Source organism: Moraxella bovoculi 237 (assembly GCF_000696305.2).
Taxonomy (GTDB): Bacteria; Pseudomonadota; Gammaproteobacteria; order Pseudomonadales; family Moraxellaceae; genus Moraxella; species Moraxella bovoculi.
The window spans coordinates 1-115,343 of record NZ_AOMT01000043.1; the positions used below are offsets into that span (position 1 = coordinate 1).

113 protein-coding genes and 1 pseudogene are annotated in these 115,343 nt (G+C 47.3%); 69 read left to right on the plus strand and 45 right to left on the minus strand.

Annotated features, from left to right (window positions below; all coding sequences use genetic code 11):
• Positions 1-81 precede the first annotated feature (81 nt).
• The 3 genes from mpl to gshA are packed head-to-tail and all read right to left on the minus strand — an operon-like array spanning position 82 to position 3,566.
• Entirely contained in the window at positions 82-1,461 is a 1,380-nt protein-coding gene (gene mpl / locus MBO_RS08970; protein ID WP_036366901.1) for a UDP-N-acetylmuramate:L-alanyl-gamma-D-glutamyl-meso-diaminopimelate ligase, read from the minus strand.
• Positions 1,462-1,487: 26 nt separating this feature from the next.
• A complete protein-coding gene (locus MBO_RS08975; protein ID WP_036366902.1) occupies positions 1,488-1,988 on the minus strand; it encodes a disulfide bond formation protein B in 501 nt (166 codons plus the stop codon).
• 21 nt (positions 1,989-2,009) lie between these two features.
• On the minus strand, positions 2,010-3,566 hold the full coding sequence (gene gshA / locus MBO_RS08980; RefSeq protein WP_036366904.1) for a glutamate--cysteine ligase: 1,557 nt from the start codon (positions 3,564-3,566) through the stop codon (positions 2,010-2,012).
• A 232-nt stretch (positions 3,567-3,798) separates the two neighbouring features.
• Between gshA and tyrS the strand changes: the two genes are divergently transcribed.
• From tyrS to MBO_RS09010, 7 genes are all read left to right on the plus strand, one after another.
• Positions 3,799-5,007 (plus strand): tyrosine--tRNA ligase, encoded by a 1,209-nt coding sequence (gene tyrS / locus MBO_RS08985; protein WP_036366906.1) that lies wholly within the window; start codon positions 3,799-3,801, stop codon positions 5,005-5,007.
• A gap of 42 nt (positions 5,008-5,049) precedes the next feature.
• The gene (locus tag MBO_RS08990) at positions 5,050-5,352 is read left to right on the plus strand and encodes a hypothetical protein (protein WP_152545138.1); all 303 of its coding nucleotides are present in this window, start codon (positions 5,050-5,052) and stop codon (positions 5,350-5,352) included.
• Positions 5,353-5,483: 131 nt separating this feature from the next.
• A complete protein-coding gene (locus MBO_RS08995; protein WP_036366909.1) occupies positions 5,484-6,122 on the plus strand; it encodes a histidine phosphatase family protein in 639 nt (212 codons plus the stop codon).
• Entirely contained in the window at positions 6,115-6,339 is a 225-nt protein-coding gene (locus MBO_RS09000; RefSeq protein WP_036366913.1) for a DUF1653 domain-containing protein, read from the plus strand. Before MBO_RS08995 ends, MBO_RS09000 begins: the two co-directional genes overlap by 8 nt.
• Positions 6,311-6,667: a hypothetical protein gene (locus MBO_RS10295; protein ID WP_320108865.1), complete on the plus strand. Its 357-nt coding sequence runs from the start codon at positions 6,311-6,313 to the stop codon at positions 6,665-6,667. Before MBO_RS09000 ends, MBO_RS10295 begins: the two co-directional genes overlap by 29 nt.
• Complete coding sequence (locus MBO_RS10300) at positions 6,610-6,918, plus strand: GNAT family N-acetyltransferase (protein WP_320108866.1); 309 nt, start codon at positions 6,610-6,612, stop codon at positions 6,916-6,918. Before MBO_RS10295 ends, MBO_RS10300 begins: the two co-directional genes overlap by 58 nt.
• 13 nt (positions 6,919-6,931) lie before the next feature.
• Positions 6,932-7,330 carry an FKBP-type peptidyl-prolyl cis-trans isomerase gene (locus MBO_RS09010; protein ID WP_036366915.1) on the plus strand — a complete coding sequence of 133 codons (399 nt, stop codon included), beginning with the start codon at positions 6,932-6,934 and terminating at the stop codon, positions 7,328-7,330.
• Here the strand turns inward: MBO_RS09010 and MBO_RS09015 are convergent.
• Positions 7,327-7,587, minus strand: coding sequence for a DUF1289 domain-containing protein (locus MBO_RS09015; RefSeq protein ID WP_036366917.1), 261 nt, complete (start codon positions 7,585-7,587; stop codon positions 7,327-7,329). The genes MBO_RS09010 and MBO_RS09015 overlap by 4 nt on opposite strands.
• An 81-nt stretch (positions 7,588-7,668) precedes the next feature.
• Here MBO_RS09015 and MBO_RS09020 point away from each other — a divergent pair, with 81 nt between their 5' ends.
• The 5 genes from MBO_RS09020 to MBO_RS09040 all read left to right on the plus strand — a co-directional run bounded on the left by MBO_RS09020 (position 7,669) and on the right by MBO_RS09040 (position 13,937).
• Positions 7,669-8,265, plus strand: coding sequence for a YqiA/YcfP family alpha/beta fold hydrolase (locus tag MBO_RS09020; RefSeq protein WP_036366920.1), 597 nt, complete (start codon positions 7,669-7,671; stop codon positions 8,263-8,265).
• Between the two features lie 332 nt (positions 8,266-8,597).
• Positions 8,598-10,448 (plus strand): transferrin-binding protein-like solute binding protein, encoded by a 1,851-nt coding sequence (locus tag MBO_RS09025; protein ID WP_036366921.1) that lies wholly within the window; start codon positions 8,598-8,600, stop codon positions 10,446-10,448.
• A 108-nt stretch (positions 10,449-10,556) separates the two neighbouring features.
• On the plus strand, positions 10,557-13,382 hold the full coding sequence (locus MBO_RS09030) for a lactoferrin/transferrin family TonB-dependent receptor (protein WP_052585416.1): 2,826 nt from the start codon (positions 10,557-10,559) through the stop codon (positions 13,380-13,382).
• Between the two features lie 6 nt (positions 13,383-13,388).
• Positions 13,389-13,577 (plus strand): hypothetical protein, encoded by a 189-nt coding sequence (locus MBO_RS09035; RefSeq protein ID WP_036366924.1) that lies wholly within the window; start codon positions 13,389-13,391, stop codon positions 13,575-13,577.
• A gap of 42 nt (positions 13,578-13,619) precedes the next feature.
• Positions 13,620-13,937 (plus strand): hypothetical protein, encoded by a 318-nt coding sequence (locus MBO_RS09040; protein WP_036366927.1) that lies wholly within the window; start codon positions 13,620-13,622, stop codon positions 13,935-13,937.
• Positions 13,938-14,284: 347 nt separating this feature from the next.
• On the opposite strand, the pseudogene MBO_RS10350 reads toward MBO_RS09040, so the two are convergent.
• A pseudogene (locus MBO_RS10350) lies at positions 14,285-14,523 on the minus strand (lipoprotein N-acyltransferase Lnb domain-containing protein).
• An 86-nt stretch (positions 14,524-14,609) separates the two neighbouring features.
• Here MBO_RS10350 and MBO_RS09055 point away from each other — a divergent pair.
• The 6 genes from MBO_RS09055 to MBO_RS09080 all read left to right on the plus strand — a co-directional run bounded on the left by MBO_RS09055 (position 14,610) and on the right by MBO_RS09080 (position 19,934).
• Positions 14,610-15,002, plus strand: coding sequence for a hypothetical protein (locus MBO_RS09055; RefSeq protein ID WP_052585417.1), 393 nt, complete (start codon positions 14,610-14,612; stop codon positions 15,000-15,002).
• Positions 15,003-15,241: 239 nt separating this feature from the next.
• Entirely contained in the window at positions 15,242-17,134 is a 1,893-nt protein-coding gene (gene parE / locus MBO_RS09060; RefSeq protein ID WP_036367267.1) for a DNA topoisomerase IV subunit B, read from the plus strand.
• A gap of 1 nt (position 17,135) precedes the next feature.
• Complete coding sequence (locus tag MBO_RS09065) at positions 17,136-17,747, plus strand: lysophospholipid acyltransferase family protein (protein WP_052585418.1); 612 nt, start codon at positions 17,136-17,138, stop codon at positions 17,745-17,747.
• Positions 17,748-18,009: 262 nt separating this feature from the next.
• Positions 18,010-18,528, plus strand: coding sequence for a YidX family protein (locus MBO_RS09070; protein WP_227712720.1), 519 nt, complete (start codon positions 18,010-18,012; stop codon positions 18,526-18,528).
• Between the two features lie 44 nt (positions 18,529-18,572).
• Positions 18,573-19,019: an NfeD family protein gene (locus MBO_RS09075; RefSeq protein WP_036366930.1), complete on the plus strand. Its 447-nt coding sequence runs from the start codon at positions 18,573-18,575 to the stop codon at positions 19,017-19,019.
• Between the two features lie 54 nt (positions 19,020-19,073).
• Complete coding sequence (locus MBO_RS09080) at positions 19,074-19,934, plus strand: SPFH domain-containing protein (RefSeq protein ID WP_036366933.1); 861 nt, start codon at positions 19,074-19,076, stop codon at positions 19,932-19,934.
• Positions 19,935-20,035: 101 nt separating this feature from the next.
• On the opposite strand, the gene MBO_RS09085 is transcribed toward MBO_RS09080, so the two are convergent.
• Genes MBO_RS09085 through MBO_RS09095 form a run of 3 tightly spaced genes read right to left on the minus strand, consistent with a single transcriptional unit; the run spans position 20,036 to position 23,544 of the window.
• Positions 20,036-21,031, minus strand: coding sequence for a TAXI family TRAP transporter solute-binding subunit (locus tag MBO_RS09085; RefSeq protein WP_036366936.1), 996 nt, complete (start codon positions 21,029-21,031; stop codon positions 20,036-20,038).
• A 60-nt stretch (positions 21,032-21,091) separates the two neighbouring features.
• Entirely contained in the window at positions 21,092-22,324 is a 1,233-nt protein-coding gene (locus MBO_RS09090) for a CaiB/BaiF CoA transferase family protein (protein ID WP_036366939.1), read from the minus strand.
• Between the two features lie 17 nt (positions 22,325-22,341).
• Positions 22,342-23,544: an acyl-CoA dehydrogenase gene (locus tag MBO_RS09095; RefSeq protein WP_036366942.1), complete on the minus strand. Its 1,203-nt coding sequence runs from the start codon at positions 23,542-23,544 to the stop codon at positions 22,342-22,344.
• Between the two features lie 246 nt (positions 23,545-23,790).
• On the opposite strand from MBO_RS09095, the gene MBO_RS09100 reads away from it, so the two are divergent.
• A complete protein-coding gene (locus tag MBO_RS09100) occupies positions 23,791-24,714 on the plus strand; it encodes a LysR substrate-binding domain-containing protein (protein WP_036367272.1) in 924 nt (307 codons plus the stop codon).
• A 33-nt stretch (positions 24,715-24,747) separates the two neighbouring features.
• Here MBO_RS09100 and MBO_RS09105 read toward each other — a convergent pair whose 3' ends face one another.
• Positions 24,748-26,157, minus strand: coding sequence for a phosphohexomutase domain-containing protein (locus tag MBO_RS09105; protein ID WP_036366943.1), 1,410 nt, complete (start codon positions 26,155-26,157; stop codon positions 24,748-24,750).
• Between the two features lie 185 nt (positions 26,158-26,342).
• Here MBO_RS09105 and cysK point away from each other — a divergent pair, with 185 nt between their 5' ends.
• From cysK to yjgA, 9 genes are all read left to right on the plus strand, one after another.
• Positions 26,343-27,272 carry a cysteine synthase A gene (cysK, locus tag MBO_RS09110; RefSeq protein WP_036366944.1) on the plus strand — a complete coding sequence of 310 codons (930 nt, stop codon included), beginning with the start codon at positions 26,343-26,345 and terminating at the stop codon, positions 27,270-27,272.
• Between the two features lie 70 nt (positions 27,273-27,342).
• Complete coding sequence (mazG, locus tag MBO_RS09115; RefSeq protein WP_036366949.1) at positions 27,343-28,170, plus strand: nucleoside triphosphate pyrophosphohydrolase; 828 nt, start codon at positions 27,343-27,345, stop codon at positions 28,168-28,170.
• Positions 28,154-28,507, plus strand: coding sequence for a ComEA family DNA-binding protein (locus tag MBO_RS09120; protein ID WP_052585420.1), 354 nt, complete (start codon positions 28,154-28,156; stop codon positions 28,505-28,507). Before mazG ends, MBO_RS09120 begins: the two co-directional genes overlap by 17 nt.
• A gap of 104 nt (positions 28,508-28,611) precedes the next feature.
• A complete protein-coding gene (pcnB, locus tag MBO_RS09125) occupies positions 28,612-30,414 on the plus strand; it encodes a polynucleotide adenylyltransferase PcnB (RefSeq protein ID WP_046701530.1) in 1,803 nt (600 codons plus the stop codon).
• 29 nt (positions 30,415-30,443) lie between these two features.
• On the plus strand, positions 30,444-30,944 hold the full coding sequence (folK, locus tag MBO_RS09130; protein ID WP_036366953.1) for a 2-amino-4-hydroxy-6-hydroxymethyldihydropteridine diphosphokinase: 501 nt from the start codon (positions 30,444-30,446) through the stop codon (positions 30,942-30,944).
• Between the two features lie 59 nt (positions 30,945-31,003).
• Positions 31,004-31,825, plus strand: coding sequence for a 3-methyl-2-oxobutanoate hydroxymethyltransferase (gene panB / locus MBO_RS09135; protein ID WP_036366955.1), 822 nt, complete (start codon positions 31,004-31,006; stop codon positions 31,823-31,825).
• Positions 31,826-31,844: 19 nt separating this feature from the next.
• Positions 31,845-32,696 carry a pantoate--beta-alanine ligase gene (gene panC / locus MBO_RS09140; RefSeq protein ID WP_036366957.1) on the plus strand — a complete coding sequence of 284 codons (852 nt, stop codon included), beginning with the start codon at positions 31,845-31,847 and terminating at the stop codon, positions 32,694-32,696.
• A gap of 9 nt (positions 32,697-32,705) precedes the next feature.
• Positions 32,706-33,584 (plus strand): RNase adapter RapZ, encoded by an 879-nt coding sequence (rapZ, locus tag MBO_RS09145; protein WP_036366959.1) that lies wholly within the window; start codon positions 32,706-32,708, stop codon positions 33,582-33,584.
• 23 nt (positions 33,585-33,607) lie between these two features.
• Positions 33,608-34,114 carry a ribosome biogenesis factor YjgA gene (yjgA, locus tag MBO_RS09150; RefSeq protein ID WP_036366961.1) on the plus strand — a complete coding sequence of 169 codons (507 nt, stop codon included), beginning with the start codon at positions 33,608-33,610 and terminating at the stop codon, positions 34,112-34,114.
• A 308-nt stretch (positions 34,115-34,422) separates the two neighbouring features.
• Here the strand turns inward: yjgA and MBO_RS09155 are convergent, their stop codons facing one another.
• A complete protein-coding gene (locus tag MBO_RS09155; RefSeq protein WP_406564570.1) occupies positions 34,423-35,019 on the minus strand; it encodes a thiol:disulfide interchange protein DsbA/DsbL in 597 nt (198 codons plus the stop codon).
• A 406-nt stretch (positions 35,020-35,425) separates the two neighbouring features.
• Here MBO_RS09155 and ubiG point away from each other — a divergent pair, with 406 nt between their 5' ends.
• The 5 genes from ubiG to MBO_RS09180 all read left to right on the plus strand — a co-directional run bounded on the left by ubiG (position 35,426) and on the right by MBO_RS09180 (position 40,351).
• Complete coding sequence (ubiG, locus tag MBO_RS09160; protein ID WP_052585421.1) at positions 35,426-36,187, plus strand: bifunctional 2-polyprenyl-6-hydroxyphenol methylase/3-demethylubiquinol 3-O-methyltransferase UbiG; 762 nt, start codon at positions 35,426-35,428, stop codon at positions 36,185-36,187.
• Positions 36,184-36,864 (plus strand): HAD family hydrolase, encoded by a 681-nt coding sequence (locus tag MBO_RS09165; RefSeq protein ID WP_036366964.1) that lies wholly within the window; start codon positions 36,184-36,186, stop codon positions 36,862-36,864. Before ubiG ends, MBO_RS09165 begins: the two co-directional genes overlap by 4 nt.
• Positions 36,865-36,998: 134 nt before the next feature.
• A complete protein-coding gene (locus tag MBO_RS09170) occupies positions 36,999-37,772 on the plus strand; it encodes a YciK family oxidoreductase (RefSeq protein WP_036366967.1) in 774 nt (257 codons plus the stop codon).
• A gap of 136 nt (positions 37,773-37,908) precedes the next feature.
• The gene (locus MBO_RS09175) at positions 37,909-39,234 is read left to right on the plus strand and encodes a hemolysin family protein (protein ID WP_036366969.1); all 1,326 of its coding nucleotides are present in this window, start codon (positions 37,909-37,911) and stop codon (positions 39,232-39,234) included.
• Positions 39,235-39,373: 139 nt separating this feature from the next.
• On the plus strand, positions 39,374-40,351 hold the full coding sequence (locus tag MBO_RS09180) for a S66 family peptidase (RefSeq protein WP_036366971.1): 978 nt from the start codon (positions 39,374-39,376) through the stop codon (positions 40,349-40,351).
• Between the two features lie 7 nt (positions 40,352-40,358).
• Here the strand turns inward: MBO_RS09180 and MBO_RS09185 are convergent, their stop codons facing one another.
• The 3 genes from MBO_RS09185 to MBO_RS09195 are packed head-to-tail and all read right to left on the minus strand — an operon-like array spanning position 40,359 to position 43,458.
• Complete coding sequence (locus MBO_RS09185) at positions 40,359-41,375, minus strand: CobW family GTP-binding protein (protein ID WP_046701527.1); 1,017 nt, start codon at positions 41,373-41,375, stop codon at positions 40,359-40,361.
• Positions 41,376-41,377: 2 nt separating this feature from the next.
• Positions 41,378-42,529 carry a DUF1615 domain-containing protein gene (locus tag MBO_RS09190; RefSeq protein ID WP_036366973.1) on the minus strand — a complete coding sequence of 384 codons (1,152 nt, stop codon included), beginning with the start codon at positions 42,527-42,529 and terminating at the stop codon, positions 41,378-41,380.
• Between the two features lie 2 nt (positions 42,530-42,531).
• Positions 42,532-43,458, minus strand: coding sequence for an acyl-CoA thioesterase (locus MBO_RS09195; RefSeq protein WP_052585422.1), 927 nt, complete (start codon positions 43,456-43,458; stop codon positions 42,532-42,534).
• Between the two features lie 279 nt (positions 43,459-43,737).
• Between MBO_RS09195 and plsB the strand changes: the two genes are divergently transcribed.
• The gene (gene plsB, locus MBO_RS09200; protein WP_080702254.1) at positions 43,738-46,365 is read left to right on the plus strand and encodes a glycerol-3-phosphate 1-O-acyltransferase PlsB; all 2,628 of its coding nucleotides are present in this window, start codon (positions 43,738-43,740) and stop codon (positions 46,363-46,365) included.
• A gap of 99 nt (positions 46,366-46,464) precedes the next feature.
• On the opposite strand, the gene pdxH is transcribed toward plsB, so the two are convergent.
• Genes pdxH through MBO_RS09215 form a run of 3 tightly spaced genes read right to left on the minus strand, consistent with a single transcriptional unit; the run spans position 46,465 to position 49,441 of the window.
• Positions 46,465-47,097 carry a pyridoxamine 5'-phosphate oxidase gene (gene pdxH, locus MBO_RS09205; RefSeq protein ID WP_036366982.1) on the minus strand — a complete coding sequence of 211 codons (633 nt, stop codon included), beginning with the start codon at positions 47,095-47,097 and terminating at the stop codon, positions 46,465-46,467.
• Positions 47,098-47,105: 8 nt separating this feature from the next.
• Positions 47,106-47,336: a YheV family putative metal-binding protein gene (locus MBO_RS09210; RefSeq protein ID WP_036366985.1), complete on the minus strand. Its 231-nt coding sequence runs from the start codon at positions 47,334-47,336 to the stop codon at positions 47,106-47,108.
• Entirely contained in the window at positions 47,336-49,441 is a 2,106-nt protein-coding gene (locus tag MBO_RS09215; RefSeq protein WP_036366988.1) for a M3 family metallopeptidase, read from the minus strand. Before MBO_RS09215 ends, MBO_RS09210 begins: the two co-directional genes overlap by 1 nt.
• Before the next feature lie 281 nt (positions 49,442-49,722).
• Here MBO_RS09215 and MBO_RS09220 point away from each other — a divergent pair, with 281 nt between their 5' ends.
• Entirely contained in the window at positions 49,723-50,847 is a 1,125-nt protein-coding gene (locus MBO_RS09220; RefSeq protein WP_227712722.1) for an AOC03_06830 family ribosome hibernation factor, read from the plus strand.
• 107 nt (positions 50,848-50,954) lie between these two features.
• On the plus strand, positions 50,955-51,698 hold the full coding sequence (locus tag MBO_RS09225) for an endonuclease/exonuclease/phosphatase family protein (RefSeq protein WP_036366993.1): 744 nt from the start codon (positions 50,955-50,957) through the stop codon (positions 51,696-51,698).
• Between the two features lie 38 nt (positions 51,699-51,736).
• On the opposite strand, the gene glmS is transcribed toward MBO_RS09225, so the two are convergent.
• The 6 genes from glmS to MBO_RS09255 form a co-directional block, all read right to left on the minus strand.
• Positions 51,737-53,581 carry a glutamine--fructose-6-phosphate transaminase (isomerizing) gene (gene glmS, locus MBO_RS09230; protein ID WP_036366996.1) on the minus strand — a complete coding sequence of 615 codons (1,845 nt, stop codon included), beginning with the start codon at positions 53,579-53,581 and terminating at the stop codon, positions 51,737-51,739.
• Positions 53,582-53,765: 184 nt separating this feature from the next.
• Positions 53,766-54,638, minus strand: a complete 873-nt coding sequence (locus tag MBO_RS09235) for an ABC transporter ATP-binding protein (protein ID WP_036366997.1) — start codon at positions 54,636-54,638, stop codon at positions 53,766-53,768.
• Positions 54,628-55,515 carry a nitrate ABC transporter permease gene (gene ntrB, locus MBO_RS09240; RefSeq protein WP_036366998.1) on the minus strand — a complete coding sequence of 296 codons (888 nt, stop codon included), beginning with the start codon at positions 55,513-55,515 and terminating at the stop codon, positions 54,628-54,630. The genes MBO_RS09235 and ntrB overlap by 11 nt, the downstream gene beginning before the upstream one ends.
• 17 nt (positions 55,516-55,532) lie before the next feature.
• Entirely contained in the window at positions 55,533-56,915 is a 1,383-nt protein-coding gene (locus MBO_RS09245) for an ABC transporter substrate-binding protein (protein WP_036366999.1), read from the minus strand.
• 105 nt (positions 56,916-57,020) lie between these two features.
• Positions 57,021-58,391 carry an FAD-dependent oxidoreductase gene (locus MBO_RS09250; protein WP_036367000.1) on the minus strand — a complete coding sequence of 457 codons (1,371 nt, stop codon included), beginning with the start codon at positions 58,389-58,391 and terminating at the stop codon, positions 57,021-57,023.
• Positions 58,392-58,496: 105 nt separating this feature from the next.
• Positions 58,497-59,621: an acyl-CoA dehydrogenase family protein gene (locus MBO_RS09255; RefSeq protein ID WP_052585423.1), complete on the minus strand. Its 1,125-nt coding sequence runs from the start codon at positions 59,619-59,621 to the stop codon at positions 58,497-58,499.
• Between the two features lie 252 nt (positions 59,622-59,873).
• On the opposite strand from MBO_RS09255, the gene hslO reads away from it, so the two are divergent.
• Positions 59,874-60,761, plus strand: a complete 888-nt coding sequence (hslO, locus tag MBO_RS09260; RefSeq protein WP_036367003.1) for an Hsp33 family molecular chaperone HslO — start codon at positions 59,874-59,876, stop codon at positions 60,759-60,761.
• A 134-nt stretch (positions 60,762-60,895) separates the two neighbouring features.
• Here the strand turns inward: hslO and MBO_RS10270 are convergent, their stop codons facing one another.
• Both MBO_RS10270 and MBO_RS09265 read right to left on the minus strand, forming a co-directional pair.
• Positions 60,896-61,018: a hypothetical protein gene (locus MBO_RS10270; protein ID WP_265013597.1), complete on the minus strand. Its 123-nt coding sequence runs from the start codon at positions 61,016-61,018 to the stop codon at positions 60,896-60,898.
• On the minus strand, positions 61,002-61,388 hold the full coding sequence (locus MBO_RS09265; protein ID WP_052585424.1) for a TetR/AcrR family transcriptional regulator: 387 nt from the start codon (positions 61,386-61,388) through the stop codon (positions 61,002-61,004). The genes MBO_RS10270 and MBO_RS09265 overlap by 17 nt, the downstream gene beginning before the upstream one ends.
• A 373-nt stretch (positions 61,389-61,761) precedes the next feature.
• Between MBO_RS09265 and MBO_RS09270 the strand changes: the two genes are divergently transcribed.
• From MBO_RS09270 to MBO_RS09285, 4 genes are read left to right on the plus strand one after another with little or no spacing between them, the layout of a single operon-like run.
• Positions 61,762-62,604 carry an alpha/beta hydrolase gene (locus tag MBO_RS09270; RefSeq protein WP_197972010.1) on the plus strand — a complete coding sequence of 281 codons (843 nt, stop codon included), beginning with the start codon at positions 61,762-61,764 and terminating at the stop codon, positions 62,602-62,604.
• The gene (locus tag MBO_RS09275) at positions 62,601-62,840 is read left to right on the plus strand and encodes a hypothetical protein (protein ID WP_036367004.1); all 240 of its coding nucleotides are present in this window, start codon (positions 62,601-62,603) and stop codon (positions 62,838-62,840) included. The genes MBO_RS09270 and MBO_RS09275 overlap by 4 nt, the downstream gene beginning before the upstream one ends.
• Positions 62,806-63,045 (plus strand): hypothetical protein, encoded by a 240-nt coding sequence (locus MBO_RS09280; RefSeq protein WP_152545140.1) that lies wholly within the window; start codon positions 62,806-62,808, stop codon positions 63,043-63,045. The genes MBO_RS09275 and MBO_RS09280 overlap by 35 nt, the downstream gene beginning before the upstream one ends.
• A 3-nt stretch (positions 63,046-63,048) precedes the next feature.
• On the plus strand, positions 63,049-63,291 hold the full coding sequence (locus tag MBO_RS09285) for a hypothetical protein (RefSeq protein WP_036367008.1): 243 nt from the start codon (positions 63,049-63,051) through the stop codon (positions 63,289-63,291).
• 165 nt (positions 63,292-63,456) lie between these two features.
• On the opposite strand, the gene MBO_RS09290 is transcribed toward MBO_RS09285, so the two are convergent.
• From MBO_RS09290 to MBO_RS09315, 6 genes are all read right to left on the minus strand, one after another.
• Positions 63,457-64,167, minus strand: a complete 711-nt coding sequence (locus MBO_RS09290; protein ID WP_036367009.1) for an ABC transporter permease — start codon at positions 64,165-64,167, stop codon at positions 63,457-63,459.
• On the minus strand, positions 64,164-64,883 hold the full coding sequence (locus MBO_RS09295) for an ABC transporter permease (protein ID WP_036367013.1): 720 nt from the start codon (positions 64,881-64,883) through the stop codon (positions 64,164-64,166). Before MBO_RS09295 ends, MBO_RS09290 begins: the two co-directional genes overlap by 4 nt.
• A 178-nt stretch (positions 64,884-65,061) precedes the next feature.
• Complete coding sequence (locus tag MBO_RS09300; protein ID WP_036367015.1) at positions 65,062-65,838, minus strand: transporter substrate-binding domain-containing protein; 777 nt, start codon at positions 65,836-65,838, stop codon at positions 65,062-65,064.
• A 61-nt stretch (positions 65,839-65,899) separates the two neighbouring features.
• Complete coding sequence (locus tag MBO_RS09305; protein ID WP_036367019.1) at positions 65,900-66,676, minus strand: transporter substrate-binding domain-containing protein; 777 nt, start codon at positions 66,674-66,676, stop codon at positions 65,900-65,902.
• Positions 66,677-66,704: 28 nt separating this feature from the next.
• Entirely contained in the window at positions 66,705-67,484 is a 780-nt protein-coding gene (locus tag MBO_RS09310; RefSeq protein ID WP_036367021.1) for a transporter substrate-binding domain-containing protein, read from the minus strand.
• A 22-nt stretch (positions 67,485-67,506) separates the two neighbouring features.
• The gene (locus MBO_RS09315) at positions 67,507-68,280 is read right to left on the minus strand and encodes an ABC transporter ATP-binding protein (RefSeq protein WP_036367024.1); all 774 of its coding nucleotides are present in this window, start codon (positions 68,278-68,280) and stop codon (positions 67,507-67,509) included.
• Between the two features lie 256 nt (positions 68,281-68,536).
• On the opposite strand from MBO_RS09315, the gene MBO_RS09320 reads away from it, so the two are divergent.
• On the plus strand, positions 68,537-69,808 hold the full coding sequence (locus MBO_RS09320) for a glutamate-5-semialdehyde dehydrogenase (RefSeq protein WP_036367027.1): 1,272 nt from the start codon (positions 68,537-68,539) through the stop codon (positions 69,806-69,808).
• A gap of 64 nt (positions 69,809-69,872) precedes the next feature.
• On the opposite strand, the gene MBO_RS09325 is transcribed toward MBO_RS09320, so the two are convergent.
• From MBO_RS09325 to aroE, 3 genes are all read right to left on the minus strand, one after another.
• Complete coding sequence (locus MBO_RS09325) at positions 69,873-70,838, minus strand: SEL1-like repeat protein (protein WP_052585425.1); 966 nt, start codon at positions 70,836-70,838, stop codon at positions 69,873-69,875.
• Positions 70,839-70,957: 119 nt separating this feature from the next.
• Positions 70,958-72,778 (minus strand): acyl-CoA dehydrogenase C-terminal domain-containing protein, encoded by a 1,821-nt coding sequence (locus tag MBO_RS09330; protein ID WP_036367034.1) that lies wholly within the window; start codon positions 72,776-72,778, stop codon positions 70,958-70,960.
• A gap of 128 nt (positions 72,779-72,906) precedes the next feature.
• Entirely contained in the window at positions 72,907-73,737 is an 831-nt protein-coding gene (gene aroE / locus MBO_RS09335; protein WP_036367036.1) for a shikimate dehydrogenase, read from the minus strand.
• Positions 73,738-73,852: 115 nt separating this feature from the next.
• Between aroE and MBO_RS09340 the strand changes: the two genes are divergently transcribed.
• The 10 genes from MBO_RS09340 to MBO_RS09385 all read left to right on the plus strand — a co-directional run bounded on the left by MBO_RS09340 (position 73,853) and on the right by MBO_RS09385 (position 83,787).
• Positions 73,853-74,440: a hypothetical protein gene (locus MBO_RS09340; protein ID WP_052585426.1), complete on the plus strand. Its 588-nt coding sequence runs from the start codon at positions 73,853-73,855 to the stop codon at positions 74,438-74,440.
• A gap of 13 nt (positions 74,441-74,453) precedes the next feature.
• Positions 74,454-75,305, plus strand: coding sequence for an aminotransferase class IV (locus tag MBO_RS09345; protein WP_052585427.1), 852 nt, complete (start codon positions 74,454-74,456; stop codon positions 75,303-75,305).
• A gap of 104 nt (positions 75,306-75,409) precedes the next feature.
• Positions 75,410-76,531 (plus strand): endolytic transglycosylase MltG, encoded by a 1,122-nt coding sequence (gene mltG, locus MBO_RS09350; RefSeq protein ID WP_080702255.1) that lies wholly within the window; start codon positions 75,410-75,412, stop codon positions 76,529-76,531.
• An 11-nt stretch (positions 76,532-76,542) separates the two neighbouring features.
• Entirely contained in the window at positions 76,543-77,187 is a 645-nt protein-coding gene (gene tmk, locus MBO_RS09355; protein ID WP_046700438.1) for a dTMP kinase, read from the plus strand.
• A gap of 219 nt (positions 77,188-77,406) precedes the next feature.
• The gene (locus MBO_RS09360) at positions 77,407-78,711 is read left to right on the plus strand and encodes a trypsin-like peptidase domain-containing protein (RefSeq protein ID WP_455709496.1); all 1,305 of its coding nucleotides are present in this window, start codon (positions 77,407-77,409) and stop codon (positions 78,709-78,711) included.
• Between the two features lie 84 nt (positions 78,712-78,795).
• Entirely contained in the window at positions 78,796-79,698 is a 903-nt protein-coding gene (gene dapA / locus MBO_RS09365; protein WP_036367044.1) for a 4-hydroxy-tetrahydrodipicolinate synthase, read from the plus strand.
• 28 nt (positions 79,699-79,726) lie between these two features.
• The gene (locus MBO_RS09370) at positions 79,727-80,005 is read left to right on the plus strand and encodes a hypothetical protein (protein ID WP_036367049.1); all 279 of its coding nucleotides are present in this window, start codon (positions 79,727-79,729) and stop codon (positions 80,003-80,005) included.
• Between the two features lie 30 nt (positions 80,006-80,035).
• A complete protein-coding gene (gene purC / locus MBO_RS09375; protein ID WP_036367051.1) occupies positions 80,036-80,752 on the plus strand; it encodes a phosphoribosylaminoimidazolesuccinocarboxamide synthase in 717 nt (238 codons plus the stop codon).
• Positions 80,753-81,514: 762 nt separating this feature from the next.
• The gene (locus MBO_RS09380; RefSeq protein ID WP_052585428.1) at positions 81,515-82,366 is read left to right on the plus strand and encodes an aKG-HExxH-type peptide beta-hydroxylase; all 852 of its coding nucleotides are present in this window, start codon (positions 81,515-81,517) and stop codon (positions 82,364-82,366) included.
• 107 nt (positions 82,367-82,473) lie between these two features.
• Positions 82,474-83,787, plus strand: a complete 1,314-nt coding sequence (locus MBO_RS09385; protein WP_036367326.1) for an ABC transporter family protein — start codon at positions 82,474-82,476, stop codon at positions 83,785-83,787.
• Between the two features lie 212 nt (positions 83,788-83,999).
• On the opposite strand, the gene parC is transcribed toward MBO_RS09385, so the two are convergent.
• The 6 genes from parC to MBO_RS09415 form a co-directional block, all read right to left on the minus strand.
• Positions 84,000-86,243: a DNA topoisomerase IV subunit A gene (gene parC / locus MBO_RS09390; protein WP_036367057.1), complete on the minus strand. Its 2,244-nt coding sequence runs from the start codon at positions 86,241-86,243 to the stop codon at positions 84,000-84,002.
• Between the two features lie 93 nt (positions 86,244-86,336).
• Positions 86,337-87,017, minus strand: a complete 681-nt coding sequence (tenA, locus tag MBO_RS09395) for a thiaminase II (protein ID WP_036367058.1) — start codon at positions 87,015-87,017, stop codon at positions 86,337-86,339.
• Between the two features lie 60 nt (positions 87,018-87,077).
• Complete coding sequence (locus MBO_RS09400) at positions 87,078-87,368, minus strand: 4a-hydroxytetrahydrobiopterin dehydratase (protein WP_036367060.1); 291 nt, start codon at positions 87,366-87,368, stop codon at positions 87,078-87,080.
• A gap of 172 nt (positions 87,369-87,540) precedes the next feature.
• Complete coding sequence (locus tag MBO_RS09405) at positions 87,541-88,179, minus strand: 3'-5' exonuclease (protein ID WP_052585429.1); 639 nt, start codon at positions 88,177-88,179, stop codon at positions 87,541-87,543.
• A gap of 2 nt (positions 88,180-88,181) precedes the next feature.
• Positions 88,182-89,984: a DUF294 nucleotidyltransferase-like domain-containing protein gene (locus MBO_RS09410; protein WP_036367065.1), complete on the minus strand. Its 1,803-nt coding sequence runs from the start codon at positions 89,982-89,984 to the stop codon at positions 88,182-88,184.
• 150 nt (positions 89,985-90,134) lie between these two features.
• Complete coding sequence (locus tag MBO_RS09415; protein ID WP_036367067.1) at positions 90,135-90,407, minus strand: GNAT family N-acetyltransferase; 273 nt, start codon at positions 90,405-90,407, stop codon at positions 90,135-90,137.
• A gap of 66 nt (positions 90,408-90,473) precedes the next feature.
• On the opposite strand from MBO_RS09415, the gene MBO_RS09420 reads away from it, so the two are divergent.
• Positions 90,474-90,614: a hypothetical protein gene (locus tag MBO_RS09420; RefSeq protein WP_158580364.1), complete on the plus strand. Its 141-nt coding sequence runs from the start codon at positions 90,474-90,476 to the stop codon at positions 90,612-90,614.
• Here the strand turns inward: MBO_RS09420 and MBO_RS09425 are convergent.
• On the minus strand, positions 90,606-91,520 hold the full coding sequence (locus MBO_RS09425; RefSeq protein ID WP_036367070.1) for a LysR family transcriptional regulator: 915 nt from the start codon (positions 91,518-91,520) through the stop codon (positions 90,606-90,608). The genes MBO_RS09420 and MBO_RS09425 overlap by 9 nt on opposite strands.
• Before the next feature lie 158 nt (positions 91,521-91,678).
• Here MBO_RS09425 and hppD point away from each other — a divergent pair, with 158 nt between their 5' ends.
• The 3 genes from hppD (at position 91,679) to MBO_RS09440 (ending at position 95,820) form a co-directional block, all read left to right on the plus strand.
• Positions 91,679-92,764 carry a 4-hydroxyphenylpyruvate dioxygenase gene (hppD, locus tag MBO_RS09430; protein ID WP_036367073.1) on the plus strand — a complete coding sequence of 362 codons (1,086 nt, stop codon included), beginning with the start codon at positions 91,679-91,681 and terminating at the stop codon, positions 92,762-92,764.
• A gap of 297 nt (positions 92,765-93,061) precedes the next feature.
• On the plus strand, positions 93,062-94,246 hold the full coding sequence (locus MBO_RS09435; RefSeq protein ID WP_080702256.1) for an MFS transporter: 1,185 nt from the start codon (positions 93,062-93,064) through the stop codon (positions 94,244-94,246).
• A gap of 182 nt (positions 94,247-94,428) precedes the next feature.
• On the plus strand, positions 94,429-95,820 hold the full coding sequence (locus MBO_RS09440; RefSeq protein WP_036367077.1) for a Na+/H+ antiporter NhaC family protein: 1,392 nt from the start codon (positions 94,429-94,431) through the stop codon (positions 95,818-95,820).
• Between the two features lie 94 nt (positions 95,821-95,914).
• Here MBO_RS09440 and MBO_RS09445 read toward each other — a convergent pair whose 3' ends face one another.
• Both MBO_RS09445 and phhA read right to left on the minus strand, forming a co-directional pair.
• Positions 95,915-96,265 carry a 4a-hydroxytetrahydrobiopterin dehydratase gene (locus MBO_RS09445; RefSeq protein ID WP_036367080.1) on the minus strand — a complete coding sequence of 117 codons (351 nt, stop codon included), beginning with the start codon at positions 96,263-96,265 and terminating at the stop codon, positions 95,915-95,917.
• A 42-nt stretch (positions 96,266-96,307) separates the two neighbouring features.
• Complete coding sequence (phhA, locus tag MBO_RS09450; protein WP_036367333.1) at positions 96,308-97,105, minus strand: phenylalanine 4-monooxygenase; 798 nt, start codon at positions 97,103-97,105, stop codon at positions 96,308-96,310.
• Between the two features lie 224 nt (positions 97,106-97,329).
• On the opposite strand from phhA, the gene MBO_RS09455 reads away from it, so the two are divergent.
• On the plus strand, positions 97,330-98,880 hold the full coding sequence (locus MBO_RS09455; RefSeq protein ID WP_265013598.1) for a phospholipase D family protein: 1,551 nt from the start codon (positions 97,330-97,332) through the stop codon (positions 98,878-98,880).
• 31 nt (positions 98,881-98,911) lie between these two features.
• Here the strand turns inward: MBO_RS09455 and MBO_RS09460 are convergent, their stop codons facing one another.
• Positions 98,912-99,820, minus strand: a complete 909-nt coding sequence (locus tag MBO_RS09460) for a LysR family transcriptional regulator (protein ID WP_036367083.1) — start codon at positions 99,818-99,820, stop codon at positions 98,912-98,914.
• A 153-nt stretch (positions 99,821-99,973) separates the two neighbouring features.
• On the opposite strand from MBO_RS09460, the gene MBO_RS09465 reads away from it, so the two are divergent.
• Genes MBO_RS09465 through maiA form a run of 3 tightly spaced genes read left to right on the plus strand, consistent with a single transcriptional unit; the run spans position 99,974 to position 102,252 of the window.
• Positions 99,974-100,519, plus strand: coding sequence for a VOC family protein (locus MBO_RS09465; protein ID WP_036367086.1), 546 nt, complete (start codon positions 99,974-99,976; stop codon positions 100,517-100,519).
• 41 nt (positions 100,520-100,560) lie between these two features.
• Positions 100,561-101,559: a fumarylacetoacetate hydrolase family protein gene (locus tag MBO_RS09470; protein ID WP_036367089.1), complete on the plus strand. Its 999-nt coding sequence runs from the start codon at positions 100,561-100,563 to the stop codon at positions 101,557-101,559.
• Positions 101,560-101,616: 57 nt separating this feature from the next.
• Positions 101,617-102,252: a maleylacetoacetate isomerase gene (gene maiA, locus MBO_RS09475; protein WP_036367092.1), complete on the plus strand. Its 636-nt coding sequence runs from the start codon at positions 101,617-101,619 to the stop codon at positions 102,250-102,252.
• 8 nt (positions 102,253-102,260) lie between these two features.
• Here the strand turns inward: maiA and MBO_RS09480 are convergent, their stop codons facing one another.
• Together MBO_RS09480 and MBO_RS09485 are read right to left on the minus strand one after the other, a co-directional pair.
• Entirely contained in the window at positions 102,261-103,466 is a 1,206-nt protein-coding gene (locus MBO_RS09480) for an anaerobic sulfatase maturase (protein ID WP_052585430.1), read from the minus strand.
• Positions 103,467-103,721: 255 nt separating this feature from the next.
• The gene (locus tag MBO_RS09485; protein WP_052585431.1) at positions 103,722-105,401 is read right to left on the minus strand and encodes an arylsulfatase; all 1,680 of its coding nucleotides are present in this window, start codon (positions 105,399-105,401) and stop codon (positions 103,722-103,724) included.
• A gap of 211 nt (positions 105,402-105,612) precedes the next feature.
• On the opposite strand from MBO_RS09485, the gene MBO_RS09490 reads away from it, so the two are divergent.
• From MBO_RS09490 to MBO_RS09530, 9 genes are all read left to right on the plus strand, one after another.
• Positions 105,613-106,665: a TRAP transporter substrate-binding protein gene (locus tag MBO_RS09490; protein ID WP_197972011.1), complete on the plus strand. Its 1,053-nt coding sequence runs from the start codon at positions 105,613-105,615 to the stop codon at positions 106,663-106,665.
• Between the two features lie 99 nt (positions 106,666-106,764).
• On the plus strand, positions 106,765-107,295 hold the full coding sequence (locus MBO_RS09495; RefSeq protein ID WP_036367097.1) for a TRAP transporter small permease: 531 nt from the start codon (positions 106,765-106,767) through the stop codon (positions 107,293-107,295).
• Positions 107,296-107,315: 20 nt separating this feature from the next.
• The gene (locus MBO_RS09500) at positions 107,316-108,638 is read left to right on the plus strand and encodes a TRAP transporter large permease (RefSeq protein ID WP_036367100.1); all 1,323 of its coding nucleotides are present in this window, start codon (positions 107,316-107,318) and stop codon (positions 108,636-108,638) included.
• Between the two features lie 184 nt (positions 108,639-108,822).
• Positions 108,823-110,208, plus strand: coding sequence for a GntP family permease (locus tag MBO_RS09505; protein ID WP_036367105.1), 1,386 nt, complete (start codon positions 108,823-108,825; stop codon positions 110,206-110,208).
• 135 nt (positions 110,209-110,343) lie between these two features.
• Complete coding sequence (locus MBO_RS09510) at positions 110,344-111,138, plus strand: 3-hydroxybutyrate dehydrogenase (RefSeq protein WP_036367109.1); 795 nt, start codon at positions 110,344-110,346, stop codon at positions 111,136-111,138.
• A 38-nt stretch (positions 111,139-111,176) separates the two neighbouring features.
• Positions 111,177-112,517, plus strand: a complete 1,341-nt coding sequence (locus tag MBO_RS09515) for a short-chain fatty acid transporter (protein ID WP_036367111.1) — start codon at positions 111,177-111,179, stop codon at positions 112,515-112,517.
• A gap of 26 nt (positions 112,518-112,543) precedes the next feature.
• Positions 112,544-113,245, plus strand: a complete 702-nt coding sequence (locus tag MBO_RS09520; RefSeq protein ID WP_036367115.1) for a CoA transferase subunit A — start codon at positions 112,544-112,546, stop codon at positions 113,243-113,245.
• Positions 113,246-113,258: 13 nt separating this feature from the next.
• Positions 113,259-113,888 (plus strand): 3-oxoacid CoA-transferase subunit B, encoded by a 630-nt coding sequence (locus MBO_RS09525; protein WP_036367118.1) that lies wholly within the window; start codon positions 113,259-113,261, stop codon positions 113,886-113,888.
• Positions 113,889-113,942: 54 nt separating this feature from the next.
• The gene (locus tag MBO_RS09530) at positions 113,943-115,121 is read left to right on the plus strand and encodes an acetyl-CoA C-acetyltransferase (protein WP_036367122.1); all 1,179 of its coding nucleotides are present in this window, start codon (positions 113,943-113,945) and stop codon (positions 115,119-115,121) included.
• Positions 115,122-115,343 lie beyond the last annotated feature (222 nt).

The following is a 115,343-nucleotide window of genomic DNA, read 5'->3' on the forward strand; positions in this document are numbered from 1 at the left end:
ACGAGTACTTTAAGTACTTAAATAATGACAATACAAATAAAAAACCTCGAAATTCATCGAGGTTTTTTTATGTCCTAGACATCACTTAGACAATGCGTCCAATAGACGGGTGTGAATGCTCTCAAAGCCGCCATTTGACATGATGATGATGGCATCGCCTGCTTTGGCGTTTGCCTTTAGGTAGGCGATGATGTCATCTGTGCTGGTCAACACTTGTTGGTTTGGTGCGTTGCCAATGGCGCAAGCCAAGCCCCATGCCAAATTGGTAGGCTCATACCACAGCGCAAAGTCAGCGATCGACGCTGATGGCGCAAGATGGTCGCGGTGACTGCCCAGCTTCATGGTGTTGGAGCGTGGCTCGATGACCGCCCAAATTCTACGACTTTGCAGCATTTTTTTGGCGCCGTCTAGTGTGGTGGTGATGGCAGTAGGATGGTGTGCAAAGTCATCGAATACCAGAATATCACCAACATCGCCGATCAGCTCCATACGTCTTTTGATGCCGCCAAAGTTCGACAACGCTTCACACGCATTCGCCACGCTTACGCCCACATGATGAGCGGCACTAATGGCAACCAGTGCATTATTGACGTTATGCAGACCGCTCATGCCCCAATTTACTTGGGCGCTGTCGCCTGCGATGGTCACATTGAATGATGAGCCGTCTTCTTTTAATAGCTGTGCCTTGTGATCGCCATCATCGCCTAGAGAGGTGCGCACCACAGGCGTCCATGCGCCCATCTTTAAAGTATCTTCTAGACTTTGGGTGTTGGCAGGCATGATAATCTGACCCTTGGCAGGAATCATGCGAATCATGTGGTGAAATTGGGTTTGGATTGCCTTTAGATCTGGGAAGATGTCAGCGTGATCATATTCTAGGTTATTTAAGATGGCGGTCGTCGGGCGATAATGCACGAACTTAGAACGCTTATCAAAAAATGCCGAGTCATACTCGTCCGCTTCGATGACAAAATAATCTTTACCCAGGTGCGAGCTGTGCTTAAAGGCATCTTGCAAGCGCACATCATCACTGCTAACTTGTGGCACACCACCGATCAAAAATCCCGTATCAATGCCAGCATATTGCAGAATCCATGACAGCATGGTTGTGGTCGTGGTTTTGCCGTGCGTGCCCGCCACCGCCAAGACATGACGATGTTGTAGGACGTGCTCGGCTAAGAACTGCGGTCCTGACGTGTAGGGTAGGCGTTCGTTTAGCATGTATTCGACCGCTTCCATGCCGCGCTTGCAGGCATTGCCCACGATGACAAGATCTGGCGCAGGTTGTAGGTGTTCAGCTTTATAACCTTCTAAGATCTCAACACCAGCGTTATGCAGCTGAGTGCTCATCGGCGGGTAGATGGCAGTGTCCGATCCTGTTACGGTGTGGCCCAGATCGCGCGCCAATAGGGCAAGCGAACCCATGAAAGTACCACAAATACCTAAAATATGAACGTGCATGAAATAACCTTTTTGTAATAAATGGGTCAAGGGCGATGTTTAAGAATCTTGGTGAGTTGCACCAATAAAATCACCAAAATAACAACAAACAGAACCAGTGTCTGCATGGGAATGGATAGACCTAGGAATGTCCAATCAATGAGTGCGCATTCGCCTGAGCCTTTTAACACCTGTTCAAAGACCTGCATTACAGGCAGCGTCTCCACCCAGTAGTTCAGTCCCGGTCCGCAGGCAGGCACTTCATCGGCAGGCAGATGCTGCAGCCACACATGACGAGCAGCGACACCTGCGCCCCACAGCGTACCCAGCAGTGAGCCTAGCCATAATGTTAGGCGAGATCCTTTGCCTTTGGGGTTAAAAATCAGCCCCAAGAATGCAAATAAGCCCATCACCCACAGCCCAATCCGCTGAAAAATACACAAAGGGCACGGGTCAAGCCCAAGAGTGTTTTGAAGGTAGCCGATGGCAAATACACTGCCTACCACACAGATGAATACCAAGAAGGCGTTGATTTGACGATAAGTCATAAAACCCTCAAAAATGATGAATTACTGGCGATAGCTTTGGATATAGTCATAGAATGACAGCGTATCCGCCTGTTCAATGTCGGCTTGCTCTTGGATGGAGTCTTTGGCGACTTTGGCAAAATGCGCTTCGTTCTCTTGGCTTAGCGCATGATTAAGAAGGTCGTTTTGGTGTTTCTTAGCAAGTAGCTTGCCCAATGCCCATGTGCTACCAAGTCTACGACTGTCGGTCTCGATTTGGGCGGAGAGTGTAAACTCTGGGTTGGTCGCCTTGCCTTGCATCATCGCCAAGGCTTCGCGATAGGCATTACCACCGTGATGGTCATCGAAGGCATCAGCGATGATCTGCATGTTGGTTAGGTGCTTGACGATCCAGTCGTGCAGATACATGTCGCCGATCTCGGTGTTAATGACAAGATCTGTATTGCGGCCATGGTTTACCACAGTGTCGATGTTGGCTTGTAGGCGTTTTTCTTCATCTTTATATAGGGCAGGCGAGTTAAGCAGTAGGCAGTACACCGCCAATACTTCTAGGAAACACGCTGTCTGTACGCGAATGCCGATGTCACTATAAGGGTCTAAGTCGATGGCACGGAATTCAACATAAGCGATGCCACGATCAGCCAAGGCAGCGGTTGGTGTTTCGCCTGATTTGGTGATTTGTTTTGGGCGAATCGGACTGTAGAATTCGTTCTCAATTTGGAGGATGTGGTCGTTAATCTGGATGGGATTGCCGTCCTTGTCATCCACGCCGATGTCGCTAAAGTCTTTAAATGGTGTACCGATCGCCGCACGCAGACCTTTGATGTACTCGTTTAGATCGTTGTATTCGATGTTTAGGTCTTCTTGGACGCTGTTAGTATAGCCAAGCTTACCCATGCGAAGGCTTGTCCCGTGTGGCTGATAGTAGGTGTAGCTGCCATCTGACAGCGGCACAAGGTGGTGCTCGCGTCCCTTAATGAATGACGCACACACCGCAGGACTTGCCCCCAGCAGATACAGCACAAGCGGGGTTAGGCGCTTGAAGTTACGGATTAAGGCAAGATATTTGTCGTTTTTAAAGGCGGTAAAGTCGTCTCCACCTGAATGCTTGAACCATCTGTCAAACAAATCATCGCCGATGGATAGGTTGTAGTGTAGCCCTGCGATGGTTTGCATCTTGCGACCATAACGCACCCCAAGCCCAGAGCGGTACAGGGTTTTTAGTTTGCCGATATTGGATGTGCCGTAATCGGCCAGTGGAATGTCTTCATCATTGTCGGCGGTCATGCACGGCATGGATAGTGGCCACATCAATTCATCGCCTAGTGAGCGGTGCACGAGCACATGTAGCTCTCTTAGCATGTCCAAGGCTTCTTTGATTGATGAAAAAGGCTCGGTGATGAGCTCAAGTAGATTCTCAGAATAGTCAGTTGTGATGTAGGGATGGGTTAGCTTTGAGCCCAGATCGGCAGGGTGCGGCGTCTTAGCGGCATAGCCATCAGCGCGCATGCGCAAGCCTTCTTTTTCAATGCCGCGCTTCATGCCTGCAACCAACTCGGAGCCGAACCATTCAGGCAGGCGAAATTGCTGTGTTTTCATAATTAATCCCCGTACTTGCCTAATTTTTGCTTATCATAAGGCGTATCGATGTATTTTAATGTGCTAATTTTGCATAGCCAACCATGCCATAACGTGTCTGGCGGTGTTTTGCCTATTATAAGCCTATGGGTGAATAATGGCAAAGAAAATCCGATGCTTGGCGTTTTTTCATCCCAAAAATTCTGCTATACTAGGTTAATTTTGTGTATTTTGAAATTTTTTAAGGTGTCCCATGTCAAATTTTTTGCCCCCTGCCGAACAACTTGAACTTCTAAAACGTGGCGTGGTTGAGATTTATTCCGAAGAAGATTTGTTAAAAAAGCTCGCCAAAGGTCGCCCTTTGCGTATCAAACTTGGCATGGACCCCACCGCCCCTGATTTGCATTTTGGGCATACGGTTGTTCTTAACAAACTGCGTGCCTTTCAAGAATTAGGGCATGAAGTGCTGTTTCTTATTGGCGACTACACCGCCCGCATTGGCGACCCGTCTGGCAAAAACGCAACTCGTCCGCCCCTATCCGAAGAGCAGGTCAAGGCAAATGCCGAAACTTACGCCAAGCAAGTCTTTAAAATCCTAGACAAAGACAAAACGACCATTATGTTTAACTCTGATTGGTTCTCCAAGATGAGTGCAGGGGACATGATTGCCCTAGCCAGCCAGCTTACCGTGTCTCGTATGCTTGAACGTGATGATTTTTCAAAACGCTACAACAGCCAAACTCCGATTGCCATTCACGAATTTTTGTACCCACTCGTGCAAGGCTATGACAGCATTGCTATGGAAGCTGATGTGGAGATTGGCGGTACTGACCAGACCTTTAACGTGCTTATGGGGCGTACCCTACAAGGTCGCTACGGCAAAGAACCCCAAGTTTGTATCACCATGCCCCTTTTGGAGGGCTTGGACGGTGTACAAAAAATGAGTAAATCGCTTGGCAATTACATTGGCATTGACGAACCTGCGGGCGTGATGTACCAAAAAATCCTATCCATGCCCGACACGCTCATCGCTCGCTATTTTGAGCTTTTGAGCTTTAAGCCGATGATTGAAGTGAATGCTTTGCTTGATGAAATGGCAAATGGTCGCAATCCCCAAGAATTAAAGAAAATCCTAGCCCATGAGCTGATTGAGCGTTTTCATGACAAAGAGTCTGCCGACAACGCCCACCGCTCGGCAGGCAACCGCTTGGCGGACGGGGAGTTGCCCATTGATTTGCCCGAAGTGTCGCTGTCTCTTGATGGTGCGGACAAGCTGTTTATCACCCAAGTGCTAAATCAAGCCAGCCTTGCCAAAAATTCCGCCCAAGCCAAAGATATGCTGTCTCGTGGGGCGGTCAAAGTGGACGGACAAGTCGTGGACGCAAGTTTTGCCCTTGGTGCAGGGCAGACGGTTGTGATACAGGCAGGGAAAAAGGCGTATGCCAGAGTAAGCGTTGCATAATGAATCTAGCCAAGGTGATTCTGTCATCTTGGTTGTTTTTTATTGAATAGAGAATTAGGTCATGAAAAAATACTGTTGGCGATGACTCTGGCGACCGCGTCTACAATGGGTATGGCGGTGAATGATGCACATGCTCAAAGTTTCTCATCAAGCCAAATGCAACAAACCAAAGTGCGAGATTTGAGCTTTAAAAGCATCATGCGTGCGCTATACGCAGGAAAAATGCTGGGCAACGCGCACATTGCTGATGATGAGTTAAGCCAATTTCCAAATGTCGCGCTGGATGAAACTTCTAAAAATTGGCAAGAGTGTCGTTGCACTGATGCACCCTGTCATCGAATATAAAAATCAAGATGGGCAAAAGCGTTGTCTGGTTGCAATTGAAAAGCCGTCATTTAGAGCGTCGAGCAGGTCAATTATGTCGACTTTAGCCAAGAGCTGCTATTTAACCCAATCACCAAAGAATACCAATAATCATGAAAAAATTTTACCTTATCCGCCACGCTCAGAGTGAATCCAACGCCCGCCTTGCCATTCGCCCAAACCCTGTGATTAATCTGACCGATGTCGGTCGGATGGAGGCAAAAGAGCTCTCCGAATGGCTAAACATTAACATCCAGCAGCCGATCGATGGCGTGTTCACGTCCCACTATGTACGTACGGCACAGACTGCCGCGCCGTTTTTGGCACAGCTTGGCAGTACAGCAAAGGTGATCGAGGCGCTGCATGAGTTTGATTATTTGGACTTTAATCGTATTAAGGATCTGTCATTTGAGGACTTGATCGCTACGGCGGATAATTTTTGGCAGCAGGGCGATACCACTTATCAGGACGGCACGGCAGAAGATACCTATGAGCGGTTCGTGGAGCGAGTGCGCACGGTGCGCCAGATGTTCGAAGAATTGCCAGATGGTAACTACGTTGTATTTACCCATGGCATGTGGATTGGCATGTTGATGTGGCAGATTATCCATGGCGATGGTGCGCGCGTGATGGACATGCCTGCTTTTCGTGCGTATGAGCTTGCTATCCGCCCAAAGAACTGTGAAGTCTATCTACTAACAGATGCCCAAGGCGTGCAGTCAGTGGCGAAGGTTCGGGTGCGTGATGAATAAGGTTCAGCCAGGCATCTATCGTCATTATAAGGGCAATCTGTACCAAGTTCTACACACCGCAAAGCACAGCGAGACCGAAGAGTGCCTTGTGGTGTATCGCGCCTTGTATGGCCATTATGGCGTGTGGGTGCGACCTGCCGACATGTTCCACGAGATGGCGAATGTCGATGGTCAAGATGTGCCACGATTTGAGCTTATCAAGGACAACGTCTCTTGAAATTTTGCAATTACCGTCCGACCTGACGCTATCGCATGATGGCGTGCGACTAGAGTTATTGGACCTTCGTTATGAGGATGATTTGGTGCAGGCATGCCAAGATGGTAATCTGTGGAAGCTGCTCTACACCATCACACCAAGCCCTGATGAAGTTCATGAATACATCGCTACGACTCATGCGATGACGGATAGGGTTGCCTTTGCGGTCATCGATGAGACCACAGAGCGTGCGTTGGCAGTACGAGTTATCATGATATCTTGTCGCATTCTTTGCGCCTTGAGATTGGCTATACTTGGTATGCCAAGCGTTATTGGCGCACGCGCGTGAACAATGCCTGTAAGTTTCTGCTGATGAGGTATGCCTTTGAGGTGCTGTCCTATCAGACGGTTGCGCTTAGAACCAGTAGTTTAAACACACGTTCACAGGCGGCGATTGAGCGACTGGATGCCAAAAAAGATGGCGTCATCGGCAATAAACGCACTACCCAAGACGGCATCATTTGCGATACGGTGATGTGCAGCATCATGGCGGATGAATGGCCAAACGTTAAACATAACTTACAACAAAAGATGCAGTAGCACCAAGGACAACATGACTGATTTTAAAACACAAGACCTCATTGTAGGCACCGGTAAAGCCGCTGAACGTGGCGCATTAATCACCGCTCATTATACGGGCTATCTGGCGGATGGCACGTTATTTGATTCATCGCACAGTCGAGGACAGCCATTTGAGTGCGTCATCGGTACGGGGCGCGTGATTAAGGGGTGGGATCTGGGCGTATTGGGCAGTGAGATCGGGGTAAAGCTTGTCCAAAAGTGGGGTATTGAGCTTGAGCTGCCAGCATTCGATGCAATGAAAGTCGGTGGCAAAAGACAGCTTGTCGTACCCGCGCACCTTGGCTATGGCGAGCGTTCGGTGGGGAAGATTCCACCGAATTCGGATCTAACCTTTGAGATTGAGCTTATCGATGTGAAGACGCGCGATTAAGAGCCGTCTAGGCTAAGCTGTTCTCGCACGCCAAAAAAGTCCAGCTCTGCTTGCTGTCTTTGGCGGCGCGCATCCATAAGCTTGCGTTGTCGTCTGATGATTCGGTTTAGGATTCGGTGCTTGTCATCGTCCCCAAGGGTGTGCCACGTCTGTCGCTCTGTGCGATTGCGCAGACAGCCGATGCAGTAGCCCTTCTTGTTCATCTGGCAGACACCAATGCATGGGCTGTCGATGTCGAACAATTCAAATTGCGACATAAAAAACCGTGACAAAAATATTACTATAACGATTTTTTGTTGATTAATCAATACTTTGTATGTACAAATACAGGAAATCCCATGACCATCATTTATCTACATGGACTAGATGCTGACCCTAACGCCAATAAAGCCGTCATCACCGCCAATCATGCCAAAGCGCTCGGGATAGACACGCTGCGCCCTGATTTGAACTGTCCGCCTGATGAAGTAGTGGCTAAGCTCTTAAATTTAATCAAAGAAAACCCCAATGCGGTGCTGGTTGGCTCATCGCTGGGCGGTTATTTTGCCACGCTGTTGTCCGACATGACAGGCACGCCTTGTGTGCTGTTAAACCCAAGCATTCGCCCCGATGTGTCGTTCAGACGCTTTTTAAGTGATAATTTTGACGGACAAACGCTCGCAGATGATGCCGTCATCTACACCACGACAGGCGGCTGGCAAATTTGCTATGGGGATTTGGCGTGGTTTGAACGCCACCGCCTACAGGCAAAAAATCCCCACAAAATCAAAGTCCTACTTAAAATGGGCGATGAACTGTTAGACGCCCACGCCACACAAGCATTTTTTGAAAGTTGTGGGGCGGAAGTTCTCGCCCAAGACGGGGGCGACCACCGCATCAGCGACTATGATGACCAAGTCGGGCAGGTGGTAGCTTGGGTGCAAGCCCTATCCTAATTAAACCCTGTTTGCAAAATCTCCTGATTGTATGGTTGGGGGATTTTGCATTCATACCAACCGAACCATATTTCTGATATAAAAACCGTTCGCCCTAAGCTTGTCTAAGGGTGAGTTTCCGTTATGGTTCGACAAGCTCACCACGAACGGAAACCATAAAAATTTTGAAGTTCGGTTGGTATAATACACCCCTCAATCCTGCTAAGACTTTCCCAAACTTTTCACCACCTTGTTACAAATATTGACATAAGCGTTAAAATTGTTTACAATCACAATAATTTGCAAATAGCATTAATTTTTATTTAATATTGTAAATGAAAATGGTGATAATGATGAGAGTACATCTTAAAACAACACTTAGCGTTTTAGTAGGTGCGATTTTACTCAATGCCTGTGCCAGTGGCAAGGGCGGGTTTGAGCTTGATAATGTTAATAGCTTAAACACGCAAGGAGCAAGCCAAAACTCTGCCCCTACCCCCACCACCACGCCAAAAACACCCACCTACCAAGATGAACAAAACACCAGACGCACGCTTGATGTGGACACTCAAGAGCCCGCTTTAGGCTATGCGGTGGAAGTTCCTCGCCGTGTATTTGCCATGAGAGACACACCACCTGAGGAGCTAACCGTTAATATCATGCCCGACAAGGTCAAGCCCACCAATCACAGACTTGAGGATTTACCCAAAGTGTTCAGTGAGACACTGGTAGAACATCCTAAGTATGTTGAGGACAGCTTAAGCTACTCGCATGATGTCAAATCCAAAGACGCCATCCGAGATTTGCAGTTTGTGCGATCGGGCTATGTCATCGCTGAAAAAGGCATCGAATTTGACAGAACGGGTGGCGTATTTCGCCAAAACCCCGCAGGACAATACGGTCATGTCTTTTATCAAGGGGTCAACCCTGCCACCGCATTACCCACCACAAATGCAACCTATCAAGGTACTTGGGATTTTGTGAGTAATGCCATTAGCACCAGACGAGATTTACCCGAAGGCTTTACCAATGATTTGATGAACTATGGTGCCAAAGGCAATACCGTTGGGGCGACTAGTTTAGATGCTGATGTGAATCGTGGGCATGACAATGATAAGCCTACGGGGTTAAAAAGCACCTTTGAGGTGAATTTTGCCGACAAGAAACTGACAGGTAAGTTTACTCAAAATCACGGTGCTACCAACGAAAATGCCGAACAGACCATCACTGACCGCTACAGTGTTGAGGCGACCTTAAAGGGTAACCGTTTTGTTGGGACTGCTAATGCCATGAATAAGGAACATGCTATTTTTGGTCAAAACGGGGCACTAGAAGGTGGATTTTTTGGGGCTAAGGCTGAGGAGCTGGGCGGTAAATTCCTAGCCGAAGACGGCTCGCTGTTTGGAGTGTTTGCAGGCAAGCGTGGTGTGGTTGATAAAGTACAAACTCAATTTGATGCCACCGCCATCGACAGCAAAACACTCACCAAAACCAACATGGACACCTTTGGACAAGCCAGCCATCTGGTGATTGATGGTAAACGTGTGTCGCTTTTACCAGAGGGTGTGTCTAGTTTTGCCGACATGAAATTCATTGACACTCATCAAGTGGCACATGGCGATAAAAAACTATCCATCACCGTATGTTGCAATAACTTAGACTATGTCAAATTTGGCGGTTATGGCACGGTGGGTGGTACAGCAGATACGCCCGTATTAAGTGATGGCAAATTGTTTTTGGTGGGTGAAAGAACAGACACATCCGCCATTCCCACCTCAGGCACCGCTCACTATCGTGGCACGTGGGAAGGCTATATCGACAGTAAAGATGGTAGACGCTGGACAAGCTCCGCAAGCGACCTCACCACAGGTACAAGAAGTCGCTTTGATGTGGATTTTGGTTCAAAAAGCCTGATTGGCAAACTCATCGCCGATAACGGCTTGGAGGATAATCCTGTGCTAACCCTCAATGGCACAATCACAGGCAATGGTTTTAGTGGTACCGCCAAAACGGGAGTAAATGGTTTTAATCTTGACCCAAACAGCACAGGTGCCAGTGCCATCGCCCACATCAATGCTGGTTTTTATGGTGGTTTTTATGGAGCAAACGCCTCAGAGCTTGGTGGTGTCATTCATCATGACAAGGCAGGTGAGGACAAAATCGGGGTGGTCTTTGGTGGCAAACGCCAAACCAACACGCCTTAATCATCAACCTTTGTCGGTTTGTCTGATTTTATTTGCTTTTTAATTTATCAACCAAGAATGTTCTTTTGAGCATTCTTGATTTTTATCAAAACATCACAGGGACATCGCATGAGCCGTTTAGTCAAAAACTCATTCACTCAACACAATAAACCCACTTTGTTGTGTGTTGCCATCGGCATGGTGTTGTTTGGCATGCCGACCTTTGCCAACACCACTGAGCCACAGGTAGAACTTGAAGGCATGACAATCACCATCAAGCCCCAAGCCACCCGCAAAAGCAACGAAATTACAGGGCTGGGTAAAGTCGTTAAACGCCCCAATGACATCGATAAGGAGTTGGTGCTAGACATTCGTGATTTGACACGCTACGACCCTGGTATCAGCGTGGTAGAACAAGGACGAGGAGCAACCTCAGGCTACGCCATGCGTGGCGTGGACAAAAACCGTGTTGCCATCATGGTGGATGGCTTAAACCAAGCCCAGTCCTACCTCGCCCTAAAAACTGAGGCAAACGGTGGTGCTATCAACGAAATCGAATACGAAAACATCAAAAGCATTGAGCTTAGCAAAGGAGCAAGTTCGGCAGAGTACGGCTCTGGGGCGTTGGGTGGTGCGGTCGGTTTTGTCAGTAAGGACAGTAGCGACATCATCAAAGATGGAAAGCAGTGGGGCTTTGACAGCAAGACAGCATACAGTAGCAAAAACAACCAATGGATGCAGTCCTTAGCAGGGGCATTTAAGACAGGTAGTTTTGACAACCTACTCATCTACACCCACAAAGAAGGACAAGAAACTAAAGGCCACAAAGCCCTCGAGAGTTATCAGCACAGTTATCAGCCACTCACAGGATATTTTGACCGTTATGCACTCACAGGTCAGCCCGATGAGCGTGGCTATACCTACTATCTCATCAAAGATGACTGCCCCACCCTAGATTGTCCCGCTTTGCCACGAGCCAACATCAATCGTGAGCGGATTATCACACGTACCTCACCCGCCCTAACCGCTGACGAAAAAGCCCAAACACAAGCAATGGCATACCAAACCCACACTATTAGCACCAAAGATTATACAGGGGTTGACCGTATCCACGCCAACCCAATGGATTATAAAAGCCAATCCATCTTTTATAAAGCAGGCTATGACCTAAGCGACCGTCATCGTGTTGGGGCGGTGCTTGAACACACCAAGCAGCGGTACAACATCCAAGACATGACCCTGCCTGCTTACTACACCAAAGACAGTATTGGCAAACAATCTCTCACCCAAGGCAGTATCAATGCCGAAACAGGGCTTGCGGTAGGCAACGCAGGCATTGCTGATGTGATGGGCAACCCTTTGAGTGGTCTGGTGTTTAATGGTGGCTTGAATGGTAACTGGGGAGCAAGATATAGCAATACCCGCTTTTTTGATGAATTACACAAAAAAGACCGAGTGGGCTTGTTTTATCAATATAAAAACCTCAATCGCAATGGTTGGATTGATAAAGCCAAAGTCAGCCTAGACCACCAATCGCTTGGTTTGGATAGCCAAATGCACCGCATGCGTTGCCAAGATTATCCCAACATGGGGCGTTGCCAAGCCAGTATCGATAAACCATGGTCGTGGTCAGGTACGGAAAACAACCATTATAAAGAGCGTTTGACGCTTGGACAGCTTAGCTTTGATAAAGTCATCAACACCGCCAAAGCCCAGCACCGTCTTAATACACTCGTCGGATTTGGTAACGTCAAATCCAACCTCGAACGAGGGGCATTGGCATTTTCGTATGCCTCAGGAGGTTACAACCACGTTTACACACAAGGGCATAATGGCTCTTATGATAAACCATACATCTATGAGCGTGTGCCAGTAACCATGCAACACGGCACAGCGTGCGATGACAGCCGTACCGACAACAACAGTTGCCAACCACGTAACATCACAGGCAAACACGCCTTTATCGCCCTAAAAGACCATATTTATTTTGGCGATAAAGTTGATTTGGGCTTGGGTGTGCGTTATGACAATCATCGCTTTGACACCGATGACGACTGGACAGCGGTGGATGATTATAAAAACTGGTCATATAACGCAGGTCTCACTGTACGTCCGACTGACTATTTGGCGTTGTCTTATCGCTACTCAAACGGTTTTAGAGTACCAGCGTTTTATGAAATGTATGGCGTACGTACAGGGTCAAGCGGTGCATTGTCTAATGACACTTTTGCCAATCGCACCGCCCCACGCCCCGAAAAATCCACCAACCACGAATTTGGGGTGGGCGTGCAAGGTCAGTTTGGCGTGTTGGAAGTCAGTTACTTTCAAAACCGTTATAAGGATTTGATTGCCAAAGCTGATGTCAAAGGCATCCATACGCACAGCGATTTTTATAACATCCAAGACATCACCCTAAATGGCGTGAACGTACTTGGCAAAATCGACTGGTATGGGGTTTATGATAAACTGCCAGACGGTCTGTATTCAAACATCGCTTATAACGAAGTCAAAGTCAAAGACCGCCACGTCTATGACGGCTTTACGCTAACCACCGACCCCATTTTAGATGCCATTCAGCCTGCTCGTGTGGTGGCAGGGATTGGTTATGATGCTCCCAGTGGCAAGTGGGGCTTTAATCACAGTCTGACCTATTCCAGAGCCAAAAATCCCGATGAGCTGACAGGTAGCACATATTATGGCAAAGACATTGCAGTGGCAATAGATTCTAAAAGCTCCAAAAGCTGGTACACACATGATTTGACAGGGTATTTTATGCCCCACAAAAACATCACCGTACGAGCAGGGGTTTATAATATCATGGATTATAAATACAGCACGTGGGAGAGCGTTCGTCAGTCATCCATCAATGCCGTCAACCAAGATACAGGCACAAGCCGCGCTCGCTATGGGGCGACAGGGCGCAACTACAAGGTGGCGGTGGAGATGAAGTTTTGATTGGTAATGACCCAAACAAGTGCCACAATCAAACATCACACACCAAAAACCCAGCGTGAAGCTGGGTTTTTGCCAATACTAGGAGTATGTTATGCACACTTATGTCTCAGCACCACTTCGCCTTATACCCGCATTTTGCTCATGATTGCTAAGCTTGAGCAAGTGGATTTGGCATTAAAATTTATCCTACCTTAGGAAAATTCTGCCGAGCTGACCGCCGTTAATTCGTTTAGTTAAGTGCCAGCCCTCCTGCTTGATACGGGGGAAGTCATCACCAAGACACCGCTCATCATTCAAGCCATCGCCCCACAGGTCTATGCCAACACCACCACCGATTTGCCAAACCTGCCTGCCTTGTCGGCTGACAGCACCGCTTGGGGAGACAGGGTGTTGATGTCGGTACTCATTTGGATTGGTGTGCGATTGCCCCATATTTTTGAGACGCTGAGCGACGCCAACAAGCAAGCAGTTCATGACTTCCACCAAAGCCCACTCATGCAAAAACTCAAGACTAATGTGCTTGAAAATCAGCCGAGTCGGGTGGGGGATTTGTAATTCCACCAAAAAACCGCCACATCTCATATATAACGGTTTTTGTCATTTAGATTGCGTGGGCAATCCCTGTCTTATCAATCTTGAAAACTCATCTCTATCCATGTCGGTTTTGGTCAAATACGCCACATAAGGATTGGCGTGTGCCATCGCCTGCCATTAATCAGCCGTATAACGAGTGTCAATCACCTGTTCATCAAGCAAATATTCGGGCAACAAGCCTGCTAATAACGCCCGATAATCAATGGGAATTGGTTCAATCTGTGCCATCATATCAAAAATGAGCGTGGTGCAATTGCTGGTTAAGGTATTTTACCATTTTGCTTCATGGTTTAATTCTTCGCCTTTTTCTAGGTATAATAAAAACAGCTTTTGAATGCTTTTTTTGATAAATTAACAGGATAAATATAAACATCTTCGCCCCGCACATTGGTACGGGTATAAATCAAATCCTTTTCATCGCCCGCCACCAGCCCCAGCTCAAATTGACGAAAAATCCATCAATCGCCGAAAAACTCTGGTGCGACTCTTTGCGAATTTCAATGGAAAAGCTAAGTTTGCTCCCATCTTTAAAGCCAAAACTTGCCATTGTATGCACGACTTTTTAAGTCCACACTCAGAGATGATGACATCAAAACTTTCAAGCTCGCTTGGGCGATATGCACAAGTTTCCCAATGAATGTCGTATTTGTCGGTGTCGTACCAGCGAAAATTGCGTACATTGTGCAAAGTAATGACATCGCCTTGTCGTTCAAACTGGATAATTTTGGCGACTTCATCGTGCCAAATGCGGTCGTTTTTGGCAGGCATCGCAAAAAACAAATAAGCCCCAGCCCAAAACACCCCAAATACACCGCCAAATCCGTCCGCCGTCTAAACACCGCCCGTATGATAAAAAATCCCATCGGACTCATCGCCAAACACGCCCAAGACACCATAGATGCCTTTGTCCCCACATCGCCAAAGGGCTTGCACCCACAGGGTAAGAAGCAGCCAAATGCTTGTCGCCCCCACAAACAGCGTAAAGACAATCAAAATCAGCCACAACAAAAGCACGGATCAGCATAAAACTAAAGGCTTGCATCTTGACGGGCAAGGCTTGGACAGGGGCGTTTTTGGGCAGGCGGTGAGGCATGGGACTAGATGATTGATAAAAAAGCCATTATAATAAATTTGCCCCTTTTCAAAAAGAATAACAGCATCGAGTTTTGATGGGCAAGTTTTGTTGCTTTGTGCAGAAGCCCAACATTCACAACACCGCCAAAATCGGTTACAATACTTTAATTTTATCGATTCATAAAAGCACAATGACCAAATACACCACCCAAAACCTAGAAGTCCTAGAAGGGCTAGAACCCGTCCGCCGTCGCCCTGGTATGTACACTGACACCACACGCCCCAACCACCTTGCGGCAGAAGTCATTGACAACTCGGTGGACGAAGCGTTGGCAGGACACGCCAAGCACATCACTGTTACCCTGCACGCTGACGGCTCGCTGTCGGTACTTGATGACGGACGGGGTATGCCTACCGACATTCACCCTGAATTTAATCAGTCGGGCGTGGAGCTCATCTTGACACGCCTGCACGCAGGGGGCAAATTTAGCACGGACAATTATGCCATTAGTGGCGGTCTGCATGGTGTGGGTATCAGCGTGGTTAATGCTTTATCCAAGCGTGTGGACGTGGTCGTGTGGCGAGACGGCACGCAGTATCAGATGAGTTTTGAGAATGGCGTACCGACAACACCCCTAACTCACGAGCCGTCCCCTAGTAAGAAAAAACGTGGCACACAGGTGCGATTCTGGGTGGATGAGCAGTATTTTGACAATCCCAAATTCTCAATTAAATCTTTAAAACACAACCTAAAAGCCAAGGCTGTGCTATCAGCAGGGCTAAAAATTGACTTTGTGAGTGAGCCCGAACCGTCCGACAGCGAAAGCTGGCAATACACAGACGGCGTGGTGCAGTATTTGACCGAGCAGCTTGGCGAGCTTGCCATTATCCCTGATAAGCCATTTTATTTTAGCCAAGAGCCGACAGGGGGCGAACGTGGTGGGGCGACTTTTGCCATAGCGTGGCTACCCGAATCAGGCACGCCCATCACGGAAAGCTATGTAAACCTTATCCCTACCGCACAAGGCGGTACGCACGTCAATGGGCTACGCACAGGCATTACGGACGCCTTGCGTGAGTTTTGTGAAATTCATAGTCTTTTGCCCAGAAACGTCCGCCTAACTGCCGATGACGTGTGGGACGGGGTCAATTATATTTTGTCCTTAAAATTTGCCGAGCCGCAGTTTAGCGGTCAAACCAAAGAGCGCCTATCAAGCCGTGAAGCGTCCCCACTCGTGCAGACCCTTGCCAAAGACGCATTTAGTCTGTGGCTAAACGCCCACCCCGACACCGCCAAAGCCATTGCCGAGCTTGCCATTAGTAAAGCTGGCAAACGGCTCAAATCCGCCCAAAAAGTCGCCCGCAAAAAAATCACCCAAGGCCCTGCCTTACCAGGGAAACTAGCCGATTGTAAGGGCGAATTTAAGGACGGAGCGGAGCTGTTTTTGGTGGAGGGCGACAGTGCAGGCGGGTCTGCCAAACAAGCTCGAGATCGTCATTTTCAGGCGATACTGCCCCTGCGTGGCAAAATCCTAAACACATGGGAGGTTTCACACGACACCGTATTATCCAGCCAAGAGATACACGACATTGCCATTGCCATAGGCGTAGACCCAGCGTCTGATGACTTATCCGAATTACGCTATGACAAAATCTGTATCCTAGCGGACGCAGACAGTGATGGGCTGCACATTGCCACGCTAATTTGTGCGTTGTTTGTCAAGCATTTTCGTTCGCTTGTGGAAGCAGGGCATTTGTTTGTCGCCATGCCCCCACTGTATCGCATTGACATTGGTAAGGACGTGCATTATGCCTTGGACGATGATGAATTAAACGCCATTTTGAAAAAAACCAAATCCAAAGGCAAACCGCAAATCACCCGCTTTAAGGGCTTGGGCGAGATGAACCCCGACCATTTGCGTGAGACGACCATGAACCCTGATACTCGACGTTTGGTACAGCTTGACATTGATGATTTTACTTCGACAAGTAGCGTTATGGACATGCTTTTGGCAAAGAAACGAGCGTCCGACCGCAAGGCGTGGCTAGAAAGTAAGGGTGATTTGGCGAATTTGGCGGTGTAAGATGCAGCCGTTATCTCATGTCTATCTTGGCGATCGTGTACCCAAAAGGTGTGGTAGAATTACCCCAAAGATAGCACGCTTATTTAATCGGCTCACAGGTTGGCGAACCGTGGGGCAGATACCGAACATCGATCAGGCTGTGGTAATCGGTGCGCCGCACACCTCCAACTTAGATGGCGTGTACGCGCTGCCGCTACTGGTCGAACTTGGTGTGGATATTAAGATATTGGCAAAAAAAGAGCTGTTCGGCGTGCCAATCCTATCACAGTTCCTGACGTGGGCAGGGGTCATACCCATCGATAGAGGCAAGAAAGGTTCGGTGCTTCAAGCGAATATTGACCGCTTCGCCACCAAAGAGCCGCTATTTCTAGGGCTGGCACCAGAAGGAACCCGAACGCGCACGGCTAAATGGAAAACGGGATTTTATTATCTGGCAGTGGGCGCAGGCGTGCCAATCATTCCTGCGGCGCTTGATTATCGCATGAAGACGCTGCAATTTTTGCCGTCGTTCTACCCGACGGGCGATATTGAGCAAGACTTGCCAAAAATTTATGCCTACTTTCAAGACATCACCCCAAAACACCCGCATCATTTCAACTTACCTTTACAATAATAATACACTCGTAAACTCAAATTTAAAATACAATCAAGTGGCTTGCTAAGAACTGGCAAATCCATTATAGTATTTGATATCCATTTTAGGAGTGCTTATGAAACGTGTTGCCTTAACTTGTACGCTTGGCGCAGTTTTGTTGTCTGGTTGTGCGACGTCATCTTTGCTTGATGATACACGCACCACCTAGGCCCAAAACAAAACAACGACACTGATCGATGATCGCGTTGAGGCTTTCGGTAGCCCTGCAGCTAACTTAGGCGTGGCATCGAGCCAGGTGGTTATCGTTGGTGAAAAACAAAGCTACGTCCTAACTGAAGGCGGCACGAAGCTTGTCAGTCTGCTTACCAAGCTAGAGCCTAAGAACATCACCGTTGATAATGCATTGGAATTTTATTCTGGTAATAAAGACGGTAAATCCGCGGGCACGATGAAGTTATCCTATGCGCGCCTACAAGACGAGTTCAAGCGCAGCGACATGCAGTTCTTCATCCAAAATGGTGCAAAAGAGTGCACAAGCGAGAGCGATACTCGCATGAACGCACAGCGTTTTTGCTTTGATGTACCATTAAAAGGCGCGGTATATCCGCAGGTCAGCAACTTCGATCTGGTGCGCTCGCAGTTGCGTCCGCTGACTCGTCCTTATAGCGTGTCGATTTATACGAATACCCAAACAACCACGAATAGTGGTTGTACAGGCGCTGAGAAATTGGTACTATTGCCTTTTGCGCTTGCCCTTGATGCGGTGACGCTGCCTGTTTGGGTATTGGGCGCGTTGTAATTGAGCATCAGCCACCGCAATATAATGAATTTTAGGGATTTATGATGACGATAGAACCTTGGTATTGGTTGGTATTCGGTGTGATCTTGGCGATCGCTGAGATGTTTGTGCCGACTTTCTTTATGTTGTGGTTTGGGGCGGCAGCGATTATTGTGGCGCTGCTGTCTTGGCTATTAGGTCTGTCTGTAACGGTATCGGTGTTGCTGTGGTTGGTGTTGTCGGTGCTATTTTGTGCCCTATGGTTTAAATTTATTCAGCCACGCATCAAGAATCGCACCAAGGCAGGGCTTGGCGGCGCAACCATCATTGGTGAGATTGGCATCATCATTGAGCCTACAGACGGCACTCGTGGCAGGATTCGCTTCAACATACCACAGCTTGGCTCAAGCGAGTGGATGTGTCGCACTCATGACGATGAAGTTATCGCGGTGGGTGAGCGTGCCGTGGTGAAGCGCATTGTCGGCAATGAGCTGTTTGTCGGTAAGCGCTAAGCAATAGTTCCACGTGGAACACTAATTATGACAGTAAAAAGATAGGATAGAGAGATGTTTGAATTCGGTAGTGTGTTGATTGTATTGATTATTTTTGTGGTATTTACCATCTTTAAAGGGGTGCGTATGGTATCACAAGGCGAAAAATGGATCGTACAGCGACTGGGTAAATACCATCAGACGCTAGAACCGGGGCTTAATTTTATCATTCCTTATGTTGATAGTGTCGCCTATAAAGTCACCACCAAAGACATCGTGCTGGACGTGCCAAGCCAAGAAGTCATCACCCGCGATAACGTCGTCATTATCGCCAATGCGGTGGCGTACATCAATATCGTTCAGCCTGCGCATGCGGTGTACGGTATCGAGGATTATGAGCATGGTATTCGCAATCTGGTGCAGACTTCCCTGCGTTCGATCATCGGCGAGATGGATCTGGACAACGCTTTATCAAGCCGAGATCAGATCAAAGCACAGCTCAAACACGCCATCTCTGATGACATCAGTGACTGGGGCATCACCCTAAAAACCGTAGAAATTCAAGACATCAAACCATCACCCACCATGCAAATGGCGATGGAAGAGCAGGCAGCAGCAGAGCGTCAGCGCCGTGCGATGGTAACGCGCGCCGACGGTCAAAAACAAGCGGCAATCCTAGAGGCGGATGGTCGTCTTGAGGCTTCACGCCGCGATGCTGAGGCACAAGTAGTCTTGGCACGTGGTTCAGAAGAGTCAATTCGTCTGATCTCATCTGCGATGGATGGCAAAGAGATGCCTGTGGTCTATCTATTGGGTGAGCAGTACATTAAGGCAATGAACGAGATGGCACAATCGGACAATGCTAAAACCGTTGTACTGCCTGCCGACATTCTAAACACTGTTAAGGGTTTGGTGGGCGATAAACTTAAATCTTAATGCCAAAAGTTATCTGATTTTGGATTTTAATTTTATCGCAGCTAAACAAAATGACCACAGGGTAGTCCTTGTGGTCATTTTTAATTCTTGATTAATTAGGGCTATTTGTTTGCAGCCACTTCATCATAGTATCGCTGTGCACCAGGATGTAGCGGTGCGATGAGGTTTTGCTGTGCGTTTTCAACCTGAATGCCGTTGGCGGCCTGATGGGCGTTTTGAAGTTTGTTTAAGTTTTCAAATAAAGCCTTGGTTAATGTATAGACGTCATCGTCACTTAGGTCGCTGCGCACCACGAGTGTGTTTAAGATAGCGGCGGTTGGTATGTCCTTGCCATTACCGTACATGCCTTTGGGGATTGTCTCAGTCACAAAGAAAGTCCTGGTTTTGGCTACCTCGATCAGCTTGTCGGTAGGGATGGCGATGAGCTTTAGATCAAAGCCTTGCTGCAATTCCATCAAGGATGAATTGGGCATGCCACTGGTAAAAAATGCCGCATCCAATTTGCCTGATTTTAAACCATCAGCCGCTTCAGCAAAGCCCAGATAATCAGGTCTGATGTCTTTATAAGTAATTCCAAAGCCCTCAAGCAAGGTTCGTGTGGACAGCTCTACACCTGAGCCGTGTGCCCCGACGGCAATGCGCTTGCCACGAAGATCTTCGATGGAGCTGATGTTGCTTTTGCTGGATGCGACGATCTGCACATAGTTAGGGTATAGTGCTGCGACTGAGCGTACATTTTCCACTTTCTTTTGGAAGCTGCCCACGCCCATCACGGCATCATTGAGTGAGTCGTTCATCACGAACGCCATTTCAAGTTTCTTTTGGTTGATCAAATTAAGATTCTCCACAGATGCGCCTGTGGTTTGGGTCTTTGAATTGACGCCAAACTTTTGGGCGTATAATTCTGAGAGTGAAGTCCCGATGATGTTGAATGGGCCAGAGGCACCACCTGTGCCAATGGTTAAAAACTTGGTTTGTAATTGACCGGCGGTTTGGCTTTGGGTGGCTTGTTCGCTGGATTCGCTTTTTTCGCCTTGGCAGGCAGCAAGGCAGCCGGCAAATACTGCGATGGTGATAAGTTTGGTCATTAGTTTCATGGTTAACTCCTTGTAAAATTCATAAAACGATTTCATTGTAGCATTTAAAGTACGTTGTCATTAATCCTTGCGTAAATTCTCGATGATGCCTTGCTCCTGTAATGAATGTAATTGATCCTGATTGCAAAACGAAGCTAACACCTCAAAAGTATGCTCGCCCAACTGCGGAGGAGCAAGGTGATAAGTCACGGGCGTATCAGACAGGCGAATGGGCGACCCAATGGTTTTAAAGTCCTTATTGAGGTTATGCGGTATATTGACCACCATGCCCCGATGATGAATCTGCGGCTCATTAAGCGCCTCTTTGATGTTATTAATCAGCCCGACGGGGACTTTGGCGGCATGAATGCGATCAACCCAATGTTTGGCGTTTTGGGTCAAAAAATGCGCCGAGAGTTGTTCAATCAGCTCATCTCGATGCTTAACCCGATCTTGGTTTTTAAGGTATTTATCAGTACTAACAAGCTTGGGCAATCCAACCGCCAAACACAGATCGACGAACTGCTTGTCGTTACCACAGGCGATGATGAATGATTTGTCTTTCGCCTTGAATGTCTGATAGGGCACGATGTTGGGGTGCTTATTGCCCATGCGTTTTGGCACATTACCAGAGCTTAGGTAATTCATGCCCTGATTGGCCAAGGTGGCAACTTGCACATCCAGAAGAGAAATATCAATATGCTGACCCTGCTGCGTGTGAGACCGTGCCAGCAGTGCTGCCTGAATGGCAATCGTGGCATACAGACCAGTTTGGATGTCCACGAGTGCCACACCAACTTTCTGCGGACCGCCGCCTGCCACATCGTCTGCCTCGCCGGTTACGCTCATAAGTCCCGACATGCCCTGAATAATAAAATCATAACCCGGCTCATCGGCTCTAGGACCGTCCTGCCCAAAGCCTGTGATTGAGCAATAAACAAGCCGCGGGTTAATCTGACGCAATGAGTCGTAGTCTAGGCCGTACTTTTTGAGAGAGCCGACTTTGTAGTTTTCGACGACCACATCCACGTCTTTGGCGATTTCATGTATCAATGCCTGACCTTGAGGATGGGTGATGTCAATGGCGATAGAGCGTTTATTTCGATTGGCGCATTGAAAATAGCCTGATTCACGGGTCTGATTGCCTTGGTTGTCAGGCATCCAAGGCGGTCCCCATGTGCGAGTGTCATCGCCATAACGAGGTCGTTCCACTTTAATGACATCAGCACCAAGATCTGCCAAAATCTGACTACACCACGGCCCTGCCAGTACCCGACTTAGGTCGAGTACTTTAATCCCTTGTAATGCGTGCATGGCAAGCTCCTTGCTGACTAATTACAGAACGCAGCGATGCCCGTCTGTGCCCGCCCTAGAATGAGCGCGTGGATGTCGTGCGTGCCTTCGTAGGTATTTACCACCTCAAGGTTCACTAAGTGGCGCGCCACACCAAATTCATCGCTGATGCCGTTGCCACCCATCATGTCGCGTGCTGTTCGGGCGATGTCTAATGCCTTACCGCAGTTATTGCGCTTGATAAGCGATGTTCCTTCGACCGCAGCGATGCCTTCATCTTTCATCCTCCCGAAGCGCAGCGCAGCCTGTATTCCTAAGGCAATCTCGGTTTGCATGTCGGCCAGTTTCTTTTGGATAAGCTGGTTAGCAGCCAGAGGACGACCGAATTGTTTGCGATCTAGTGTGTATTGACGTGCGGTGTGCCAACAGAATTCTGCCGCACCCATCGCACCCCAAGCGATGCCATAGCGAGCACTGTTAAGGCAGGTGAAAGGACCTTTTAGGCCGCGAATGTCAGGAAAAGCATTCTCTTTGGGTACAAACACATTGTCCATCACAATCTCGCCTGTGATCGAGGCGCGTAGCCCAACCTTGCCATGAATGGCAGGTGCAGACAGACCCTCCCATCCTTTTTCTAGGATAAAGCCGCGAATGTCGCCTGGTGCGCCCGACTCAGAGACTTCCTTTGCCCAGACGACGAACACATCAGCGATCGGGCTGTTGGTGATCCACATCTTTGAGCCTGTTAGGCGGTAGCCGCCATCGACTTTTTTGGCGCGTGTAATCATGCTGCCAGGGTCTGAGCCGTGATCTGGTTCGGTCAGACCAAAGCAGCCAATATATTCGCCTGTGGCAAGTTTGGGTAGGTATTTTTGTTTTTGTGCTTCGGTGCCAAATTCATTAATAGGCACCATGACCAGAGAGCTTTGCACGCTTGCCATCGAGCGATAGCCAGAATCTACGCGTTCAATTTCACGAGCGATCAGACCGTAGCTGACATAGTTTAGCCCCGCGCCGCCATATTGTTCGCCAATGGTAGGGCCCAATAGTCCAAGCTCGCCCATCTCACGAAATATGCTTTCATCGGTTTTTTCGTGGCGAAATTGCTCTAGAACTCTGGGCTGTAATTTTGATTGACAATAATCATGCGCGACCTTTTGAATCATTCGCTCTTCTTCGGTGAGTTGCGCTTCTAATAAGAAAGGATCTTCCCAGTTGAATGTGACTTTTGTGCTAGCCATGTGTGCCTCCGATGCATTAATGAGTGTGGGATTGGAAGTTTTATAATATTGAGAGAACCGAAAAATTTCAAACGAGTAATTTTCATCAAGGTATGATTTTTATACATATCTTAAACGGTAAAACCTAGTATTTACCCATTATTTTGACTAAAATACAAATAAATACTAGGTCTTGAGACATTAAATATATTCTTGTATGTGTTTTTGGCATATCATTCAGCGGACGAATTTACAGCGGAAGAATTTATGAAGCGATCGATTCCTTCTTTGCAAAGCTTATTATGCTTTGAGGCAGTTGCCAAACATGGCAGCCACACGCACGCGGCGCAGGCACTATTTATGACCCAAAGTGCGGTGTCCAGACAGGTCAAGCAACTAGGAGAATTCTTGGGTGTGGCGCTGTTTGTCAGAACCAAGCATGGTGTGGAGCTCACGACAGCGGGCAAAATGTACCTAAAGAGTGTCACTTCGCATCTGCTCGGACTTGAGCGATCAACGGTTGATTTGATGAATCATAAAGGTCTTGGCGGTGTTCTAAAATTGGGCGTGGTGCCGACGTTCGCGACCCGCTGGCTTTTGCCAAAATTACAAGACTTCAATGAACGACATCCTAAGATTAATCTGCATCTAGAGACGAGCACGAAGCCTTTTTTGTTTAGTGAGAACATATTCGATGCGGCAATTTTTGCAGGCACGCCGCAGCAGATTCGCCAATGGCCAGGGGTGCAGGCACATCATCTGATGGATGAGTCACTTGTGCTGGTGGCATCGCCTAAACTGCTGATCGAGCGTTTTGGAGAGTCGGTGATAGCGGCGAATGGCGAGTGCGACTTGGCGGATGATGAATTGTCCAAAATGCCTCTATTGCAGCAGACGACCAGACCGACCATCTGGCAGGAATGGTTCTTGGCAAATCATATCGATCATTACAGTCCTTTTAGTGGACAACGCTATGAGCTGTTCTCGATGTTGGCAGTGGCAGCAGCACAAGGAATGGGCATGGCGCTCATCCCTAGGATGCTCATCGAGCAGGAGCTGCAATCAGGGCAGCTCCTCATTATATCCGACAAAACTTTAGTCAGCCATCGAGCTTATTACATCGTGCACGCCAATCAAGACATCTCACCCATGGTGGATAGTTTTGTCAAATGGGTTGAATCCTATTTATAAAAAAAGACCCAATATTATGGGTCTTTTCATGGCTTAGTGATTGGCGCTCACCGCACCGCATTCATCTAGTATTGTCAAAATTTCATCGGTTCGCTCTTTTAATAGCTCTTTGTCGCCTTTGGTTTCAACGTTTAGGCGAATGAGTGGTTCGGTGTTGGATGAACGTAGATTAAACCGCCAGTTGCCAAAATCTAGGCTTAATCCGTCTAGGGTATTTTTGGTAGGATTTAATGCGTGGTATTTTTGTTCCAAAAGCTCGCCAATCTCGCTCGCGGTTTTTTGTCCCAAGCGAAAATTTAGCTCACCTGAACTTGGAAAATCATTGATATGGCCGTTTACAAGCTCGGATAGGGTTTTGCCCGTTACTGATAACAGCTCAATCACCAGTAGCCACACAATCATTCCGCTATCACAATAGGCGAAATCACGAAAATAATGATGAGCTGACATCTCCCCGCCATAAATCGCTCCCGTCTCACGCATGACTTGCTTGATGAACGAGTGCCCCGATTTGCTGATAGCAGGCGTACCGCCATTTTGGGCGATGACGTTCTCGGTGTTATAAATCACTCGGGGGTCATAGACGATGCTCTCGCCTTGATGTTTTTTCAAAAACACTTCGGCAAGCATGCCCACAATGTATGAGCCTTCGATAAACCGCCCATGTTCATCAAACAAAAAACATCTGTCAAAATCACCGTCAAAAGCCACACCAAAATCCGCCCCATGAGCGATGACCGCGTCCGATGTCGCTTTTTGGTTGGCGACAATCATGGGGTTGGGAATGCCGTTTGGGAATGAGCCGTCTGGGGTGTGATGAACTTTGATAAGCTCAATGTTATCACCAAGACGTTTTTGTAGTTCGTCAACCACAGGCCCTGCCGAACCGTTGCCACTGTTTACCACGATTTTTTTGGGAGTGAATTTAGTGGTGTCGGTAAAGCTCATGAGCTTATCAATATAGGCGGTTTTGTCAGTGTCTAGGGTAACCCTGCCTTTGTCTGCCACCACAAATTCGCCACGCTCGGCAATAGCACGAATGTCCGCCAAGCCCGTATCGCCACTGATGGGGCGAGAGTTTTTACGCACCATTTTTAAGCCATTGTAATTGATGGGATTGTGGCTTGCGGTCACTTCAATACCACCGATTGCCCCGTAGTGGCTTGTGGCAAAATAGACCTCCTCCGTGCCAACCATGCCCAAATCAATCACATCCACACCAGCGTCCGTGATGCCGTCAACGGCAGATTGTTTTAGGCTCTCACTAGACGGACGGATGTCCGAGCCGACCACGATGACGGGATTTTCTTTGCCATCATTAAGATATTGGGCGAACGCTCGTCCGATACGGTAGGCGATGGCGTTGTCGAGATTGACATCAAGTTCGCCACGCACGTCATAGGCTTTAAAGCAAGAGATGGTGATGGGGTTAAAAGCGGTCATAAATTATCCCAAATATGAATATGAAACAGCTTAATTTTATCATGATTTAGCCGTGGATATTGTGAAATTATTTAAATGCCAAAATAGAATAAGGCTTAACATTTTTTACCTATAAATTTTCATAAAAATTTGGTATGCTAACCGTGTATCATTTTAAACCGACAACCTTTAACAAGGGAAATCTTATGAACATTGCCAAAAACATCACCGACCTTATCGGCAACACACCCCTAGTGGAATTAAACCGCCTAAGTGAAGGTTTGCCCGCTCGTGTCGTGGCAAAGTTAGAGTATTTTAACCCCGCAAGCTCGGTCAAAGACCGCATTGCCCTATCCATGATAAACGAAGCCGAAAAAGACGGGCTTATCAACAAAAACACCACCATCGTGGAAGCGACATCGGGCAACACGGGCATTGGGCTTGCCATGGTGTGTGCGTCCAAGGGTTATAAACTTGTCATCACCATGCCTGAGAGCATGAGCTTAGAGCGCCGTGCCCTGCTGCGTGCCTATGGGGCAGAGCTTGTATTAACCCCTGCATCAGAGGGTATGGGCGGGGCGATTGCCAAGGCGAACGAGCTTGCCAGTCAAGACGGCTATTTTATGCCACGCCAATTTGACAACCTAGCCAACCCAAAAATCCACCGTGAAACCACCGCCTTAGAAATCTGGAGAGATACAGACGGACAAGTGGACATCGTGGTGGCAGGGATTGGCACGGGTGGTACAATTACAGGCGTGGGCGAGGTGCTAAAAGCCAAAAAGGACAGCGTACAAATCGTGGCGGTAGAGCCGTCTGATTCGCCTGTGTTTAGCGGTGGCGAAAAAGGAGCTCATAAATTGCAAGGGCTTGCCCCTGGTTTTGTGCCGAGCATTTTAAACACGGGCATTTATAACGAAGTCATCACGGTTACCACCGAGTCCGCCTTTGCCACGGCTCGTCAAATGGCAGAAAAAGAAGGTCTGCTCGTGGGCATCAGTGCAGGGGCGGCGGTATGGTCAGCCCTGCAAGTGGCAAGCCGTCCTGAGAATGCCGGCAAGCTCATCGTGGTGGTGATTCCGTCATCGGGCGAACGTTATTTATCTACAGCCTTGTTTGAAGATTTGGCTCAGTAACCCGCCTAAAATCGATGTGCAAAACCCCATTATCTAGTATAATGGGGTTTATTTTTTTTGGATAATAATCATGAATCCGACCAATCAATTCTCTGACCTGTTAGCACTCATGGCGCGCCTTCGTACCGATTGCCCGTGGGACGCCAAACAAACTAACGACAGCCTACAAAAATACGCCATCGAAGAAGTTTTTGAACTCATTGAAGCCATTGCAAGCGATGACAAAAGCCCCCTTGCCACCGATGACATTAAAGGCGAGCTTGGCGATGTGCTTTTGCAAATTGTCTTTCATGCGCATCTGTATGCCGAGCAAGGGCGGTTTGACATGGCGGACGTGATTTATACCTTACAAGAAAAACTCATTCGTAGACACCCCCATGTCTTTGACAAAGAAAATCTAAAAACGGACGAAGACGTCAAACGCCGTTGGGATGAGATTAAGCAAATAGAAAACCAAGACCGCCCAAAACGCCTATTATCCCATGTCAAGGCAGGTACGGCGTTAATGACCGCCCAAAACTTACAAAAACAGGCGGGTAAGGTTGGTTTTGATTGGGATAATCTGGGCGGTGTGTTGGAGAAGCTCCAAGAGGAGCTTAGCGAATTAAAAGCAGAATTACCCACGCCTGATTTTAAGTATAAAACAGATAAACTGGATAAAACTCAAAAAGAAAAAATCGCAGGCGAGCTTGGCGATGTGCTGTTTGTCTTGACTAACCTTGCTCGTCATTTAGACATTGATGCCGAGATGGCTTTGCAAAATACCAATGCCAAATTTAAACGCCGATTTGCTTTTGTGGAAAAGTCGCTGATGGAGCAGGGCAAAACCTTTGAACAGAGCGATTTGGCAGAGATGGATAACTATTGGGATATGGCAAAAGATGCAGAAAATAAGTAGCTGTGTCATATTGCTATTGATGGTGGTGACGCTACCTAGCTTCGCTCAAGTGCATTCTGTGGGCAATCGCTGCTACGCTGATGCTGTTAGTGCTTATCAGGCGATGAAAAATGAGCAAAGAAATACCAAGAGACTTGGCGAACGCATTAATATCAATACGGCGACCGCGAGTGATTTTTTGACATTGCAGGGGATTGGGGTGAATACGGCAGAGCGCATCATCAAGCATCGCACCCAAATAGGACGATTCCGTCACGTGGATGAGCTGATGCAAGTCAAAGGCATCGGGCAGGCGACGCTTGACAAAAATCGCCATAGACTAAGCGTTTCGGACTAAATTATCACAAAATGTGTGTTATGTTCGCTTTTTTTGCCAATAACGGTTAAAATAGATGGTTTAAACATAGAAAATAAATTTACAGCCCACAGGGAGAATTCAGCATGGCGCATCAGCCAGCGAACTCTGGGAAATCCAGCAAATCCACAAGAAATAAAAAGCCCAAAAAGAGCCAAAGCTTTGTTACGCATCGTGATAAGGCGCTTGGGCTGAATAAATCTGCCTTGCCGCACAGTATCATTGAGGTGGTGAGCACTTTAAATAAGGCGGGTTTTGAGGCGTACATCGTGGGGGGCGGTGTGCGCGACAGTCTTTTGGGGCTTGCACCTAAGGATTTTGATGCAGTGACAAGCGCTCGACCGCATGAGATTAAGGCGATTTTTGGTGGTCGTTGCCGTATCATTGGGCGACGCTTTCAGCTTGCGCACGTCTATTCTGGGCGCGAGATGATTGAGGTGGCGACCTTTCGTGCCCCGCCCAAAGATGACACCCACACCACCGAAGAGGGTATGATTACCCGTGATAATGTGTGGGGTGATATTAATCAAGATTTTGCCCGTCGTGATTTTTCGATCAATGCCTTGTATTATCAGCCGATTAAGGGCGAAATACTTGACTTTTGTGGCGCGATTGACGATGTCCAAAATCGCACGCTGCGCCTGTTAGGCGATGCTAAGACTCGCATCGAAGAGGATCCCGTGCGTCTGCTGCGTGCGCTGCGTTTTAAGGCGAAGTTGGGCTTTGATTTTGATCGTGCTTTGGGTGCGCAGTTCCACGAGGATAATTGGGCGCTGCTTGAGCAGGTATCGGCGCATCGTCTGTATGACGAATCCCAGAAGATGTTCTCAGGAGGTTATCTGACCCCGCTGCTGCCGATTCTGTTCGAGCATGGGGCGATGGATTATCTGATGGCGTATGCGCCAAATGAGCCAACGCCGCTAATGCTTGCTACCGCCATCAATACGGATAAGCGCGTCGGTATGGGCAAGGGTGCTAATCCTGCGTTCTTTTACGCGGTATTGTTGTGGGAAAATTACCTGTATCAGCTGGCCAAGTTTAAGAAAAAAGGCTTGCCATTCCATGAGGCACAGAGCAAAGCCGCCGCAAAAGTGGTCGATGTGCAGCGCCTAAGAACCGCCATCCCTAAGTTCGCCGAAGAATTCATCACCAGCATTTGGCTCATGCAGCCTAAGCTTGCCAACCCACGCGTCCGTGACATCGTCAATCTAGAGCGCCACCCGAAATTCCGTGCCGCTTTTGATTTTCTTGTGCTGCGTGAGGCGCATGATAGGTACGAGCTGTCCGAATCGACCAATAACATGGGCGTGTGGTGGACGCGCTATCAGGATGTCGATGCAGGCACTCGCGCTCAGATGGTAGAGAGCTTTGCCAGTGGTGGCAGTGCGACAGGATTGTCATCACGCAGACGTAATCGTGGCGGCAATACCAGCGATGAGCTACTGCAGCTTCAGCAGTTATCAAGCCGCGATGAAGAGCCCAGCTCTAAGACGCCAAAGCCGTTATTCGTCGTTGATAATGCCGATGAATTTTTGCCAAATAAACCTGAACAACCAGCCAATAGACCCATTCCGCGCCGCCGTGATGTGGTCGTTCCTGTGTTTGAGCAGGTGAATTATGGTGAGGCGGAGTTCTTAAAGCTACTTAATAACGACGAGCCGTACATTCCTGCGACTCGCTATCGTAAGCGTCGCCCATCATCAACGCTGTCAATCAAAGAGCGCGAGCAAGGCATGACTGAAGAGGATGCTCCTCAGGCAGCTATCAAGAAACGCACACCAAAACCCAAACCAAAACCAAAAACCGCCAAAGCTCAATCAAGCCATGCGGATGCTCCCAAGCACAGACGGCGTAAAAAATCAAACGCCAAGCCGCGAGCGGGCGAATAGGTAGGCGTGCGAGTCATAAGGCTGACCAGATGAGTAAATTTGTACAGATATACTTAGGACTTGGTGGCAATATCGCCAATGAGCTTGGTGATCCTACGAGTCATATTTTATCGGTGCTCGAATGCCTGCAGAGTGATGATCGCTTTATAGAGGTGAGATTGTCATCGCTGTATTCATCAAAGCCATTTGGCGTGATTGATCAGCCTGATTTTGTGAATGCGGTATTGTCTGCCAAGACGAATTTAGACCCCATGAGCCTACTTGATTTTTGCCAAAGTCTTGAAAGCAGCGCAGGACGAGTGCGCCTTAGACGTTGGGGTGAGCGCTCGCTTGACGTGGATGTGCTGCTTTATGATGATCAAATTATCACAAATGACAGACTGACCGTACCGCATGCAGGCATCTTTGAAAGAAGTTTCGTTTTGGTGCCGCTGCTAGAGCTTAGCCAAGACCTTGTTATCAGTGGTCAAAAAATCAATGATCTGGCATTGGCGCATGATATGTCCGAATTGACAAAAATCACAAACTGATCTTTGTCTCATTTATAAGCGCGTGTCTAAGTACAGACGATTAAAATAAAAGGATGTTTATGAGTTATCTGACCCAAACAGCACCCATCACGTTATCAACCTTAAATAAATACAAAGCCTCTGGCGAGAAGTTTAGCTGCTTGACTTGTTATGATGCCAGCTTTGCCAATCTCATGCAGACAGCGGGCATTGAGGTCATTTTGGTAGGTGATAGCCTTGGCATGGTCGTGCAGGGGCAGTCATCCACACTACCCGTCACGCTTGGCGACATGGTGTATCACACTGCCAACATCGCCCGAGGTAACAGCCACGCCCTGATTATGGCTGATTTGCCATTCATGAGTTATGCTACTTTAGAAGACGCCATCAATAGCAGCCGTGCGGTGATGCAAGCGGGGGCGAATGTGGTTAAGATAGAAGGGGATGATGGCTTGTGCCAGACCATCTCCGTACTTGCCAAAAATGGCGTACCGGTGTGCGCACATCTGGGACTGACACCGCAGGCGGTGAATGTATTTGGCGGCTATAAAGTACAAGGCAGAACGGATGAACAGGCCAAAAAACTCTTAGATGACTGCCAAAAACTCGTTGAAGCAGGCGCAAGCATGCTGTTATTAGAATGTGTGCCCGCCGCTCTTGCTAAGATGGTTACCCAAAGTGTGAATGTCCCTGTCATTGGCATTGGTGCGGGTGCTGATACGGATGGTCAGGTATTGGTCATGCATGACATGTTGGGCGTTTACACGCGTAAGCCTGCCAAGTTTGTCAAAGACTTCTTGGGTGATGATGCGAACGACAATGGCATACTTGGCGCGCTTGAGCTGTATCATAAGCAGGTCAAAGAGGGGTCTTTTCCAGCTGCTGAGCACAGTTTCAATTAGCTATTATTGAGAGAACGACATGCACATTTTCCACAATATCAAAGAATTACAATCAGCTCTGCAGACATGCCGCAAAGATGGCAAAACCATCGCCTTAGTGCCGACCATGGGTAATCTGCATGATGGGCATCTGTCACTTGTAAATATCGCCAAGGAGCATGCTGACATCGTTGTGGCGAGTATCTTTGTGAATCCCACGCAGTTCGGGGTGGGTGAGGATTTTGACAGTTATCCGCGCACGCTGGATGAAGATTGTGCTAAGCTTCGGAGTGTGGCGTGCGACATGGTCTTTGCGCCGAGCGCGGATGAGATGTATCCTACTTATCCGCCGCAGATTCAGGTGCTCTCTGGCGAGATTACCAAGATTCTATGTGGTAAAACTCGCCTGACGCACTTTGATGGTGTGGGATTGGTCGTCAGTAAGCTGTTTAATATTGTGCGTCCTGATGTGGCGATCTTTGGCAAAAAAGACTATCAACAGCTTGCCATCATTCGTAAGCTGAACGATGAGCTAAACTTTGGCATCAAGATCATTGGCGGTGAGATCGTGCGTGCGGATAGCGGTTTGGCATTATCTTCTAGAAACGGCTACCTGACCGCTGATGAATTGGCCGTCGCTCCAAGGCTGCATCAGGCGCTATGTGACTTTGCTGATGAGTTAAGAGCTGATTTTAATATTCTGCGGTTAAACGAGCTTACCCAAAAATATCGCGATCGGATCAATGCTTCAGGATTTACGGTGGATTATCTAGAGGTGCTGACCGATAGACTGACACCGCCTAGTAATCAAGATAAAAATTTGGTGATTCTAACCGCAAGCAACCTTGGCAAAGCAAGACTGTTGGATAATATCGAAATTCACCTAACCTAAAGGATGATCATGAGCGATTCAATCTCTATCGTTATCGTCTCGGGGCGTTCAGGCTCGGGCAAGACATCGGTATTAAATATCCTAGAGGATTTTGGGTATTATGTGATTGATAATTTGCCATTGTCGTTGGCGGATAGCGCTATTAGACGGCTAACGCTGGATGACAGCATTCATAAGATCGCGCTTGGGATTGACAGCCGTCTGCCGCTTGCAGATTTATCAAATTTCCCAGTGCTACATCAAGCGCTCATCAAGGAATATGGCCAGCAGGCAGTGACGGTACTGTATGCCACCGCCGAAGAGCGTGTGCTGGTGGCGCGATTTGGTTCGACGAGACGTGTGCATCCTTTGATGGCAACCAAAGGCAACCTACCGAACGCCATCCATAGCGAGATCGCACTGCTTGAACCCATCGCAAGTCTGGCGGACATTAAGATCGATACAAGTTTGCTAAATGTTCACGAATTAAAACAAAAGGTTCGTGATTATCTTGGGTTTGAAAATAAGATTAATGTTAATCTACTGTCCTTTGGTTTTAAGTATGGCGTGCCATTAGATGCTGATCTAGTATTTGACATGAGAATATTGCCAAACCCGCATTGGCACGAGGAATTAAGAGCATTGACGGGGCAGGACGACGCAGTAAAAGCCTTCTTCGCTCAATCTTTCGAGGTTGATGAGATGGCAGAGGACATCACGGCCTATCTTCTAAAATGGCTGCCCAAATTTGCAGACAATAATCGCCATAGCATGACGGTTGCCATCGGCTGCACCGGCGGCAAACACCGCTCAGTCTACGTCAGCGAAAAAATAGAAAATGCCTTGGCTCTCGGACTGCCTGAGCATCTAAAGGTGCGCATCAAGCACCGTGAAAAACGCCACTGGTAACCCATTAATAAAAAGAGTATGTTATGAATATTGACTGGTCAAAACAAGACATGCGAGTCTCTCGCACCGAAATCAAAAAATCACACGAGCGCTTACAGGCGCTGGCTACGCCACTGGCAAATTTATCAAAAAAACAACTTGCTACTTTGCCAGTTAGTGATTATTTCTTAGATGAATTAAAACATTTATCAGACATCACCAGCGCGGCGGCGAAGAACCGCCAGATCAAGCGTGTGGGTAAGCTTATCATCGAAGAAGATCGTCAGAGTCTGACGCGCGCGCTGTTTGAGATTAAGTTCACCAAAGAGCAGATAACCAAAATCGAAACATGGCTAAGCCGCTTGCAGTTGCATGATGAAAGCACGATCAAGCAATTCGTGAAGCAGTTCAATGCCAGTGAATTTAACAGTGTGTATCAGCTGCTGCTGTGGATTGCCTATGCTGAGCATCTACAGGATGATGAGCTGCTGGATGAGAGCTTGGCGGATTTTGAAAGCTATGTTAGAGAAGTAGCGATCTTATCCACCTGATGATTAATCGGATAAATTCCAAAAGGCAAAAGCCACATGATTGCTCATGTGGCTTTTTTGGTGTCCCTTGCTTTAAGTGCGAGCACTTAATCCATGCGTTTCATCCATAGTGACAGCATTCATCCATGTTGGCAATTCCATTTGCAGTATCCTTGCTGCTTGGGTGTATTATGCCAAATCAGCCCTACCGCAGCAATTAGCCAATATCGTCAATGTTTGTAAGCAATCGCTTACATGGGCTGCTTGTGCTTTAATAAAAAATCCGCACACTGTGGTGCGGATTTTTAAGATAATAATCTTATCTTTGCTTATTTCTTTTCGTCGCGGACTTTATTAACTAGGAAGTCAACAACTTGCGTGGCTTTCTCACCATCGCCTGACACCACATAAGTGCCGTGAACCACGATGGCAGGAACGCCTGTCAACTGATAACGAGCCGCACCTTGCTTGGCGCGTTCGATCTTAGTGCTGACTGAGAATGAGTTATAGAAGCTGTTGAATTTGGCTTTGTCAGCGCCTTGCGATGCGTACCAATCAGCCAAGTTGTTTTGATTGGCGATGATGTTACGCTTGCCATCTTTGTGAACAGCATCAAAAAGAGCTTGGTGGGTTTTGTTCTCAAGACCCATCTGCTGTGCAGCATAGAAGCCACGTGCAGGCACTTCCCATACAGGGTTCATGGCCGCAGGCGTGCGGAAAAACGCCACGTCTTCGGCGCGAGTTTTTGCCCATTTTTGCATGTGTGGCTCTAGGTTGTAGCAATGTGGGCAGCCATACCAGAAGAATTCACGCACCACAATCACATCGCCTGCGATATTTTCTGGGTTTGCAACTTTTTGGTAATCGCGACCTTCTACGAAATCAGCGGCAAAAGCGCTGCTGGCAAGACCGATGGCAGCCGCCATGGCGGTGAATGTTAGGGTGTATTTCATGATGAAATCCTTATAAAACACATCAACAAGCAGCGAGTCGTGCTTGCTTTTTCGTACTATTGATTAAAATGAATGCTAAATTTGGCTAATTCTACCAAAAACGAGCCATGATTTAAACGCTTAAATAAAAATATGCCACAGTTTAGCCTATTTTTTGGCAGAAATGGTAACAGATTTATTAAGCTTGCCTTGCAAAGTGTTTTGATTTTGCACAAATCTTTGTAAATCGATCCATAACCTTAAAAATTGCGTAAAACTTAGCGATACAAGGTGTTCATTGTATCAAAATCAGCTGCTTATGTTCGTGGTTGTATAGCAAATTTGGCGTGAAAGTGATAAGATAGCAAGTAATTTTTGATGACAAAATAAGCGAAAAATTATGCAAACAACCACCCAAAATGCGAACGTCGATTACGATGAAATTGGTAAATTTACCACCTTGGCGAATGAGTGGTGGGACAGAAATGGCGCATTTAAATCACTGCATGACATCAATCCGTTACGCCTAAACTGGATCGAAGACCGCGTGCATGAGTGCTATGGTTCGCCTTTGATGGGTAAGGACATCCTAGATGTTGGCTGTGGCGGTGGTATTTTATCGCATTCGATGGCGGTGCGTGGCGCGAATGTGCTCGGCGTGGATCTGGGCAATGAGAATCTGCAGGCAGCGAGCATCCACGCTGATAAGACGGGCATGAGTGAGACCTTGTCATTTCGCTGTGTGGCGATCGAAGAATTGGCAAAAGAGCAGTCAGAGACCTATGATGTCGTCACGTGCATGGAGATGCTAGAGCACGTTCCTGATCCATCGGCGATTATTGAAGCGTGTTTTAAATTATTAAAGCCAGGCGGAGTGTTTGTAACCTCGACCATCAACCGTAATCCTAAGTCATACCTATTTGCCATCGTGGGCGCAGAGTATGTACTGCGCTTGGTGGATAAAGGCACGCATGATTATAACAAGTTCATCACACCTGCCGAGCTTGATCAGATGGCAATTGGTGCAGGCTTTGAGCGTCAAGACATGACAGGCTTGCATTATAATCCGATTACCAAGCATTTTTGGTTGTCGAATCGTAATGTTGATGTCAATTACATGATGTCGTTCACTAAGGCAGCAGCTGACAAGGTGGCACAATGAGCGCATTAAAGGCGGTTCTGTTTGATCTAGATGGCACGCTCATTGATACCGCGCCTGATTTTATTCGCATCATCAAGGACATGTGCGCCAAGCACAACCACCCTTGTCCAAGCGACATGGCCATCCGTGAGCAGGTATCGGCAGGTGCACGTGCGATGGTGCGTCTGATGTTTGGCGATGAGTTGGGCGAGGTGGCAGATACCGATCCTAAGCTGCTTGGTTACCGTCAAGAATTCTTGGATCTGTACGAGCAGGACATCTGTGTTGATAGCCGACTGTTCGATGGGTTTGACGAGATGTTAAAATCTTTTGAAGATGCGGGGATTTTTTGGGGTATTGTTACCAATAAGCCGCGTTATTTGGCAGAGCAACTGTTGGATAAATTAGACCTTGCTGATCGCTGTTCGGTATTAGTATGCCCTGATGATGTGACCAACACCAAGCCTGACCCTGAGCCGATGTATCTGGCATGTGATCAGCTTGGCATCACCCCAAAAGATGCCATCTATGTGGGCGATCACCTCCGAGACATACAGGCAGGGCGCGCGTCGGGTATGCAGACGGTGGCGGCGGCATTTGGCTATATCGTCCCTAAGGAAGATCCGAGCGAATGGGATGCGGATTTTGTGGTGGCGACACCCGATGATTTGGCGGTGCTACTGAATAGACTGGTGTGACGGCTAGGATTGTATCATAAATTAAGCTTGTCATTGCTAACGGGGTGGGCATTTGGAGATTGTATAAAAACACCTAATGAGTCGTCGCCCAAATTTATTACTGATAAATCAAGATAAAACAACACGGAATACACATGCAAAGTGCACAAATTAACCATGAAGAGATTTTAAATTTCACGCCAAAAGCGGACAGCCTGCAAGATAAAATCATCCTAGTAACCGGCGCAGGCGACGGCATTGGCAAGGTCGCCGCCTTAACTTATGCCAAATGCGGGGCGACGGTATTATTATTAGGTAGGACCCAAGCTAAGCTTGAGGCGGTGTACGATGAGATCGAGAGCCTAGGCTTGCCAACCCCTGCCATCTTGCCGATGGATCTGGAGAAAGCAACTTTTGCCCAGATGAATGAGCTTGCCACGCTTATTGAGAAGGAGTTTGGTCGCTTGGATGGGGTACTGCATAACGCGGCAATTCTTGGGGCGCTGACGCCTTTGGAGATGTATGACCCGATCACCTTTGAGCAGGTGATGTACATTAACACCACGGCTGTGTTCATGCTGACTCAAGCCTTGTTACCGTTATTAAAAACCGCTCAAAGCGGCTCGGTGGTATTCACAAGTTCAGGCGTGGCACAAGTGAGAGCATTTTGGGGGGCGTACGCGTTATCAAAACAAGCCATCGAAGGCATGAGCGAGATTTTCACCCAAGAGACACAGCGTCTGACTGCGCTACGCTTCAACTGCATCAACCCTGGCGCGACCCGCACCAACATGCGCGCCCACGCATTCCCAGGTGAAGATCCATATACGCTAAAGACACCTGAAGACATCATGCCGGCCTATGTCTATCTGATGACAGATGAGGCAAGTGGCATCAAAGGGCAAGTGGTACACTGTCAGCTCAAATAAACCCAAAGGCGGCGTGAATGCCGTCTTTTTAGTGCTTTTGGCTAAGGCCGAATGAAAACAGGGCTGCACTTGAATTTTGTACGCACACCCGATAAAATTTATCACATATTTTTAAATTTCAATGATTGGAATTGCCGTGGAGTTATTACAACATCTTTTGATGATTTTGGTCTTGATTTTGGTATCAAGCTTTTTCTCAATTTCTGAGATTGCCTTGGCAGGGGCAAGAAAAATCAAATTAAAGCTCATCTCCGAAAGTGGCGATAATCGCGCTGATAAGATCATGCACCTACAAGAAAACTCTGCCGACTTTTTTGCCACAAGCCAAATCGGACTAAATGCGGTCGCCATCCTTGGCGGTTCGGTGGGTGAAGGGGCGCTTCGTCCTTATTTTGCCGAGTTGATTGGACATTTTTATCAAGGTCAATGGACGGAGAGCATCGCCTTTTTTACCAGTTTTACAGTAGTGACACTGGTCTTTATTCTATATGCTGACTTAATCCCCAAGCGCATCGCGATGATTAACCCCGAAAAGGTCGCCCTAGCGGTCATTAATCCGATGCTGCTGGTGATTAAGGTGGTCAAGCCCTTGGTGTGGATCATTAACGGCATTGCCAATGTGACCTTTCGCCTATTCAAGATTAACACTGTGCGAGAAGAGAGTATTACCTTTGATGACGTCTCTGCCATCATGGACGCAGGCGCAGAAGCGGGCGTGGTACTACAACAAGAGCAGCATTTTATTGAAAATGTGTTTGAGCTAGAAGAGCGTACCGTGCCGTCATCGATGACCGTTCGTGAAGACGTGGTGTATTTTACCTTGGGGGAATCTGAAGATTCCATCCGCCAAAAAATCGCCGAGTATCCTTATTCGAAGTTCTTGGTGTGTAGCGAGACCATCGATCAAGTGATTGGTTATGTTGATACCAAGGATATTTTGGTGAGATTTTTGAATAATCAGTCTTTTGTGCAGTTAAATGAATCTACCATTCGTAACGTGCTGATTATCCCTGATACGCTGACCCTTTCTGAGCTTTTGGATAAATTTCGTGCCAGTAAAGAAAAATTCGCGGTCGTCATCAACGAGTATGCGTGGGTGGTCGGGGTCATCACATTGTCCGACATCATGATGACGGTCATGGGGGACTGGGGGTCGCCCATCGAAGAAGAACAGCAGATCATCCGCCGTGATGAGAATTCTTGGCTCATCGATGGTAGTACGCCCATTGATGATGTCAAGCATGCGCTTGATGTGGTGGAATTTGAAGATTGGGATCATTATGAGACGCTGGCGGGCTTTATCATGTATCGCTTGCGTAAGATTCCGCGCCCTGCTGACTTCGTCGTGCATGAAAATCTTAAATTTGAAGTGGTGGACATTGACCATTATAAGATTGACCAAGTGCTAGTGACTCGTCTGCCAAGTAATACCGAAGAAGTGGCGGATAGAGACTGGATGTAGGGTAATAATGTATTTTAAAGATGTTTAAAAAATATTAGGGCGGAATAATTCGCCCTTTTTTATGGGGCAAATGAACCACTTGACCATAGGTACAATAATGCTATAATCCCAAAATTCTATCTCAATATTAAGGACAATCATGAACATTTTTGCCCCGCCAAAATTACGCCAAGGCGACCACATTCGCATCATCAGCCCGTCAAGCTCTGTGGCACGTATTGGCGGATTTCATGCCAATTTATCCGCCAAAGTCCGCCTTGAGCGCATGGGCTATGCCGTGTCATTTTCGGATAATTATCTTGCCAATGATGAGTTTGGCTCAGCAAGCATTGCCGAGCGTGTGGACGATTTGCACAAGGCATTTGCCGACCCAAGTGTCAAGGCGATTTTGGCGACCATTGGCGGATTTAATAGCAATGAATTGTTGCCTTATTTGGATTATGAGTTTATCAAAGCCAATCCAAAAATCATCTGTGGCTATTCTGACACAACTGCCGTTTTGACCGCCATTTTTGCCAAGACAGGCATGATAACCTATATGGGAGCAAGCTATTCGTCCTTTAAGATGAATGAGTTGCAAGACTATCAGTCCGCCATGTGGACACAAGCCTTGACCCAAAGCCAATACGAGCTTATCCCTAGTGATAAATGGTCGTCTGATTTGTGGTTTTTGCCTGACTGCACCCGCCAATTTTTTGACACCCGTTGGCAATTTTATACAGAAGGGCGGGCGAGCGGTCGGCTGATTGGCGGTAATTTATCCACGTTTTGTCTGCTAAACGGCACGCCTTACGCCCCAAAGGTGGATACGCTTGGCGATTATGTCATTATGTTAGAAATGGCAGAGGGCTATGATGTCATGGATTTTGCACGGCAACTGGCTGCCGTTTTGCAAACCTACCCAGACCCCAAGGCAGTGCTGTTTGGGCGTGTGCCGACAGATGTGGGTATGACTGATGGGCTGTTGCGAGCGATTTTTGATAAGCACCCCATTTTGGGGCGTGTGCCCGTGATGTATGACATGGATTTTGCCCACACGCAGCCGTTATTTACGGTGGGCATTGGCTCAAACGTGGTGGTGGACACGCAGCAAAAATTGATTAAGGTGTTCGAGTGATCTAATATCACTCACCTATCAAAAATCCCATAAGCTCACCATCTAGTCCATTCCAATCCATCTCTTGGTGTAGGATAAACTCTAGACGGTTGTCTTCCTGTGCGTCGCTGTCTTGGATGCTGATGCTCTCTTGGGTGATGTTTAGGCTAATCCAGCCATCTTGGGTGTGAATGATGCCTTTGATACGAGCATAATGAGGGAGGTTTAGTAGCCATTTTTGTAGTTCATGACCATTGAATCGCCATTCTTTTGGGAGTCGCCATCCGCCCACGTAAAAGCTTGCCATCTTATCATGATAGCGATAGGGCAGCTCGGTGCTGTCTGTGTCGTTGGTTGTGTTCGTGTTTGTGGTTGCGGGCTTGACAGCCAAAGGGTTTAATGCAACTTTGATAGGCTGCAGTTTGGGCGTTGGCATTTTGCCAAGTAATGCCATAAGCTCATCGGCAGAAGTGGTGTTCATGTCAATGATCTGCACATCAGGGTGAATGCTACCGATCCAATCATTCAGCGCCTGATATTGATCAGTGCTAAGCGTCTCGGTGCGGTTGATGACGACGATGTCTGAGAATTTGACGTGCACTTGATAGCCATCGTGATTGCGATAATGCTCTTCTTGCCATTGGGCGGCGTTTAGGACGCAAATGGTGGCGCGTAAGTCAAGATTGGCCTGCCAATGCGGTGCGCCCAGCTGACTTAATAGCTCATCAGGATGGGCAAGACCCGTAGGCTCGATGATCAGATGACTGGGCTTATGATCAAAGAGCAAGCGAACCAAGGCGATCTGTAGCGGTAGCTGATTGGTACAGCAGATGCATCCGCCGCTCACTTCTTTAATCGCGACATCATTATCGGTAAAAAGCTTGCCATCAATGCCAATCTTACCAAACTCATTCACCAAAATCGCCCATTTGTCCGCCATGTTCAAGGCGTTTTTGTGAGCCAGCAAGACATTAATAAACGTGGTCTTGCCCGCGCCCAGAAAGCCTGTGATGATCGTGGTTGGTGTGCGTGCGACGACGGTCATGGTTAGATCTTGATCTTATGCTGTTTGGCGGTCGCCATGCACGTCTGATAGCGCTTATCGACTCGGGTGGCGAACCAGTTGGTATTATAATCTCGGCTTAGCTTCGGTCCTGAGATGACGACTTGTGGCATGATGGCGTAGCTTGGGTCGCGCCCGTATTTTTTCTTGAACATCTCACTGATCGCGCGGTAGCTTTGAGTGTCTTCAAAGCTTTTGGTTTTTTCTTTTTTTAGGTCGCTGCGGATTTGGCGTTCGCTAATGGGTGTCGGTGCTGTCGCCAAAAGCTTGATGAGTACGGTTTCGGTTTGGCTTTTTTTGCTCAGTGGGCTACTGCCATCATAGAGCAAAAGATCGCCATCGATGTCGATTTTTTGTTTGCTTAGGCTGCTGATGCGCTGCTGAAAGGCGGCATTACGACTTGAATACATGCCAGAATTATAATCGGCGAATCGATACAGTGGCTTATCATAATCGGCCTTATACATCATGAGGCGATGAATGCCATAGTACAGACCGCCGTACTGGCTATACAGATCAGCACGTAGGGTGCGATCGCTCATGTTGCTGCGGCGATGCGCGCGCGCGTAGTCGATGTGAACCTGCATCGACCCCAGTGTGGTGATGGGGTTGATGCGCTCATCGATGCCTTCGCCAGTCAGCTTGGTGATGTGGGCAAGCCCTGAGACTTTATAAGTGTTGGCAAAGTAATCAAAGATTTTTTGATACAGTTCGTCCAGTTCGCGCTCGGTTTTTACTTGCTTAATTTGCTTGATAAAGCTGTCATCTTTGGTCGGCTTGGTTTCAAGCATCGTAAGAAAGGTCTTGGCAAGTGTCTTGCCGAATTTGGCTTCTAGTTTCTCATCGATCGCCTTTAGTGAGGCGTTGCCTAGGTTTGGTACGCGCGGATCAGCATCAAAATTAGACTCTTGGTCGATGACGGCAATCGCAGTGCAGATGTTCTGAGTGTTCTTGGGGATCTTTAGTCCATCGAAGATCTTAGCAATGTCGGCCGCCCACGAGGCTCGTCCATCGACGCGCTTAGGGATGAGTTTGGTGATTTGCTTATCGGTGAGTGACTTGGTCTGCGTGGTGTCAGCAGTATCACAGGCGCACAGCAATGCAGCGCCAATCACAACAAGAGCGCGCTTTGACATGACTATGCCTTTGTATCTAGATGCAGGCGCATCAGACCTTCTTGTTGGGTGGTGGCGACGAGTTTACCATTTTGCCAAAATTGACCATGGTTAAGACCCTTGGCGTGGCTCGTCGTGTCGCTCCACATGTCATATAAGATCCATTCGTTGATGTCAAATGGGCGATGAAAATGCATGGAATGGTCGATGCTGGCGACTTGCAGACCGCGACTAAGGTAGCTAAGCCCATGACTCATCAGACCCGTTCCCACCAAATAAAAATCCGACGCGAAAGCAAGTAGCGCTTGATGCACCGCTACAGGCTGCTCACCCAGCTCGCTGATGCGTAGCCAGTTGGCTTGACGTGGGCGCATGGGCTTAGGTGCGATGGGGTCGCGAGGATCGATGGGCTTGATCTCAACATGGCGTTTTCGCATGAATCGTGCTTTTAGGGCTTCTGGGACGTTGCCGACATAGGATGATTTTAACTCTTGTTCATTTAATAGCGAGTCGGGCTCTGGATATTTAGGCATCGGTTCTTGGTATTCAAGCCCGCCTTCCATGGGCGAGAATGATGCTATCATCGAGAAGATTACCTGTTCATTCAGCTCGCCGGCATCATTTGGCACATACTGAACCGCGATGACTTCACGTGCCGACAGGCTTCTACCATCACGCAGGCGGCGCACTTGATAAGTCACCGGCAAACGAACATCACCACCGCGCAAAAAATACCCATGCAAAGAATGACAAGGCTTGTCGTACTCTAAGGTCAATGCCCCCGCCATGAGCGCCTGCGCCAATACTTGCCCTCCAAAAATCCTAGGACCAACATAATCAAAGCTGGGCGCAACGAATACGTCAGGCGCGGTTTGTTTTAGGGCGATGGTTTTTAATAAATCAGCGACCAAGTCTTTTGGGTCATCACTTTTTGCAAAAATATGAGTCATGGCGTGCGGCTATTTCGTGATTAAAATTATATATCTATAAATTGAATTGATATTCATCAAAAGGCTTATTATCTATCTGCATCAGTCGATTGTCAATATTTGTCACAGTGATTATGCATGGCGCTTGTGACGCATTGGTATGAATTTTATGTATTTAATCATCGCGGCCATCGTCAGGCTTGATGATTGGTGCGAGAACTTTTTTCGCCCAAATCATTCCCTAATCACAAAAAAATGGTAAAATGACTGCCATATACGACAAACTATTATCATTATTTTATGTTAAAACTCCCTAATAAGTTAAGCCAGTTGTTCGGTAAAGGCGACAAGTCAAAAAAGAACGTGCTCATCACGCACGAATCGCATGATCGGGGCAACCATGATGATCAAGAGGTGAAAGCAAAACCGCGCCATCCGATCGCATCGCCCAATCCTTATCGCCGTGTGTCTGCCAAGGGCTTGTCACTGGCAGTAAAGCCTACTGTCATCGGCGAAGCACCCATCATCGATAACGAGAATCCAACTTTCTATGTGATTCGAGATTATTCACGTTCGAACAGTTTGCTTGTGGGCATGATGACAGATGAACTGGATTTGCCGTCAGCGCTGGCCGAGATTCATTCGCGCGGACTTAATGAGTCATCTGCGATGGTGTTCTTACATGGGCGCAACAAAGAACGCGAGAGCGTGTCGCCACGTCTTGAGCGGCTGGTCAGGGCGTGCCTTGATAATCCTGAGCTGGATGTGAATCTGGTGCCTGTGACGATTCTATGGGGGCGCGCTCCTGACAAAGAAGAATCGATGTTTCGCCTGTTGATGGCAGATGAATGGAGCTCGCCGAGCATCCCTAAGCAGCTATTTAACATTGGCGTGATGGGGCGTGATACCTTTGTTCGATTCTCTGAAGCCAAATCCTTACAAAAACTCATCACTGATGCCAAAGCAGGCGTTGGCGATGATTTGTCACGCACGATTAATCTAAGACTAAAAGGATTCTTGGATAAGCAGCGCACTAGCATCGTCGGGCCTGACTTATCAGATAGGCGCAATGTGGCAGGTGAGATCCTGTCATCGCCAGTGGTGCAAGCCGTCATCGAAAAAGAAGCTGCCGAATCAGGCAAATCCATCAATGCGGTCAAAAAAGAAGCATCGGGATACCTAAGCGAGATCGTCAGTGATTATTCGCATTCGGTGCTTAGGTTCTTTGATCATTTCTTGACGTGGCTGTGGACACGACTGTATGACGGGGTTGAAGTGCGTAATTTTGAGCGTGTGCGACAGCTTGCCCCTGATCATCAGATCGTCTATGTGCCTTGTCATCGTAGTCACATGGATTATCTGCTGCTGTCCTATGTGATCTATAAGCGAGGTCTTCGCATTCCGCACATTGCAGCTGGCGAGAACTTGAATATTCCTGTATTGGGCGAGCTGCTGCGTAACGGCGGGGCATTCTTCATGCGTCGTAGCTTTAAGGGTAATGCGCTGTACAGTACGGTATTTAAAGAATATGTGCACAGTCTGATGCAGCGTGCGGCTCCGATGGAATATTTCATTGAGGGTGGTCGTTCGCGTTCGGGTCGTCTATTACCGCCGAAGCTTGGCATGCTTGCCATGACGGTGGGCAGTCACCTGCGTGAACCTGCCAAGCCTGTCGTCTTTATTCCAACCTACATCAGTTATGAGCGCATCATGGAGGGGGCGACTTATGTCGGTGAGCTTAAAGGCAAGCCAAAAGAATCTGAGAACTGGCTAGGGCTACTAAAAACCGCACGTAAGATCGAGCGTATCTTTGGCACGGTGCATTTGTCATTTGGCGAGCCTTTGCATTTGAATGATTTTATGGAGAAATTCTCTGTATCTGCCAAAGACAACAGCGAAGAGAACACCAAGAACACGCACGCAATGGTGCAGAACTTAGGCGTCAAAGTCCTGCAAAACATCAATAAATCTGCGGTCGTAAATCCTGTATCGCTCATTGCATTGGCGCTGCTATCTACACCTAAGTCGGCGCTTGATGAAGATCAGTGCATCGAGCAGATCGCCCTGTATCAGCGCATCGCTCGTGCGCTGCCGTACGATGAAGACACGCACATCACCGATCTGCCGCCGAGTGAGATTCTGGCTTATGGCGAGAAGCTAAAACTCATCGAGCGTACGCCGCATGTGCTTGGCGACATGATTCGTGTGGCGGACAAGCAAGCACCGCTGTTAAGCTATTTTAGAAATAACATCTTGCACGTGTTCATCATGGCGAGTTTCTTGGCGGCTCTGGTGCAGCGCAATGGACGCATTTATCGTGAGAAGCTTGATGCCATCACCACATTGATGTATCCGTTTTTGCAGGCGGAATTATTCTTAAACACTGCATTAAAACGCATTGAGAATCTAACCGATGAGACGTTAAGTGTACTCATCGCTGAGGGCTTGATTGTGGATCTGGGTGATGGCGTGCTTGGCGTACCAGAGACTAATTCGCCAAGTTATCAACAGCTGTTGGTGTTGGCAAGTCCTGCCCAACAGAGTCTTGAGCGTTATTTCATGGCATTGGCGTTATTGTCCGAGCAGGGCAGCGGTCGCCTAACCACAGAGCAAGTGGTTAATCTGTGCCACGTGCTTGGTCAGCGCATCTCGGTGCTGTATGCTGATGATTTGCCTGACATGTTTGATAAGGCGTTATTTACAAGCTTTATCGACACATTAAAGCGCTTAGATTATGTCAAAACGGACGAATCCGGCGTGCTGATTTTTGATGAGCGTATCGATAAAATCGCCCAAAATGCCAAATTCGTGCTCAATCCTGACATGATGCAGCTGCTACGTCATACTGCAAGCCTTGACAATGCTGAGATTGAGACCGCCATTAATGAGATGAATAATAAGCGCATCTTTGGTAAATCCAAGCGATAAAAGCGAAGGCATTGTCTATACGTTCTTAATGGTGGATGATGTCATAAAAACAAAAAAGAGCAGGCTTTTTGGTCTGCTCTTTTTTGATGGATGGACTAACTAGGGGGCAAGGCGCTCTTTTACCCAAGCATCATCATCCAAGCGATAGCGAATGCGATCGTGTAGGCGTGATGGGCGACCTTGCCAAAATTCAATCGCATCAGCACGCACCAAATACCCACCCCAATGTGGTGGACGTGGCACGTGTAGGGGGTGTTTGACCCCAAATAAAGCCGCGCGTTTGACGATGACTGACTTATCTAAGATGACTTGGCTTTGCTCGCTTGCCCATGCGCCAATACGACTGGTGTAAGGGCGGCTGTCAAAATATTCGTCAGAGGCTGTCTCATTTAGGTATTCCACCATGCCCTCGATGCGCACCTGACGTTCAAGCTCAGGCCAAAAAAAAGTGATGCTGATGAATGGATTGGTGGACAGCGCCTTGCCTTTGCGGCTGTGATAATTACTAAAAAACACAAAGCCATCATCGTTGACTTCTTTTAGTAGTACCATGCGACTACTGGGGCGACCATTTTCATCGACGGTGGCAATGTTCATGGCGGTCGGTTCGTTCACTTGGGCGGTGATGGCATCGTTCAGCCACGCCTGAAACTGCATCAATGGGTCGGCATGGCAGTGCGATTCGCTCAGTTCTTGCTTGCTGTAGTCTTCTCTGATGTCGTGCAGATTCATGATAATCCTTATTTAAATTTAACCACGCCTACGCCATCGTGACTATCTTGTTCACGCATGGCGGCTGTTTCATCAATGGTGGGGCGACGTTCGCTGTGGTCGCAGGCGGTGCACTCGATCCATTCGTCAAACTCAGGCTCGAACAACTGTATCTGAACGATGGCATCCATGGTGCGGCATTTTGGGCAAGCCACACCTGCGAGGAATTGGCGTTTTGGGCGGGTTGATTGGTAACGCATCACGCCACCTCAAAGCCGCTATGACGTAGCAGCGCATCGATCTTCGCCTCACGCCCTGCAAAGGCGGTGAAGTTCTCTTTGGCGGTGCGTGAGCCACCCATCGCCAGAATGCTATCATAAAATGCCTTGCCAATCACAGGGTTGATGACGCCTGTATCGCCGGCATGATCTTCAAATACACCAAAGGCATCTGCCGACAGCAGTTCCGCCCATTTATAAGAATAGTAGCCTGCTGCATAGCCGCCAGCAAAGATATGGCTAAAGCTGTTTGCAAAGCGGTTATTGCTTGGCGGCATGATGACAGCCACTTCATCGCGAACCTGATTCAATGTGGTCATGATCTCTGCACAGTCTGTCAAATTACCCGCATGCATGCGCAAATCGAACAGGCTAAATTCAATTTGGCGCAGTGTTTGTAATCCAGATTGGAAATTTTTGGCGGCAAGCATTGCATTTAGCTTGTCATCAGGCAGTGGATCGCCTGTCTCAACATGGCGGCTGATTTTGGCGATGCCTTCCTTATCCCGAGCGAAGTTCTCCATGAATTGACTGGGCAATTCGACCGCATCCCACTCTACACCGCTGATGCCCGACACATCGGCGATGTTGACACGAGTCAGTAGATGATGCAGTGCATGGCCAAATTCATGGAATAAAGTCAGCACTTCATCATGGGTCAGCAGGCTTGGCTTACCATCCACCGCAGGCGAGAAATTTCCCACCACAAAGCACACAGGCAGAGTCTGGCTGCCGTCTAGTCTTTGGTGTTTGCCCTGAAAGTCTGACAGCCATGCACCGCCAGATTTGCCCGCGCGTGCGTATAGATCAATGTATGCGCCACCGATCAAGCCGTCTTTGCCATGCACTTCATAGAACTGCGCATCCTTATGCCAGACAGGCGCATCTTTGGCAATAAAGCGCACGCCAAACAGCTCATGAATTATGTCAAACATGCCATCTAGCACCACAGGCACAGGGAAATAAGGGCGAATCGCTTCGCTGTCTAGGCTGTATTTGGCGTTTTGGAGTTTCTCGCTGATGAACGGCACGTCCCAAGGCTGCACGTCTTCGATGCCGAGTGCCTTGGCGAACTCTTGCGCTTGTGCCAAGTCTTTTTGGGCAAATGGTCGCGCCTTATTAGCCAAATCCAACAAAAAGCGTTCGATCTCATCATGGCTGTCTGCCATCTTGGTGGCAAGGGATAGCTGGGTGTAATCTTTAAAGCCTAGCAAATTGGCTTTTTGTGTGCGTAATGCCAAAATGCGCGTCATGATGTCGCTGTTGTCAAATTTGCTAGGTTTGTCGTCTTTTTGACCTTCGAATGTCGATTCTGCGGATGCGCGGGTGTTGTAGGCGTGATATAGAGTCTCGCGCAGGTTGCGATCGGTGGCGTACTGCATGACAGCCAGATACATGGGGATGTCTAGGGTCGCGACATAGTCGGTGGGCAGGGTTGCATTGGGGTGCTTGGCTTTATGGTTGTCGCCTGCCGCCTTTAGTAGGGCAAGACCGCTTGGGGTGATGCCGTCTAACTGCTCTTGGGTTAAAGGCAAGGCAAACGCGCCTGTGGCATCCAAGACATTATCCGAGAACTGAGCGGACAGCAGCGACAGCTCGCTTTGAATTTTGGCGAATTGGTCTTTTTTATCATCAGGCAGGCTAACTCCAGACAGATCAAAACTTTGCAGTGCTAAGAAAGTTGCGCGCACACGGGCAAAGTCACCGCTGTCTTTTAGGTCGTTTTGTAGGGTCTTGTACAGATCATATAGGGCTTTTGATTGACCAACTCTTACGCCAAATTCACTCAATCTTGGCAGAATTTCATGATGTGCATGGCGAATCTCTTCGTTATTCATCACGCTATTTAGGTGAGATAGCACCCCAAAAGGCCGATGAATGGCATGGCTTAGGGTGTCAAATTGATCAATGATGGCAAGCGGTTCGCCATCCATGTCCATCTTGCCGGCTTCTAAGTCATCCAAAAAAGCATGGGCAGCGTCTAAGGCGTCGTGGGTTGCTTGGGTGAGGGCTTGTGGGGTGGTTTTATTAAAATCCACCAAATGTAAGCGCTCGTCAAAATCTGCGCTATTAAAATTAATGCTCATGGGTGTTCTCGCTTTTTTTTGCTGTTGTCAAAATTATAAGGGCGGACAAGGGCTTTTGCAATGTTAGCATGCCAAAAAGCAAGGCTGATTACAAAATTTAAGATGGCTAAAATTTGTTCACAAAAGATAACTATTGTAAAAAATCTGTCATAAATCTTTGCATAGAACCACTATAACATTGTGGGAATAGCTGTTATATTGAGTTTTAAGTAGTGGGGAATTTGACTACTTTGGCAGGCGAGAAGCCTGATAAATAATGCACTATAAGAAGGAAACCTATCATGTCCTTATCAATGAAATCTACCCTAAAACAGCTTCGTGGCGTGACCGCAGATCCTGCGCTTTCTGTCATTGTAAAGACACATCGCACCCACCCTGAGAACGAACAAGACCCTATCGCCCTAAAAAATGGACTGTCTGAGGCGGCAGAGCGTCTAACCAACGAGTATGATAAGCGCACCAGCGATGCGATTTTGGGTAAAGTGGAAGAGGCGCTAACAGATTACGACCATAACTATAATCTAGACAGCTTAGCGATTTTTGCGACGGCGGACGAGGCTAAGGTACTGCGCTTGCCAGTTGATGCCACACCTCGCGTGGTTGTTGATAAGAAATTCGCCACACGCGACTTTGTGCGTGACTTGGCGCACTCAGTGCATTACTATGCGCTCGTGGTGACTCGCACACATGCCAGACTGATTGAGGCAGTGAATAACCGTGTCGTGCGTGAGTTTGATGATACAACACCAGAGCAAACCGACATGCAGAATCTGACGTTCCCAATCGATAATACTTCGCTCTATACCACCAGTGGTGCGGATCGCTCCGCAGCATCGAATGAGGATAATTATCTAAAAGAATTCCTAAATCGTGTTGATAAAAGCGTCCAAGAATTGATTGGTAAGTCTCAGGACAATGTATCGCTATTCGTTGTTGGCGATGCGCGTAATATCAGCTTCTATAAAGACGTATGCGACCGCCCTGACATCATCGCAGGTTCAGCGGATAACGTCACTGACCTAGAGGATGGCTCGGCTCAGCACATTATTGACAGCCTGAACGAATCAGTCGAATCTTATCGCGCTTCTCGCCATGAATCTAGCCTAGGCGAGATGGAAGCTGCCCGCGGCAATAATCTGCTACGCACCGATTTGCAAGCGATCTACCAAGCTGCCTTCCAAGGCATCGGCGAGCGTCTGTATGTACGTATCGGCTACATTCAGCCTGCGGTGGTTGATGAGGCGAACCAGAGCATCACGCTAAGTGATGATGCAGCCGCTGACGGTGTCACCGATGATGTGGTGGGCGAGATCATTGAGCTGGTCAGCGCACATGGCGGTGAAGTGGTGTTCTTACCAAAGGAGATCATCGCAGATACTGACATCGCACTGGTGACGCGTTACTAAACCAAAAGAGCTGGCAATGACTAAGGTTTAACAAGCCTAGATAAAAATTGCCAAACTCATAAACCATGCTAAAATGACGCAATATTGATTGCGTCATTTTTAATTATATGAATCCGATTACCGTTATTAGTTATAATATCCACAAAGGCATGTCGCCGATGAATCGTCTGGTCAAGCTAAATGGCATGGCGAATGCGCTCGCCTCCATTGACCCTGATGTACTGTGCTTGCAAGAAGTCCAAGGACAGAACTTAAAACGCGCTATGTCATTTAATGAATACCCTAAGCAGTCTCAGCATGAATGGTTTGGTGAATATTTAGCTCTAAAAGACAGCTATGGCAAGAATGTGGAATATGAGCATGGGCATCATGGCAATGCAGTGCTGTCTCGTCACCCACTCGACCCTAAGCATAATGTAAATATCACAGTTAGCCGTCTTGAGAAGCGCGGCGTGCTGCACTGCGAGATCCATCCTGAGGGCTGGGAGAGACCTGTGGTGGTGTTGTGCGCGCATCTAAATCTATTGCACCGTGATCGCATCAAGCAATATCAGGCGATCATTGATTATATCGATGGCGTGATTGGTAAGGATGTGCCGTTAATCTTGGCTGGTGATTTTAACGATTGGAGTAAAAAATCCACTCAAGTGTTGGAATCGCTTGGCATGACTGAGGTTTTTCATCATTTGCACGGGATGTATCCTGCCACTTATCCTGCCAAGCTACCAGTACTGAGCCTAGACAGAATCTATGTGCGTAATTTACAAATCCACCGCGCAACTGTTCATGCAGGCATACCGTGGTCGAATCTGTCCGACCATTTGCCAATCAGTGCAGTACTGTCTCTTTAAATTAAAAACCGCTCAAAAATTTGAGCGGTTTTTGTGGTTTATTCGACTGTGACCGATTTTGCAAGGTTTCTTGGCTTATCCACGTCTGTGCCGCGCACCAGTGCGACATGGTAGGATAGGAGTTGAACTGCGATGGTGTGCACGATCGGCGATAGCACGCCTACATGGCGCGGGGTGCGAATGACGCGTACATCATCAGTCTCGGTGAAGTCGCTGTCAAGGTCAGTCAAGACGAACAATTCGCCACCACGTGCGCCGACTTCTTGCATATTGGCTTTGACCTTGTCAAGCAGCTTGTCATTGGGGGCGATGACCACCACAGGCATATTTTCATCAACCAGCGCCAATGGTCCATGCTTAAGCTCGCCCGCAGGATAAGCCTCGGCATGGATGTAGGTTAGCTCTTTTAGCTTGAGAGCGCCTTCTAGGGCAATCGGATAATGAATGCCGCGACCTAAGAACAGAGCAGATGGCTTGGTGGCGAATTTTTGTGCCCATGCTGATAACTGAGGTTCTAGGTTAATGGCATGCTGAATACTGCCTGGCAGCAGGCGTAGCTCTTCAGAGAATTTCATAACGTCAGCTTCGCTAATGTGACCGCGAAGCTTGCCCAATGTCACAGCCAGGCCGAATAATATCACAAGCTGCGTGGTGAATGCCTTGGTGCTTGCCACGCCAATCTCCGCACCAGCACGAGTATAGATGGCAAGAGAGCTGTTACGTGGTAAGGCAGATTCTAGGACGTTGCAGATGGATAGACTGTGTACATGACCTTGAGCTTGAGCGTATTTCAACGCCTCCATCGTATCGAGTGTCTCGCCTGATTGACTGATGGTGATGATCAGCTCCTTGGGGTCGGCGATGACGTCACGATAGCGATATTCACTGGCGATCTCAACATCACAGCGGATCTTGGCGATCGATTCTAACCAGTATTTACCTGTCAGAGCGGCATAGTAAGATGTGCCACACGCCAGAATCTTAATGCTGTTGATTTCGTTGAAGATGGCAGGTGCATTCTCGCCGAAGTTCTCAGGAATAAAGCCGCCATCTAAGAAGATCTCTGCGGTGTCAGCGACAGCTTTTGGTTGCTCGTTGATTTCTTTTTGCATGAAGTGACTGTATGGACCAAGCTCAAGGCTTGCTAAAGATAGCTGAGAGGTCTTGACTTGGCGTTCAGGCGTGTTGCCATTTTTATCTAGTAGGGTGTCAACGCCATCTGCGGTTAAGATTGCGATGTCGCCATCTTCTAGGTAGGTGACTTGACGAGTAAATGACACTACTGCTGATACATCAGATGCAATGAACACTTCGCCTTCACCAAAGCCAATCAACAGAGGACAGCCCATGCGTGCCACAACCATCTTAGTGGGATCGTCTGGAGTGATGACGGCGATGGCGTACGCCCCGTGAAAACGCGAGCAAGCGGTCTGTACAGCGCGGTAGAGATTGCCATCATTTTGGGTGTATTCGTGATGAATGCTGTGAGCGATGACCTCGGTGTCAGTCTGTGATTCAAATTCAAAGCCCAAAGCCTCTAGGCGCACGCGCTCCGCTTCAAAGTTCTCAATGATGCCATTATGTACCACAGCAATCGTGCCGCCTGAGATGTGCGGATGCGCATTAGGCTCAGTTACGCCGCCATGCGTGGCCCAGCGCGTGTGACCGATGCCGATATGACCGAATAATCCTTTGGCTTTGGCAGCCTCCTCCATGAGTGCCACACGACCCACGCGGCGCACGCGTTTGATTTTATTCTCTTCTTCGCTAAATACAGCGATGCCAGACGAGTCATAGCCACGATATTCTAGGCGTTTTAGACCGTCGGTCAAAAAATCCACCACATTAGCTTGGCTACGAATAGCCCCAACGATACCGCACATATATTGTTCCTTAGTATCAAAAAATCTATAAAAATGGCAAAATTACCCTAACAAAACCAATATCACGGATGCTTTTTATTGGCGCTAATATTATAGTGGATTTTGGGATGGGGTGGAAATGATTGCCATCAAATATTACAAAAATAAAACACCGCCAATTGACGGTGTTTTAAGACAATTAAAATTATAATAAATCCCAGTTGTCTCTGGCAGGATACACCACTTTTGGGGCGGTGAATTCTTCTTGTTGGGCTTGGAGTTTCTTGCTGCGATTCACCAAAAAATCAAGCAAGTGATTGCGGATGCGATAATAGCCTTGGTCGTGGTGGATGTGTTCACGAGTGCGCGGATGCGGCAGGGTATTGACCACGATTTCTGCCAGTTTTGCTTGTGGGCCGTTACTCATTAAGAAAATGCGATCGGCAAGCAAAATCGCCTCATCGATGTCATGGGTGATCATGAATACCGTCTGCTGGGTTTTCTCGATGATGCTCACCAGTTCATCTTGGATATTGCCGCGCGTTAGGGCATCAAGCGCCCCAAATGGCTCATCCATCAGCAGCATCTTAGGCTCGGTGGCGAAGGCGCGCGCGATACCGACGCGTTGCTTCATGCCGCCTGACAGCTCTGATGGCATCTTGTGCATGGCGTTTTCTAGTCCCACCAAAGACAAGTAGTGGCGGATTTTTTGTTCTTTTTCGCTCTTTGAGATGCCTTTGTAGCGCGCATCAATGGCAAAGCCAATATTATCGGCAACTGTCAGCCACGGCAGTAGAGCGTGCGACTGAAACACTACGCCGCGCTCAAGGCTGGGTCCGACCACCTCGACACCCTCCATTAGGATTTGACCGCCTGTTTGATGTTCAAGTCCTGCTAAGGCATTTAAGATGGTGGATTTACCGCAGCCAGAGTGTCCGATGAGACAGATGAATTCGTTCTTCTTGATGTCGAAATTGACCTTTTCAAAGACATTCGGCGCATCTTTAGCGTAGCGTTTAGAAAGATTTTGTACACTGATTAACACGTTGTCAGTCGTGTTGTTAACATCATTCGACATAGCTTACCTTTTTTTGTAATAATGCAAATAACCAATCGAGCACCATGCCGACCACGCCAATGAGCAGCACGGCAAAGATGACATTCACGATGGATAAGTTGTTCCATTGGTTCCATACAAAATAACCAATGCCTGTACCGCCTACGAGCATTTCAGCAGCAACAATCACAAGCCATGCAATGCCCATAGAGATGCGCATGCCGGTGACGATGGTGGGTGCAGCAGCAGGTAGGACGATTTTTTTGGCGGTGGTGAGTGGATCAACTTCAAGCGTCTTGGCGACGTTCAGCCATTCTCGGCGAACACTTGCCACGCCAAAGGCGGTGTTGGTCAGCATCGGCCATACCGAACAAATAAAAATCACAAAAATGCTTGATAGATTTGAGTCTTTGATCGTATAAAGGGCGATCGGCATCCACGCTAGGGGCGAGATGGGCTTTAACAGCTGCACAAAAGGCGAGATGGCTTTATCTAGAACCTTACTCATGCCAAGCACATAACCTAGTGGAATGGCAACCAATGCGGCCAATAAGAACCCCAGCAGTACCCTGCCAATTGAATAACCAAGCTGAATGCCGATGCCTTTGTCGTTCAAGCCTTTGTCATAAAATGGATCAGACAGATGCTCGATGGCAGTGGCAGCGAAGCGTTTTGGGCTGGGAAATTCGCTCTCGGTACTGGCGACGACGGCACCTGCGGGTGTGTGCTCAGGAATGTTGCCCATCAGCACTTCGTATTCTAAGGCGATCGGGTCGGTGGGTGCGGTGACTTGTGTGGGCAGAGTCGCCGCCTGCCAGATACCAAGCGTGGCGAGCACGATAAAGGCGGTGACGAGATACGCCTTGGTTTGGGTGGTTAATTTATTAAATAAACTCATTGTTTTTACTTATTATGTTATTGTGCGCGAATAGGAAAGCTTGAGATGTATTCATTAGGGCGACTTGGGTCAAAAGGCTTGCCCATGACGGTGATGGATTTTTCGTCGCTAAATTCATAGCCCATTGCTTGCATTTGTTTTTTGGCATCGGTCAATAAGAATACTTCTTGGGCGAGTTTTTGGTAATCGACATCGCCTTTTAGATAGCCCCAGCGCTTCATTTGCGTGAGCATCCATACCGCCAAAGACTCCCAAGGCATGACGTCAAAGCCTGTGCGATCTGGCACGTCTTGGACTTTGCCAATGCCGTCAGCGAAGCGACCTGTTAAGCTTTGGCGAATCACAAGCTCTGGCTGGTTTAGATAGTTGGCAGGCGATAAGATCTTGGACAGCTCTTTTTTCATTTCAGGCTTATTCGCCATGACGTTGGCTTTTAGAATCGCGCGATACATCGCTAGGAATGATTGCGGATTGTCATTGATAAAGCTTTGGGATGTGCCAAAACTGCAACAAGGATGACCGTTCCAAATATCACGGCTCAATGTGTGAATGTAGCCTGCCTTATCCCAGACGGCGCGTTGGTTGAAAGGCTCAGGCCCAAAGAAGCCATCAATGTTGCCGGCTTTTAGGTTGGCGATCATGTCGGGCGGTGTGGTTAAGCGCAGTTTCACGTCCTTATCTGGGTCAAGTCCGTGCTCCGCCAGGAAATAACGCAGCAGATAGTTGTGAATTGAGTGCTCAAATGGAATGGCAAAGGTCATGCCTTTCCAGTTTCGTGGGTCGCGATTGTCTTTGTGTTTTAGAGACATCACGAGGGCTTGACCGTTCACGTTTTGGATACAGGCGACTTTCATGTCTTGCTTGGCAGAGCCTAGACCCAACGTGATGGCAAGCGGCATCGGCGCCAGAAAATGCGTAGCGTCCAGCTCGCGATTCATCATCTGATCGCGCACGAGCGCCCAGCCAGCACGCTTGACCAGCTTAGCATTGATGCCTTGCTCGGCATAGTAGCCCAGCGGGTCTGCCATGATGAGCGGCGTTGAGCAGATGATCGGGATAAAGCCGATGGTTAAGTCTTTCTTCTCGGGATTCAGTCGATCGGCTGCGGCAGCTTCCTGTAAGGCAGATAATGGCAGAAGGCTACCCATGGCTGCCATTGCAGTGCCAGCGCCCACTGTCTTTAGAAAGGCTCGGCGAGTCGGCTCATGAGGGAGTAGTGCTCGCACGGCGGCAGCTTCAACAAAATCGGCAGCAGCTTGCTCGGTTTGGGAGTTTGGTTGTACGTTTTGGTTTAATTGTCCAAACGCACTGGCACGGTCGCAGTCAGCTTGGGTGCTGTGCTGCCCGCATGTGCAGCCAAGATGTGAATTAGGATCATAAGGACGAAAGATATTGCTCATGTTAACTTTAATAATATTCTAAAATCGGAAAATAAAATCAGCCGCTATTATAATAAAGAATAACGGCTGACAATATATGCCAAATTGTCATATGGTTATGATGATTTAGCTTTGAGGTGATTTTAGTAGAGCTTTTGCAATCACTTCACCAGCATCGTCCACCATCTCAAGCGACAGCTCGGCAGGGTCATCCTTGATGATGCGCCAGTCGCCATCAGCTCTAGGATTGCCATTGGCGGTGACGTTGATGTTTTTGTTTTTTAGGCGAATCATTGGCGCTTTGTGTTCGTAGCCTGAATGTGCCACGCCTAGGATTTCGTGAGCGATGGCAGTTGCTTGGGCGCGATGCGGCGCAACATAACGACAAGGCACGCCATCGATGCTAATGCAGTCGCCTAGAGCATAAATGTGCGGCACGCTGGTCTGTAGGGTGTGCTGATGCACGGCAATGCCTGTGCGCTTGTTGAAGTCAACACCTGCACGTGTTGGCAGACGTTCATCCACCGCCAAGCCTGTCGCGACAATCACCTCATCAAATGATAATGTACGAGTGCTATTATCGTTGCAGTCTAGCAGTGCGATCTCATAGCTTGATGGCGTGACTGCCACATCATTGACCATGCTAAAGCCCAGCCAGGTGATGCCTTTGGCGGTGATGGCGTTTAGGATGCGCTCACCTGCTACTTTTGGTAAAAATGCTGATAATGGACGTGGGCTGACATCAATTAAGCTAACCTGATGCCCGGCGTTGACCAGATCCTCGGCCAATTCAGTGCCAACCATGCCCGCCCCGATGATGGCGATGTTTTTGGGCTTATTGTCGCGCGCTAAGGCTTTTTGTAGTGCGTCAAAGCGACGAAGGTCATTGACATGATGAGCGACGTCTTTGGCGATGGTTGGCGGATAAGCAGGCGCCGCTCCGATCGCAAGCACCAAATCATCATAGCCGACATCGCCGCGTGTGGTGTGCAGGGTTTGTGTCTCGGTGTCAATGTGAGTGACGAAAGTGTTCGCCAGAAGACGAATGTGGTTGTCTGTGGCAGATTGCACGGCGCTGGTGCGCACCAGATCAGCAGGCGTCTTGCCTTGTGAGATGGCCACTGATAGCATGGGCTTATGGTAGCGATCACCTGAGTCGCCACAGATAAGCGTGACAGGAATGTCTTTATCCAAGGCGCGAACAGCGTCAACCACACTCCAGCCAGCCAAACCAGCACCGATGATGACGATGCCTTTTTTATGGCTATTAAAAATCGGCGTGGTGATGTTTAGAGCCTCTTCGGTGTCGTCATAGGGTTCAAAATCGCTTTTTTTGACACCACATAATGGGCATTGCCAATCGTCAGGAATGTCCTCAAAGCGTGTACCAGCGGGCAAGCCATCTTCTGGATCACCAAATTCTTCGTCATAAATATAGCCACATGCTAGGCAGATGAATTTACGCCAAGCGCCGCGTCCGTCAGTGGGTGTAGTCATGGGTTGCCTTTTTTGATTGTTTGAATTTTGGGCGACTGGTCGATTTTGATGTGATCATCGACCAGTCGTTTTGATTGTTATTTGAATGTTTAATTTGAAATATAATCAGATGTGAAACTCAATCTCACGGCGCACGTTCGGCTCACTCATCAGCTGATGCGACAGATAGCGCAAATGCTTGATGGCAGGCGTAACGATGGCGACGAACTGCGCTTCACGCAGACGACGCTGCGGCGCTGCGCTCATGAGGTAGCCCTTGGCACCTTGATGGAGCATGGCGGCTTGGGTGGCTTTTAGGCTAAGCATACCGCCTTGGGTGCGCACATCCAGCACATCCAAGAAAAAGTCCGTATGCGTCTCAAATGGCGTCTTGGCAAGCTCGGCGGTACGTGCAACCAGACGATCCAGTTCATCTTGCAGGGTGCCTGCTTGGTCTTCCAAGAAAGCGTTACTGACCGCAGTACCTTCTTTGACGTCGTCAATCGCGCCCATGATGATGCCAGCGCCAATGCCCATCTGCATCAGGACGAATGCACCGCGAATGCGCTTGATGAAGTCCTTACAGGGCAGGGCGATGATGTCATCTGTGCTGATTGGGTAGTTTTGTAATTCGATGCGCCAAGTGCTAGAGCCTTCCATGCCTGAGAAAGTTGGGCATGCGTGTAGCTCCCACTTGCCCGCGCGTTCTTTGTCAAATTGTAAGAAAAAGAACACTTCATCGTCTGTGCCTTCAATCTGTGCCACCGCGCCGCAGTATTGATCTGGTGCGATGTGGCTGATCCAAGGTAGGGTGCCCCTGATGCTATAGCCTTGCCCGTCTTTTTTGGCGACAAGTCGCATGCTTTCGATGTTCGCCCAAGTTTTCATGGGGTTAGATAATGCCGTACCGCCAAAGGTATTGGCGATGATATGGTCAGGTAGAATGCGCTGTTTTAGTGCGGTGTTGTCCGATTGGTCAAGGTATAACCCCATCACCTGATGACACCATATCAAAAAGCCTGTTGTGCCACAGACACGACCCACCTGAGCATTCGCCAGAATCGCTAAATCAAGGCGGTTGCCGTATTCATTAAGGTGTGGCGCGAACAATCCTGCCTTGCCCAGTACGCTCATCTCCGCCAGTGGGTAGTAGCCTTTGTCGATGTCGATGACTTTTGGACTAAGATGAATGTTGGCTAGGCTTTGGATGTTGTCCAAAAAATCTTGCTGATTATTAAAATTAAAACTCATGGCGATCTCTTTTTTGGCAGTTTGTTGTCCTAGTGGTTTAAAAATAAATTTGCTTATTCTAAAATGAACTAAATTACCCTAAAAATCTAGCAATGTATTATAAGTCAGCTTGGTTGAGCGCGCATTTTCTATTTTGGAATATGTTCAAAAAAATCAGGAATATGAAAAGTTTTGCCAAAAATCGTTCACTGATTTGCAATTTGGTAACCCATCCCCATTTATCTGTAAATTCTACCAGTTAAGAAATAAATCATGAATGATGTGAATCAATCCACCCAGTATCGCCAACGTTTTTTTATTGAAGGGTCGCCTGTGCGCGGCGATGTCGTGCGTCTTGATGAGGCGTATCAAAGTGTCATCAATAAAAAACCTTATCCTGCGGCCATCAAGGCGCTCTTGGGTGAGATGCTCGTGGCCGCCAGCCTATTAATCGGCACGCTGAAGATTAATGGCAGACTGTCAGTGCAATTACAATCATCTGATGAGAACAGCCTGTTGTCTTGGGCGATGGCAGAATGCGATCACACAGGGCAAGTGCGTGCTTTGGCGGGGTTTCACGACAGTGATGAATGGCAGCAGAATACCACCAGTCAGAGCGCCTTTGCTAAGCTGGGGCAAGGCGTGCTGTTCATCAGCATCCATCCAGAGCGTGGCGAAGCGTATCAAGGCATCGTTGAGCGAGTGAGTGATGATTTGGCGGAGTGCTTGGCGCATTACCAAAAACAATCCGCTCAGATCCCAACTCTGTTGAAACTCGCCACGAGCGATGAAAGTGTAGGTGGTATTCTGGTGCAGCTATTACCACAAACAGAAGAGGACCGTGAGAACGACCCCGATCTGTGGGAGCGCATGAGCGCCCTGACCATCACCATTAAGGATGAAGAGCTGACTGATCTGGCGGCGGATGAGATTCTGTATCGCTTATATCACGAAGAAGATGTGGTGATTCCAGAGCCAAGCGAGCTTGAATTTGGCTGCACCTGCTCTAAAGAAAAAAGCGAGGGCGCAATCTTGCAAATAGGCCACGAAGAGGCACTACACGCGCTAGATGCTCATGGCGGTAAGCTGTCATTGGACTGTGGATTCTGTGGACAGTCGTATGAATTTAACCACTCCGATGTCGATGCGTTATTTGTATGAATAAAACCACAAAAAGAGGGCCTAGCCCTCTTTTTATGTGCTAAATCATCATACCTGACACGAGAATGACCCATCATCACCCATCAGTCCAATCTGTAGAGTATACATCACTTTTTGCCAATCCTTCAAGGTCTCTATTTCGTTGAGATCTCGCCCTTTTTTAGGTAATATTCGCCTGTATGTAGCACCATCGCAGCATAGCTGTCCGCATGAAAATCCCAATCTAAGTTCGGGTCTTGGTCACTGGCATACGCCAAAAATTGATTCTTGACCAGTGTATGTATCTCGCAGCGAAAAATTGTGCTTGGGCGTTTGAATTTTTAGTAACGCCAGGGCGAGACGTCTGTCTTGATGAGTCAATGATTCGTGAGCTTTAATGCCTTCTTGAGGGTTCTTGCCAAATCTTAAAAACAAAAACTGCTCATAGCCGCAGCGTATCTCAGCGATGAGCCTGCCTGTTAGGTCGCTTTTATTAAAGTAATACTGATAAAAGGTGGAGCGAGTAATCATCGCTCGTGTGACGATGTCTTGCATGTTGATCTTATCGTAATCTCGTTCGTGCAATAGGTCAACGAAGGCTTCTTTGATGGCTTTTTGGGTGCGTTTGGGACGCAAATCGGTGGTCATGGCGATGTTCCGACAATTTAATAATTATTGTTGGATCATACAATATTTTTATATTTTTGTTAATGAAACTACGTGTTTTTAAAAATATTGGTGGTTGAGCTGGGGTCATGAGTTATTTAAAATTAACAATACTCAGAATTTTATCGGAATTTTATTGTGAAAAAAACTTCTAATTGCCGCATTCATCTCTGCTTTTGCATTAAGTGCTTCAGCGTCAGAGCCAGCCCAATCCAAGTCGGCACATTTACTTGCGCCTGAATATCAGGATGTGTCAGCATTGACAGCCTTGGGTAATTTAGATGCAATGATCGCTTAGGCGGATCTGGCTAACCCTGATCAGACGCGTGCCATATTACAAATAATCAACGCTGACTTGCTAAAGCAGAACCTAGCCACAGCGCACCAAGCGACAAGTAAATTGACCGCCCCGAAGGCAGGTGACCAACCTGCTGTGGACATGTATGTCTTTGAACCTAAGGTTCGGGCTGACAAGTCGCCGGTGATTTATTTTATTCATGGCGGTGGTTATTTGGTGGGTAGTGCCGTACAGCAGAACGCTGAGCTGTTCGAGCCTGCCGAGCAAGTGGGTGCGGTGGTTGTTAATGTGGAGTATCGTCAGGCGGGCGATGCGCCCCTCCCGGCGGATACTAATGACGCTTATCATGCCTTGTCTTATATGTTTGATAATGCAGAGAGTTTGGGCTTTGATGAGGATAAAATCATCATGGGCGAGAGTGCTGGCGGTGGTCTAGCGGCACGACTCGCCCTAAAAGTGCGCGATCTAGGCGAGTATCAGCCTGCCGGTCAGGTGCTTATTTGTCCGATACTTGATCATCGTACAGGTACAGCAGAGTCGCCTTATGCTAATGATTATGCGTGCAAATTTGTGTGGAAACCTGAATACAACCGCTTGGACTGGGGGCTGTTAAAGGGTGGTTGGGACATTAGTGATGGTGATTTACCCTATTATTCTGCGAGCATGGCAAAGGAGCTAAAAGGTCTGCCAAGAACTTATATCATGGTCGGTGGTTTAGATCTGTTCGTGAATGAAGACATTGATTATGCCAACTGCTTAATAAAAGCAGGTTTGGCAACTGATCTACAAGTCATCAATGGTGTGTATCATGCCTTTGAAAAGGTAAACCCAACATCACCGCAGACAAAGGCCTATCATGCCACGCGTACTGAGGCGATCAAAAGAATGTTGAACCCATGAGTGTGTCTCGTTATCCTGCGCTTTGGATCTTTGTGCTGGTGGTATTGATCATGCCATTTTTGACGCCGTATTTACCAATGGCTTGGTATGTCAAACATGGGCTGATGGGGAATCTGCAATGTGCACTATTAGGCTTAGCAGCCTTCGTTTGTCTGTACGGCTACACACGAATACAAGCGCAGACGGCTCTCTGGGTATGGCTTGGCGACGGTATTTTTGGTGTTCGTTGTTCGTGAGACCAACATGATGCGCGGTGTGCTGTATGATGCTGATGCGATATGGTTTGGTGTTCATAATCGCTTGTACGGCCAAACTTTGGTGGGGGCTATGGCGATATTTGCGCTGACGTGCTTAATCCGTGGCCGAGCATGGCGATGGCTGCGCTATCAAGCCTTGCCAGTGCTGCCGATATTGGCTTGGTTGCTATTGATTGGGTTTTAATATGTGGGCGAACGTGGCAGCTTCGGTCTTGGCGATATGGGCATTATCCTAGAAGAAAATAGTGAGCTATTGGTTTATGTGGGTGCTTGGCTGATCTGTTGGCATTACGGTAAATCGCTATTAACCGACAAACCATCAACCTCAAAGGATGAAAAAAATACCCTGCCTATCATAAAGCCAATCCATTTAAATGATCAGAAGTCAAATATTACAAAAGTGAGCGTGTTATGTTCTACGTTAGGGTGAATCGAGGCGAATTTAATCTAAAGCACATCAAGACCACCTGCGGTCGAGTATCGGTTTGGAATGAAGAGCATCACCAACTCAGCGATGATCAAATCAAAAAAAAGCTTGGAATAAGCAGCAGAGTAAACAAAAAACACCAGTCACTTGACTGGTGTTTTTTATTAATTAGGCAGTGGTTGGTGGCACGTAGTGTTTGTGCTTATTGATATGGCTTTCGAATAGCTTAAAGCCAAACATGATGATCCACGCCAAAATCAAATAAATCACACCAGCGGCAGCGTACATCTCGATGTGTAGGTAGTTCTTAGCTGCAAGGTTCTTGGCGGTCAAGGTCAGCTCCGTGATCGTGATCGACGCTGCCAGAGCGCTGCCTTTTAGGATAAATATCACCTCGTTGCTATAAGCAGGAATCATGATGCCAAAAGCGCGCGGTAGCATGACTCGGCGGATTTTTTGGAACTTTGACATCCCGATGGCATCGGCAGCTTCAAGCTCGCCTTTAGGAATGGCAGCGATGGCGCCACGCACGATCTCTGCGATATAGGCGGCAGTATTTAGTGTAAATGCGATGATGGCACACCAGTATGCCTGCTTAAATACCGGCTCCCAAAGAAAGCTGTCTTTGATAAAATCAAACTGCCCAAGTCCTTGATAAATCAAGAAAATCTGAATCAATAGTGGCGTACCACGAAAGAAAAAGATATACAAAAAAGGTAGGGCTTTGACCCAAAGGTGCTTAGATGAGCGCAGAAGCCCCAACACAACCCCAAGGATTAAGCCCAGTACACAAGACAGCACCACAAGTTCGATGGTGGTCACCGATGCTTTTAGCATGGTGGGGAGATGCTCGATGACGGCTTGCCATTGTAGATTCATGCCTTATCTCCTTGTTTTAACAGTGACTTGGCATAGCGAGCGGCAGGGTTGGCGCGCCATTCAAAATGTGTCATAAACAGCGTGACAATGGTGGTCAGTGCCAGATAGATGAGCGCGGCTGTGATGTAGAATGTAAAAGGCATTTGGGTGGTTTGGGCGGCGCGACCTGAGTAATACATGAGATCTTGAAGTCCGATAAGTGATACCAGTGCGGTGTCTTTTAGTAGCACCAAGGTTAGATTGCCGATACCAGGCAGAGCCACAAGCCACATCTGTGGCAAAATGATGCGTCTGACAGTCTGCGCAGGCGTCATGCCAAGACTCTGGGCAGCTTCCCATTGACCTTTTGGGATGTCTTGAACCGCCATGCGGAACACTTCGGTGGCATAAGCGCCGAACATGATGGATAAGGCAGCCACACCCGCCCAAAAGCGGCTCATGTCCACACGACCTGTGTAGCCAATCTGAGCAGCGACAAGCTGTATGATGGCATCACCACCAAAGAAAATGAAAAATACCATGAGCAGCTCAGGTACGCCGCGCACGACAGTGGTATAAATGTCCGCGATGCGTTGGAGTAGCCATACACCCGATAGCTTGGCGGCTGCACCCAGTAAGCCAAGAATGAGACCAAAAATCAGACTAACGAAGCCTAACTGAATGGTGAGCCATGTGCCTTTCATTAAAATTGGGCCGTAGCCTTGTAGGTCAAACACGTTATTGCCTCATAAATGCCTTATCAAGAAAAGACGAACAAAAATCCATAAAAACGGCTTGGACGATGACAAAGAGATTTGCCAAGCCCAAACCGTCTATTTTAACAAAATTTCACTTATCATGAAATGCTTATTTTTAAATCCATCCAAAAGCAGGGCTTAACCTGACTTGGTTGGGTTATTTCGTCAGCATCTCTTGTCCGAAGTGCTCCACGACGATCTCATCGTAAGTGCCGTCAGCCTTGATGTCAGCCAGTGCTTTGTTGAACTTGCCAGCAAGCTCAGCATCGCCTTTATTAACTGCAATGGCAAACTTGTCGTTGATGTCGATGTCGTCGCCTTTGATTCCAAAGCTCTTACCCAGATCGCTTTTTAGCCATGTTAGGGCGGGCAGCTTATCAGAGATCATGATATCCACGCGACCATTGCCCAGATCCATGAAGGCACCGTCTAGACTGCCGTGCAGCTGTGGTGTGATGCTTGGGTGGGCTTGTGATAGCCATTGACTTGAGATGGTTGAGCCTTGAGCGGTGATCTTAGCAGCTTCGATCTCGCTGGCGTTGGCAGGGTTAAATGCGCTGTCTTTTTTTGCCAAGAATACTAGGGTGTTGGCAAAGTACGGTTCGGTAAAATCAACTTGTTCGATGCGCTCAGGCGTAACTGACATCGATGAGACGATGGCGTCGAATTTGCCGGCTTTTAGCGCAGGAATGATGCCATCCCAGTCTTGGGCTTCGATGGTGCATTCGGCTGCCATTTTGGCGCACAGTGCGTTTGCGATGTCTACGTCAAAACCACCAAGTGAACCGTCGGTGTTGGTGTAGTTAAATGGGGCATACGCGCCTTCGGTGGCGATGCGGATTTGATTAGAGTTGGTTGGCGCGGCTTCTTTATCGCCGCCACAAGCACTTACCAGAGCAGTTAGCGCAAGTGCGCTTAATAACTTTAGCTTCATGTTCATGTCCTTATAAATTGGTATGGACAAATAGGGCGTATCTTATGACACGCCCTAAGTATTATTTTACGATGTCTTGATCAAAGTATTTGCCGACAAGCTCATCATATTTGCCAGATTCTTTTAGCTTGGCAAGTGCAGCGTTGAATTCGTCTTTTAATGCGTCATCCTTACGGAAGGCGATGGCAACGGTATCATTGATGTCAATCGGCTCGCCTTTGACTTCAAATTCAGTACCTTGCTCGGTTTTTAGCCAATCTAGGCCAGGAACGATGTCAGACATCATGCCATCAACACGGCCTGCGCTTAGATCAAGGTAAGCGTTGTCTTGTTTGTCGTAGGTTTTTACGACAGCGTTGGGATGATTGGCAGCGACATAATCAGCTGATACGGTGGCTTGCTGAGCGGCGATGTTCTTGCCATCAAGGGCGTTTACGTTCAGATCAACGCCTTTTTTGCCAAGCAGTACCAAGGTATTGTTAAAGTACGCATCACTAAAATCAACCACTTTGGCACGCTCTTCGGTGGCAGACATGCCAGCCATCACAGCGTCAAATTTCTTGGCGTTTAGACCTGGGATCAGACCTTCCCAGTCTTGGCTTTGGATGTCGCATTGGGCTTTCATTTCTTCGCACAGTGCATTGGCAAGATCAATCTCAAAGCCCACCAAGTTACCGCTGTTATCTAGGTAGCTAAATGGCTTGAAGCTAGATTCGGTAGCGATGCGGATTTGCTTGGTGCTGTCGCTAGGCGCAGCAGATTCTGCAGGTGCTTTATCGCCACCACAAGCACTTACCAGAGCAGTTAGCGCAAGTGCGCTCAATAATTTTAGTTTCATTGTTCTCTCCTTTGGGTGGTTGTCGCGATTATTTGAAATTCTCTGCTTCAAGCTCAGCCAATTTGCCAGATTCTTTTAGCTTGGCAAGTGCGGCGTTGATGTCTTCTTTTAGGGCGTCGCCTTTACGAACAGCGATGCCTAGGTTGTCGTTGCTGTCGATCTCTTCACCAACCAGACCAAAGCCTTCTTGACCTTGTTTTAGCCATTCTGCCGCAGAGACTTTCTCTGCCATGACTGCCGCGTTACGACCAGCCTTTAGGTCAAGATAGGCGTTCATGTAGGTGTCGTACAGCTGCACGGTGTTGCCGTCTTTGCCATCATATTTTTCGGCGATGTAGGCGGCGCCAGTGGTTGAACGCTGACCACCTAGGATGGTGTTTTTGATGTTATTTGGATCAAAGCTGCCATTGGTTTTTGATAGCCATACGATGGTGTTTGAGAAATATGGCTCAGAGAAGTCAACTTGCTCTAGACGCTCAGGCGTGATCGACATGCCTGCGATGATGGCATCGTATTTATTGGCGTTTAGGCCTGGGATTAGACCTTCCCAATCTTGAGCGACGATTTCACATTTGGCGTTGATTTCGGCGCAGACCGCGTTAATCACATCTATGTCAAAACCGATGATTTTGCCATCTGGCGCAGTATCGTTGAATGGAGGATAGGCAGCTTCCGTGGCGATTTTTAGGTCGCGAGCAGTAGGTGCGTCAGCTTTGGTAGCATCTGTATTGTCTGCAGGCTTGTTTTGATTGCATGCTGTCAAAGCTAGGGCGATGGCAGCGATGCTACCGATTTTGGTGATGTTCATAAACGTTCCTTAAAACAATAAATCAGCGGTGCGATGCCATGAATTCACGCACGCGTTCAGATTTTGGGTTGTCAAATACTTCATCGGGAGTGCCAATCTCTTCGATGCGACCTTGGTGCAAAAAGACGATCTTGTCTGATACTTCACGCGCAAATCGCATCTCGTGCGTAACGATCAGCATGGTGCGTCCTTCGGCAGCCAGCTCGCGCATCACTGACAGCACTTCGTTCACAAGCTCAGGGTCAAGCGCCGATGTCGGTTCGTCGAATAGCAGCACCTGCGGCTTCATCGCCAAGGCGCGTGCGATGGCAACACGCTGGCGCTGACCGCCTGATAGGTTGTCTGGATAGGCGTTTTTTTTATCTAATAAGCCGACCTTATCCAGTAGGCGTTCGGCTTCTGCGATGGCTTCTGCCTTGGATTGCTTTAGGACTTGGGTTGGGCCTTCGATGATGTTTTGGAGGATGGTTTTGTGCGGCCAAAGGTTGAAGCTTTGGAAAACAAAGCCGATTTTTGAGCGTAATTGTTCGAGTTGTTTTGGGTTTTTGGCGACCAGTTCGCCTTTTTTGTCGGTCAAGATCAGCTCTTCATTGCCGATGATGATCTTGCCGCTGCTTGGATTTTCTAGTAGGTTGATGCAGCGAAGTAGGGTGGATTTACCCGAGCCTGATGAGCCTAGGATGCTAATCACATCACCGTCGTGCGCGGTTAAAGAGACGCCTTTTAGGACTTGCAAAGAGCCGTAATTCTTATGAATGTCTTGTAAATCTAGAGCGATGGGGGGAGTGTCGGTCATGATGATTCTTTTTGAAATAAGGGTAATGAAGCAGTCAAAATAAAGAACAAAAGTATAAGTTCGTGAAATATAAAAGGTGAATTAGATATTTTCGCCAAAAGTGCACTAAAAGGCAAATGTTTTTCACGTTTTGGGTGAATTTTTTTGTATGAATTGGTAAATTTTAATCAAGCGTGGTTATTTTTGTCATTTTTGAATGGAAAAATTGAGGTTTGATTGTTATGATAGGGCAACTTTTAAGCAGTTAGGGGTGAGGATGAATATCCAAGAATACATGATGAGCGTCGGCAAAAAGGCTCAAGCGACGTCGCGTGCGTTGGCAGCGGCGAATACACGCACCAAGAATGCAGCACTTAATGCCATCAAAGAAGCGATGATCGCCAATAAAAACAGCATCTTAAGCGAGAATGCCAAAGATGTCGCGAACGGCAAACAAAACGGGCTGGATGAGGCGTTGCTGGATCGCTTGGTGATTAATGAGTCACGATTTGATGCGATGCTGGCGTCCTTAGATGATGTGATTGGTCTGCCAGATCCGATCGGTGAGATTGATGACATGGTGTATCGTCCATCGGGCATTCAGCTGGGCAAGATGCGTGTGCCGCTTGGGGTGATTGGCATGATCTATGAGAGCCGTCCGAATGTCACGGTTGAGGCGGCAAGTCTTGCCATCAAATCAGGCAATGCCATCATCCTGCGCGGGGGCTCTGAGGCATATCATTCAAATCAGGCAATCGCATCCTGCGTGCGTGCAGGATTGGATGTAGCAGGACTGCCAAGCGAAGCGGTTCAAGTGCTAGAGACCACGGATCGCGCGGCGGTGGATAGCCTGATTACGATGACAGAGTTTGTGGATGTGGTGATCCCTAGAGGCGGTAAGGGTCTGATCGAGCGCATCGCCAATGGCGCGCGCGTGCCTGTCATCAAGCATCTAGATGGTAACTGCCACACCTATGTGGATGAGTCGTGCGATATTGAGATGGCGGTCAAAGTCTGTGTCAATGCCAAGACTTCACGCTATGCTCCGTGCAACGCCATGGAGACGCTGCTTGTTCATAAGAGTCGCACTGATGCGCTGATCAAGATTCTAACTGCAATGCATGACGTTGATAATAATATGCAGTTCTTCGTGTGTGCTGAGACGATGAAAGCTCTAAAAGACACGCACCTAAACATTCAAGCTGCCACCGAGAATGACTGGTATCAAGAATATCTTGCGCCTAAGCTTGCCGTTAAAATCGTAGATGAGCTGGATGATGCCATCACGCACATCAACCACTACGGCAGCCACCACACGGACGTTATCATCACCAATGACTATGCCAATATGCAAAAATTCATCCGCGAGGTGGATTCATCAAGTGTGATGGTCAATGCATCGAGCCGTTTTGCTGATGGGTTTGAATATGGATTGGGTGCTGAGATTGGCATCTCAACCGATAAGATTCACGCCCGAGGTCCTGTAGGTCTGCATGGACTGACTTCCCAAAAATGGGTGGTGTTCGGGCATGGGGAGATTCGCCTTTAGACGGTAAATGGTCTATCTAAGAAAAAAGCGTGCATGACACGCTTTTTTTGAGTGTGGCGGATGGTCAGTAGCCTTGTTGGTTTAATTCTTTGTAGGCATCACAGCCCTGTTGATATCCCAAATCACAGGCTTTGCTAAACCATTCTTTGGCGGTACTACGGTTTTGGCGTACGCCCCAGCCATTATGATAGCTTACCCCGATGTTATGGGCGGCTGGCGCATCACCTTGAGCATAGGCTTTTTGATACCATGCTAAGGCTTCGGTATGACTTTGGCGTACACCTTGCCCTTCGCTATACATCACACCCAAATTATATTGAGCTCCTGTATGCCCCTGCTCAGCTGCTTTTTTGAACCAATACGCCGCCTGAGCATCGTCCTGTTTTACACCGTATCCATGCCAATACATCCAGCCCAAATCAAATTGAGCGAATGTATCCCCCTGCTCAGCCGCCTTTCTATACCAAGATACCGCCTGTACATCGTCCCGTTTTACGCCGTATCCATATCTATATATATCGCCCAAATTATTTTGAGCGACTGCATCCCCTTGCTCAGCTGCTTTTCTATACCAATACACCGCCTGCACATAATCTTGCTTAACACCGTGTCCATACTCATATATCATGCCCAAATTAAATTGAGCGAATACATCCCCCTGCTCAGCCGCCTTTCTATACCAAGATACCGCCTGTGCGTAGTCTTGTTTAACACCGTGTCCATTGCTATACATATTGCCCAAATTATTTTGAGCGACTGCATCCCCTTGTTCAGCTGCTTTTCTATACCAAGCTACCGCCTGTACATAGTCTTGTTTAACACCTTGCCCTTCGCTATACATCACACCCAAATTATTTTGAGCCCCTGCATCCCCTTGTTCGGCTAAGCGTTTAAAGATGGGGAGGGCTTGGCTGTAATTTTGAGTACTTGCATAAGACACAGCAATGTCAAAATCATCAGCCATCGCAGGCGTTGCCACACTTAGGCTTAGTGCCAGTAGTAGGGCGGATAGGGTGCGTGATGTGGTCATGATATTCTCCAAAAAAGTGCGTGTAGGAATGATAGGGGATTTTGCCTACTTTGGCAATCTTTGACAATAAAAAAGGACGGCAAATTTTCCGTCCTTTTTTGGGGTGTGTTAGACCATCATCAATCCAAAAATGCAAAATGTTCAATATCCATCTTGGTCATGACTTCGCTAGGTGTGGTCATGGCGTTGGCATGCGCGTCGCTTCTTGGTAGGATTTTCTCGAAGTAGAATTCAGCGGTCTGAGTCTTCGCCAGATAAAATTCATAAGGCTGTTCGCCGCCGTTTTTCATCTTGTCGAAGGCAACTGCTGCCATGCGCGCCCAGTGATATGCCATCATCACATAGCCTGAGTACATTAGGTAGTCATCAGAAGCCGCAGAGACGATTTCGCGGTCTTTGCGTGCAGCGATGAGTAGGCGTGCGGTCAGCATGTTCCATTCAGCGCACAGCTTGGTCAGCGCCCAGACGTATTGGCGCATTTCTTTATCAAGGGCGTATTCGCTACACCACTTCATGATGCCTGCGGTATAGTCACGCACGATCTTACCAGCACCGTTTAGTAGGACTTTACGACCCAGTAGGTCAAGTGCCTGTACGCCTGTGGTTCCTTCGTATAAGGTGGCGATGCGGGCATCACGAGCGATGAGCTCCATGCCAGTTTCTTTGATGTAGCCATGCCCACCGTAGATCTGCTGTCCGTGTTTGGCGCACTCAATACCAAGCTCGGTTAAGAAGCCTTTTAGGATGGGTGTATAGAATCCTAGGTTGTCATCCCATTTTTTGATGGCGTCTTCATCGCCACGGGCCACCGCGTTCGCCAGATGGTCGGCGTAGCGTGCTGAGTGATAAGTCATCGAGCGACCACCTTCACAGAAAGCTTTTTGGATCAGAAGCATGCGGCGTACATCAGCGTGATGAATGATCGCATCACCTGCTTGATCAGGTTCTTTGGTGCCTGACAGGGCGCGCATCGAGCGACGTTCTTTGGCGTATGGCAATGAGTTCTGGAAAGCCAGTTCCATGTGCGACAGACCTTGGATGCCTGTGCCGATACGCGCGGTGTTCATATAGGTGAACATGGCTTTTAGGCCTTTGTTGGGCTCACCAATAAGATAACCTGTCGCGCTGTCGAAGTTTAGGACGCAGGTTGCGCTAGATGAGATGCCCATCTTATGCTCAATCGAGCCACAAGTCACCGCATTGCGCTCACCCATCTCGCCATCAGCGTTTACAAGGAATTTTGGCACGATGAACAGCGAGATGCCTTTGGTGCCAGCAGGCGCATCCGGCAGGCGAGCTAAGACAATATGTACGATGTTGTCGGTTAGGTCGTGTTCACCAGCGCTGATGAAAATCTTAGTGCCCGTAATGGCATAACTGCCGTCGTCATTGGGTGTGGCGCGAGTTTTCATTTGGTTTAGGTCGGTACCTGCCTGAGATTCGGTAAGACACATCGTACCTGACCATTCACCGCTGATTAGCTTGGGTAGATAAGTGTTTTTTTGGTCCTCGTCACCATATTGTAAGATGGTGTTTACCGCGCCGATAGACAGGCCTGGGTACATTGACCATGGCCAGTTGGCGGTGCCCATCATCTCAGATTTGATGAGATTAAGTGACATCGGCAGGTTCATGCCACCGAATTCTTCTGGATAAGAGATGCCTTGCCAGCCGCCTTCCATGAAAGCTTGATAGGCTTCTTTAAAGCCTTTTGGCGTGGTCACTTCGCCATCTTTGAAATGACAGCCTTCTTCGTCGGCTGCTTGATAGACAGGCGCGAGCATGGTTTCAGCAAAGTCAGCAAAGCCTTGTAGAATCATATCTACCGTCTCAGCATCAGCATTCTTGCCATTGTCTAGAGTTTGGTAGTGGCCTTGATAGTCAAGCACTTCATTCATCAAAAATTTGATGTCGCGTAAGGGAGCTTTATAAGTCAGCATAATCAATCCTTGGTTGGCTAAAAAAACTGGGCATGATGTTGCCATGCCCATTCACTATACAATAGATTTATTAAAATGACTTAAAATTTCTGCCACTAATAACTTATTTTCATAATAAACTATATTTATTATGAATTTATTTTATTATTAATGTGCTTATCCCAATCCACTTTATCCAGATCGACGCGCTTACCTGTCCACAGTTCAAAGGCAAGTTTGGCCTGTTGAATGAGCATGCCATAGCCATCACAACAGCGCACGCCTTGATGCTCAAAGTGTGCCAAGAACTCTGATGGCTTACCATACATCATGTCGTAGGCGAAGCCTGCGCGTACACCACAGGACAGCTCCAGCATCTGCCCTGTGGTGGTGGCACTCGTGGCATTGATGATGACATCAGCATAAAAATCACCTGACTTTAGGATGTGCAATTCATTGATGTCAATGCTGCCAAATGTTTCAAAGTCTGCCTTTAAGGCTTCGGCGCGCGCTAATGTCCGGTTAAAGATGGTCAGGCGCGCGCCTTGTTCGATGAGTGGTAGAATCGCCCCGCGTGTCGCACCGCCTGCGCCGATGATGGCGATGTGCGCCCCCTGTAGAGTGACACCTTCGTCTAGTAGATCTGCCACCAACCCGCGCCCGTCGGTGTTATCTCCGAAGAGCTTGCCGTCTCGTAGGGCTAGGGTATTGACTGCTTTAGCGGTCGTGGCGTATTCGCTTAGGTTGCCCATCTGACTGCAAAGCTCAAAGGCGATCTCTTTGAATGGTAAGGTCACGTTCGCGCCCACGCCGCCGCCATTAAAGAATGCTTCAACCACCGCATTAAAGCTGTCTTTATCATCAGGGCAAAGCTGACGACGATAGCTGATATCAAGCCCGGCAATGTCAGCGAATGCGTGATGAAGGTCGGGGCTTTTTGAGTGGGCGATGGGGTTGCCAATGACGATAAAATGCTGCATGAATGATCCAAAATAATAAGAGCTAATGTTGGGGTATTTTTACTGCATTATAGAAAAAATAGCAAGTTTTTTAAAACTTAGGTAAAATACAACGAACTTTACTTGGATGATTGATATGACCACCAAACCCTCCAAATCTAAGCTGCCTTTCTTGCTCATTGGGGTGCTTATCGCATTGGCGATTGTGCTTTTTATGACTTCTCGCCCTGTTTCACCCCAAGAAAAAGTCGTCCAAGATGATGGCGAGGCACGTGTCTATGAGCCGGTGGTCTATGATGTGGAAAATTGGGCAAGCACACCCAAGCAAGGCATGGGCATAGAGCAGTTAAAGGCAAAAATCGGCACGACTGCCACCCAAGAGAGCGGTTTAGATTATTATGGCAATCACGCCACCAAATATCGATTCAGCGCACGCCATGAACCACCGCTCTATGTCGTGGAGTCAGATGAGGTGCTTGAGGTTGCTTGGTATTATGCCGCACCTAAGGATAACGACGACCAAAAACGTGCAAGCTTAGATTATGCCAAGCGCATTCATTCGCTAATGGGCGCTTATGATGGCAAAAAAGGCGAAAATCTGGTCAGAACCATCCTGCAAAACTCCAATAAGCCACATGCAACCACCGACAAAGGTGAAAAGGTTGCAGGCGTGGTCACGGCTGATTGCATGAATTATCAATGTCGCATCATCCTTCAAAAATAACTCGGCACACACCATGACGACAACTTATTATCTTCTTAGAGAGTCTGATCGGCAGGAGTTTACCAAGTGCGATGGCATCATGGATGAGCGCGGCTTGGCTTATGGGGATGGATTCTTTAGCACCATTGGCGCTCATGATGGGCGTGTGCTATTCGCTGAGGGTCATCGAGAGCGACTGGTCAGATCAGCAGAGCGGCTAGAATTATCATTCGACGTAGATGGTGTGATGGCGGATTTATATCGCCTAGCGAAAGACATCCAAGAAGGCATACTAAAAATCATCGTCACTCGCGCACCCCAAGAAGTGCGTGGCTATGGCTATCTCAATCAATGTGCGCAAGTTTTTATCAAGTCAACAGCATCACGCATTTATGATGGTGTGGAATTCGTATCGGGTGTACCTTGTCAGAAAGTAGGTAGGGCTGTTTGCCTTGATGAGAAGGTGTCGCTGCGCACGTCCAGATTTATTGGACTTAAGCTCATTAGTAGCCATGAACAAGTTTTTATTCATAGAGCTTTATTGGTTCATCAAGAATCTAATTCTGGCATCGTAGAAGGACTGATCAAGAGCGCATCAGGCGACTGGGTCAGTGGCACGACGGGCAATGTCTGCTACTGCATCGATGGCGTGTGGTATACGCCGCCCATCACGGATGCGGGTGTGGATGGCGTGATGCGCCGAACCTTGATGTTAAAGTTTAGCATTAAAGTTCGTGGGCTGACAGACGATGATCTAAAGCGCATCAGCGGTATGTTCTTTTGTAATGCGGTGCGTGGCATCATGCCGATCGATGCACTAATTATTGATGGCGACATTCTACAACTAAGTCAGCACATCCATATCTTGCCATCAAACAGTCATTAGGTCGACTTATCATGTAAATTGCCTTAACCAAAATGCCTGATGCGCCATTTCAAAAACATGATACAATACAGTAATTTTTATTTTTATTGACACAGCCACAAGCCATGCCAAATCCAAAAAAAACCACCCAAAAAACCACCGCCAGACCCAACCAAAGGCGTAATAACACCCCAAAGAAAAGCGCCGTTTCAAAGCTAATTTGGCTTGGAATATTGGCGGCTATCTTGTTATGGTGCGTCATCGTGTACAGCACCATCTTTGCCAAGACGGATCGACAGGCGCAGACGCTGGAAGTCAAGAAAGGCGATACCTATCACAGCCTGTTGGTCAAAGATAAATGGCAAACATCCCCATTGGCATCAAGTGCGGCAACTAAGCTATACCTAAAAGTCCACGCACGCACGCCACTTCAAGAAGGCGTCTATCAGATCCCTGCCAATGCTAGCCTAAAACAGGTCATTGATATCTTATCGCAAGGCGCCGAAGTCCGCATGATTAAGGTGCAGATCATCGAGGGTAAGACAGTCAAGGACTTATACAACACCCTAAAAAATACCGATGGTGTAACCCTTGAAATCCTGACTCCACGCGCTGATGGTTATTCATGGGCGGATGTTGCCCGCGACAATGAAGCTGTATCAAAGGCGCTTGGCATTACCACCGTGAATGGGAATTTAGAAGGGCAGTTTGCACCGAATACTTATATTTTCGATCATGGAACGACCGATCGCCAAATTCTAAAAAGACTCTATGATGATCAGCAGACCACTTTGGCGAATGCATGGGAGAGCCGCGTGCCAGACTTGCCTTATAAGAACAGCTACGAGGCGCTCATCATGGCAAGTATCATTGAAAAAGAAACCGGACTGGCAGAAGAGCGTCACAAGGTCGCAGCGGTGTTCATCAACCGCATGCGCAAGAACATGCGCCTACAGACGGATCCGACCATCATTTATGGGCTGTTTGATCGTTATGATGGCAAGATTTATCGCTCTAACATCAATGAAAAGACTGACTACAACACTTATCAGATTGACGGTCTGCCGCCTACGCCGATCGCATTGCCATCAAAGGCCGCCATCGAGGCTGCCATGCATCCTGAAGATACAGACGTTATTTTCTTTGTGGCGACAGGCAACGGCGGGCATAAGTTTAGCCGCACTTTGGATGAGCATAACAAGGCAGTGGCAGAGTATCGCGCGGTCATGAATTCCAAGAATCAATAAGGCAGCACCTCATGAATACATCAGCCAAAGCTCAATCTCAGACGCCTAAGTTCATCAGCTTTGAAGGCACAGAAGGTGTGGGCAAGACGACCGCCATTGATGGGTTTTGTCGATACTTGACGTCTCAGGGCATCGAGCATGTGCGTACGCGCGAGCCAGGTGGCGCTGATGTAGCGGAAGTTGTTCGTGAGATTTTATTAAATAAAAACAACACCTTACACGATGATACTGAGCTGTTACTCATGTTCGCTGCACGCGCTGATCATCTGCATAAGACCATCTTGCCTGCTTTAGCGGCGGGCAAATGGGTGGTGTGCGACAGATTCATCGACAGTACGGTCGCCTATCAAGGGTTTGGACGGTTTGATGGTGATGCGGCGGCACTTCATAAGATTGAACTGTTGATTGCCAATTTTGTCCCTAGGCTACCTGATGTGACGCTGTGGCTGGATTTGGATGTGGCGACAGGCATGGCTCGTGCCGCCAAGCGCAGTCAGGCTGACCGATTTGAATCGCTGGACACGAGTTTTTTTGATCGAGTGTATCAAGGGCTTTTACATCAATTCAATCACGCACCCACGCGCATTCGCCGTATCGATGCCATTGGGGAGACTGATGAGGTGTTGGCACGCATCATTGGTGCGGTAGGCGTGTGAGAAACGTCTAAGCTTGTTAAGACTTTGGTAAGTTTTTACTAAGAAGTCTTACTTGACGGCTCGGATGATTTTTAAGATACTAACCCACTACTTATTTTAAAATTCCTAATCATGTTAAACCACACTTCGTTAAGCAAGTATCTATTTAGACCCGCTATTTTGGCGGCCGCCTTGTCTGCATCAGTCATTTTTCCCAGTCCTGCCACATCGGCGCATGCGATGGTTCAGGTGGATTTTGCTGATTTGGTGGAGCGTGTGTCCAGTGGGGTTGTGCGCATCTCAACCACCAAGCCCATCAGTGAGGAGATGCTAAGCCGCAACGCCCAAACTTCACAGCTGCTGCGTGAATATTTGGGTGAGCATGCAGGCAATGCGCCAACCATTGAACATGGATTTGGCACGGGGTTTTTTATCACTAAGGATGGTTATGTCTTAACCAACCATCACGTCGTCAAAGATTCAGACCGCATCACAGTAACTCTAAACGATCGCACCGAAATGGATGCCATACTCGTCGGTTCTGACGAAGCGTCTGACATCGCTGTTCTAAAGGTGGAGGGGAAAAACTTCCCGGCGCTGACCATGTCTAGAAATGAGCTGCGTGTGGGCGAGCCTGTGCTTGCCATCGGTTCGCCTTTTGGCTTTGATTATTCGGCATCGGCAGGCATCGTATCTGCCAAATCACGAAGCATGACCCCCGAGGCGACTGTACCGTTCATTCAATCAGACGTGGCTTTGAATCAAGGTAATTCAGGTGGACCGCTATTTAATAAGCGAGGCGAGGTCGTCGGCGTGAACTCGCACATCTTTAGCGACACGGGCGGATACATGGGGCTGTCGTTCTCAATCCCGATTGATACCGCCTTGCACATCTATGAGCAGATCAAGGCGACAGGCAGAGTGCGCCGAGCTGCGATGGGGCTTGTGGTACAGGATGTCGATAGAAATCTGGCTGAGGTATATGGGCTGTCACGCCCACAAGGCGCGCTATTGACCCGCGTGGCAGTTGATTCACCTGCTGATCGAGCCGGACTTCGACCTGGCGATCTGGTGCTAAATTTCAACGGCCATGCTATCACGCACGCTGCCGAGATGTTAAATTTGCTTAACCGTGCCAAGCCCAACGACAGTTTTAATCTAACCTACCAACGAGGCAATCAAAAATACGTCGCTCAAGGCACCTTCGCTGAAGCACCTAGTGATGTGTCAGCAGGTGGTCATCATCAGAGCAATAATGGACTTCGTCTAGGCTTGCGCCTTAAAGAGCTGTCTTCTGCCGAGGCGCAAGCGCTTGCCAGCTTTGGGGTAAATGGTGGCGTGATGATCACTTCGGTTAGTCCTATGGGGCTTGCGGCACGTACAGGCATTCAAGTGGGCGATGTAATCCTTGGGCTTAATAGCTACCCAACCAGAAGCGCCGATGAGATGGCGGTCGCTGTAAAAAGCCTGCCCCGCGAGGGCGTCGTTCCTGTGCAACTGATCCGCCAAGGTACGCCCGCCATCATCGGAATGCGCATCGAATGACCAAAATAAATTTCATAAAATCCATCAAAACCCAAATTAATTATGATAAACTAAGCTAATTTAATACATATCAGCGGCTTTATTATGACAGATTATCAAGACATTAAATCTAAGCTAAAAGGCTCAATCACCGCGTTGGTCACGCCCATGAAGGACGATGGCGCAGTGGATTATGACGCATTGGGTAAGTTGATTGATTGGCAGATTGCCGAAGGTACGCATGCACTTGTGGCGGTAGGAACGTCTGGCGAATCGGCGACTTTGTCAATGGATGAGCACATTGATGTGATTCGTTTTTTTGTGAAGTATGTGGCAGGACGTGTGCCTGTGATCGCAGGGACGGGCGCGAACAACACCTTGGAGGCGATTGAGCTTACCCAAGCTGCCAAAGAAGCAGGCGCGGACTGTGCGCTTTTGGTTGCGCCTTATTATAATAAGCCAACTCAAGAGGGTATCTATCAGCACTACAAGGCGATCAGTGAAGCGGTTGACATGCCGCAGATGCTATATAATGTGCCAGGGCGTACCATTGTCGATATTAGCCAAGAGACGGTTGAACGCTTGATGAATCTGCCGAACATCGTCGCCATCAAGGACGCGACAGGTGATCTAGAGCGTGGCGCAGCATTGATAAAAGCAGTTGGCAATCACATGGTTGTGCTGTCAGGCGATGACCCAACGGCACTTGAATTCATCAAGCTTGGTGCTCGTGGTAATATTTCTGTGACCTCTAACATCGCGCCTAAGGCGATGAGCCAAGTATTTGAGCTGGCTTTGGCGGGCGATTTTGATAAGGCAAGAAAAATCCATGACACGGTTAAGCATCTTCACAATGATCTATTTTGTGAATCAAGCCCGCAACCTGCCAAATATGCTCTATATAAAATGGGTAAAATCGGCAAAGGCATTCGTCTGCCATTGGTATGGCTATCAGAGCAGAATCAGCCTGTGGTTGATGCAGCATTAACAAAAGCTCAATTGGCTTAATCGTTCGGTCAATTTGCAAGGATAATATATGAATTACATGACAAAAATTGGTGTAGCCTTGGTTGCGCTTAGTATTGCCTTAACGGGCTGTAGCACCACCAAAAACTGGCTTGGCAAGCGTAATAATGGCAGCCTAGACTACCAACAAAGCCAAAAAATCGATCCCATTAAGCTGCCTGCCAATCAAGCGACCGCTGAATTTACTCCGTTGTATCAAACGCCAAATCTTGGCGCAAGTCCAATTAACTTGACCAATGATTCTGGCAAGCAGTACGAGCTGCCAAAGCCGCCAACTGCAGCCCATTAATTTTTTTATTGCAACTTTTTGAGAAATATCATGGAAAAACAAGCCCTACTTTATACTGGTAAAGCCAAGTCTGTTTATGAGACTGAGCATGAAGATTATTTGGTATTGCATTTTCGCAATGACGCATCAGCTTTCAATGGCGAGAAGATGGCGCAGCTCGATCGTAAAGGTAAAGTAAATAACCGCTTCAATGCGTTCATCATGCAAAAGTTGAGCGAAGCGGGCATTGAGACGCATTTTGAGCGTCAGCTGTCTGACGATGAAGTGCTGGTAAAACGCCTAAAAATGATTCCTGTTGAATGTGTGGTGCGTAACTATGCTGCAGGTGGTCTGATGAAGCGCCTTGGCTTGGCTGAGGGTCTGCCGCTACTTCCGCCAACTTATGAGTTGTTCTATAAAGACGACAAGCTTGGCGATCCGATGCTGTCTGAATCAACCGCCATCGCCCTAGGCTATGCCACGGCTGACGAGCTTGAGCAGATGAAAGTGCTAACCTATAAAGTAAACGAAGTTCTATCTAAGATCTTTGATGATGCAGGTTTGATGTTAGTTGACTTTAAGTTAGAATTTGGTCTGTTCCACGGCCGCATCGTTCTTGGTGATGAATTCTCTCCAGATGGCTGCCGCCTATGGGACAAAGAAACCAAGAAAAAACTGGACAAAGACCGTTTCCGCCAAGGCTTGGGCGATGTGGTTGAAGGTTATGAAGAAGTTGCACTGCGTATCGGCGTGCCTTTAGAAGGCTAAGACTCAAAAACCCAAGCGATGTCTTGGGTTTTTATTGAGGTGGTTCGGTGTATCTTATGACCACTGAACCATCAATTTGATACACGCTTGTGGGGTCGAATTGCAATTCGCCCCTACGGATGAACGAATAACCCATGTATCGTTTTGTAAGTTCTTTTAGCATATTACCCATAGGGGCGAAACATTTTTCACCCCTACCTGATCGTAGTAAAATTTAGGTTCGATTGGTATAAAACTTAGCAAATTCAATAAGTTGTGCCTTAAAAGACCTAAGTTTTGTCAGTGAAGCGAAAATCTGCGGACTGGGACGAATTGCAATTTACCCAATCATTGAATAAAAATCCACTCAAAGATCTTGCGAGTGGATTTTTTATCATTTTTTTCTTGACTTATTTTATAAAAATGTTATTGTATTACTACCTTGTAAGAACAAGGTTGTGCGTGCATACAGCCAACAGCGATTTTAAATGATTGGTTGGCTGTATGATAATTTTAGTTGTTCAGCTATTTAAGGAGTAAATTATGGACACTTTAAATCTTTCTCAAATTCTTTCTGGTCTACAAAATCAAGATTTTTGTGATGCACAAAAAAAATTGTGCCATTATGAAAAATGATGAAAACGGTGCATTGTCCGCTCCGATGAGAATGATTGCGTACGATAACAAACGCACAAAAACACAGTCGTAATTCAAAAAAGCATACACTATCATGGTGTATGCTTTTTATCTATTTTTCAAGAAAATATTTCAAGGAGCGATATTGTGTTTTATTTGATTGGTGTTCAAGAGATGGCAAAGACATTAGCCTTGTTATCCAGTAGGGATAACTCCAATCTACCAAAAGATTTTAAGGAATTGGAAATAAATTTCCATAAGTTTTTGAGTCAATATCAACCCAAAGTTACAAGAAGTGATAAGTTGGGCGTAAATATTGTTGATGATAAAGATTGGGAATCGTCATTAACTAATCTGTTTGCTACCGACTCTTTCTTAAACGACAAAAATCAATCATGTGTGATTGGCGAGGGCTTAAATGACAATGATAGGGAAGTAAGGGTTCAAAAACTACAAAGTGCATTGAATGAGCTGTCAAAAGTTAATTCTGAGCTTTATTTGATGTTGCAGTTAATTATTGATTCTATTTTCTTAAGGTATGCAAATGATTCTGGCGGTGGTTCAACTTCAAATGCGATTGGCGTAGTCTGGATAAATAACCGTGATTCTTGGGCAATTACCGATCTAATGGAATTGCTTGTTCATGAATTAACGCATAACGCATTATTTATAGATGAACTTAGATTTTTACACTTCCATGACTACCATAAGTTATTACAACCAGAAAATTTTGCTCAATCGGCTATTTTGCACACAAAAAGACCATTAGATAAAGTACTTCACAGCATTGTGGTTGCCGCAGAAGTTTTGCAATTTCGAAAAAATTGTCTAGGAGAGCCAAAAACCCCTATGGTACACCCAGATTCTAGCACTATGATAAAACAAGCGTTAGATGCCTATCGGTCCATTACAGGTATGTCAAATTATAAGGAATTGGTAACGGAGAGAGGTCGCTGGATTTTGGATCAATCGCAAGCAATAATAAAAGAACTGACTTAGGAATAAGTCGTTATAATCGATCATTGGCTATGTATTAACTGCTTATATTTTGATGAGCCACATACGATGAACGGAAGCATTGGTAAGTGGCTTTACTATTCTTTATCATGAAAATTATCACTCCATCATTATATGCCTCATTTGCTTTTTTAATCATACAACAAGCAATCGTTGGTTTGTCTACATACTTCATTGCAAACCTTGCGATAGACATCGCTCAAAATAAGAATTTTTTGATAAACTTAAGCGGTTTTGTCATATCATTGGTTGTCGTGTATATTCCTGCTTATTTTGCAACCATTTACTTGGAAAATTCAAAATTTGAACTGCTTAATAATTATGTAGAAAAATTTAATCATGTTTTTTCTGGTAAAACTTTTTTGCTAAACAATAAAGAGCTAAAAGAACAAAGCATGGTTTTTATCGCTCAAGAAAGTAAATCAGTCATAGATGATATGTTGGATTTTGCTTTTGATGGTGTGGCGTTAATCTTAAATTTAGTGATTAATATCTTAATTTTAGGTTTTTTTCTTGACTATACTCTACTAATAGCCTACATCATTGGGTTTTTGTTGGTAGAATTTTTTATTTTTTCTTATCAACGCAAAATATCTAAAGCGTCAAAAATATCGCAAAAGTCCCGAGTATCTTTCATTGCCATTTTAAATAAAACTTGGGACAATATCGTCATTTTCAACAAGTACAATATGGGCATTTTAAATCATATTTATGGTAACAATTTCGCCCGCTCAAAAAAATATCATATTCTCAGCCAATCATTGAATCAATTGATTTCAAGCTTTGGCATGGTTTTGTTTATGCTGCCTGTACTGGGCTTGATTGTACACCTCTTTATTCAGCATCAAAATGATTATGTATTTTTAGCATTATTGGTGGCAACATTGCCAAGACAAATTCAGTTATTGCAAATGGGGCAAGCACTTGTCTTTCATCAAACCAATTTTTCTAGCATCAAAGCTAGATTTATCGGATTGCAACATTCCTTGCGCATACCAAGTATTGATATATTAAGCAGGATTAACTTTCAAGAGATTTTTATCAACAACATCCGACTAAGCGACTTTGATTTGGATGACTTGCCGAAAACAGGTAGGCTGACGATTAAAGGGCGTAATGGAGTGGGTAAAAGTAGCTTTTTATTATATTTAAAAACATTGTTATCAAACAGGGCTTTTTATCTACCTGTCAGCCATGATTTATGTTTTCATCAGAATAATAAAAAATCAACAGGGCAAAAATTATCATCGCAGTTAATGGAAATTAGAAACTACGCAAGCGATGTTGATGTGATTATTCTAGATGAATGGGATGCAAATTTAGATCAAGCAAACAAACATCATCTTGATGGGCTGATAAATGAATTGGCAACGGAGAGGTTGATCATAGAGGTGAGGCACTAAAAATTTCCAAAGTCCTTACAACTCTCAATAGATAAATATAACTCAATCTTTGTCATGCTTGGATTTGTGAAAGATGACCCATTCATTTTGACTAGCCATCAGCTTACAGGCTTAGGTTGGCAATAGTGCAGCCTAAGCATTGATGATATAAACTTATTGAAGTTGTTGGCTTTCGCTTTACGAAGCAGCAACCTACGACTTGGCAATCGGACTTAGCTCTCCACCTCAACCCTTTGCATATCCACCACATTCCAATAACCCTTCGGCAGCCTTGTACCACGAGTGGCTCGCTTGCCCATGTAGGTGGCGATGTCGGCAGGTTTAAGAGTGAGTGTGCGTTTGCCCGCACTGATGGCTAAGCTGTCAGACGCTGTAAGGCTGACTAGACTAATCAGTGTTTCGCCGTCTTTATCTTTTAGGCTGATGATTTTATTGCCTTTGCCTTTGTTCAGGCTTGGCAGATCAGACAATTCAAACACCAATAAATACCCTGCATCTGTCAAGGCAGCGACTAAAGTATCGTCACTGCCAACCGTATCAACAGGCAAAAACGCAGAATCGTTGAGATTGATGATGGCTTTACCCGCTTTTTGATTGGTCTCAAAGTTGGCATATTGACCCACGAAGCCATAACCAGAAGAGCTTGCCAGCAGTACTTTACCATCCTTATCGCCGAATAAGACCTGCTCTATTTTTGCGCCTGCGGGCGGGTTTAGCATGCTGGTAATCGGTTCGCCTTGTCCGCGAGCAGATGGTAGGTTGATGGGGTCTAAGGCATAGCTTCGACCTCTGTTGTCCAGTAGGATCAGCTTGTCGTTGGATTTGCCTTGAGCATGTGCCAAGTATTCATCGCCCGATCGGTAATTGAGTGCGGCAGCATCCACGTCATGACCTTTTGCCATGCGGATCCAGCCCGCCTTTGATAGCACGACAGTTACCGCTTCACTAGGTACCAAATCCGATGCTTTGATGGCGGCGGCTTCATCACGCACGACCACAGGTGACATGCGTTCATCGCCATGAGCTTTCATGTCGGTGGTCAGCTCATCGATCAGCAGGGCGGTTAGGCTGTCAGTATTGGCAAGGCGTTCAGCGATGGTGGCGCGTTCAGCTTCTAGCGCATCTCGTTCGGCATTTAATTCGATTTCTTCAAGTTTTGCCAATTGGCGTAACTTGATGTCAAGAATGGCATCGGCTTGAGTGTCCGTCAGCCCAAATCGGCTCATCAGCTCAAGTTTGGGATCGTCTTCATTTCTGATGATGGCGATGACTTCATCGATATTTAGGTAGGCAACGAGCAAACCTGCCAAAATGTGCAAGCGTTTATCGATCTTGTCCAGACGATGCTGCAAACGGCGAATGACCACGCCGCGGCGACTGTCTAGCCACTCTGACAAGATTTCTTTTAGGTTTTTGACCTGTGGTTTTCCATTCATGCCAATCATGTTCATGTTCACGCGATATGACGTCTCAAGGTCGGTCATGGCGAACAAATGATTCATGATTTTATCAAGGTCTAATTTGCCTTTTTTGAATTCTAGTACGATGCGACAGGCGTTCTCATGGTCGGATTCATCGTTGATGTCGTTAAGCCAAGGCAGTTTTTTGTCAAGCATGAGCTTGGCGATCTGCTCGATGACTTTATTGCCAGATACTTGATAGGGCAGTGCATCGATGATGACGGTGTTTTTGTCATTTTTATCCAGATGATAGGTGGCGCGCATCTTGTAGCTGCCGCGACCAGTCTCGTACATGTTGATGAGTTCATCTTGAGGGGTGATGATCTCAGCCTTGGTGGGTAGGTCTGGCGCAGGCAAGGCCTTGCATAGCTCGCGTACGGACATGGCTGGGTTTTTGAGTAGCTTGATGCACGCTTTGACCGTCTCGATGAGGTTGTGCGGTGGGATGTCGGTCGCCATACCAACCGCGATGCCTGTGGTGCCATTTAGCAGGATGTTCGGCAGACGTGCGGGCAGGGTGGCAGGTTCTTTTAATGAGCCATCGAAGTTATCCACCCAGTCCACAGTGCCTTGTTCAAGCTCGGCAAGCAGTGTATTGGCATAATTGCTCATCTTGGCTTCGGTGTATCGCATCGCGGCGAAGGATTTTGGGTCATCAGGCGAGCCCCAGTTGCCCTGACCAAAGATAAGCGGATAGCGATAGCTAAAAGGCTGCGCCATCAGTACCATCGCCTCATAACAGGCAGAATCGCCATGCGGGTGATATTTACCCAGTACATCACCTACGGTACGGGCGGATTTTTTGGGTTTGGCGGAGTGCTTAAGACCAAGCTCGCTCATGGCGTAGACGATGCGGCGCTGAACCGGCTTTAGACCGTCTGCGATGTGTGGCAGGGCTCGATCCATGATGACGTACATGGCATAATTAAGATATGCTGATTCGGTAAATTCAGCGATCGAGCGGGTGTCAAAAGAAGACTGTGGGTTATCTGTCATAATAAAATAGCGGTCATCAAACTTTAAATAACCGCCATTTTACCAAACTTTATCGCAATTTGCTGTAGTTGAACATGAAACTTTTAGATTTGATCAACAGATGCCATCAAGCCCGCGCCATTTATCCTGACGGTGCGCGCTTTCCCAGAACAGCCATTCCAACTTGGCGGCATAAGTATAAGCTTCGCGCATTCTATCTAGCGTATCTTGATCGGCACGCTTGGCAACTTTATCCACGACGTCGATGACTTTTTGGACGGCGGTGTGAAACTCTTCGCCAGCATAGGTGTCGATCCATGCTTGGTAAGGGTTGTTCGGGACGGACTTATCATAGATGTCTTGACCGACTTTGGCATAAATCCAAAAGCACGGCAGCAGACTTGCCAATACCACAGGGTAGCTGTCAACATAGGCGCTGGCCAGCAGATAAGAGGTGTAATGATGGCATGCTAGGGTTAGCGGTGTCTCCATGAAGTCAGCTTGGCTGATGCCAAACTCTTGCATAAATCCATCATGCAGCGAGCGCTCCACGACAATGGCAACTTTGGCGGCTTCGGTAAATAAAATCACGTCGTCAGCATCATATGCCTTAGCAGCGCAGATCGCCAAGGCACGCCCATAGGCCAGCAGATAATGCGCATCTTGGATGACATAATGGGTAAAGGCGTCTTTGGACAGCGTGCCTGCTGCTAGCTCTTGATTAAATGGTAGGTTTAAGGTGGCTTCGTAGAGTTTTTGATTTTCTTGCCACAGAATCTGACTAAACTTGCTCATCATCAATCCTTAATTCACTGTTAATCGGGTAACAAGCCAAGACAACTTGGCTTGGGGGGGTTAATTTTGGGCTTCAAAAGCGGCCTCTAGGCGCTTGGCAAGCTGCACATCACGGTGACGTACCGCGCCGCGTTCTATCTTACCGATGCGAACATTGACGGTCGTATAATGGCTCTGCCATTCTGGATAATGCTCAAGCTCTTGGGCATAGAATGATGCCTTAACCAAAAATGCCACCACAGACCCAAAGTCATTAAATTCGTAAGTGCGCACTAGGCTGCTGCCATCCTGCTGCCAAGCCGGTAGGCCGTCTAATTGCAGGGCGGTTTGTTCAGGAGTAAGACTGCTCATGGTTGTCCTTTTGATATCAAAATATTGGCTAGTTTAGCATATCTATTATTAAATACTAGCGATTTTTATGTGATAATTTTTGTCATGGCATTGTGCTTGTTGTACTGTCTTTTATGATAACCATCTTGGGTAGGTTGTGCGTTTAATTATTAGTGGATGCCAAAGCATGGGTCTAGCCTAGCTGATGCTTGAGATGGCAAAATAACATCGCCGTCATCAACGCATCATTCATCGAGTCATGCGCCGGTAATATGGGGACGTCATAAGCGCCTAATAGCTCGCTTAGATGGCGCTTGTCGATGGGGATGTCGCTGTTTTTGTTAGTTTTTTGGCGTAGCTTGACATCAAGTGTGGATACATCGATAAGCGTGTTAGGTAGCTTAGTGCCGATTTTTGGTTTGATGAGTGTATTTAAGAATGCAATGTCCATACTCACATAGAACCCAACCACAGGGCGCGAACCGATGAATGGCAGCAGCTGATCTAGCATGTCGCTATAGCTTGTGCCATTCTCAAGGTCCATGGGGCGTAGTCCGTGAATGACGATGCTGTCCGTATCAGGCATGATGGGTGGGCGGCATACGATAGACAGGGGGTTTGCGGTGTCGATGATGTAGCCCGTGGCGTCTTTTGTGATCTTGACCGCGCCTATGCTTAGAATGTGGTCGGTCTTGGGATCTAGCCCTGTTAATTCTAAATCAAGGCACGCCCATTCATCAGGAGGTGCCGGCTCGAATAGGTAGCTGTACTTGGCGTCGGTGAGCTTGGCTTGCTGGTTCTTATTAAAAAGATCTTTTATAAAATCAAACATCATCACCCCACGAACACATCAAGGCGATAATGACGCGTGATGAATCCTTTGAAATATTTCACCACCGCAAGGCTTTCTTTGAGTAGGTCGCGCTCGAGTGCTGATAGCGTATTTGGATTGACCTTGCGGGCGGATTTGTCATCGGTGGTGAGCGAGACGGCAAGGCGTTTTGATAGGAAAAATTCCAAAGCTTCGATAATGTTTTGGGCGATTTTTTCGTCAATGACTTTTTGACTGGCTAATTGACGCAGACGAAGGCGAGTGCTGGTCTCGTCAATGCCGTATTCAAGTGCCAATGCTCGCACGCCATGCACGATGGGGAAAATGCCAGCTTTTTTTAGGTCAATGTCGCTGTCTTTTCCGCCAGTGAATTTTTGCCAAAAACCTTCTGTGGTTGCGACTTGAATTGTCGGCGCGGCGAAGCGGTTGATAAAATTGGCATGAGCGTGGCGGACGGCGTGTTGCCAGTGTGATTTTAATTCATAAAATAACGCCACATCGCCACACACAGGGTGAGCATCCATGAGCGTGGCAAAGTGAATCATCATCTCGCCACCAGTCGCCCCCATCCATGTGCTGACTTGGGCTTTAAAATCGGTGAGCGACTTTCGCCAAGTAGGGCTTGTAATCATGATGTTGCCATCGCAATAAGGATAGCCAAGTTTGAACAGGGCATCATTAAAGGCTTGGGCGTAGGTGGGCAGATTTGGGTCGTCAAAGCCATCACGAATGATTAGGGCATTGTCTTGGTCGGTACGCATGACTTGCTCGCCACGACCTTCAGAACCCATGACGATCAGGCAGGTGTTGTCAATGACGGCAGGTGGTGCGATGAGTTGCCATACCTTAGTAAAGACATGAATGTTGAGACTTTGGACAATGCGTCCGATGACATGGACTTTCATGCCACTTTGGTTTTGTTGGCGAATGAATGTGCCAATCATCTCCACGCCCACCAAAACTTCGTCTAGGTTTTGGGCTTGGTCAATCCGCTGTGTGATGAGCTGTGAATGGTTGGTTAGGTAGTTGAGCAGTTCGGTTTGTCCAATCACGCCTGTGATCTCGCCTGCATCATTGACGATCGGTAAACGATGGACGCTTTTGCTGATCATGGTGATCAACGCTTCGCTCAAATCGTGGCTTTCGTGAATGGTGTAGAGATTAAATCGGCTATAATCTTTGACGCAAGTGGTGGCAAAATCTGCTTGTTTTGTGATGGCGTGGCAGACATCGGTCTGGGTAAATATGCCCACGCCATTGGGCGAGCTGACCAAAATGTGCTTGGCATCTACCGCCATCATACGGCAAGTCGCTTCATAAAGGCTGGCGTTTTCGTCAATAAAATTGGGCGTGCGTATGTGTTCGCCAATGCTGGCAACAGGGCGGTAGAGTAGTTGATGGCTTTGGCTTTTGGCACTCTGGGCGTCTTGCTCGGATTTGCGAGTGGTCAAATCGGCAAACAGCAATGTCCGCAGTCGCTCGTTGTGCTGACTGATGGCATGGACGGTGTCGCCATCAAGCCGATACAGCAAGCTTTGTTCTTGGGTGATGACATCAAAGGCGACCCCATCTTTGTCCGCCAAAGAAAACCAATCGCCCACATTCAAGCCTGCCACCAACTCGCCATGCTGGTGCTGCGTGAGCTTGCCCTTGATGACGATGAACAAATCGCCTTGCCAATCGCCATTGACGGCGGTGTGTTCTGGCAGATAGATGATTTGGCTGACGGCGGCAAGTTTCTTGCGTTCGCTGGTTGTCAGGGCATCAAAGGGCGGTGTGAATAGATGGTTTAAGGCGGGATTCATCATACTTTCCTTGTATTGCTTAAAATTACCAAAACTGCCTTTATGACAAAAACTTTGTACTAAAAACTTTTTGCCAAAAATCTTGCTAAAAATCTTGCCAAAAAAGCATTTCTTATGCCAACAAATCTACCAACAAATGCGCGAGCCATTTTACGCCAGTAGGTGTTTGTATTCTGGGTTTTTGTGAATATAAGCGGCGACAAAGCTGCAAGTCGGTGCCACTTTCTTACCTTCGGCTTGTGCATAATACAGTGCGTGCTTGGTGAGCGCCTTGCCGATGCCCTGACCACCAAGCGCACTTGGGACGATGGTGTGATTGTAGATGAGGGTGTCGCCGTGATCCAGATAGCTCAGATAAGCGGTGATGCCATCGATGGTGGTTTCAAAGCGGCGTAGGTTGGTGTTGTGGGTGATGTCGGTCATGAAAGCTCCAATTTTTCAAAAATCCTTAAAAACCATACGGATTATCTTAGCATAAAGAATTTTTCGATGCTTGTAAATGATTTTGTGAGTGATGATGAAAATTTCGCCAAGCCTGCCGTCTATTTGTCATCTTGGGGCTTGGCGATGGTATTTTTGGAGAGTTTTTCAATGCTTATGGCGTGTCAATTTGGCGGTGTGCTAATCTGATTGCGTGTCAATTTGCCAGTGCTTTGCATAAGTTTTTAAAAAATTGGCAAACGCCAACACCGCCGCACTGGGGGAGCGGTGTTTGTGCTGATACAGCAAAAATTTTCTGTCAATCTTAGGCTCTTTGATGGGAATCATGGTCAAATCATGCTGATCTATCCAGTTTTTAGCGTAGCTAAGTGCCAGTGTGATGCCAAGCCCCATTTGCGTCATGCCAAGCGCAGTGGATAAAAAATTGACCTCATAATCAGACCGAAACAGCCGCTTGGTCAGCTCCATCGGCAGTGCTGCTCGAATCTGCTCGGCAAAGGCGGCTTGTAGCGTGATGAGCTCGCCTGCTGGAATGTCCTGCCATGTGACTTCAGACCGCCCTGCCAAAGCGTGATCGGGTTTAACAATCAAATAAAACTTCGATGAAAATAGCGTCTCTGCCAAGATGTCGCTGCTAAAAGGATGTTCAGGACCGATGCCGATGTCAGCGTCGATGAGCTGCACTCGCTCCATGACCTCGCCGATGCCACAGTCGATGAGACTCACCTGAATGTCTGGATAGGCTTGTTTGAACGCCTTGATGAGACTGGGCATGATGGTGGCGGCAAGCTGCTGGCTGGCGGCGATGCGCACCTTGCCTTGATTGTAGTCTTTGATGTCGTGAATCTCGCCTGTGAACATGCGCATGTCGTCCAAGACTTTCAGGGCATAAGGCACGAGCCGCTCGCCCGCCTCTGACAGATGTAGCTGTCGGGTGGTGCGGTCAAACAGCGTGATGCCCAGCTGATTTTCCATCTCTTTAATCAGTCCGCTCAAAGACGACTGGGTCAGATACAGCTCATCAGCCGCCTTGGTAAAGCTTTTGTGGCGAGATACGGCGATGAAGGCGTTCAGCTGGCGTAGGGTGACATTCATGGATAAGTCCGATAAATAAAACTAAAAAAGCCATTTGTGCAATATGGACGACTATTTTATGATAACGGCAAATGACTTGCAATAGCTAAGAAAACACCACCACAAGAAGTCATTGTAATGTATTCAAGCACTTTTATATCATCAACCAAGGAAGTATTATGGCAGATTTATTTGACAATCCGATGGGACTAGACGGTTTTGAATTTTTGGAATTTTCAAGCCCGACACCAAGCTTTTTAGAGCCACTGTTTGAGAAAATGGGGTTTATTGAAGTCGCCCGCCACCGCTCCAAAGATGTCTCGCTGTATCGCCAAGGTGGCATCAACATCATCATCAATCGCACCAAGCGCACCCAAGCCGACTATTTTGCCCAAGAACATGGCGCAGGCGCGTGCGCGATGGGCTTTCGGGTGAAAAATGCGCAATTTGCCTACAACCGTGCCATCGAGCTGGGTGCTGAACCTGTCGATGTGCCAACGGACATGATGGAGCTTCGCTTGCCTGCCATCAAAGGCATCGGCGGTTCATTGATTTATTTTATTGACCGATATGAAGAAGGCAAGACGATTTACGACATTGATTTTGAGTTTTTGGCAGGCGTGGATAGAAATCCTGTCGGCTTTGGCTTTAAAGTGATCGATCATTTGACCCATAATCTGTATCGTGGTCGCATGGATTATTGGTATCATTTTTACCAAAAAATCTTTAATTTTCAAGAGATTCGCTATTTTGACATCAAGGGCGAATACACAGGACTGACCAGCCGTGCCTTGACTGCGCCAGACGGCAAAATCCGCATTCCCTTGAACGAAGAGTCCAAGCAAGGCGGCGGACAGATTGAAGAGTTTTTGATGAAATTTAATGGCGAAGGCATCCAGCACATTGCGTTTTTGTCGGACAATTTGCTTGAAAGCATCGATAAGCTGCGTGCTGCTGGCGTGCCACTTGCTACCGCGCCCAAAGACACTTATTATGAAATGCTAGAAGAGCGCTTGCCAAATCACGGCGAGCCTGTGGCAGAGCTGCAAGCTCGTGGCATCTTGCTGGATGGCACCACCGAAGATGGCACGCCACGCTTACTACTACAAATTTTTTCTGAAACGCTCATGGGTCCTGTATTTTTTGAATTCATTCAAAGGAAGGGTGATTATGCCCAAGGTTTTGGTGAGGGGAACTTTAAAGCGTTGTTTGAATCCATTGAGCGAGATCAAATTCGCCGTGGGGTTTTAGAAACGACAGATTAGTTAAATCAGGTCTTTGTGCGAGTACGATATGGCAATCATGTCGTACTCATTTTTATCAAGACTGCTGTGCGATTAAAATCCATCGCAAAGCCTTTAAGCACATACGGCGACCGACTGTTACGCCATCAACTGTTCTTTTGCATCATGCCAGATTGAGTTTGTGATTCCAAATCAACTCAGATCATCGTTGAATGGGCGACGCTTTCATTGATATAGAACCTAACTAAAACCTACCAAATCCTGTCAAAAAAACGCTTTGACCATCATTAAAAAACTTCATCAATGGAGGTGTTTAGTATGCAGTACTCACTAGTTGCGATTGCAATTATTGTATTGGCATTAGGGAGTTTTGCTGATGAAGCGATGTTGGTTAGCTTTGCTTTGACGCTTGCTGATGGGGATTCAAAAAATTTAACCTTGCTATATGCTTTGTCTATGATTGGCGGTGTTATTGCCAGTCGTAGCGGTGCAGTGATTTTGCCAAAAATTAGCGAAAAAACTATTTTGCCTATCATTTTTTTTCTACAAGGATTGGTCATTCTTGCATTTTATTTTTTTGCTGATTTAGCATTGATGGTTTTGGTTCTAAGTTTTTTATTAGGATATCTGGGTTCATTATTGTGGACAATTTTTTTATCAGTATTGCCAAATTATTTTGCTAATAATTTGCCTCTTGCCAATAAAATAGTACAGACCATTAAAAATGCTGGATTTATTTTTGCTCCAAGTTTAACGGGATTTGCATTTGGTATGGTTGGTAAAAACTTGGTGTTCATTTTATCAGTAATTAGTTTTTTTTGTTTTTTCTTGTTATTGTTGAATAACAAGAACTCTCAAAGCCAACAACACGCAGATGAGTTATTGGACAATGATGCTGTCGTTTCTTATTGGCAGTTTATTAAAACCCCTACCATAAAGAGGGTTTTGGTATTTTTTACAATCACCATCGCTTTGACTTCTGCACTAAACATTATCATGATCCCTTATATCAATAATCAGTTGGCTCTTAGTCCATTTATTTATGGAACAACTTTGTCCATGATGAGTCTTGGATTGCTGATTAGCCCAATCTTATTTAGTGATTTTTTTAAAAAAATAGGTCAAGTATCTGGTGCTTATTTGGCGGCTGGATTAATGGGTATTGGCATGATGGGATTTGGCTTGGTAAGTATGTTGGCTAATTATTCAATGATTTTTATGTTATTTTTGTCTGGATTATTCGTTGGTGTGGGTAATGGGGTGCAAAATACATTGATGAGTGAGTTTATGCTTGATTTTTGTGGAAAGCATACCAAGCAGTTAATGCCTCACTATGTGTTATCACTACAATGCTGTGTTTTGTTTGGGTTTGGCATCACTTTTATGATTCAATCAGAATGGATTGTTATCAGTCTATTTTTGTTTGGTTTTGTTGTAATACTTTGTGGTGTGTTGGGCGCTTGGATGAATCATGGTGTTGATCAAGGTAAGTGGAGAATGTGAAGATTTGTGGTTCATAGGAAAAAAAGAAGTGTGCTGTAATTTTTAAGAGTTCATCAACTCATGCCAAGTCTTATTGATGGCTGTATGATTTTCATTGAATCATGCGGTTATTTTTTATTATAATAAGTTTGAATGATGACAAGGGCGGATGAGTTGTCATCATAAGACAGTAAGGAATCTTTATGAGTAAACAAGCCCCTCTTTTACACCCAACCCCAAAACAAGCTTTACTGATTGCCATGATTGTGGTGGCGGTACTTGCTTTGACGATGATTCAGCTTGGCTTTGTGCCGTTGCTATCTTTATTGATTGTCATTCTAGGCTTGATGATGTTCGGCTTATGTAAGGGCGTCAAGTTTGAGGCAATGCAAGATAGAATGATAGGCGGTGTCGCCACGGGGATGGGGGCGATTTATTTATTTTCACTCATTGGGTTGCTTGTGTCAGCACTCATGATGAGTGGAGCGATTCCCACGCTGATTTATTATGGTTTTGAGATACTGTCATCACAATGGTTTTATCTGTCAGCTTTCATATTGGCAAGTGTGATTGGTCTGGCTTTGGGGAGTGGATTTACCACTTGTGCTACGGTAGGCGTGGCGTTTTTGGGCATGGCGAATGCCTTTGGGGCGAATCCTGCAATTGTGGCAGGAGCGGTAGTTTCTGGAGCATTATTTGGTGATAAGATGTCGCCGTTATCCGACACCACAAGCATCGCTGCTTCGATTGTGGGCGTGGATTTGTTTGATCACATCAAAAATATGATGTACACCACCATTCCTGCGTGGCTCATCACGGCGGTGATTTTTGTGTTCATGCCGTCAGCAGCAGGCGATTTGTCAGGTGTGGCGGAGCTAAAAGCGAACCTTTTGGCGAGCGGACTGGTGCAAGGCTATATGCTCATTCCTTTTGTGGTGCTGATTGCCATGGCGATGATGCGCATCAATGCGATTTATACCATTGCTGCCACCATTGTCGTGGCACTTGCCTTGACTTATACGCATTCTAGCCCAAGCCTTGCCCAGATTGGCGGTTGGTTCTTTAAGGGCTATTCTTTGCCAGAAGGTGTGGATTTGGGTGCGGTAGGCGAGCTCGTTTCTCGGGGCGGCTTGGAGAGTATGTTTTTCACGCAGATTTTGGTGATTTTGGCGTTGTCGCTTGGCGGGCTGTTGCAAGGGCTTGGCGTGTTGCCAGCACTGCTTGATGGCATGCGTCATTTATTGACAAAGGCAAGTCGTGGCGTGGCAGCAGCGGCATTCACTTCTTTTGGCATTAATGTGTTGGTTGGTGAGCAGTATTTAAGCTTGTTGCTCTCGGGCAATGCTTTTTTACCAGAATATAAAAGACTTGGATTGCATCCAAAAAATCTGTCTCGCACCATTGAAGATGCTGGCACCGTCATCAATCCCTTGGTGCCATGGGGCGTGTATGGCGGATTTTTGACGGGTGTGTTTGGCATGCCTGTGATCAGCTATGTGCCGTTTGCGTTTTTCTGCTATCTGTGCTTTGCTTTGACGCTGATTTTTGGCTTTACAGGCATTACCATTTCTAAATTGACACCTAATCACAACTGATCGCATACATCAGCCACCAACCAAAAAATCAGGGCGAAACTCTCGCCCTGATTTCATGTCTGACCGCATAAGATGGTATTAAGATGTCATTTGTTCATTCATACAGCGCATCTGTCTTGACCGCCATGATGAAGTCATTTTTGTGCAGACCTTTGATGCTGTGCGACCACCACCAGACGGTGACCTTACCCCACTCCACCAAGATGCCTGGATGATGCCCTTCTGATTCGGCAAGGTGCATCAGCTTTTCGCCAAATGCCCACGCGCTTTTGAAGTTTTTGAATTTAAATACGCGTTTTAATTGCAGTACATACTGCTCACCCACCTGCTCGGACACAACCGCCCAGTCTGGCAGCTGTTTCATAAATTCTGTAAGCTCAGCGTCCGTCACTTTTGGGGCGTCTGCTTGACAAGCTTCACAAAATTGACTTTTTAAATCACTCATAAAAGATTCCTTATTAACGATGTTTTTAGGGTAGGTTATTTGTCATGCCGTCTGATCATCAAGCAGGCTTGGATGTGGCTCAAATAATCCTTGCTCCATGGCTTTGTTCACTTCAGCCATCAATGATTTTTCGGTCAGTGAAAACAGCTGCTCTGGTTTGTCAATGACATAATAGATGGGTTGGATTTTATCAATGCGATAGGGTGTTCTTAAAATGTCATTGACATTAAAGGGTCGGTACTCTGGTTTACCACTGACGGCATACTCTGTCTCAGCAGGAGATGACAAAATACCACCGCCATAGATTCTAAGACCGTCTTTGGTGTTAATCAGACCAAATTCCATCGTAAACCAATAAAGTCTTGCCAGAAATACTCGTGTCTTTTTATCGGCTTGTAGTCCCAGCTTGCCATAGGTGTGCGTAAAATTGGCAAAGGCGGGATGTGTTAATAGTGGCAAATGACCGATGATTTCGTGAAAGATGTCAGGCTCTTGGATGTAGTCAAAATCATCACGAGTGCGAATGAAAGTCGCCACAGGAAATCGCTGATGCGCAAGCAGCTCAAAAAACTTGCCAAACGAGATGAGTGCAGGCACGGCGGCAGTCTGCCAGCCTGTCATCTGCTGCAAAGTGGTGTCTAGATTGCCAAGCTTAGGAATGTGATCGATTGGCAAATCGAGCGTATTTAAGCCTTGGGTGTATTCATCGCAAGCCTTGCCGATGATGCTTTTTTGTTGGCGGATGCGCAAGTCACGCCAGATGGCATTTTCATCCGCTGACCATGCGATGTGACCGTGCGAATCGGGCATGTGGGCAGTGTAGAGGGTTTTTGATTGCATAAAAATGTCCTTTTTTTTATGGCTTGATTTAAAATGGCTTAAAGAGCCATGCGATGCATTATAAAATAAAAACTTGCCATGATTGATGGGAAATTTGCTTTTTATATTGGCAATCACGATAAATGCTCGTGAGTATATTTATGAATAATACCTAAACAACCACCGGCACTTTCCCCTAATTTTTGCGGTATAATACGCCAACTTTAATAATGATGGTTTTGGCTATGATGATTTGGCGTAGTTTGCCATGCTGGGTGCGGGGCGTGGTGATTGGGCTTTTACTGCTTGTGCTTGCGGTGGCGCTGCTGGCGGTATTGAGCCATCGTCCGTTGCCAGAGAATGTCCAAAAGACCGTCTCCACGCACCTGATGCCAAGCCCAGATGGCAATATCGCCAAGCGCCTGCTGCCAGAGATTTCCGAGCACTCGGGCGAAAGTGGCATTTATACACTGGCAAACAGCCGTGATGCGTTTTTGGCTCGTCTGGCTTTGGTCGAGATGGCAGAGCAGAGCCTTGATTTGCAGTACTACATCTACCACGACGACATCTCAGGCAGACTGCTTAGCCAAAGACTCATCGCTGCTGCCGACCGTGGCGTGCGTGTGCGGCTACTGCTTGATGATCATACGATGGCGGGGATGGACGGCGTGATTCGCAGGCTTGATGACCATGACAACATCGAAGTACGCCTTTTTAATCCATACATGCAGCGCCGTTTTCGCCCTTTGGGGTATTTGACGGACTTTTTTCGTCTCAATCGCCGCATGCACAACAAATCCATGACCGCCGACAGCATCGTGAGCATCGTCGGTGGGCGCAACATTGGCGATGAGTATTTTGATGCGACAAGTGGCATGATGTTTGCCGACCTAGATGTGGCAGTGGTGGGGCAAGCGGCGCACGAGACGGCGGAGGATTTTGACAGATATTGGAACAATCAATCCGCCTATCCTGCCCAAGTCATCATCGGCGATGTCGAGCCTGCCGACCTTTCGGGCGTGTCTGATGAGGCACGAGAGTATCTCAGTCTGCTCATGCAGGCAAACTTTGCCAACTATCTGACGGACGGACAGATGCCTTGGGTGTGGACAAAAACACAATTTATCAGCGACCACCCTGATAAAGTGCTCAAAAAACAAGAAAAAGAAAATATCCTTGACAGATACATTTCGCCTTTGATGGAAAACACCCAAAATGAGCTTGTGATCGTCTCGCCTTATTTTGTGCCGACCAGACAGGGCGAAGAGATGCTAAGTAAGCTTGCCAAAAATGGTAAAACGGTGCAAGTGCTGACCAATACGTTGGCTGCTAACGATGTGGCGGTGGTGCATTCAGGCTATGCCAAATACCGTAAAGACCTGCTGCAAAGCGGCGTCAAGCTGTACGAGCTTAAAGACGATGCCACCGTCAAGCCAGCTGCCGTCAGAAGTGCCTACGATGGGCAGGGCGCCAGTCTGCACGCCAAGACTTTTGCGGTCGATGGGCGGTATTTGTATGTCGGCTCTTTTAATATGGATCCCCGTTCTGCCAATCTCAACACCGAGATGGGGCTGCTCATCGACAGTCCAAAGCTTGCCAAAGACCTGATGGATCAGCTGTCGGTGAATCTGCCAAAGCACACTTATGCGGTGAGCCTGAACGACAAAGGCAAGATGATCTGGACAACCATCGAAGACGGCGAGACAATCCAGCGCACGCATGAGCCAGAAAGCTCACTGTTTCGCCGTGTGCAGGTGTGGATCGCAAGCCAGCTGCCGATTGAGTGGTTGCTCTAAGTATATGCTGTTGTAACTATATTAAAGCCGCTTACTGATCGCTGTTTTGGACATGCTGACAGAGCATGACATAGAATTTTTGGGCGGCGTCTGACAAAGGACGACCTCTTTTGCGATACAAAAAAGCAGGACGAGTGATGCGTGGTTCGGTCAGAAGTCGCATACAAAGACCATGCTGGGCGACTCGATCTTTTGAATAAGGCAGACAAAAAGTCAGCCCAAGATTCTGCGCCACCATGCTAAAAGCCGTGGTCAAAAAATTCACCTGATGTGCGGCATTTTTGATGATGTCAGTATGTTCTTTTGGTAGGTCTTCTATCAGCAGGCGATTGAATGATCCTGATAATGTAATTAAAGATTCGTTATGTAAGTCTGCCCAATCCACATGTGCCAATTTGCTAAATGGATGATGGGTCGGCATCACCACATAAAAAGGCAACTCAAACAGCATCTCGCTCGACAAGCTGTCGGCGATGTCTCGCTCAGGACCCACACCAAAATCCACCAAGCCTGCGCTGACCGACTCAATGACGGCATCAACCGAGCAGTCATCCATGCTGACCTTGATGCTGGGGTATTTGGCGGAAAATTGCGCCATCACCTTGGGCATGACCGACGCCGCCAGCTGCTGACTCACCGCCACTTTGACAGAGCCGCTTTCTAAGTCCTTTAATCGACCGACCTCCGTTGCCATATTTTCCAAATCATACAAAATACGCAACGCCATCGGATAGATGTGCTGTCCTGCCACCGACAGCGATAAGGTGCGTGTCGTGCGGTCAAATAGCCGCAAATCCAAGGTCGTCTCAAACTCTTTAATCAAGCCGCTCAAAGCAGACTGGGTGATGTGTAGCTGTTCGGCGGCTTTGGTAAAGCTACCAAGCTCGGCAACCGCTTTAAAAGCACGCAGCTGGCGCAGCGTGACATTGGCTGGATTCATACGATTTCTCTGATGGCTTTGGTGATGATGGAGCAAAATTATCATAAATAACGATAAATAATCAAGAAATTCCTGCTTTATTTTCACGGTTTTTTTTGATGAAATGTCATCATTCAAAGAAAATATCCAACCGCCAATCCAAAGGAGAGAAAAATGGCAATAACCCAAGGCGTGCATCATGTGGCGTACCGCTGCAAAGATGCCAAAGAAACGGTCGAGTGGTATCAAAAACATTTACAGATGGATTTTGTCTTGGCAATCGGTGAAGATAAAGTGCCATCGACAGGCGAAGATGATCCTTATATGCACATTTTTTTGGATGCAGGCGGTGGGAATATTTTGGCATTTTTCGAGCTGCCTACCCGTCCGACCATGGGACGAGACCCGAACACGCCCATCTGGACGCAGCACTTGGCACTGAAAGTAGAAAGCATGGAGAAGCTGCTCGCCACCAAAGATAAGCTTATCAGCGAAGGCATTGAGGTGCTGGGTCCGACTAATCATACGCTGTTTCATTCCATTTACTTTTTTGACCCAAATGGGCATCGCATCGAACTTGCCTATGATGTCACCACCGACAAGCAGGCTCGTGCGCTTGATAAAGTCAAATGGGACATGCTGAACGAATGGGCGCTCACCAAAAAAGCGCCAAAGCACGCCCGTTGGGTGCATGACGGCAGCGAACCACCAGAAGTATAATTTTAATAGCTATTTAATATCAACAAAACAAGGAAAATCCAATGAAATTAGCCAGTTTAAAATCGCAAAGCCGTGATGGACGCTTGGTGGTCGTGAGCCGTGATTTAAGCCGTTATCTTGAACCCGAGATTTTAACGCTTCAGTCTGCTTTGGAAAATTGGGAAAGTGCCAAGCCTGCCCTACAAAAGCTCTATGACGAACTCAACACATCACAAATAGGCAAGCCTTTTAATCAAAATGACTGCCATTCGCCGCTACCAAGAGCCTATCAGTGGGCGGATGGTTCAGCGTATCTGAACCATGTGGAGCTGGTGCGTAAAGCTCGCAATAGCGAGGTGCCAGCGTCTTTTTATGATGATCCTTTGATGTATCAAGGCGGCTCGGACAGCTTTATTGCGCCAACAGATGACATCATCGCCAAAGAGGCGTGGGGCATTGATATGGAAGCTGAGGTGGTGGTGGTAACGACCGATTTGCCATTGGGTGCGACCGAAGAACAAACCGCCAAAGCGATAGCGCTCATCGGTCTGGTCAATGATGTATCCCTACGAAATCTTATCCCTGCTGAGCTTGCCAAAGGGTTTGGTTTCTTGCAATCAAAGCCTGCATCCGCATTTAGTCCAGTATTCGTAACCCCTGATGAGCTTGGTGATGCTTGGTCGGATACCAAGGTGCATCTGCCGCTCAATGTGGAGCTTAACGGTGAGCTGTTTGGCTGTCCGAACGCTGGCGTGGACATGACTTTCAATTTTGCTCGTCTGGTCAGCCACCTAGCCAAGACTCGTGAGATCGAGGCAGGAACGATCGTCGGCTCTGGCACGGTGTCTAATAAGCAGGGTAATCTGTACGGCTCATCGGTGGCGCAAGGCGGCGTTGGCTACTGCTGTATCGCTGAGGTGCGCATGTATGAAACCATAGAAAATGGGGCGCCCATCACCGACTTTATGAAGCAAGGCGACACCGTGAAAATCTACATGAACGACAAAGAAGGCAACAGCATCTTTGGGGAGATTTTCAATACGGTCAAGACGGATTTTTGATTGAAGCATAACCCTGTTTGCTAACGGGGTTATTTTCTTTGTTAAAAGGAAGAATCCATGAAGCTTTATTCTTATTTTAGAAGTTCGGCAAGTTACCGAGTGCGCATTGCTTTAAATCTGAAAAACTTGCCTTATGACATTATCCCCATTCATTTGGTCAAAGGCGAACAAAAGTCAGATGGCTATAAAGATAAAAACCCCAGCGGTTTAATACCTGCCTTGGAGCTTGATGATGGCACCATCATCACGCAATCAATGGCGATTTTGGACTATTTGGAAAATGAATATCCAAGTGTGCCATTATTGCCAAAAGACAATGCGAATAGGGCGATTGTCTTGTCGATGTGCAATATCATTGCTTGTGATACGCATCCTTTAAATAATTTAAGGGTGTTGCAATATCTTGCAAATGATTTAAAAATCAGCGATGAGCAAAAACAAAATTGGTATGCTCATTGGATTTTGGTTAATTTTACCGCTTTGGAAAATTTATTAAAAATTCATGGTGGAGAATACTGTTTTGGCGATGAGCTGAGTTTGGCAGATGCTTGTCTCATACCGCAGGTGTATAATGCCAAGCGTTTTAAGGTAAATTTGGCAGGTTTTCCCAATATTTTAAAAGTGGTGGAAAATTGCCATCAACTGGATGCATTTGTCAAAGCAAGCCCTGAAAAGCAGGTGGATTTTGAGTGATTTTAAAGCTAATGGCTCAGCTTGGTACGAATTATCGGTAAGTCGTGGATGACTTGCCGATAAAATTTTTTCAGCCCTTGGCACAAATAATTTAACCCAGCTTCACCCGTGCTGTCATTGATAAAGCGGTTTTTGGGACATTCACCCCAGCACAGTTTTAGATAGTCGCATTGTTTGCAATCGTTCGGTAATTTCAAATGTTTGGCATAGCTAAAACTGGCTTGCTGTTTGCTAAACACAAGCGATCCTTGATGCGTGTGGTGGATATTGCCCAGCTTGTACTGCGGATAAACAAAATGATCGCAGCTGTACAGACTGCCATCGTGTTCAATCGCAACTGCCTTGCCGCAAATCGGCGCAGTAGTGCATTTTTGTGCGCCAAAGCCTAAGGCTTGGCTGATGGTGTTTTCAAATTGATCGATAAACACTCGCCCAAAGTCGTTTTTAAGCCATTCTTGCCAAATCACGCATAAAAACTCTCCCCACTGTTGGGGCGACACCGACCAATCGGTAACGATGGAATGAGAATGGGTGCTGGATTTAAAAATATAATTGGTGGGTTTTTTGATGAAATGAGTGGGCTCAACTGCCGATAAAAATTGAATCATTCTGGGGCGCACGACATCTTTTAAAAAGCGATAAACTTTGAGCGGTTCTTTTGAATTGTGACTATTCACCACACACAAGGCGTGAAAGGGGACTTGATGAGCGTGCAATTTGTCAATCGCCCGCATGACCAGGGCGTGCGTGGGTTTTTGATTTTTGGTTTTTCGTAGTTTGTCGTGCAATTCTGCGGTGCCGTCGATGGAGATGCCCACCAAAAAATTTTCTTGTTTTAAAAACTCACACCAATCGTCATCGAGTAACAAGCCATTGGTTTGTAAGTCATTGACAATGTGTTGGTTGGGTTTGGCGTAGCGTTTTTGTAGGGTAATGGCTTGTTTAAAAAAATCCAGCCCCATAATGGTGGGCTCACCGCCTTGCCAAGTAAACACCACCTCTTCACTGGTTTGGGCTTCGATGTATTGTTTAATGTGTGTTTCAAGCGTTGCCAAGTCCATGCGAGGGTGCTTAGGCTGGGTCAATAGCGCTTGTTTATGCAGATAAAAACAATACTCGCAGTCGATGTTGCACTCTGAACCAGAGGGCTTGATCATGGCGTGATAGGCAAAGGCGAATTTATCGTTCGTCTTGGTTGGGGTGCTAAGGCTCATAGAGTGTTTTTTTGATGTTGTGATTGACAATCAAAATCAAGGTTTGGCTGATTTTAATCCAATGATGTCAGTTGTTCTACAAATGACTTTAAATCAATAAATGACTTTAAAGGATATCAATGTACAATGTGTCAATATACTAAAAATCGCAAGCAGGGTGTAAGATCATCATTGATGGTCAGGGTGGAAGATCCACCCTGACCGCCTACATCAGGTGCTGCTTTCGGTCGGTAATCGAAGTGTCAAGGCACGCAGCTATTTACTGTCTAGGCTTGGGCGAATGGGACTAAGCTCAATGACTTTTGCTTCATCTGAATATTTTTCATAAAGCTCAATCATCTGTTCTAGCACCTCTGGGTGTTTGTCTGAGATGTCGGTGCTCTCGCTTGGGTCATTAACGATGTCAAACAATCGCCATCTGCCCACAGGCAGCTTTGCTGGTGGGATGCCTGCGGGCAATGCACCTAAGAAAGTCGCCTTATAATTGCCCATACGCACTTGTCGTCCGCCACGCATTTCAAAAACATAGGGCTTTGTAGGTGTCGCAGCGTCCTTATTTGGTCTGGCTAATGACTCCATTAATGTCATGCCTTGAATGGGTGTTTTGTCGTTAGGGGTGGTCTTATCAACACCTGCCAGATCCAAAATCGTGGGGGCTAGGTCTGCCATGGTGCTGTATTTGCCAGACACGCCTTGTGAGATGCCTTTACCTGAGATGATGAGGGGTGAGCGAATGGCACCATCGGTCATGTAGCCTTTGAATAGAGCGAATGGTGTCATGGAAGCCTGTGCCCAGCTGGGTCCTGTGGAGACATAGCTGCTGGCTTTACCTAGATTTTCATAATCGTTAAAGCGAGATTCTTTAATCCATCCACCCCATTTTTGTGAGGCTTCACGAGACGCTCCCGCCGCCCCATTGTCCGATAGGAAAAAGATGATGGTATTGTCATATTGTCCTGTTTGCTTAAGATGATTGATGACGCGACCGATGTTGTGATCCATGTTGTCAATCATCGCTGCATAAAGCTGCATGCGTTTGGCTTCGACTTTTTTGGCATCATCGCTTAGGCTATCCCAGTCTGGCACATTGATGAGCTCGTGCGGCTTGACATTTTCATTGACTAGACCCAGCTCTTTTAGTTTTTTTAGGCGTTGATTTGCCAATGCTTGTGGACCGTCCATATATTTGCCTTCGTATTTTTGAATGTAAGCATCAGGGGCTTGCAGGGGTGAATGTGGTGCGGTATAGGACAAAAAGGCAAAAAACGGCTGATGTTCGTCTTTTTTATTTAGGCTTTCTAGCAAATAATCGGTATAAAAATCGGTAGAAAATTCCCCTTCTGGCAACTGTGCATCAATTCCATTGTGGCTGTACAAATCCCGCCCGTCTGGTGAATCTACCTTGTCTTGGTAGCGCCAGTTATTCGCCTCGCCGTTGAGCAGGGCAAAAGAGTCATCAAAACCCCATGCATTGGGCTGATGCTCGATTTTCTTGCCAAGATGCCATTTGCCAGACAGCACCGTGTAGTAGCCTGCTTGTTTGAGTCGTTGGGCGATGGTTAGGCTGTTGTCGGTCAAATGTCCGACATAGTTTGGAGAGGCGGACTGCTCGGGGGTGTTTAGTTCATAGATGTTGCCAAGCCCTACTTGGTGTGGATCAACGCCTGTCAAAAACATGGCGCGGCTTGGCGACGAATAGGGCGAAACAAAAAAGCTGGTAAAGCTTACACCTTGTTTGGCAAGCTCATCAAGATAGGGGGTGGGAATTTCAGAACCATAAGGCTCGATGTCCGACCAGCCCAAGTCATCCGCCATGATCACCAAAATGTTCGGCTGTTTGGGTGCTGTGTTGGCCTGGGCTTGTAAGGTAATGTTTGATAACAGCACACCTACGGCGATGGCTAGGGTGTTTTTATTGACAAAAATTGATTTCATTGATCACTCCTTGATGGCTAAAACTGAATGCTTTCAATTTTAATCATAAAATTTGGCAAAATTTATCGTAAATTTGTATAAATACTTCGGAAAAAACGATTTTATTTTTTGGGTAAATATGCGTTTAATAACAAGACCGACTTGTTTGTTTTGTATTCTTCAATCGTGAACAAGTATATTTGCCAATTTTATTGATGACAAGGAGAGAATCATGAAAATGAAATTGACCGCAGTGGCAGCGACCATGTTAGCTCTAAGCGCTTGCACCGATGATATTGCCACTTCTGCACCGGCAGCCGGCGGTGATGACAAGGTTGTTTTGAAGGTGGCGCATTTTTGGCCGGCGACCGCGATGAGCCAAAAGAAAGTGCTTGAACCGTGGTGCGAAAAAATCGCCACTGAGTCAGCAGGCAAGCTAAGTTGTCAGTTTTATCCTGCGATGCAGTTGGGTGGTACGCCAGCGCAGCTCATTGACCAAGTGACTGATGGTGTGGCAGATATCGTCTGGACTTTGCCGGGCTATACCGCAGGGCGCTTCCCGAGCATGGAAGTGATGGAGCTGCCATTTATGACAGTTGATGGTGAAAAAAGCAGCCGTGTAGCATGGCAAATGTATGAAGAATTTGGTCAAAAAGACTTTGAAAATGTCAAGCCGCTTGCCTTCAACGTGCATGATCGCGGGCAGATTCACAACAATGTGCGTCCCATCACTAAGCTTGAAGATTTCAAGGGTCTAAAAATGCGCGCTCCAACACGCCTAACCAACAAAACTTTGGAAGCACTGGGTGCAACGCCTGTCAGCGTGCCGATGCCAAGCCTTTCAGAGTCCATGTCTAAGGGTGTCATCGATGGCTATATCCTACCGTGGGAAGTGGTGCCGACGCTCAAACTGCATGAAATGACCAAGTACCATTCTGAAATTAACAGTCCAGATCCCGTCTTGTACAGTACTTTGTTTAGCATCATCATGAACAAACAAAAATATGACAGTCTGCCTGATGACCTTAAAAAAGTCATTGACAATAACTCTGGCGCTGAATTCTCAGCAAGCCTAGGCAAGGCATGGGATGATGAGGTGGGTCATGCTCGTCAGCAGGCGGTTGATGCTGGCAATGCCATCAATACCATCAGTTCGGACGAGACTAAGCGCATTCAGAATGCTTCTCAAAAAGTCTATACAGACTGGATCAATGAAATGAATGGTAAGGGCTATGATGCTCAAGCGATGGTAAATCGCGCCAAAGAGCTGATTGCTGCCAACTGAGCTGGTTAAGCTGGACTTGCCATGGTCAAAGATTGATGATCATGGCAAGATGAATCTTGATATTTATAAAGAGTGCTTAATTAAAACAATGGAGTGGACATGGCAGATTCATTTGAATTAGAAATTAAAGACGATAGACCGGCTGATGCACTCGGGCGGTTTTTGTGGGGCTGGTCAAAGCTTTCGGCATTTGGCGGGGTGGCGATATTGGTGGGTATTTGCTTACTTTCTACGGCCAGCGTCGTTGGTCGGGCAGTATTTAACACGCCAATCAAAGGCGATGTAGAGCTGGTGCAGATTGGCTGTGCACTCGCGATTGCATCTTTTTTGCCATATGCTCAAATGAAAAAAGCCCATGTCATTGTCGATTTTTTTACCATCAAAGCACCCATCGTGGTGCGCAAATATTTGGATATTTTTGCGGCAGTGTTGCTCGCAATGGTGGCTTTGGTGTTGATGTGGCGAAGCTATTTTGGGGCTGTCACCGCTTTTAAAAATGGCACAAAAACCATGATTTTGGGATTGCCTGAATGGTGGGCGCACATCACCATCGCGCCTGGATTTTTCTTGCTTGCTTTGACGGCATTTTATACGGCATGGCGATTTTTCAAGCGATACGAAGCTAAGTAATAGATAAAAAGGATAGTATCATGGATTCAATGGTCATTGGCTTGATGATGGGTGCGTTTACCATCTTTTTACTTGTATTTCGTATCCATATTGGCGTGGCGATGCTGGTGGCTGGGGCGCTGGGTTATGGACTCTTGGCAGGTTGGATACCCCTACTCAACTACCTAAAAAGCATGCCCTTTGCCAGATTTTCAGTGTATGACTTGTCGGTCGTGCCGCTGTTCTTGCTCATGGGCAATCTGGCGTCTCGTGGCGGCTTATCCAAGCGTCTATTTCAGACGACTAATGCCTTTTTGGGGCATTATCGTGGCGGTGCTGCCATCAGTGCGGTGGGGGCGTGCGCAGGGTTTGGAGCGATTTGTGGTTCATCGCTTGCGACGGCTGCGACGATGGGTCAAGTCGCCTTACCTGAATTAAAACGCGCCAACTACTCTGACGCACTCTCTACCGGGGCCTTGGCAGCAGGTGGTACGCTGGGCATCTTGATTCCGCCGTCGGTGGTGCTGGTCATTTATGCGGTATTAACCGAGCAGAATGTTGCATCCATGTTTATGGCAGCGCTCATTCCTGGCATCATCGCCATGCTTGGCTATATGATTGCCATCGCCATTTATGTGCGCGTCGTACCAAACAGTGGTCCTGCCATGCCTTATATGAATTGGGCGGACAGACTTTCGTTATTAAAAGGCGTTTGGCCTGTGGTAGCGGTATTTGTTACAGTGATTGGCGGTATTTATGGCGGTATTTTCACGCCTACCGAAGCGGCAGCGATCGGTGCGGTGGCGGTGGGGCTTTTGGCTTTTTTAACCAAAGAGTTGAACAAAGAAGGTTTCATGCAAGCCTTACTGGATACCGCCTCGTCAACGGCAATGATTTTCTTGATTTTGATTGGTGCTGATGTGCTAAATGCATTCTTTGCTTTATCACAAATGCCAGCTGCGTTGGCGGAATGGGTGCTGGGCAGTGGTATGGCACCATTGACAGTGCTGTTTGCGATGATTTTGATTTATGTCGTATTGGGTTGTGTCATGGACAGCTTATCCATGATTTTATTGACCATTCCTGTGTTTTTTCCCATCATTATGGGTATGGATTTTTGGGGATTAAACCCAACGGATAAAGCAATTTGGTTCGGCGTGCTTGCTTTGATGGTGGTTGAAATTGGATTGATCACGCCGCCTGTGGGCATGAATATTTTTGTGATCAATAGCCTTGCCAAAGATGTGCCAATGAAAGAAACTTATAAAGGTGTGCTACCATTTCTGTGTTCGGATCTGATTCGGATCGTGGCGCTGGTGTTTATGCCATCGCTAGCACTATGGCTGGTACATGTGTTGAGTTGATAAGTATGCAATAGAACTGGCAATCGAATCAGAGATAAAGGATGTTGATACACCGGGAAATGATTGATTATACAAAATCTCAATGCTAAGATGTCATCGCCCAAGAGGGTTTTTGACCAGATTGGGCGATGATGGTTTTAAGTCGGTGGGACTAAAAGATATATAATTACTCAAAGGATTTTTTATGTTTGGAACGCTTGCAATTATCATTTCTTTGATTTTATTAATGTATTTTGCCTATCGTGGCTGGACGGTGCTGCTCATTGCGCCGCTTATGGCGATGCTTGCGGTGCTGCTCTCTGGCGATGGCGTGGCATTGATGCCGTTTTATACCGACACTTTTATGACGGCGGTGGGCAATTATCTCATCAAATTCTTCCCCATCTTTTTGCTTGGTGCGCTGTTTGGTCAGCTGATGGCAGACTCAGGCGCGGCAACTTCTATTGCGGGTGGCATCACCCAAAAACTGGGCGCAAAGCACGCCATCCTTGTGGTGGTTTTGGTTTGCTCACTCTTGACTTATGGTGGTGTGTCGCTGTTTGTGGTAGCGTTCGCCATTTATCCGATTGCCAAACGCCTGTTTAGCGAGGCGAACATTCCAAAACGGCTGATTCCTGCCAGTATCGCACTTGGCTCATTTACCTTCACGATGACCGCTCTACCTGGTACGCCTGCCATTCAAAACGCCATTCCGATCCCGTTTTATGGCACCAATGCCTTTGCTGCACCTGGTCTTGGCTTGATTGGCGCGGGTATTATGTTTGGGCTTGGAATGTGGTGGCTCAAGCGTCAAGCCAAAATCGCAGGCAGTAAGGGTGAGGGCTATGGCAATCACGATGATGGTACAAAAGACGCCTTAGTAACCAGCGATATGCCATTTGGCTTGGCGATTTTGCCGCTGTTTTTGGTGATTGCCATCAATGCGATTTTGACTTATATGGTGTTCCCAAATATGGATTTTGGCTTTTTGACCGAAAAATTCCCTGATTTGGCGGTCAAAGGGCAGCTTGGCATTTGGTCTATCATCATTGCGCTTGTGGTGGCGTGTGCGGTACTGGTGGTACTGAATCTAAAACGCTTAAAAGGCCTGCAGGGCACTGTCAATACAGGCGTCTACGGCTCAATGCTGCCGATTTTTAATACCGCATCCGAGGTCGGTTATGGCGCGGTGATTGCGGCACTGGCAGGCTTTGCGGTGATACGAGACAGCGTGTTGTCTATTGCACCCAATAACCCACTCATTTCTGAAGCGGTGGCGATGACCGCATTGGCGGGGATTACAGGCTCATCATCGGGCGGTTTGTCGATTGCCTTGCAGACTTTGGGTGAGGATTATCTGAGAATGGCGGTAGAAAATAACATTGACCCAGAACTGTTGCACCGTGTGGCGGTGATGGCGGCCGGTGGTTTTGATACGCTGCCGCATTGTGGGGCGGTGATTACGCTATTATCCATTTGTCATCTCAATCACAAACAAGCTTATATGAACATTGCAGCGGTAACCATCGGTGTGCCGTGGGTGGCAACGATTAGCGTCATTGCGCTAGGTACGATGTTTGGGTCGTTTTAATAGGTTAATCAACCATTTGGCCGTTGGTAAGGTGCGTATCACGCACCATTAAAAAATCAACCCAAAAACGGTGCGTTGCGCGCACCTTACGCACCGCATTTTGATATTAAATTTGATTTAAAAAAGGAAAAATCGATGAGCATTTCTTATAATTTAACAGGCAAAACCGCCCTAATCACAGGGGCAGGGTCTGGACTTGGCAAGGCAATGGCGGTGGCGTTTGCCAATGCTGGGGCGATTGTTGGCGTGGCAGATATTAATCTTGACAATGCCACCGCGGTTGCCGATGAGATTGTGGCAAATGGCGGTCAAGCACTTGCCATTTTGATGAATGTCGCCGATGAGAATGAAGTGGTGGCAGGGGTGGATAAATTTGCCCAAGCCTTTGACAATAAAGTGGATATTTTGATTTCCAATGCAGGCGTGCAAATCATTGACCCGATTGATAAGTTAAAATTTGCCGATTGGAAAAAAATGCTCGCCATTCATCTGGACGGGGCGTTTTTGACCACACAAGCCGCCTTAAAATATATGTACGCCAACAAAAGCGGTACGGTGATTTATATGGGTTCGGTGCATTCGCACGAGGCATCTGTACTAAAAGCCCCCTATGTGACCGCCAAGCACGGGTTACTTGGCTTGTGCAAAGTACTGGCAAAAGAAGGGGCGGAATACGGTGTACGCAGCCATACTATTTGCCCTGGTTTTGTTAAGACACCTTTGGTAGAAAAACAAATCCCCGAGCAAGCCCGTGAAAAGGGTATCAGTGAAGAAGAAGTGGTCAAAAAAATCATGCTTGGGCAAACGGTGGATGGCGAGTTTACCACCACAGGCGACATTAGCGATCTTGCGTTATTTTTATCAGCGTTCCCAACCAATGTTTTTACAGGGCAATCATTTATCGCCAGTCACGGCTGGGGAATGCGGTGATCTAAAAGGGCGATCAAATCAATAAAAAGGATTTTATTATGCTACAAGCCATCACCAATGTCAGTGTCAAACTGGTCAATCGTTATTTGCCATCGCCTTTTGTGTTTTCGGTGGTACTTACCTTTATTGCGTTTTTGGCAGGGCTTTTGTTAACAGGGCAATCGCCCATCCAGCTGGCAACGCACTGGGGTCAGGGGCTGTGGTCATTGCACGGTTTTGCCATGCAGATGGCGCTCATTTTGGTGACAGGCTATGCCCTTGCCAATGCGCCCATCATCCAAAAAGGCTTAACCAAATTGGCAAGTTTTATCAAAACGCCCAGCATGGCAATTGTTGTCGTGACATTGGTCGCTTTGATTGGGTGTTGGCTCAACTGGGGCTTTGGTTTGGTGGTGGGCGCGGTGTTTGCCAAAGCTGTCGCCAAACAGGTCAAAGATGTGGATTATCCACTACTGATTGCATCTGCATATTCAGGGTTCTTGGTTTGGCACGGCGGACTGTCGGGCTCTGTGCCTTTGACTTTAAGCTCGGGTGGTGATACGCTAAAAACATTGTCCGGCGGGGTTTTAAATGAAGCCATTCCTGTATCGCAAACGCTGTTTTCGGGGTATAATCTTTTGATTGTGGGGATTTTGCTCATCAGCATTCCGATTTTGAACCGCTTTATGCACCCAAAAAATCCCACCTTGATTAACCCAAAATTAATTCAGGACGAAACTTACGAATTGCCACCCCGCACCACCCCTGCCCAAAAACTCGACGACAGTCGCATCATCATGCTGCTGCTGTTGGTGATGGCGGCGCTGTATTATGTCGGTGAATTTGGAGCGAATGGCGTGAATCTGGGGCTGAACATCGTCATCGGGCTGTTTTTGTTTGTGGGGCTTTTGGCTCACGGCTCGCTAGAACGCTATTATCGGGCGGTGGACGGCGGTATTAACGGCATCACGGGCATTGTGATTTTGTTTCCGTTTTATGGCGGTATTATGGGTTTGATGACGGGCGCCAATGCAGACGGCGTATCCATCGGCACCCAAATCAGCGAGTTTTTTGTAAGCGTCGCAAGCCAAGAGACCTTCCCTGTACTGGCGTTTTTGAGTGCAGGCTTGGTCAATGTGTTTGTGCCGTCAGGCGGTGGGCAATTTGCCGTGCAAGGGCCTGTGATGATACCTGCTGGCGTACAATTGGGCGTTGAGCCGTCTGTTACGGCAATGGCGATCGCATGGGGTGATGCGTGGACAAATATGATTCAGCCGTTTTGGGCGTTGCCACTTTTGGGTATCGCAGGGCTTGATGCCCGAGCGATTATGGGCTACTGCCTTGTGATTTTGGTGGTGTCGGGCGCGATTATTACGGGCGGATTTTTATTTTTTGTTTAAATTTTTTTAGTTAACAGGAGTGTTTTATGACTTCAAAAGTATTTGACAATGCCCAGTCTGCATTGGCGGACATCGTGGCGGATAATCAAACCATCGCCGTGGGCGGTTTTGGCTTGTGCGGCATTCCAGAAAGCCTAATTGCTGCGTTGCGAGACAGTGGTGTCAAGGGCTTGACTTGCATTAGCAATAACGCAGGCGTGGACGATTTTGGTTTGGGGCTACTTTTGCAAACTCGCCAAATCAAAAAAATGATTGCGTCCTATGTCGGCGAAAACAAAGAATTTGAACGCCAGTTTTTGTCAGGCGAATTGGAAGTAGAACTGACCCCACAAGGCACGCTTGCCGAAAAACTTCGGGCGGGCGGTGCTGGCATTCCTGCATTTTTTACTGCCACAGGCGTGGGCACACAAGTGTCGGAAGGTAAAGAAATCCGTGACTTTGATGGGCGAGATTATGTGTTAGAGCGCTCGCTTGTTGCCGATGTGTCGCTTGTCAAGGCGGATAAGGCGGATAAGGCAGGCAATTTGATTTTTAACAAAACCGCCCGTAACTTTAACCCCGATGTGGCAACCGCTGGCAAAATTTGCGTGGTGGAAGTCGAAGAGCTGGTGGAAATCGGCGAGCTTGACCCTGACAGCATTCATTTGCCTGGCATTTATGTGCACCGCATCGTGGTGAATGCCAATCCAGAAAAACGCATTGAGCAGCGCACCGTTAAATCAAATTAAAAAGGAGAATAAAATGGCTTGGACAAGAGAACAAATGGCACAAAGAGCTGCCAAAGAATTGCAGGACGGTTTTTATGTCAATCTGGGCATTGGCTTGCCAACTTTGGTCGCCAATTATATCCCAGACGGGGTCGATGTGTTTTTGCAATCTGAAAACGGACTTTTGGGCATTGGCGAGTTTCCGACCGAAGACACCATTGACCCTGATCTCATCAACGCTGGCAAGCAGACGGTAACGACCAAAGCAGGGGCGAGCTTTTTTAGCTCATCGCAGTCGTTTGCGATGATCCGTGGCGGTAAGGTCAATTTGGCGATTTTGGGGGCGATGGAAGTTTCTGAAAAAGGCGATCTTGCCAACTGGATGATCCCGGGTAAGATGGTCAAGGGCATGGGCGGTGCGATGGACTTGGTGGCAGGCGTGCAGCGGGTCATCGTGCTGATGGAGCACACCGCCAAAGACGGCTCATTCAAAATCAAGCCAAACTGCGATTTGCCTTTGACAGGTAAAAAAGTCGTACACCGCATCATTACCGATTTGGCGGTGCTTGATGTGACTGACACGGGACTAAAACTCGTTGAGCTTGCCGATGGCGTAAGCTTTGAGGAATTGCAGGACAAGACGGGTGTGACTGTCAGCCAGTAATGCTCAAGTTTGTCATTTCATAGAATAAAGCATTGATAAATAAGGATAAAAATCATGACTGATATTGTGATCGTGTCTGCCAAACGCACTGCCATTGGCTCGTTTTTGGGCTCATTGGCAAGCGTGTCTGCGCCTAAGCTTGGGGCGAGCGTCATTGAGGGGCTGATGGATGATGTGGGACTGGATAAGTCGCTCGTCAGCGAGGTGATCATGGGCAATGTACTCACCACAGGCGTGGGACAAAATCCTGCTCGTCAGGCGGCGATTTTGGCAGGTTTTCCTGTCGAAACGCCAGCGACCACCGTCAATGTCGTCTGCGGCTCTGGTCTAAAAGCGGTGCACATGGGTGTACAAGCCATCAAAGCGGGCGATGCCACCATCGTCATCGCAGGTGGTCAAGAATCGATGTCACAAAGCCCACACTTTGTGCATCTGCGTGATGGCATCAAGATGGGCAATGGCACATTAACCGACTCGATGGTGGCGGACGGCTTGACCGATGTGTACAATGGCTATCACATGGGCATCACCGCCGAAAATGTCGCCGAAAAATTAGACATCGATCGCGCTGCCCAAGATGAATTTGCTCTACATTCACAGACTAAAGCAGCCAAGGCTCAAGCCGATGGCAAATTCGTCAGCCAAATCGTCCCTGTGTCTGTGCCACAGCGAAAGGGCGAGCCTGTGGTCGTGGATAAGGATGAATACATCAAGCCAAACACTACCCTAGAAGGGCTTGCCAAGCTCAAACCTGCCTTCAAAAAAGACGGTACGGTAACTGCTGGCAACGCTTCTGGGCTAAACGACGGAGCGGCGGCAGTACTGCTCATGGGAGCGGACACTGCCAAGAAGCATAATCTGACGCCATTGGTAAAAATCGTGGCTTATACGGTGACGGGCATCGACCCTGCCGTGATGGGTCTGGGTCCTGTGGGTGCGGTCAAGAGCGTACTGGATAAGGCGGGCTGGTCTTTGGCGGATGTCGATTTGATCGAGGCCAACGAAGCCTTTTCTGCTCAAGCTTTGGGCGTCGCCAAGGAGCTTGGACTTGATGGCGAGAAAGTCAATGTCAATGGCGGTGCAATCGCCCTAGGACACCCCATCGGCGCATCAGGCTGCCGCGTTTTGGTCACACTCATCCATGAGCTTATCGCCCAAAATAAACAAAAAGGCATCGCCACCTTGTGTGTCGGTGGTGGCATGGGGCTTGCCATTGCGGTCGAGCGGGTGTAGCGATTAGGCTTTATCGGTTAAAAATAAAAACAAATCAAGGGCAGTTTTAAGCTGCCCTTGTTTTTTGGCTTGATAAGTGGGTAAATTGAGCTTGTTTGGCAAAGTGCTTGATAATCTGCTAAGCTGTGCGATGTGCATTTGCTTCTTGCAAAATGAGTGATGATTGTTAAAATGATGATTTCATTAAAATCATAAAAAGGATAATTTTATGAATAATAAAAA

Excerpts from the sequence above, each read along its gene's own strand:
- MBO_RS09510 (WP_036367109.1), top strand. The coding sequence starts at position 110,344 with ATGAGCATTTCTTATAATTTAACAGGCAAAACCGCCCTAATCACAGGG.
- MBO_RS09025 (WP_036366921.1), top strand. The coding sequence starts at position 8,598 with ATGAGAGTACATCTTAAAACAACACTTAGCGTTTTAGTAGGTGCGATT.
- MBO_RS09485 (WP_052585431.1), bottom strand. The coding sequence starts at position 105,401 with ATGAAATCAATTTTTGTCAATAAAAACACCCTAGCCATCGCCGTAGGT.
- pdxH (WP_036366982.1), bottom strand. The coding sequence starts at position 47,097 with ATGAATCTGCACGACATCAGAGAAGACTACAGCAAGCAAGAACTGAGC.
- mltG (WP_080702255.1), top strand. The coding sequence starts at position 75,410 with ATGCCAAATCCAAAAAAAACCACCCAAAAAACCACCGCCAGACCCAAC.
- MBO_RS09180 (WP_036366971.1), top strand. The coding sequence starts at position 39,374 with ATGAACATTTTTGCCCCGCCAAAATTACGCCAAGGCGACCACATTCGC.
- MBO_RS09385 (WP_036367326.1), top strand. The coding sequence starts at position 82,474 with ATGAAAATTATCACTCCATCATTATATGCCTCATTTGCTTTTTTAATC.
- MBO_RS09500 (WP_036367100.1), top strand. The coding sequence starts at position 107,316 with ATGGATTCAATGGTCATTGGCTTGATGATGGGTGCGTTTACCATCTTT.
- MBO_RS09330 (WP_036367034.1), bottom strand. The coding sequence starts at position 72,778 with ATGCTGACTTATAAAGCTCCCTTACGCGACATCAAATTTTTGATGAAT.
- MBO_RS09245 (WP_036366999.1), bottom strand. The coding sequence starts at position 56,915 with ATGAGCAATATCTTTCGTCCTTATGATCCTAATTCACATCTTGGCTGC.
- MBO_RS09310 (WP_036367021.1), bottom strand. The coding sequence starts at position 67,484 with ATGAACATCACCAAAATCGGTAGCATCGCTGCCATCGCCCTAGCTTTG.
- MBO_RS09085 (WP_036366936.1), bottom strand. The coding sequence starts at position 21,031 with ATGAAACTAATGACCAAACTTATCACCATCGCAGTATTTGCCGGCTGC.
- MBO_RS09185 (WP_046701527.1), bottom strand. The coding sequence starts at position 41,375 with ATGACCGTCGTCGCACGCACACCAACCACGATCATCACAGGCTTTCTG.
- MBO_RS09315 (WP_036367024.1), bottom strand. The coding sequence starts at position 68,280 with ATGACCGACACTCCCCCCATCGCTCTAGATTTACAAGACATTCATAAG.
- MBO_RS09300 (WP_036367015.1), bottom strand. The coding sequence starts at position 65,838 with ATGAAGCTAAAGTTATTAAGCGCACTTGCGCTAACTGCTCTGGTAAGT.
- MBO_RS09035 (WP_036366924.1), top strand. The coding sequence starts at position 13,389 with ATGACCCAAACAAGTGCCACAATCAAACATCACACACCAAAAACCCAG.
- MBO_RS08995 (WP_036366909.1), top strand. The coding sequence starts at position 5,484 with ATGAAAAAATTTTACCTTATCCGCCACGCTCAGAGTGAATCCAACGCC.
- ubiG (WP_052585421.1), top strand. The coding sequence starts at position 35,426 with ATGCAAACAACCACCCAAAATGCGAACGTCGATTACGATGAAATTGGT.
- MBO_RS09100 (WP_036367272.1), top strand. The coding sequence starts at position 23,791 with ATGAAGCGATCGATTCCTTCTTTGCAAAGCTTATTATGCTTTGAGGCA.
- MBO_RS09425 (WP_036367070.1), bottom strand. The coding sequence starts at position 91,520 with ATGAATGTCACCCTACGCCAGCTGAACGCCTTCATCGCCGTATCTCGC.
- MBO_RS09210 (WP_036366985.1), bottom strand. The coding sequence starts at position 47,336 with ATGCGTTACCAATCAACCCGCCCAAAACGCCAATTCCTCGCAGGTGTG.
- MBO_RS09530 (WP_036367122.1), top strand. The coding sequence starts at position 113,943 with ATGACTGATATTGTGATCGTGTCTGCCAAACGCACTGCCATTGGCTCG.
- tenA (WP_036367058.1), bottom strand. The coding sequence starts at position 87,017 with ATGAGCAAGTTTAGTCAGATTCTGTGGCAAGAAAATCAAAAACTCTAC.
- hslO (WP_036367003.1), top strand. The coding sequence starts at position 59,874 with ATGAATGATGTGAATCAATCCACCCAGTATCGCCAACGTTTTTTTATT.
- MBO_RS09195 (WP_052585422.1), bottom strand. The coding sequence starts at position 43,458 with ATGACTCATATTTTTGCAAAAAGTGATGACCCAAAAGACTTGGTCGCT.
- MBO_RS09165 (WP_036366964.1), top strand. The coding sequence starts at position 36,184 with ATGAGCGCATTAAAGGCGGTTCTGTTTGATCTAGATGGCACGCTCATT.
- MBO_RS09520 (WP_036367115.1), top strand. The coding sequence starts at position 112,544 with ATGACTTCAAAAGTATTTGACAATGCCCAGTCTGCATTGGCGGACATC.
- MBO_RS09340 (WP_052585426.1), top strand. The coding sequence starts at position 73,853 with ATGACCACCAAACCCTCCAAATCTAAGCTGCCTTTCTTGCTCATTGGG.
- MBO_RS09065 (WP_052585418.1), top strand. The coding sequence starts at position 17,136 with ATGCAGCCGTTATCTCATGTCTATCTTGGCGATCGTGTACCCAAAAGG.
- MBO_RS09235 (WP_036366997.1), bottom strand. The coding sequence starts at position 54,638 with ATGTCGAATGATGTTAACAACACGACTGACAACGTGTTAATCAGTGTA.
- MBO_RS09225 (WP_036366993.1), top strand. The coding sequence starts at position 50,955 with ATGAATCCGATTACCGTTATTAGTTATAATATCCACAAAGGCATGTCG.
- panC (WP_036366957.1), top strand. The coding sequence starts at position 31,845 with ATGCACATTTTCCACAATATCAAAGAATTACAATCAGCTCTGCAGACA.
- MBO_RS09190 (WP_036366973.1), bottom strand. The coding sequence starts at position 42,529 with ATGTCAAAGCGCGCTCTTGTTGTGATTGGCGCTGCATTGCTGTGCGCC.
- MBO_RS09370 (WP_036367049.1), top strand. The coding sequence starts at position 79,727 with ATGAATTACATGACAAAAATTGGTGTAGCCTTGGTTGCGCTTAGTATT.
- cysK (WP_036366944.1), top strand. The coding sequence starts at position 26,343 with ATGAACATTGCCAAAAACATCACCGACCTTATCGGCAACACACCCCTA.
- MBO_RS09345 (WP_052585427.1), top strand. The coding sequence starts at position 74,454 with ATGACGACAACTTATTATCTTCTTAGAGAGTCTGATCGGCAGGAGTTT.
- MBO_RS09360 (WP_455709496.1), top strand. The coding sequence starts at position 77,407 with ATGGTTCAGGTGGATTTTGCTGATTTGGTGGAGCGTGTGTCCAGTGGG.
- MBO_RS09400 (WP_036367060.1), bottom strand. The coding sequence starts at position 87,368 with ATGAGCAGTCTTACTCCTGAACAAACCGCCCTGCAATTAGACGGCCTA.
- panB (WP_036366955.1), top strand. The coding sequence starts at position 31,004 with ATGAGTTATCTGACCCAAACAGCACCCATCACGTTATCAACCTTAAAT.
- MBO_RS09120 (WP_052585420.1), top strand. The coding sequence starts at position 28,154 with ATGCAGAAAATAAGTAGCTGTGTCATATTGCTATTGATGGTGGTGACG.
- MBO_RS09420 (WP_158580364.1), top strand. The coding sequence starts at position 90,474 with ATGCTTGTAAATGATTTTGTGAGTGATGATGAAAATTTCGCCAAGCCT.
- plsB (WP_080702254.1), top strand. The coding sequence starts at position 43,738 with ATGTTAAAACTCCCTAATAAGTTAAGCCAGTTGTTCGGTAAAGGCGAC.
- MBO_RS09455 (WP_265013598.1), top strand. The coding sequence starts at position 97,330 with ATGATGATTTGGCGTAGTTTGCCATGCTGGGTGCGGGGCGTGGTGATT.
- MBO_RS09250 (WP_036367000.1), bottom strand. The coding sequence starts at position 58,391 with ATGACTACACCCACTGACGGACGCGGCGCTTGGCGTAAATTCATCTGC.
- yjgA (WP_036366961.1), top strand. The coding sequence starts at position 33,608 with ATGAATATTGACTGGTCAAAACAAGACATGCGAGTCTCTCGCACCGAA.
- MBO_RS09255 (WP_052585423.1), bottom strand. The coding sequence starts at position 59,621 with ATGAGTTTTAATTTTAATAATCAGCAAGATTTTTTGGACAACATCCAA.
- dapA (WP_036367044.1), top strand. The coding sequence starts at position 78,796 with ATGACAGATTATCAAGACATTAAATCTAAGCTAAAAGGCTCAATCACC.
- MBO_RS09275 (WP_036367004.1), top strand. The coding sequence starts at position 62,601 with ATGAGTGTGTCTCGTTATCCTGCGCTTTGGATCTTTGTGCTGGTGGTA.
- mazG (WP_036366949.1), top strand. The coding sequence starts at position 27,343 with ATGAATCCGACCAATCAATTCTCTGACCTGTTAGCACTCATGGCGCGC.
- MBO_RS09320 (WP_036367027.1), top strand. The coding sequence starts at position 68,537 with ATGAATATCCAAGAATACATGATGAGCGTCGGCAAAAAGGCTCAAGCG.
- MBO_RS09290 (WP_036367009.1), bottom strand. The coding sequence starts at position 64,167 with ATGAATCTACAATGGCAAGCCGTCATCGAGCATCTCCCCACCATGCTA.
- mpl (WP_036366901.1), bottom strand. The coding sequence starts at position 1,461 with ATGCACGTTCATATTTTAGGTATTTGTGGTACTTTCATGGGTTCGCTT.
- MBO_RS09265 (WP_052585424.1), bottom strand. The coding sequence starts at position 61,388 with ATGACCACCGATTTGCGTCCCAAACGCACCCAAAAAGCCATCAAAGAA.
- tmk (WP_046700438.1), top strand. The coding sequence starts at position 76,543 with ATGAATACATCAGCCAAAGCTCAATCTCAGACGCCTAAGTTCATCAGC.
- rapZ (WP_036366959.1), top strand. The coding sequence starts at position 32,706 with ATGAGCGATTCAATCTCTATCGTTATCGTCTCGGGGCGTTCAGGCTCG.
- pcnB (WP_046701530.1), top strand. The coding sequence starts at position 28,612 with ATGGCGCATCAGCCAGCGAACTCTGGGAAATCCAGCAAATCCACAAGA.
- gshA (WP_036366904.1), bottom strand. The coding sequence starts at position 3,566 with ATGAAAACACAGCAATTTCGCCTGCCTGAATGGTTCGGCTCCGAGTTG.
- MBO_RS09525 (WP_036367118.1), top strand. The coding sequence starts at position 113,259 with ATGGCTTGGACAAGAGAACAAATGGCACAAAGAGCTGCCAAAGAATTG.
- purC (WP_036367051.1), top strand. The coding sequence starts at position 80,036 with ATGGAAAAACAAGCCCTACTTTATACTGGTAAAGCCAAGTCTGTTTAT.
- MBO_RS09490 (WP_197972011.1), top strand. The coding sequence starts at position 105,613 with ATGAAAATGAAATTGACCGCAGTGGCAGCGACCATGTTAGCTCTAAGC.
- parE (WP_036367267.1), top strand. The coding sequence starts at position 15,242 with ATGACCAAATACACCACCCAAAACCTAGAAGTCCTAGAAGGGCTAGAA.
- MBO_RS09410 (WP_036367065.1), bottom strand. The coding sequence starts at position 89,984 with ATGAATCCCGCCTTAAACCATCTATTCACACCGCCCTTTGATGCCCTG.
- MBO_RS09515 (WP_036367111.1), top strand. The coding sequence starts at position 111,177 with ATGCTACAAGCCATCACCAATGTCAGTGTCAAACTGGTCAATCGTTAT.
- MBO_RS09305 (WP_036367019.1), bottom strand. The coding sequence starts at position 66,676 with ATGAAACTAAAATTATTGAGCGCACTTGCGCTAACTGCTCTGGTAAGT.
- MBO_RS09080 (WP_036366933.1), top strand. The coding sequence starts at position 19,074 with ATGTTTGAATTCGGTAGTGTGTTGATTGTATTGATTATTTTTGTGGTA.
- aroE (WP_036367036.1), bottom strand. The coding sequence starts at position 73,737 with ATGCAGCATTTTATCGTCATTGGCAACCCCATCGCCCACTCAAAAAGC.
- MBO_RS09170 (WP_036366967.1), top strand. The coding sequence starts at position 36,999 with ATGCAAAGTGCACAAATTAACCATGAAGAGATTTTAAATTTCACGCCA.
- MBO_RS09465 (WP_036367086.1), top strand. The coding sequence starts at position 99,974 with ATGGCAATAACCCAAGGCGTGCATCATGTGGCGTACCGCTGCAAAGAT.
- MBO_RS09030 (WP_052585416.1), top strand. The coding sequence starts at position 10,557 with ATGAGCCGTTTAGTCAAAAACTCATTCACTCAACACAATAAACCCACT.
- MBO_RS09010 (WP_036366915.1), top strand. The coding sequence starts at position 6,932 with ATGACTGATTTTAAAACACAAGACCTCATTGTAGGCACCGGTAAAGCC.
- MBO_RS09405 (WP_052585429.1), bottom strand. The coding sequence starts at position 88,179 with ATGTTTGATTTTATAAAAGATCTTTTTAATAAGAACCAGCAAGCCAAG.
- phhA (WP_036367333.1), bottom strand. The coding sequence starts at position 97,105 with ATGCAATCAAAAACCCTCTACACTGCCCACATGCCCGATTCGCACGGT.
- MBO_RS09000 (WP_036366913.1), top strand. The coding sequence starts at position 6,115 with ATGAATAAGGTTCAGCCAGGCATCTATCGTCATTATAAGGGCAATCTG.
- MBO_RS09495 (WP_036367097.1), top strand. The coding sequence starts at position 106,765 with ATGGCAGATTCATTTGAATTAGAAATTAAAGACGATAGACCGGCTGAT.
- MBO_RS09015 (WP_036366917.1), bottom strand. The coding sequence starts at position 7,587 with ATGTCGCAATTTGAATTGTTCGACATCGACAGCCCATGCATTGGTGTC.
- MBO_RS09155 (WP_406564570.1), bottom strand. The coding sequence starts at position 35,019 with ATGGCGGCTGCCATCGGTCTTGCCAGCAGCGCTTTTGCCGCTGATTTC.
- MBO_RS09460 (WP_036367083.1), bottom strand. The coding sequence starts at position 99,820 with ATGAATCCAGCCAATGTCACGCTGCGCCAGCTGCGTGCTTTTAAAGCG.
- hppD (WP_036367073.1), top strand. The coding sequence starts at position 91,679 with ATGGCAGATTTATTTGACAATCCGATGGGACTAGACGGTTTTGAATTT.
- MBO_RS09075 (WP_036366930.1), top strand. The coding sequence starts at position 18,573 with ATGACGATAGAACCTTGGTATTGGTTGGTATTCGGTGTGATCTTGGCG.
- ntrB (WP_036366998.1), bottom strand. The coding sequence starts at position 55,515 with ATGAGTTTATTTAATAAATTAACCACCCAAACCAAGGCGTATCTCGTC.
- MBO_RS09440 (WP_036367077.1), top strand. The coding sequence starts at position 94,429 with ATGAGTAAACAAGCCCCTCTTTTACACCCAACCCCAAAACAAGCTTTA.
- MBO_RS08975 (WP_036366902.1), bottom strand. The coding sequence starts at position 1,988 with ATGACTTATCGTCAAATCAACGCCTTCTTGGTATTCATCTGTGTGGTA.
- MBO_RS09020 (WP_036366920.1), top strand. The coding sequence starts at position 7,669 with ATGACCATCATTTATCTACATGGACTAGATGCTGACCCTAACGCCAAT.
- MBO_RS09215 (WP_036366988.1), bottom strand. The coding sequence starts at position 49,441 with ATGAGCATTAATTTTAATAGCGCAGATTTTGACGAGCGCTTACATTTG.
- MBO_RS09470 (WP_036367089.1), top strand. The coding sequence starts at position 100,561 with ATGAAATTAGCCAGTTTAAAATCGCAAAGCCGTGATGGACGCTTGGTG.
- MBO_RS09095 (WP_036366942.1), bottom strand. The coding sequence starts at position 23,544 with ATGGCTAGCACAAAAGTCACATTCAACTGGGAAGATCCTTTCTTATTA.
- MBO_RS09105 (WP_036366943.1), bottom strand. The coding sequence starts at position 26,157 with ATGACCGCTTTTAACCCCATCACCATCTCTTGCTTTAAAGCCTATGAC.
- MBO_RS09445 (WP_036367080.1), bottom strand. The coding sequence starts at position 96,265 with ATGAGTGATTTAAAAAGTCAATTTTGTGAAGCTTGTCAAGCAGACGCC.
- MBO_RS09055 (WP_052585417.1), top strand. The coding sequence starts at position 14,610 with ATGAATGTCGTATTTGTCGGTGTCGTACCAGCGAAAATTGCGTACATT.
- MBO_RS09090 (WP_036366939.1), bottom strand. The coding sequence starts at position 22,324 with ATGCACGCATTACAAGGGATTAAAGTACTCGACCTAAGTCGGGTACTG.
- MBO_RS09505 (WP_036367105.1), top strand. The coding sequence starts at position 108,823 with ATGTTTGGAACGCTTGCAATTATCATTTCTTTGATTTTATTAATGTAT.
- MBO_RS09325 (WP_052585425.1), bottom strand. The coding sequence starts at position 70,838 with ATGACCACATCACGCACCCTATCCGCCCTACTACTGGCACTAAGCCTA.
- MBO_RS09220 (WP_227712722.1), top strand. The coding sequence starts at position 49,723 with ATGTCCTTATCAATGAAATCTACCCTAAAACAGCTTCGTGGCGTGACC.
- glmS (WP_036366996.1), bottom strand. The coding sequence starts at position 53,581 with ATGTGCGGTATCGTTGGGGCTATTCGTAGCCAAGCTAATGTGGTGGAT.
- MBO_RS09435 (WP_080702256.1), top strand. The coding sequence starts at position 93,062 with ATGCAGTACTCACTAGTTGCGATTGCAATTATTGTATTGGCATTAGGG.
- tyrS (WP_036366906.1), top strand. The coding sequence starts at position 3,799 with ATGTCAAATTTTTTGCCCCCTGCCGAACAACTTGAACTTCTAAAACGT.
- MBO_RS09480 (WP_052585430.1), bottom strand. The coding sequence starts at position 103,466 with ATGAGCCTTAGCACCCCAACCAAGACGAACGATAAATTCGCCTTTGCC.
- MBO_RS09415 (WP_036367067.1), bottom strand. The coding sequence starts at position 90,407 with ATGACCGACATCACCCACAACACCAACCTACGCCGCTTTGAAACCACC.
- maiA (WP_036367092.1), top strand. The coding sequence starts at position 101,617 with ATGAAGCTTTATTCTTATTTTAGAAGTTCGGCAAGTTACCGAGTGCGC.
- parC (WP_036367057.1), bottom strand. The coding sequence starts at position 86,243 with ATGACAGATAACCCACAGTCTTCTTTTGACACCCGCTCGATCGCTGAA.
- folK (WP_036366953.1), top strand. The coding sequence starts at position 30,444 with ATGAGTAAATTTGTACAGATATACTTAGGACTTGGTGGCAATATCGCC.